Genomic DNA, 91,945 nt, shown 5'->3' on the forward strand with positions numbered 1-91,945 from the left:
GGTCGCTGGCCAGCATCTGGGACCCATATACATCTTACCAAGGAGTCTTTTTGTTTCTCAAACCTCGTATTTCTTCATTATAGGAATGCTGCCCGTTAGCTTAATAAAATGAGCAGGCCGCCGCAGCACCTGCTCATCTATTTGTTATTCAACTATCGTTACCCGTTAGCTTAATGACTTGTATGAAATTCTTTAGGGTCGATTTTCAACATATCAGCACCAAACTTTTGCGTCAGCTCAGCAATGTGTTCATCGGTTAGTTTGCCTCTGATGTCGATTACTTCTTCTCTGGGATTGTATCCGACACTATATGCTGATTGTGTTTCATATTTACTAAGTATTTTAGCATGAAGGTATTCATCAACTTCCTTCGCCATATCACGAAGTACTTTTGGATTATGTTTGGCTTTCTTAAATACAACTTTATCGCCAAGTTTTTTTTCTAGCTCCTTGCGAATAGCCATCATTTCTGTCGTGTCCTCTTTATCAACCAAAAAAACAACCTTCAGGATTTAATTGTCACGGGGACACAACTGAAGTTATTTTCGTTCCCGAAACAATTGGAAAAAGCACGGAGATGTCCGTGCTTTTCAATTTTCAGTTTTTCTTTCTATTTTGCAATTTAGTATAGAACGGACCCGGATTCGGAAAGATTTCTTTGCCAAAAGTGCCGTTTACCACAAGCGCAGCCGACAGATATATTCCAAGCAATCCGCAGATGAGCAGCGCGTATGCGGCGATATGAGCAAGAACATTGCTGAATCCTGCGCTGACTATGCCGAAGTCGTGAATAGCGATACTGATTATCGCGAAGTTCAATACAACTATAAGCTCGAAAAGTATTGCCGGTGACTTGAAAAATGCGGGCGTCCAGAGCAGAACCACAAGCGCAAGAGCAGTCCATGCCCAACCGTCTATTCTCGCGTCCAGTCCGGGCTCGTAATACTTTAATAACATTTCCAGTCCGCTCACAAGCATAAAGAATACGGAAAAGTAAAGGTATGTGTTGCCGCCCGACAGATTGTTTGTCTTGAGGTCAAGCAAAGCGACTACAAACTGAATTACGAACCCGCCAAGCAAAAAGCAGGCAAGCAGCGGCATAGCACTTGCATCTACACTCCCCGTCAGCAAAGCAAAGAAGCAAAAGCAGGCTACAGCAAGCGCAACAAGCCCCGCAGGCGTCGGATTCGACCAATGCTGCGAATGGTCATTTTGTGTTTTGTTCTCATCCATTTTTATTTCCTCCTAAAAATGATTCTAATTATTATCGTAATAAGGTCATAGTAGCAAGAGATACGAGTCGCTGGAGTACGGGCGACAGGAATGTATCTCAAGCGTATATGACTTAACCCGCACGGACTGCAACAAAGTAGGTCGCAGTTAATATACCTTATTAAAAAAATACCCTGCGGCGTTGGTTCCGTAGGGTATTTTTTATTATTTTAAAAAACTAACCTAATTTACCTTAAGCGAAAACCCACTCTTATATATAAGAATGATTACTTTACCGCCGAATATTTCTTGCGAGTAAAATGTAGAATCCCTACTTTCGGGGCGGCACCCGCTTGAGGCGCCGCCCCTTGGCAGGTTAAAATCAGATCCGGTTTTCCCAGGCGGCTAGCTGATGATTCTTCAGCATGTCCTCGATCACCTGAGGGACGACGTTTCGGAATTTGCCTTCGTCGGCGGGGACGATTTCGATCATGCGATCGATCATCTCCTGCGCATCCATCTTGCCTTCAGGCGTGGCGAAGAAATCGTCGAAGCCCTTGCGCAGATCGGCGCGCTTTGAGAAGTTGACCTCGTCGTCGAGCCAGCGGAAAGGATTGTCCGCCATCGTCTCGTTATAACCCGTGTAATAGGCGCCCGGATTGATGGTCTGGACCTTGATCCCATACTGGGCCAACTCCTGTTGCATGGCCTCGGCGAATGCCTCCAGCGCATGTTTGGTCGAAACATAGGTACCCCAGTTGGCGGGGGTGAACAGGCCGCCCATGGACGAAGTGAAGACGACCTTGCCCTTCTTGCCCTCGCGTACCCATTTCTGGACAACGCCTTGAGTGAGGATCAGTGGCAGGAAGACGTTGACCTCGTAATTCTTGCGGACGAGATCGACCGGGATTTCCCAGACCGGGCCGGCTTCGCCCATGCCCGCATTGTTCCAGAGCACGTCGAAGTCCCAGGACTGCGCCTGCTTGATATCATAAGGGTCGGTCAGGTCGAGGCGCTCGACGCGCAGGTTGGTGAGGCCGAGGGCTTCGGCTTCCTCACGCAGCGGGGTCACCTGCGAGGATACGTGGACGGTGGCGATGATGTTGTGGCCATTCTTGGCCATGCCGATGGCCGCTCCCTTGCCGAAGCCAGAGCCAGCGCCGGTGATGAGGATGGTTTTGGTAGTCATAATACATTCATTCCTTTCACATTTGGGTTGATGGTTGTGCTTGGGTTGTTGCTCAGTTGCCGAGCGCCGCTGCCGCGGCTTGGGCGATGTCGAGGTCCTGTGCTACTGCGCCGCCGGATATGCCAACTGCGCCGATCAGGATGCCGCTGGCGTCCCGCAGAGGAAGGCCGCCTGCGAAGACCACCAGACCGCCATTGGTCTGCTCCAAGCCGGGCGAGGTACCGCCGGGTTTGGAGAATTCACCGATCGCCTCGGTGGGCATGCCGAACAGCGCGGCTGTCCGGGCCTTGCCGAGAGCGATGTCGATGGAGCCCAGAAGGGCACCGTCCATCCGGCCAAAGGCCTTCAGGTTCACGCCGGCGTCCAGGACTGCAATATTGACCGGAACGCCGATTTCCGTGGCCCGCGCCTCGCCGGCGGCGATGATCTTGCGGGCTTGTTCTGCTGTAATCATCTCGTATTCTCCTGTCTTTTAGGAATGGATCGGGGCCGTTTAAGTGCTTTCGTCCCCGCTTCCAAAACCTCTTTCTTTGTGCGGAAACCCGCTTTTGTAATGTACTTTCTTTTGCCGTCAACTTTCGCGCCCTCAATGCGGTCTTCCCAGTTCGGTTTTTTGTCCGGTTTATCTTTGTTCCTATTGTCCAAAGAAAATTAAGTGTAGGTGGTTGATTTAACGCGGTTTTTGAGTTTCAAAATCGTCAGCTTTTGAAAAATAAGTTTTAGACGCCCCTGCCGCAAACGTGGCACCATTCGGCAAACTCATCCAAAATAGCTTTAACCGATAAATTATGAAATCCAGCCTCTTCTATACTCCAGTAATAAATCAAACTTTTTGCTTTGCCATATTCCACCATCCTTTTCAATGTAGTTTGTAATTCTGTTAAGAATCTGAGCTTATTTCATCATGATTCCCACAGATCAGATCATCGCAGCGGATCCTTTTTGTTCCTTCCACCTTACGAGTTAACTATACCAACCTTGTTGATCTTTCACTTTGCTATCAAGTCCAAAGAATTTATTCTTTTAGCTCAATCGTGCAAGTTGTGCTTTTCAATATTTCTTTGTCTTAAGACTCTGTCTTATGCTTGGCTTTTCTATGTAATAGAAAAGGTCTGAAATAAAGATTCAAGTGATTCCAGCCTCTTGTGGATTTGGAAGCGTATTGGTACGACCAGCAGTCGCAGCGGCAGCGAATAATATGGCAGTATTAGTGGGAAGTAGGGATTTTTCATGTTGAAGGTTGAAAGAACGTAAGCGTCTCATCACGTACAACTAGCTCCATCTCCATCTAAGACCAAAAGTTTTGCGATACCTATCCCATAACGCGACAAGTAATCGGAAGCATAGATGACCATGGCAAATAAGGCTCGAGCGCCTCTGGATTTTGTGAATCCGGAAGCTGCGGGAGCTGCTCGAACAGGTACTTTAAATATTGAAATGGAAGAAGTCCGTTTTCCTTCGCCGTCTCGATGACGCTGTAGATCGCCGCACCTTGCTTTCGCGCCGCGAGGCGTATTCGCAAATAACCAGTTCTTTCTCCGATTACGAATGGCTTGATCGAGCGCTCACTGCGATTATTATCGATCTCACCTGCAGCGTCGTCTCATCTGCATGAAGCGCATCCTGCCTTAGCAGATAAGCTTTCATCACGGAGACCAATGGCATGAGCCATTTCTGTGCACCATAGATCATCCAATTCGTCATCGTCTGACGAGATAACGTGTATCCAAGACGCGCGAAATGCTGCTCTTGCCGGTATAACGGCAAGCTGTCGACGTATTTCTGGCTTATAACGTAAGCCATGCTCGACGGTGATGCCAAACTTCCCGGATAGACAGGTTTTGGCATCGCAGCTGTGACAATGGGGGTTTCAATATCTTCACGTTCACAATGACGGCAGGCATACACATTTCGCACGTGACGGATGACCTTCACTTGTGGCGGTACAACGGCAATATCATTGCGCGTCTCTGTACTCATCTCGTGAAGGAACCCACCGCAGCACGCACAAGCTTGCTCGCCTTCCTCCAGTGAATAGGTGATTGTTTCTACTGGAAGCTTGGAGAGATCCTCTGTTCGCTTGCCGGATGATTTGCGCCGCTCGTAGGTAATTTGTTCAGACCGCGGCTCTTCACCAGCAGGTGTTGCATTCACTTCGGCTTCGTTGAACTACGGGAGTTCTAATTGATCCGGATGCGTCTGTTCGCTGGAAGCACCGAAACGCTTCTTCTGCGCTAAGCGGAACTGCTCTTCGTACCATTTGAGCTTGGCCGATCGTTCGATGATTTGTTGTTGTAGGGATTCGATGGTTGGCGTATCTGCATGTTTTTCCATACTTTACTCATTAGATTGAAAAAAACCAATCCCTGTAAGTGCCTATGACGAAATGATTACAAAGATGACCAAAGCTTTCCTGAACGATGGGAGCAAGTCCGTCGATCGACTTGCGCAGATCGGTGGAACCACAAGCAAGAAACACACGCTGATTGCTTGGAAAGGTCAGCATGGTGAAGTAAGCGCGTGAATCACTTCGCGCAAAAGCATGGGGTCAAAGCCGGAATGAAGCTCGCTACTGGCTTCACCGATATGAAGGATTAGAGAAGGAGCAGGAGAAACGTTGCCAGGTGGATCTACAGTGTCAAGAGGTACAAACTGTACGGGAGAAGTCTTTGGATCTGGAGTAGCTGGGTTTATTTTGTACAGCCAATATTTCAATTGTTCGACAGAACAATGATTTGCGGAGCACCAAGCTTTCATCGTGAGGCCACTTGCCCGATAGTCAGCGATACGTGTGTGCCAATCTTGTCTGCGTTGTTCTTTGGCATTCATGAGTTACCCTCCGTATTCAGGTTTATCTCATGGTCTCATAGCTAGGTTAGTAGTTGAAGGTGTGGAGAGTTTGACGCTTACCAAATAACCCACATCTTGACGACAAGATGTGGGCTAAGATAAAGAAAAACAAACCGCAAAAGCCGGCGATCTGCACTTGTCCGGTCAAGCATGCAGTTACCTGCTGAAGTAATCCTCGAGCCCATCCGCAATTGCTCTGGCCGCCAACTTCTGGTAGTCGGAGCCGCGAACGATGGATTCATCCTTCGCGTTGGACAAGAATCCGAGCTCGACAAGTGCAGATACTGTGTCATTTTCCCGCAAAACGTAAAGATCGCCGAAAGATATCCCGTTATTCTTCAAGCCGATGCCGCCCGCAAGTCTATTTTCTATCGCTCGGGCCAATGGTCGATCTTTCGTTTCCGAATAATAGAAGGTAAGTATGCCGGACGTTTTATTCTCCGAAGAATTATAATGGATGCTGACGAAAGCGTCCGCACCGGAGGATTCGCTTATCTTGACCCTATCGGAAAGCTTGGGCAATTCCTCGTCCTTCGTTCTTGTCATGAGGACGCGGGCTCCGCGACTGCGAAGCTCATCCTCAAGGTAGAAGGAGGTGCTTAAATTAAGTTTTTTCTCGATCGTTTCATATTTCGTTCCGATCGTTCCGGGATCGTCTCCGCCGTGACCGGGGTCAATGACGATTACTTTCCCTTTAAGTCCCTTTGATTGTCCCGAAGAAACCGCCGCCGTTTCAATTGCGCTCTTCTCGATATAACGGTCCGAGACCCAGCCGGATTGCCCATCCCGAGATTCGATCTGAGCCCAACCTTCCCGGGAGTCCATTATCGTAACCGCCTCGCCTTTTGTTAGGCCCCCCAGAACCTTATAGTTCAACCCGGCGCCGGCCCTGATCCGCAGCGAATCCGCCAGCACAGTCGCATGGGTGGTTGCAGAACTCTTTTGCCCGCTGACGTCTTGATCCGCCGTAACGTCACTGCCGTCGACCTTCTTCAAATAATAACCTGCCGCCCAGCCGGAGATCCGGTCCGACTTGATGCGCAGCCAGCCGTACTCTTCATTCGAAACGGTGACCAACTCGCCTTTCTTCAAAGAACCCACGATCGACGATTCAAGCGATGACTCGCTGCGGACATTCAACGAGTCGGCATATACCTTGGCTGTATAACTTCCGCTTGCTTCTGCATGGTTTGGTATATATCCGGAAATACTAATCAACCCAAAGATCAAAATTGTCAGGTATACAATTTGCTTCATACTAGTCTCCTTTAGTAGTCTTAGGATATGTAGGTCTATTATTATACCTGAAATTACTAGATTCGTGCATCATATAAATCAGGACGGCTAGGAATAAAAAAACAGCCATGCTCTTTTGAGCAAGGCCGTTATTGTCCGCATTAAACAGGTCGTTATGGTCGCTATTCAATCCTCCATTATTGGTATCTGCGAATGGACGATTAATCCGATTATCCGCATTATCCCGGTTATGTAAGACTTCCCGCTTCTCATCCGGCCTCATGACCAACCGCTGAGCTGATTCAAGATCCTATTCTGTTTCTTCTTTGGTTGCTTTGTATGGTTGTCTAGCCGCTTGATTGATGTTGCGATCGATTTCGGATTCGCCTTGAATTTCGACGGCTGCCTCGATTTGATTGTTCAACTGCTCTTCGGCTTGTCCTATTCCATGCGCTCCTTGATGGTTTCTGCTTGTCGTCATTACTTTATTCCTCCCGCTTTTTTTTACGGCTATCAGCCATAACCTTACAATAAACAAAATCGCAGCGGATTATGCGTCAATGGATAGATGTCTTGCCTTCCGTGTTCGTAGTCTATCTCAGGGGATTCATAACCAAAAAAATAAAAACCGCAAGGTAAACGGTTCTTATTTTTTATTTGATTAGCGAATCCTTTTCCCTGCGAATCGTGTCCTGAATCCTTTCTTTATGATTCCAACTCCATTGGAAGCCAAAGATACGTTAACTTTATCACCGCTGCGAAGATTGAGAGAACCTGAGGCGATAACAATTACAGTTTCAGAACTAACCGATATTTCGCCAATTATGGAAGAAACGATTCCGTTAACCGTGATTTGCAGAAAGATATCAAAAGTTTCTGCCGTTGTTTTTGTAAAGACGACGCTCGTGAAAAATCTGTAAGTTCCGCTTTGTTTTGGAATAAATGTCGATGTTACAGGATTGAATTCATTCCCGAGATCAAATTTTTCGATTCCAAATAAAACAATTGGTGAAACAATGGTGCCAACGGGTTGGTTTCTATTGGCGATTGCCCGAAAAGCGGATTTGAAAACTTTTTTGCAAGGTTTACGCACACCTTTCGCCGTTCCGCTCTTTTGAACTCCTATGCGTTTAACTACCATTTCAACATAACCTCCTTTCGTTTGTTCTATCACTAATATCTAGCAACACTGCAATATATGAAATTGGTAGTTTAATAGAAACGGCATGAGCGGGTAAACGATCAATATTGGCGATTACTATAAACAAAAAAAAGGGTCTACCGCACTAATGCGGCAAACCTCTCCGATCGTTGAACATAACCGGAATTAACGCAAATTAGCGTGAGCCTGTTGCTGTTTGGGAGGAGCCGGCGGCTTACGGATGGCCCATTCGGCCACGGCGAGGTTGATCACCCAGGCCGCGCCATTCAGTAGGTCTCCGCCGAGCGCACTCGGCGGGCCGGCGATCAATGTCCCGGCAGCAACGGTCAACACCTGCGTACCCGCGCCGAGCCCGATCGCGTAGCCGCGCATCATCCATGCGCGGTGCCGAATCACGTCCCCTCGCCGGATCGCGGCAAAGCCAAGGTAAATAGACGCTACCATGGCAGATCCAAACAGGAGCCGCCATGCATAAAGCAGCTCACCGGTGCCTTCCTTGCTTGGATAGAGCAGGGTCATCCACAGCCCTGAAAGCCCAACCAGCAGTCCGCATAGAACCAGGAGCCGCCCGGACGCGCGGTGCCAACCGAGCCTGCGCCACCGGAAACCGGGTGCGAACTGGAACGCGCCCAATATGGCAAATACAGCGGCGCACAGAATATGCAGCACCACCGGCAGGGGCGAGGCAGAGAACCGTGCGTCGGCCGGCAATATTTCCGCTCCGCCGGCCAGTTCGGTCAGGCGGAAGGCGCCGAAGAGAAGTGGAATGGCGCTCAGCAAGAGCAGTGCGGCGGACACGAGCCACCCTGCCAAATCATACTTTGCCTGCGCATTGGTTTTCCGGGAAGCACGTTTCCGTGACTGGTTGAGCCGAGACTCATCGTGTTCTCGGCCATCATCGTTTACATTCACTTTCATTCTCAGCTCCTTGGAAGGATGGAGGCTTGCTCGCGCCGTTCCGACCAGAGGGCATAGCCCAGCCAGGCCAAAGCTATCCCGACCGGTACCGCAACTTTCGGCTGGTGCTCGAGCGGAAGCAGCGCAGCCAAGAGGGACAACACGGACCCTGCAGCAAGCAGACCTGATGCCCGGCGCGGCAGGATGCCGGCACGGAATGTCGCGATGCCAAACAGCAGGCCGCCGAACATATACAGGAAACCTGTTAGCGTCCATAGATTCGCGAGGACTCCGAAGTTCGACTCGCCGGCGGAACTGGTGAAGATCCCTATGAAGCCCTCCGCAAGCGCCGGCGCCTCGGTCGCCATCAGCGGCAAGATAAAGACTTCGGCGAAGGTAAATGGCGCCGTGAGCGCCCAACTGAGACTATACAGGAGAAAGCCGACAAGACCAATCCACCCAGCCTCCTTCGCTTGCCTGACGTAGAGCCCCGTAATGCCGAGCAGGAATAAGAAGCACATGGCGGTGGCAAAGACGTGGACGATTGCCCATTGGGTAGTGGTGACTGACGAAAGAATGTTAGGTTGATGGAACATTCCGACAACAACAGCGTAAATTATCCCTGCCACCATAGCTGATAGACCTGCCCAACGGATGAGGCTCGAGGTTGTTGCATTCATTTTGCTCTCCTGGTTGTTTCCTTCAATAACTGCGGTCTTACGATTGGAATTCATGTGTTTCTCTCCTTTTTCGAACGATTGTGATTTGCGTCGGTGTTGAAATCCAGTTCACACGCCTGTTTGGGATGAACCTGAATGACCGAGATTAACGGCAGGCCGAGATCACGCGCTCCCCTCAGCAAGCCATGTAATGCGGCCTGATCGACCACCGGGCCAGAGAGGATGGTTGTTCCGTCGCCTTCGCGGGTGAAGCTTAGTCCTTCAAACCGATCGATCCACCGGCATCAAGATGTCCCTCGATGCGAATTTCGTACAGCCGAGGCTCGCGATGGTCCTCCGTTGATACCTTTGATTGACCCATTCTGCGTCTCCTTCATTTTCCTTCTGTGGATGTATCACTTATCTCCACATCGCCGTTCCTTTCTTGATTTGAAGATACACATTCATGTGGTGAGTCGGCATCATTACATGTGGTGATTGATGTGGTGATTTGTCAATCGGGAGGCATTGGCGGGAATGAGAAAAAACCCCGGCACATGGTTTATCAAAACTGCCAGGGCCGGGGTTAATCGTTGGTGGTGGTTGTTTGGAGGCTCGCTAGAACAAATCGAGCTCCTCAGCTCGGCGGACTGCTGACCGACGGTTGTTCACTTCAAGCTTGTCGTATATGTTCTTGGTGTGGGTACGCAAGGTGTTCAATGAAATCATGAGTTCGCGGGCAATGTCCGGGCCGCTCAAGTCGGTTTCGAGCAGCCGAAGCACGCCAAGTTCTCGTTCGCTTAGCGGCTCGCTCATAACCTGTTTGGCAAGCGTGCTGACCTCAGCCTTGCCAAAGGCTGACAGGAGGCGACGGACATAGTTCATAGCGATCCCCTGCTTCACGGCCGCTTCCAGCAGGGCCGCCATGGGTCGGCCTTCATCCACAAAGATGCGGACATAGCCCTCAGGCTCGGCAAGGGTCAGGGCCCGATCCAGCGATACAAGCGCAGCGGAGATATCGCCATGCATATGGTGAGCAAGTGCCTGTACGATAAGAATTTCGATCACGCTTCCCGTCCTCTCGCCTTCTTCCGCTGCTTGAAGGAGGCGCTTCAGGAGTTCTATTGCCTCAAGGATGGAATGATCTGCACGCTCCTTGTTATAACGGGCAAGGAGTACCCTGGCCAGGGTGATGTGTTCGAATTCGCGCTGGTAGCAAAGTTCGTCCCGGGCGGATAGGCCATGCTCCCGCGTCCAGTCGAAGGCTTCATCCAACCTACCCTGCGCGACCCGCACACGTGTCTTCAACGCGGCTACAGGACGAACATTTGGGAAAAAGTCGCTTACGTACAGGTTCTCTGCCTCGTTGAGCAGGTCAAGCGCACCGTCCAGATCTCCTTGGGCCTCCCGTACTCGAGCCATTGCGACATGCCAACGATACCGGTTTTGCGGGAACCCCGTGTGCTCGCCCTGCTCCTTGCTTCTCAGCAGGTACTGCGTGGCCGCGTGAAGATCGTCATGCTCACGGTAGAGCTGACTCATTCCCACGTACATATCTGCCGTTCCCCGCATGGCGGGGTCGCCCTGCTCCGTCGCAAGCTGCAATCCCCGCTCATAGGTACGCATCGCCTGTCGGAGTCGACCTTGCGTTATCCGTATATCAGCAGGAGCGATTGCGCCCCCGATTGCGTCAGAGATGCCCCCAGCCGACTGCACAATAGCCATGCCATCGGTAAACGACCGGTGCGCTGCCTCGAGATCCCCGCTCGTCCAGGATGCGAGTCCTAGGAGCGCAGCTGCCGATCCTCGCAGGAGATGGTCGTCCTCAGGTACGAGGTCGAGCACCCGCCGGGCGTATTTCATGGTTGCGGATACATCGCCCAGCGCTTGGGCAAATGCGGCACGGTACAAGGAGATCGATCCCGGGAGACGGCGAAACTCCTCTTCGTCCACGACGACCATCTCAGCAAATGGGGTTTCCGGTCGCTCACGCATGTCTTCTGTGGAAGCCAGCCACCGTTCGGCATCTTGCAGTCGGTCCAGTGCGGCTTCAAACTCGCCGCAAGCCAGTAACGCCCAAGCATACCCAGCACTGAGCACAGGCCTACAGCGGACAATCTCGTCGGGGAGCGCCTTCAGCCAGCTGCACACCGCAGCCTCCTGTCTACTGCTGCGCATGGCTGGCAATGCCAGCTCAATGAGGCCCGCCGCTCGCGCGAAATCCTCTGCGGCCAGCCCATGGCGGATCGCATCTACCGGCGATCCATGCTGCTCGTACCATATGCTCGCGCGCCAATGCAGCGTTGCTACTTGATCGGGCTGATCCTCCCTCAAATGTGCAGAGAGAACCTCGGCAAAGAGGTGATGATAGCGATACCATCGACGCCTGTCGTCCAATGGAACGACAAAGTAGTTGCCTCGCTCCAGGGCATCCAACCGCGCGTTACCATCCTCTTGGCCGGTGACGGCATCGCACAGCGGGCCATGCAACCGATCGAGTATGGAGGTCTGAAGCAAAAAATTCCGGACATGGTCGGGCTGTCGCTGCAGGACCTCTTCGACCAAGTAATCCACAATGTACCGATTGTCTCCTGCGAATGCTCGAATGAACGCAGGAATGTCCTCGCACCCCTGCATCGAGAGAGCCGCTAGCTGGAGCCCGGCAATCCAGCCTTCGGTTCGGGTCTCCAGCGCAGTAATTTCGTTGGCCGAGAGAACCAGGCCCATCACCTGATTCAGGAACGTTTCCGCTTCGCCGGGAGTAAATCGCAGGTCGGTGGCACGCAACTCGGTCAATTGGTCCCGTGCGCGCAGTCTTGCCAAGGGGAATTGCGGATTCTCCCGGGTGGCAACGATCAGATGCATTTGGGGTGGGAGATTCTCGAGCAGGAAAATGAGGACATCATCTATCCGCTTGGCATCAATTACATGATAGTCGTCAAGCACGAGGACGAATTTGTACGGTACGGTTGAGATTTCGTTCGCTAAGATCGTCAGAATCGATTCGGTTGACGGCGGCTGCGAGGATTTAAGCGCACCAAGCACGCCTTCTCCAATTCCCTCTGCAATCTTCTGCACAGCAGTGACTAGGTAGGTTAGGAAGCGTATAGGGTCGTTATCCCCCTCGTCCAGCGACAGCCATGCGACAGGCCGCTCGCAAACGGCGGCCCATTCGCTGACCAGCGTTGTCTTTCCAAAGCCAGCAGAGGCAGAAATGAGAGTCAGTTTACGGTCCAGACCCTTATTCATCCGCTCGGTCAGGTCAGGTCGTAGGATTGCTTTGGTCCTTGGCAAGGGGATATAAAGTTTAGTGGCTAGAATAGGCATATTCATAGATTATTAATACCACTTTCCATGATTAGAATCAGTTTTGGATAACGTCCCGAAATATTCTACTACTATCTCGCGGAATTCCAGAGCAGCCCGCGAAATGTAACGACTCCTATGCCATAATAAAGCGATCTCTCGTGCCAGTTCGCGATTCTCTACTTGTAGATATTTGATACGTTCCCGCGAATTCCTTGCCGTGCTCGGTATGAAGGCTATGCCGATCTCGGCTTCCACAAGCGTGCTTAGCCTTGCTGGCTCATCCCCCTCATACACGTATTTGGGTGCAAATCCAACCGATTCGCATACAGCGTCCACTAAATCGCGCGTACCGAAGCCTCTCTTTACACCGACAAACCATTCATCCCTTAGTTCTGACAAGGATACGCTATTTCGATCTGCCAGCCGATGTCCTTCTGGAACAGCTACAAGGATTGGGTCGATGTACACGATTTGACATTCGATGTCATCCCCTTCTATAGGAGGTGAAGACAAGCAGAAATCGACCTCTCCTCTATGAAGAAGCGTTACCATTTCCTTCGTAGCCAGCATTTGCACGTGAAATTGGATATGAGGCCGCTTCTTCCGGAACTCTCGAAGCATATTGGGTAACATGCTTGCGGTTGTCACCGCCAACTCGAGCGTGCCCCGTTCCGGACTGGATAAATCGCTGAGCTCCTGCTTCCCCTGTTCCAATTCAAACAGAGCCCTTTCCGCACGGCGAAGGAAACTGCTGCCGAACTCGTTCAATCGCAGCCTCCTCCCGATACGGTCGAATAGCGGGACGCCTAGATCCTCCTCCAGGCGTTGAATCGTTTTGCTTAGCGACGATTGCGTAACGTGCAGACTTCGTGCAGCTTCGGTCACGTGTTCCGATCGAGCTACCGCGAGAAAATATTGCAGTTGAAGAAGTTCCATTATGCGCCCTCCGCTTATTCCCTCAAATCAATGAAATCATAACATAAAATGCGTTGGAATAAATGAACAATTTCATATAGGATGACATCAATACACTTTAAGGGGGCCAAAAATGAATGTTCGCAGCAGGTGGTTGTTATTTTCCGTTGGACTGGGCGTGTTATTGAACCCATTAAATTCTTCGATGATTGCAGTTGCAATCGCAAGGCTGCAAAATGTGTACCGTCTTGACTTTACGGTTGTTTCCTGGGTTATTTTTTCTTTCTACATCGCGAGTGCTATCGCTCAACCCGTCATGGGAAAGGCCAGTGATTTATTCGGACGCAGGAAGATCTTTCTTACCGGACTAGTTGTAGCCTTCGTGGCCTCCTTATTAGCTCCGCTGTCGCCAAGCTTTGGGTGGCTCATCGTGTTCCGCATTGTGCAATCCGTCGGAACAAGCATGATGGTTGCGGTTGGAATGGCCATTGTACGAATTCATATTACGGAGAAACAAGCGACTGCACTGTCAGTCATGTCCATATTCCTGTCAGGTGCAGCAGCTATTGGACCTTTCATTGGCGGGGTCTTGATTCACTGGTGGGATTGGCCTGCAATCTTTCTCGTCAATATTCCGTTCGTGGCGGCGAGCTTTCTATTGGCTTGGCGGACGATTCCAAAGGATGGACCGCCAACATACGCTCTGCGCAACATGTCCTTTCGAAAGTGGTTGGATGTGATTGATGCGTCCGGGATCCTGCTCTTCGCAGTCGGATTGGTTGCCCTGCTTGTTGGATTGCTGTCAGCAAAATCATCCGGCCATGTTTCATTCTGGCATGTCATTGTCGGGCTGATCGGCCTGATTGTGTTGGGGGCTTTCGTTCGGCACGAGTTAAAAGCGACGTCACCCTTTATTCCATTGCGCACGTTCGCCAAATATCCTGCTATGACATGGGTTAATGTCGAATTCATGCTCGTTAACGTGCTTTTTTACTCGCTATTTTTCGGGCTTCCGTCTTATTTGCAAATGGTACGTCATGTCAGCGAGTTCCATACGGGGATTCTCATGCTAAGCTTAGGCTTGAGCTCGCTCGTTGTATCTCCAATCGCAGGACGATGGATCGATAAATCCGGACCCAGACCGGCATTGCTCGCGTCCGGAATACTAATGGTATTGGGATCGGTGTGGATTGCAACATTGAACCAATCTTCACCGGTTATCAGCGTGTGTTTGGCTTTAGCTGCATTCGGCATTAGCAACGGGTTGAACAATGTCGGTATGCAAGCGGCTTTGTTCAAGAGTTCTCCAAAAGAAATAATCGGAGTAGCATCCGGATTATTTAATACATCAAGATACCTGGGAACGATTCTCTCTTCCTTATTGATAGGCATCGTAATGGGAGGTCATTTCAGTGCCGGAGGATTGCGGGTGCTTGGGATTATCCTCACGGCAATAGCGTTATCCTTGGTACTTATAAGCCGGCGACGCCGGGAGTCCGGACAGCCGGATGAGTCGTAACGTCGGAAAAGCTGACCGTTTAGACCGGCGCTTCGCCAAACGATCAAAAGCCGCAGCCCGAGCAGAAAGCTCGCTGTGGCTATTTTTTTCATCGATAGCTCGCTCCACGCTTATCCATTCATCATTTCTTGCTCAATATATTTCATTACACGACTCGAGCAATGTCGAATGTATTTGCTGTCATCAAATAATTTGCTTAGCATAATCCCGCCTTCAATCACGGCGATGATGTAGCTGCACACCTCTTCAGGATCGATATCACTCCTGAATTCTTTATTCCGAATCCCTTCCATAATGATTTTGGTTAACCGTTCGAATAAGATTTTCATAGCATGCTGAGCTCTTTCCTTAAGCCCGGGGTGTCCATCGTCGCTTTCAATCGCCGTGTTTAATATCGGACAACCGCCTTCCAATACATTGCTTTCTATGATCTCGACATATACTTTACATATAGCCAGCAGTTTCTGTTTCGAGTTAGCTGCAGATTCTTGTTCTTTGGAAAGAAGCAATACAATTTGCGAAAAAGAATAATCAAAAGCCGCGAGGGCAATCTCGTCCTTGTTTGCAAAGTGATTGTAAATTCCGCCCTTGCCTATGCCGCAGCGATCCATAATATCGGAAAGGGAAGCCCCTGTATATCCTCTTGTATTAAATAAACCGGCCGACTCGCGAACAATATGCTCTTTAGTCATTTGACCCTTCCGCATAATCAAAACCTCCACCTCAAAAAATACCGTTTGGTCTTAAAAAAATTATACTACTTGCAGAATGGTAATGTCTATGTTATTTTGAAACAGACCGGTCGGTATTTTATTATTGAGGAGCTGTTACTCATGACTATTTCCATTCAACATATTCGAAATGCCACATCCGTCTTAACGTTTAACGGCAAAAACATACTCGTCGATCCCATGCTAAGCGATGTAGGCGAACTTCCACCTGTTCCGTTCACTCGTTCGCTTCGCAGAAATCCGATTACCCCCTTGCCTGTTCCTCTGCATTTGTTCGAAAACATGGATGCGGTACTTTTGACGCATCGGCATTTTGATCATTTGGATAAGAAAGCCATCTCCGTTCTGAACAAGAGAATACCTGTCTTCTGCCAACCGGAGGATCAAGCTTTCTTACAAACTGCCGGTTTCTTCAACATACAAGCGGTTCATGATTCGTTTGAATGGTGCGGCATTCAGATGAAACGGATTAAAGGGCAGCATGCTCGAGGAATAGTCGCCAAGATGCTTGGCCCCGTATCCGGATTTATATTAAGCACACCGGTGGACGGATCCATTTACATAGTCGGCGACTGCATTTACACGCCTGCCATCGGGGATGTATTCCGAGAAACGAAACCGGATATCGCGATCTTGAATACGCCGCGGGCACAGATGTTGTTAGGGACCATTATCACTATGACCGCCGAAGATATCGTTCATCTAGCGCAATTGTCGCCAGCTACGAAAATCGTCGCCGTTCATATGGATGCCATCAGCCACTGTACATTCAAGCGCCCGCAACTCCGGGCATTTCTGAAGGAGCATAATCTGGAGCATGTTGCGGTTGTTCCTGATGATGGCGAAATTATTTCTTTCTAGCCCTAGCAAGTTGAGCTGTAAAAAGGGGCGACCTTTCCTGTACGTATTCATAAAAAAATACAGAGCTGCGGATTTACGCCTCCGATGCTCTGTATTTAGCATTTACTGACTTTTCTCTTTCGGCTGCATGGAAGCGTTCCTCATCATGGGATAAGCGGTCAATAGAGCTATCAGGCTCGCCATTCCAGCAAGAGTGAAACCTGTCATTGCAGTCATATGCAATGTCGACAACCATTCTAAAGGTACTTCTAACATATCCGCATAGAAAGGAACATTGCTGCGATGATTAACCATTGGGATAAATTCAGACTCCGATTTGTGCGCAATAACGAAAATGTTAATAAATAGTCGGTACCATTCCCCCGTCCATACGGATTGGAGAACCTTTAAATGCGGATGCATAAGGACTACATACAAATGTTGCTAGTCTACCTATTTCAATAGGCTTGATAAATCGCTGTATTTCGGATTGCGGCAGGTTCGTAGTCATAAATTGTTTCTCTTTTTCTGAAAAAGTCAAATCTTCGTTTGGGTACATACCCTCGATGATTTGATGCACATTTTCTGATAGCGTTGGTCCAGGCATGATCGTATTGACCGTAACTTCTGTTCCTATCGTTAATTTAGACAAGCTTTTCGACAATGACAATAGCATTGATTTTGTCATACAATATTGAGGCATTTGTCCCGAAGGCATAATTGCTTCTTCGCTCGCAATAAAGATTATGCGGCCATATTCGTTTTTCAACATTTTAGGTAAATAAAATTTAGTTAGCCCATTTGCGGCAAGAACATTCGTACGGAAGTATCTTTCCCAAACTTCATCGTGGACGTCCTCATATTTCATAATTTCATAAATACCCATATTGTTTACTAAAATATCGATATCGGGGTATCTTTCGAATAAAGCTTCTCGTTGCCCGATATCCGCAATGTCGGCTGCAGCATTCTGAGGAGAGGTAGTCGGGAATTTTGACTTCAGTTCATTTACGGCTCGTTCTACCTCTTCCTCATTTCGTCCATTAATAAGAACATTTACGCCTTCTCTGGCAAGTTCAACGGCAATTGCTTTACCTATCCCTTTCGTTGATCCTGTAACGAGAGCGGTTTTGTTTTTTAATCCCATATCCATAATAGATTTCTCCTTTTAATTGCTTGTGCTGTGGATAGGGATTATATTACCTTGTCAGGATTGTTCAGTAACTAGCCTATTGCGCCAAAGATCTTGTTTAACGCGCCAAATGATAAGACTCAGTAAATACCAGCTCTCAGTAAATATTCGGCCCGCCAATTCGAAGGCGTATCGCCTTCCCAAAGGCGGAAGGCGCGGTAGAACGAGTTCTGGTCTTCATATCCAATCAAGAAAGCCACTTCTTTAATATCGAGCGAGGGATCTGCCAAGTACTCTCGTGCCTGCTCATGTTTAGCTTGCGTCAACAGATGCTTGAAGCTCGTGTTTTCTTCGGTAAGACGGCGCTGCAAGGTGCGATCGCTCATAGAAAGCTCCTTCGCGACAGCCCGAATGTCGAAGCGCCCTCCTGTGAGGCTGCGTTTCATGATCCATTTGACCATCTCGGCTATAGAGCGGCTCCGGTTCTGTTCATTCAAGGATCGGTCCAGAACGGGAGTCAGGATCTCCAGCAACTCTTCGTTGTACGAGACAAAGGAGCGGTCCAGATCGCATCGATACAGCGTCAACCGGTTACGCTTTGCACCAATCCGGACACGGCAGCCGAAGTAAGCTTCAAGGACGCTTACATCGCCCATTGTGTGCGAGAATTCTACGAGCTGCGCCGTCAAAGGTTGACCTGTGCCCCGGCGCCCAAGCTCCAGAAGAAATGCCAGTGTGATACCTACCAGCATCGGCGGACCGGGTTGCTCGGTATCTAGCCATTCCAGATCGATTGTACAGTGCTCGCCCTCTTCGTTGATACGCAAGCTTTCGGGTGGGCACAGTCGTTTGTAACGAGCCATTCGGTTTAGAGCGTCTCGGTAGTCCCGAGCGTGGTAAGTCGCTAAGACGCTCGGTGGGTACTTCGTTGTTTCAAAGACCGTCGCAAGCTTGATGATTCCTTTCGCAGTGTCACCAATGAGATCGGAATAAGCCTGCCAGATCGCGAAATATTGGGCGGTTGTGACTACGGGTTCAGTAATAATGGCGAGCGGCAGCCGTGCTCTGCGAGCTACGTCGTGGGCGGCAATCCCTAATCGACGTAATCCTGTCCAAAAACCTGGCGGTATTTTAATACGGTCAGAGGTATGAGACTTCATACAAATGGACCTCCTTCAGCAGAGATTATATACATTAGACCATTAATCGATCTTATCTAATTCCCTGAACAAGCGCAAATAACCCGCCCTGGCTCATGCCAGCAGCGGGTTATACTTTTAACTGCTTCCGTTCGCAAACAGCTGTCTAGGCAGGATAATCCGTTATAATCCCATCCACGCCCAGCTCTTTCATCCGCTCCATATCCTGATCTTTCCGGATCGTCCAAGCCATCACTTTCCTGTTCCGGTCATGAATTTCCCGGACAAGGTCTTCGTCGAGAAGATCGTGACTAACGTTAATAGATGACGCATAAGATGCGAGCTTATCGAGCGTCTCATCCGTCAAGGGATGCTGATCCGCGTTAATAAGCACGGCGACGGGAATGTCGGGCAGCAGGGTGTGCATGCGGCGCATCGATTCGAAATCGAAGGATTGAATTTGAATGCTATCGTGAGCTCCAATACCCGCAATATCTTGAATCAGCTCGTAACGACGCACCGTCTTGGCCAGCTTTCCTTCAATCCCCGGATAAAGCTGCGGATCCTTGATCTCGATTAGTATACCGATCTTTCCCCCAAAAGCGTACATCACTTCTTCAAGCGTTACAATGGTTTCATTTGCATATTTAGCATCAAAGAAGCTCCCCGCATCCATCCCTTGAAGCTCCCGCAAAGTAAAATCATGCACGTATCCCGTTTTGTCCGTCGTCCGGTCCACTGTTTTGTCATGAATAATAACAAGCTCTCCGTCCTTGCTCATCCGAATGTCGAGCTCGATGAAGTCAGCGCCGAGGCGCTCGGCCAGCTCGAAGGCAGCCATCGTATTCTCGGGGGCGTAGCCGGATGCCCCGCGATGCGCGATAATCATGGGTCCCTCCGCCTTATAAGGACTAAAGGCAGACACGGTTAACACCGCGCAGCTTAGGACCAACATGAATAATACGGATCGAAACCATACTAGAGATGCTTTTCGTCTGGCCATCGCTTCTCCTCCTCCTGACTGGACCTGCTGACTTAGAATCGTACGCTGCCCTGCCTCGCAATCCGGAGCAAGCGATCCGGATAATTGGTCGTAATGCGAATATCGGGATATTGTTCTACGATACTGGCAAGCGTATCCGAATCGTCCACTGTCCAAACTCCCAAATCGATCTCAAGCTCTTTCATTTCATTTACCAGTTCATGCGTAACGAAATAATAATGCATGGATACGCTCGTTGCGCCCGTGTAATGAAGCTGATCGATCAGGAGCGTAGGATTGCCTAAGAAAATCAACCCCGCCTTGATGGAAGGATCGATCTCGTTCGCACGCTTCATGGAATGATGGTCGAAGGAAGAGAGTACGACCTGGTCTTTCACTTCATGGCGATGAATGAGATTTATTACTTTCTCCTCGATTCCTTCATATACATTGCCCATTGTCTTGAGCTCCACATGCAGCATGCAGCGTCCCTTCGCGAGCTGCAGAACCTCCTCAAGCGTCGGAATACGCTCCTCCGAAAATTCCGGAGCGAACCAACTCCCCGCATCCAGCTCGCGTAAATCCTCTAGCGTACAGTCTTTTACCCGCCCCGTACCGCTCGTCGTGCGATCCAGAGTATGATCGTGGATGACGACAGGGACACCATCCTTGGATAGATGTACGTCGAGCTCGATGATTGCGATATCCGGTTCCGTTAAAGCAAGCTTGAAGGCTGCCATTGTATTCTCGGGCGCAGCTCCCGACCATCCGCGGTGAGCAACGATTGAAATCATAGTGTCTCAGTCCTTCCGTTCTTTTATTTAACGCCGTTATAGACGAATGCTTTAATGATTTGACGCTGGGAGAGGAAAAAGACGACTAGAATCGGAGCCACCAAAATCAGGTTGCCGGCCATCAGCACATTCCATGTCGCGACGCCTTCCACTTCGCGAATCTTTGCGATGCCGAGGGGCAGCGTTCTCGCCGTCTCGTTCGTCGTCATAACCAAAGGCCAGAAGTAATCGTTCCAATGGGCAATGAAGCTGAACAAGGCAAAGGTAACGAGCACCGGCTTCACCATAGGCACCATGATCTTGACGATGATTTTCCACTCGGCGGCCTGATCGAGCCTTGCCGCTTCGAGCAATTCATCCGATATTTGCATGAACGCCTGCCGCAGCAGGAATATGCCGAATGCACTGGACGCGAATGGCAGAATGAGTCCGAGATGCGTATTCAGCAGCTTGAACGCGCTCAGTTCCAAATACACGGGCAAAAATATTAATTGAGCAGGAATCATCAACGTCACCATGACGATGCCGAACAGAAAGTTCGAGCCTTTGAATTTGTACCTTGCAAAAGCATAGGACGCCGGAATAATCGTCAGCATCTGCAGGATGAGTATGCCGACCGCAATCACGACGCTGTTCACGAAATAGTTCAGGAACGGCCCCGTGTTCCAGGCATCGGCGTAATTTTGCCAAACGGGATTTCTGGGAATCCACTCCGGCGGAAAAATCATCGTCTCCGGCAGCGTTTTGAGCGACGTGGAGAGCATCCAGATAAACGGCATGGCGAAGATCAGCACCAGCGCCAGCAAGCCGACCACATTAATGACTCGGAGCGCAGCCCGTAACGCTTTTCTCAAAATCGCCTGTTTACTGCGAGTGGAGGTCCGCTTATCCTCGGCTGCAGCTCCGATAGGAGTGCCGCCTATCGTATTGTTTACGGCTTTCAAGAGCTTCACCACTTTCTAACGGTAATGAACGCGATTCGACAGCAGTTTGAAGTAAATCATCGTTAATATCCCTACGATAACCAGCAGAATGACACCGGCCGCGGAGGCATAGCCGATCTTAAAGAAACGGAATCCGTACTCATAGATGTAATACACCAGCGTGTTGGTCGAATTGATCGGACCTCCCTGCGTCATGATCGCAATGGTCTCGAACACTTGGAACGATCCGATCATGTTGATGATCACAAGGAAAAAGATCGTCGGCGACAGCATCGGAAGGATCAACTTCGTAAAGGTCGTCCAAGGCTTGGATCGGTCGAGCGAAGCCGCTTCGTAAATATCGCTCGGGATGCTTTGCAGACCTGCAATAAACACAAGGGCGTTGTAGCCGAGCCCTTTCCATACGGCGACCATGACCAGCGAAATCAGCGATGTGCTCGGATGGGACAGCCACTCCAGCTTGCCGAAGCCGGCGAGCCCGATCACCCAGTTCAGCAGCCCGTATTCGGGATCCATCAGCCAGCTCCACAGCAGCGAGATGGACACGAGCGAAATAATATGCGGACTGAAGATGGCTCCCTGCACGAAGCCGTGGAAGAAGCTCTTCCTGTTCAGCCACAGCGCAAGCAGCAGCGCGATTCCGGTCGTTAACGTTACCGTCAATAAGGTATAGATCGTCGTATTGGAGAGCACCTGCCGGAAATCCGGCTCCGTCAGAAGATCCTTAAAGTTCTGAATGCCGACGAACGTCTTGGTCGGACTGACAAAATTCCAGTCGAACATGCTTAAGTAGATCATGTAAAAGATCGGATATATAAAAAATAATGAAAAAATGATAATGGCCGGAGCCACCATCCCGTAGGGACGCAGCTTTTCCCAAACAGTCATGTCAAATCCCTCCGGCGGCAACCAGCCGTTTCGGGCTTGCCACGATGCCGCGCAGCCTTTCCCCGCCCAGTCCGAAATAATAAAGCTGGTCGTACGGAATCGTAACCTTCACGCGATCTGCAGCCACTAAGGGCGCAAGGAACGTTTTGACGAAAAACACGCCAGTCCGCGCCTGAATCTGATAAATATTTTCCGCTCCCAGGCTTTCGCGGGTTAGGATGTCGCCCTCTATGGCGTAACCTTCGATATCCGCGCTTGCGTTAACGAGAGCTTGCTCCGGACGGAACCCTACGTGACCGATGCCGGCGGCCGACTGAATATCCAGACCTTGCACATCCCCCATCTTCATCATGTTCATAGCCGGGGTTCCGATAAATTCAGCGGTAAATAAATTAGCCGGATCGTGATAAAGCTTCATCGGAGAGTCGGCTTGTTGAATGACCCCTTTGTTCATCACGACGATCTCATCCCCCATTGACATGGCTTCCACCTGATCATGAGTCACATAGACAAAGGTCGTTCCCAGCCGTTTGTGAAGCTGAATCAGCTCCGTTCTCATTTGGTTGCGCAGCTTGGCGTCCAGATTGGACAAGGGCTCATCGAGAATGAACACCTTCGGCTTCTTCACCATCGCGCGTGCGAGGGCCACCCGTTGACGCTGTCCTCCGGACAGGTTCTGCGGCTTCTTATCCAGATGCGGCGTTAACCCGACGATCTCCGAAATATCCTTCACCAGCTTGTCGCGCTCTTGTCTTGCAACGCCTCTATTTTTAAGGCCGAATTCGATATTGCCGCGAACGGTCATCGTTGGGTACAGGGCATAGTTCTGAAAAACCATCGCCACGTCCCGCAGCCCGGGCGGCGTATCGTTCACGCATTTATCGTCGATCCATATCTCGCCGCCGGATTGCTTCTCAAGTCCGGCTACCATGCGCAAGGTCGTTGATTTGCCGCAGCCAGACGGCCCGACGAGAACCGTAAACGAACCGTCCTTGATCGTTAAATTCAAATCCTCGATAACGGTGTCATCTTTGAATTTCTTGCTTATATTTTTGAGCTCGATTTTCGCCATCCGATAGGGTCCTCCTTGTAATGGATTCCTGCATCTCACGCATGAGCTGCTTCAACTCATCCAGAGTCGTTAACCGTAAATCCCACTTTTCGGGATCGCTGCTCGAATAAGGGGAAATAAAGCAGGTTCGGCCGCCCATTCGCTTGACCGGGTGCAGATCATTCCACGTGTTATCGCCGATCGACAAAATTTCATGAGCCTGATATCCCTGCTCAAGCAAGGTCGAGAAATAACTGCGCAAGCCAAGAGGCTTCTCCGCGCCGCAATACACCTCATCGAACAAATGGTGAATCTGCATGTAATTCAAAAACTCGATTCCGGATTCCAAATACGTATTCGTCATGAGAATTTTTTTCTCAACCGCATCCAAATCTTCAATCGCTTGAAACAAATCGCTGCGGAACTCGAAATGATAGGGTGCAACAACCATTTCCCTGCGGACCCTTTTAAAAGCCGATTGCAATTTCCCTGCGGGAAGCTTGTATTTGTGACTGACGACCGCTGCAATTCCCCACGGATCGCCGATATGAATCAGATGAGCAGCTTCCGACGAAAATGATCGATACGTGCGTGTACGTTCATCGAGCGCGAGCCCTTCCCATGTAAATCCTTGATTGAAGCTGTCCTCATGCCGCAGCAGCGCCACATCATCCCGTGTATGGTAGAAATGTCCGAATTGGAAAGGATGCTCCCCCGTCAGAATGTCTCTTCCCAAACGAATGGCAGCCTCAGTCTCCCTCTCGTGCTCCGTCCCTTTCAGCAGATAACGAATAAATCGCTCCAGGTACGTATCTTCCTGGTACAGCGTACCGTCCATATCGAAAATAATAACTTTGACCGCGGATAACCAATCCTCGTTGAACATAGGGTGTTACCTCTCTGCTCTTATGATTTGAGGGAGAGGGCTTCCGGACCGGAAGCCTTCTCCCGACTGAACATCTTGCCGGCACTAATCCTTTTTTACTTGCTTAGCAGCTTATTGGCTTTCTCCGCCGCTGCATCGAGCGCGTCCTGCGGTGCCGTTTTCGGATCGAGAATGGCCTTTTCGATTGCTTCCTTAACGATCTTGGCCACTTCCGGATAAGCGTTCTCCATCGGACGCGGTCTCGCATGTTCCAACTGGTCCACGGCAACCTTGAACTGCGGATGCTCCGCAAAATGCGTCTTCAGCTCTTCGCTTTCCACGGCAGACAGACGGGTCGGCAGGTAACCGACATGCTTATGCTGGTAGATCGTATTTTCCTTGGACGTCATCCATTTCATAAACTCCCATGCCGCTTCTTTCTCTTCATCGGTGCTCTTTGACGTCATGACAAGCTGGCATCCGCCGGTCGGAACGCCGTAGCTTACATTAGCGGGCATGAATGCCGTTTCCAATTCAAAGCCGTTGCCCTTCGCGATTTCCAGACTGCCGGTAACGCCAGCGGTGGAGGCGAACTTGAAAGCCGACATTTGATTCGCGAAGTCTTTCTCCGCGGTAGCGCCCGCTTCGTCGCCTACTGGAATTTTGATGAGACCTTCACTAGATAATTTCTTCCAGAATTGTACCGGAGCAACGCCTTCCGGCGTATTGAATGCAGCCGATTTGCCGTCTTCGCTCAACATTTGGCCGCCGCTTTGGGCAACCAACGCTTCATAGAACCAAATATCGGCAGGCACCGTCATGCCGATTTTCCCCTTCTCCTTCAACACGCGGGAATACTGCTCCAGTTCATCCCAAGTCTTCGGACCTTCCGGATCGAGGCCGGCGTCTTTCAGCATCGTGACGTTTTTATATAAAATCGGTGTGCTGCGCATGAAAGGAAGGCCGAACAGCTTATCGTCCACATAGGCATTCCCCATTAAGCCGGGATTGAAATCTTCAAGTTGAAGCTGGTCTTTATCTCTTTCCGCGTAAGTCGTCAGCTCTTCCAGCATGCCGGAACGGGCAAATACGCCGGTAGAGGCAATTTCAAGGTCGGTTACCGCAGGTGCGTCTCCCGCCGCGAATGCCGCCTGCACTTTGGCATGAAGATCGTCGTAGCCGCCTTGGTGCTCTGCGATCACTTCGATTTTGTCCTGCGATTCGTTGAATTCCTTGACCATGTGCAGCTTCGCTTCCTCGATCTTGTCGCCGAACGCGTACCAATACTTAATGACGATTTTCTCGGACGCTGCGGAATCCGTGCTCTCCGCTTTAGCTCCGCTGTTCTCGTTGCCCGTGCTGCCGTTCGTGCCGGTCGTTCCGTTCGATCCGCATGCCGCCAATACTACCACCATGAAAATCGCAAGCGAGAGTGCAGTAAGCTTCTTAACCATTGTCTAATCCTCCACCTTTTCTTTGTTTGAAATAGGCCGATGCATAAAAAAGAAACCTTAATCCTGCTGCGGACATGACGTCCGCAGCGGATAAGGTTTCTCCAATGCTCCAACCTATTGCTATTTACTTTTCATAATGAATGATACGGGACAACTATTAACGCTGTGTTATCGGGTTGCAAAGATTATATGAATTCACTAGGGGGCGGTAGACTTATATGATTTGCCGGACTTTCTTGCCTGGAAGAGGCGTCGCATCCGTCCACAGCTCGGGTTTGGACGATGAAATGGCCGTGGCTCCGTTTTTCAAACATTCCTCCGCGTGGCTTCGCTCATATAATAACCCCCCTGTAATAATAGGGATCGAAGTGAAGGCTTTCACCTTGCCGATCATGTCGGGAATGCGGGCAGGCATCACTTCGATGATGTCGGGCTCGATCTGGCAAAGGCTCTTGGCGATATTGTCCAATCCTTCGGTATCGACGAGGAAGAAGCGTTGTATGGTCATTAAGTCCATTTTCTTCGCGGTTTTCACCACATTCGTTTTCGTCGAAATAATGCCGGTCGGTTTGATGGCCTTCGCCAAATATTCGAGACCGTAGTTGTCCGTGCTGAGGCCGCCAATCTTATCGAGATGCAGGAAGACCGGAAGTTGATGCTCCTTGAACACGTCGACATAGCCTTTCACGACACCGATGTGACCCGTTAACAGAAAGACGCCGCTTAATTGGCCGCGTAGCGATAGAGCGACTTCGATATGTCTCGGATCCTTGATCGAAGCGATCCTCCTGTGCATGGCGAGCCCTTTGAAAAAGGCGTCATGATTCATCGGGTTCTTCATATGTGCCGCCTCCTCACGTTATTTCGGCTGTACAGCGGTTAACAAAGATACAACGAGCTCGCGGTCCGCGTCTGTCCCCCGGGCGTTAGGGTTAGGGGTAAAATGCACCATATGCTGATGCAGCATAGGGGCGTTCTCCAGAACGTCAGCGTCTGTAATATCTACCGCAGAGATTCTGATCTCCTCTTCCGTGAGTTCCACGATCCGAAAGCCGTGTTGATCCAGACAGGCGGATAACTGCACGAATGTCCAATTGTTTTGCGCAACGATCGAATCCACATGCGTGTGGCCGTTGAAATAGACGCCGATCCCTTTTTTCCGGTTCAAAATGCGCCACATGTCAATGCTCGGATGGATCGAACCCTTCTCTCTCTCCGATCTTGCCGTTGTGTTATAGACGGGATGATGGCCGAAGACGAGCAGCGGCTTCGTTCCGGAAGCCTCCACCATTTCTTCCAGCCAATGCAGCTGCTCGACGTCTAGCCAGCCGCCCCAGTCTTCGAAGTCCATCTCTTTGGCCGTGTCGAGGAACACCAGCATCGCAGCCTCGGCGTCAATCGCGTGATACCGCTGCTGGCCCGTAATCTCCAGCACTTCCCTTCTCGTCTGCCAATAGAGATCATGGTTGCCCAGTACATGGATGAAATTTCTATCCTCACGCCGCAGCAGCTCGTAAACCTCCTCCAGCTCCAAAGTTGAACCGAAATTCGTAAGGTCTCCAAGCGATATATGCAACTCGGCATCCATTTCCAGAAAACGTCCCAGCAAGGTGTGATAGAAAGCGGTCCCCGCCTCCTGCAATCCCGGAATCGACTTATCGATTTCGTGATAATGCAAATCTCCCATCAGAACTAATTTCATCATTTCTCTCCTTTTGGCTTAACCAAATTTGTTTTTCCCTCCCTAATGGTATAGGCCAAGTATTGCGTGACCGTTAAATGGGGAAGTAGTTTTTGTAAAGATGCGTGCCGTCTAACCCATTTTGATCCGGACGGTAGTTTAAAATAGGCTATCCGGAACGTAATAAACTTTCTGCGTATTTTGTTTATTTACCGGGTCTGTAACTATCGTAAAATAAACGTTGCCGTTTTTTGTCTGTACTCCCTCGATTTCATGGGTTCCGACATTTGTAATATTCACAAGGGTTTTGAATGTTCCCGTGTTTGACATCATGGCAATCTGCGGTGTATCCCCTTCCGCGCCGCCTGACGTATATATTTCCGTATTATCGAGCATATCGGCACCTTGGAAAGAGCCGTTCGGTCTGACAATAGCGCTGCCCGACTGCGTAAAGCTGGCAACGCAGGCGCCTACCGCCGCCGCACTGTCCATTTGTACCTGTTCATTGCCGTCAAGAAGCTGGTTTAATTTTACCGTGTCGTAAATGGACCAAGTGACGGTTCCTTCTGCAGTTTGTATGCGGAAGACAGTATGGGTACTGTTGCCGCCGGCATCAACGCGGTATGTCTCGCCTAATCTTGTACCGGTCTTATTGGCGTAATTCATATAGGTGAACCGATGAAGATCCGTGTAATCATATGTTGCGCCCGGCGAGTATTGAAGTCTTGCTACCTGGAGCGACCAGTAATAGGATGTGGAAGAGTCCGCTTTAGAACTGAAATAGAAGTAATTAATACCATTGTAAGTATACATGTCCAGCGTTTGGCAGTGACCGGTATTGGTGATGGTCATTTCATCAACGTAAGTAGCGTCGCTTCCGTTTATGAGCAACCTTGAAAGATAGCATGTCCCCCCGGACCGCTGAGTTACATAAAGATAAGTTGAAGCGATATAAGCTTTCTGGACAGCCACGTTGTGTTTAAGTCCTTTGAGATTGTAGGCGAGCGTTGCCGAGGCGTTTACGGTTTTCCCGGGGGTTGCCGCAAATGCGGGCAAAACAGACATTCCCCAAATAAGAATGGCGAGAACAACAGTTGTGAGTATTTTTAATTGCCTTTTCATCAGGCTCGGCTTTTGAACTTGTATCATACGGATACCTCCATTAAAATGATAATTTAATTGGACTTCAGTTCATACTCTTTCGCAACAATTCTCCTTTCCTGCTTAGTGCAAGCGCCAAGTACGTAAAAAAAACCCGAACATCGTAACTCCATCTGCTAGAAGGAAGAGATACATGTTTGGGTTTTCGGCTCTACTCCACCCGGACAACCAAAATCTTCGGATAACGCTTGCGTGTTCATTATCGTGTCGGGGGCAAGCATAGTCAAGTTAAGAAATTATGTGGGGAAAATTAATTCGATGCATCCTTTACGGCTTCGCTTCGTACTAAATCGACAAAATCGTCAACGACTTTGTTGTTATTTTTGGAACCTCCTAGTTTCAGCAGGGAGCGTCCAAGGAAATTGATGCCTTCGTTCTGACCCGAATAAATAAAGGTCGTCAGATTTTCTCCTTCTTTTTTCAACGTATATCCGGCTTGAATATTGAACGCCTTCGCTAAAACAAATGCCATTTTTTTATGCTTCAGACGGTCGGTATCTTCATACTCGATTTCCGTTACGGTATACGTTTCTCTTCTTTTGCCTTCTTGATAAGTCTGAAGATAGGTGGAGCCAACAACTCCTTCTTTTAAGTCGATCGGCTTATGTTCGATGACATTGGGCATGATTCGCTGAATTTGGTCCAAGTCGAACAGTCTCCACACGGTTTCGATATTTGCCGGAATTTGTATTTCTTTGCTCCATGTAATCATTTTTCTGCCCCGTTTCCTTCATCGATGAATGAATCAATGTCCTTAATAATGGCTTCAATCTCCTCAACCTGATGACTTAACTTCCTCTTCTTCTCCTGTAATATAAGTTCCAAGTCATCCAATGAACGTTTCTCGACATAATCCTTCATTTCCTGAATCGAAAATCCGAATCTGCGCAAATGAAAAAGCAGACGTGCCATTAAATACGAATGATTGTCGTAGTACTTGTAATGATTATCGGGATCTACGTATACAGGCTCCAGAAGTTTAATCTCCGCGTAATATCTTAACGTCTCTTTGGTCAGCTCGGTCATAGTGGCAAACTCGCCTATGCGATACATCTCGGCTCCCCTTTCAGACGTTATTATAAACGATGTGGCGCACCACGCAGTCAAGCTTAATGCCGCAAGGTTAACTTATTATGCCAAATTGCGGGGATGATATAACTTATAATACTAAGTACGTCTCGTTTATACACGAAAAAGCCGTTAGAAACGCATACCAAAGGTATGTTTCTTGTTTCCAACGGCCCATTCGAAACCTAAGCGATGTATGTCCAACTAATCTCTCTTCACCGAAGCCTCATGATGGAGCACATCCGCCGGATTGCCATCAAGCGAACGGAGACTCGTCATGCTCTCGAAGACGCGATCGAATCCATCATTTCCATAGCCCTTGAATACCATCCGATCGGCAACGGACTGGATAGGAAGCAGCCAATCAGCTGGCACGCCCAATTCCTGACTGCTCTTGACGATGTTGTCCAGCCCGAGCTTGTTGACCGTCATGTTGGATATATCGGTGGCATAATCGCCTTCATCCAGTCTGCGGGCAGAATCCATACTTGTCAGCATAGGAACAATCAAGTGCTGCAGCCAATTGCTTGTATACGGCAGGAACTCCTTGGCTGAAATATTGGCCGTTCGCAGCAGCGCATGGGCGTGAAAATAGCTGTACCAGGCACCGTACATCATCGTAAGCATCGCCAGGTCATGCAGCAATGCCACACCGGGATCTTCGCTCAGATAGATCGTATTTCCGCCTAGCAGTTGCAGCACCGGCAGGTGCGTTTCGAAAAGCTCCTTACGGCCACCATAGAGAATAAGCGCCTCGGGCCTGCCGATCATCGGGGGAATCGCCATGATCGCCCCATCCAAATAATCGATGCCCCTATCTTCAGCCCATGCGCTCATGCGACGCGCTTCATCAGGCGTTCCGGTGGTCAAGTTGACGATGATTCGGCCAGCAAGATCTGTCTCTAAAGGCATAAACGTGCTTCGTACAACCTCATAAGTCGACAAGCAGACCACGATCACACTGCTAGCCGTAACTGCCTCGGCTGCCGTCTCTGCCCGAACCGCCCCGTTGCCGACAAGCCTGTCTCCCTTGCCTGCCGAACGATTCCAGACCGTCACGGGATGGCCGGCCGCAAGAAAGGCTGCCGCCAGCGCCTGTCCCATATTCCCTAACCCAACAACAGTCACGGAGCGCAAACTTTCTCCATTTTCATTAACCATATTTTTGGTCGACAATTTATCGTTCATTTCCTCTCCTCCTTGAAATCGGTTTACGTTACTCTTTCTTTCTGCGGTACGCCCGGCATATAATGTAATTAATATTTGACCGGGGAGGTCCGAAAAAATGAAAATCAGCGAATTGTCTCGTCTCACGAATGTCAGCCCGCGCGCCATTAGGCATTACGAGGAAAAAGGTCTGTTGCAGTCCAACAGACTCGACAACGACTACCGTGATTTCAGTGAATCCGCCATCGATCGGATCCATTCGATCCAACTTTACTTAAAGCTGGGATTAACGGCTGATGAAATACGAAGCCTGTTCCAGTGCGAAGTCGCATCGCCGGACGATTACGAATATTGCACGGAAATGCTGGAAATCTACGAAGGAAAGCTGCACAAGGTGAAGCGGCAGATCGAATCCATGTTGCAATTGAAGAAACTGCTGGAGCGCCAGGTCGCGCTGACGGCGGCCGGGAAAAAAGAAGATATGCGAATATCCGTCTAGACGCATCAGCTTCTCAGAATGGACTGGACCTACTGGACCTGAATGTCGATGATCCGTTCATTTATACCACTGAAAGGCCTTGGCTCAGACCGCCGTCTATGGATAGTTTGACACCTGTCGTAAAGGTGGCCTCAAAGGCAAGGAACAGCACAGCCTTGGCCACCTCCTCCGGAGAACCATGACGTTTCATTGGCGTAATCCGGTCGCCAAGCTCCTCGAAGGCGGCCCGTTCGGTTTCCGTGAAACCAGCTACCCCCATCGTACGCGTTTTGATAAATCCAGGACTGACCACATTGACGCGAACGTCTCGCGGCAACAATTCAGCGGCAAAACCTGAAGCAAGCGACCTTAATGCGGCTTTGGATGCGCCGTAAACACTCATTCCCGGAGTGCCGCCTTCATCCGCAACGGATGATGTGAATACGATCGAACCGCCTTTTCGAATCAACGGCGACAGACGCTGTACCGTGAAGAAAGCCCCCTTCGTATTAATGGCGAACGTCTTGTCATACGAGCTTTCGGTCACTGCTTCGAAAGGTTCCAGCAGCGCGATTCCTGCATTGATGTGGATAAAGTCTATCTCCCCGAATCGTTCCGCAGCGTAAGCGCCTAATGCTTCAATATCCTCCATGCGCGATACATCGGACTGAATGACATGCGCCCGTTCTCCTAATTCGCGTCTTGCTTCTTCAACGTTCTTCGGACTGCGTCCTGTCAGGATGACCTCGGCTCCTCCCGCAAGCAAAGCTTTGGCGACTGCCATTCCCATACCATGCGTGCCGCCCGTAATAACGGCCTTCTTTCCTGCATATTCTCTCATCTTTTTATTCCTCCTGCTCCGTATTTAGTTTGTTTCGTCTTTCTGAGATCAGTATAAAGTTTCACGCTTATGTGAAGGTCAATAGCTAATTTTTCAACTAGTCGAAAATTAACGAAAAAGAAAAGCCGTTTGTTTGGACAGCTTGCAATACAAAAAAAACGATCATACTCTATCGCAAAAGCAAAGCTCATGCTAAGAGTGATCGTTTTTGGGGTCTTCCTCATGTTAATAGGTTATCCAAACTGATTTATAGCTTGCACTGGTTTGCCAGTCAGACTGTTTTCAAACATGTCTATAATAAACAAGAAATGTTCTGCTTCACGAAATACATGATCGGCTAACAACGGATGAATAATGCTCTTAATTCGGCATGCTTCAATTAGTTCACGAGCGGTTCTCTTAAAGTCACGAAGCGACTTTACGGAAACCCGGTTCTGATCAAGAAATTGGTCAAGGAGCGGAGCGGTTTGCGACTGAGGGCGCATAGATTCCAAGTCCTTCGCTTGAAATAATAATTGATCGAATTCTTGACTGAAGTTATTTGCCTGTTCTACCAGCTTTCGTTCTGAAGGATCGAGCAGGTGACTAATGAATTTGGCATGGTCAGCCATAATTCTCAAGAAAAACACATTCTCGTCGATTATGGCATCAGGCAACGGTTCTAACCTGCCCAAATTCAATTCCGTTAACCGGTTTCTGAAATAATTCGCCTCCCTGCTCACATGATCCACCAATAAGGGAAAGTTGTTAGCGCCAGGAAGCTGACACCTCAAGATTAATCCAAGTACTTTTCTCTTGAAGACCCATATATAAGATACGGCCGTATGGACCTCCTCATTAAACCTTCTTATCACGTTAGGATCAGTTCCAACCGTAAATGCATTCGCCCTGTGTTCAATGGATTCAAATAAGGAATAAAAATGATTAGCTTCATTAATTAGCTGCGTATCTTCACATCGGAAACCCAGTTTTAAGAATAATGAATGCTCTTTCATTATCCGCGACCAAAACCTTATTTCATCTAATGAACGTGCTACAAAGGCGTCTGACATTAGAAAATCCTCCCTTACTATCGCTTCTAGTTCTTACCGTATGAGCGAGTGCTCGGTCATATTCTTATGTGCAGGAAAATAGACAAGCCCCAAATATCTCCATAAAAATGCAAAAAGACTGCCATTCGCATGGCAGCCCTTGCGGGTTTATTTCGTTTCTTTTTTATGATTTTGCCGAGCAGATTCGCTTTTGCCGGCATTCTCATGTGACTTCGTTGGCTTGTTAAGCTGTTTCTTGGAGGCTTGTTGTTGTTCTTTCTCTTTCTTCTGCTTTTGTTTGTCTTCTTGCAATGGCTTCACAGATTTGTTGTCTTCAACCGCTGACTTGGTGCTGACTGATCCTGCAGTTGCAGAGGAAGCATCTTGTTCTGTACTTTGCGAGCTTACCGCCGTCGTTGTTGTGGATGCTGCCGCCTGGCCAGTAAGATCAGTCTTCGATGTTGTTTCTTCTTCTTCGCTTTTCCCGCTAAGCTTCGTAAGCTTCTTCTCCAGATGAGCAAAAGACTTCGTAATATTCTTCAGCAAGGAACTCTGTGCTTTCGGATTGCTCACTTTATCCAGTGCGGCGGCCAGAGCCACGATATTATGCTGCAGCGAGTTTTTCACTTTATCCGCTTGGGCAGGCTCCACGCCTTCCTCTTCTTCATTGGTATCATCTGATCGTTGATCATCCCCATCCGCAGTCGTATCGACAACCGTCGAATCCACCGCTGGTTCTTCAACGATCGGATCCGTCGATTCTGCATTCGCATCTGTTGCGACCGGATCAATAACGGAAGCGGCTGTATCGATCGCTTTCTGTTGTTGCGAAAGAGACCGCTGGAGCGTTTCTCCAGCTATTTCCGCGTGACCTTCCTCGAGCAGCACAGCCGATTCTGCTAAGCGTTCTTGGGCAAATTGCGCGAGCAGAATAGCTTCTTCCATATTGTCTGAAGCAAATGCGAGCTGAATACGTTCATAAATCGTTTTTACGAAATAGAAGAAATCACCCGGCAGAAGCGATGGAGCTTCTTGTGCGTTTTCCGGCGAGCTTGTCGTCGCGGCATCGTCAGCAGTAATTGTCGATTGAGATCCAGCCTCATCCGCCCATGCCGAGCCCGTCCCGACTGAAAATGCGAGCATGCTTATAATCGTGCTTTTGGCTATAAAACTCTTGATATCTTTTGTTAAATGCATATGATTCATCCATCCTGTCTAGTTGATTTGCGCGCTGCAGCAGCATTGATTAACTAATTCGAAAGGAAGAATGCTTTTCAGGGGGTTCGAATAATGGTATGAACTGCAAGTAAAAGCAAAGCAGCTAACCGTCTGCGGTTATTTTATTTGGTATTATTCGCATGTGCAGGTCCACAGCACGAAGAATTCGTAACATTTGCATCTACAGGTGCACAGCACGAGGAATTCGTAACTTGCAAAGCTGTCTTTGGTCGTGAAACGCTGCAAACGCCTGTTTCGGGAAGATGGAGTTTCACTTCCCGAGCCGAGTCCCAGTCGCCTGCTAAAGCAGCTGCAACGCTTCTGACTTGCTCGTAACCCGTAGCGAGCAAAAATGTAGGTGCGCGTCCATAGCTCTTCGCCCCGACGATATAAAAATGATGCTCCGGCTGGCTAAGTTCAGCTTCGCCATGCGGCCGAACCGTGCCGCAGCTGTGAATGTTTGGATCAATGAGATCTGCCAATTTGGGAACGCATTCGATAGATGAATCAGCCTCATATCGAAGCTCTCTTATGAAAGAAAAGTTCGGCCTTGCGCCCGTTGCTGCTATGATCTCATCCACTCCTTCGATCGTTGCGCCTGTCCCTAATACATTCAACTTCTCTCCATTTCGCTCAAGACCATGGATATAAAAGGGGGTATGGACTTTTATTAACCCTTCTTTCACAAGCGCGGCAGCACGTAAACCAAGCTCCCCCCTAGCAGGCAGACCGTCAAGCTCGCCGCCTCCAAAAACGTCTGCAACGGATTGTTTTCTTAGAACCCAATGGATCGTCGTATCAGGATTTTGAAGCTTCCATTCATTAAGCAATAAAATGGCATTGATGGCTGAATGACCGCTGCCGACGACAGCTACTGTTTTGCCGTTGTAACGCTTTGCATGAGCATCCATAATGTCCGGAATGCCATAATGAATATGCGAGCTGTAGTCGTTCTCCTTCTCCGCGTAATCACCGCTGGCTCCAATTGGATTTGGCGTATTCCATGTACCGGTAGCATCGATTACGGCCGAAGCCTCCATACGATGGATAACGTTTTTGCTTTCGTAAACGACTTCAAAGGGCGCCTTTTCCCTACCGGCTGTTTTCATTTTATCGTAACCTTGTCGATGTATGGCTGCAACGCGCGCCTCGGTCCTAATGTTCGTTTTTAACTTGTCCAGTTCCGATAGCGGATGCAAATATCGGTCATATAGTTGTTTGCCGGTTGGCAATTCATCTTTAGGAGGCGCCACCCATCCAGTCTCAATAAGAAGCTCTGCTGCCGCATTATCAATATTGAATTCCCATGGCGAAAACATTCGGATATGACCCCACTCGAGTACGGAGGCTCCCACTGTTTTTCCTTGCTCCAACAACACAAATGAAATATCCCTCTTAGTTAATTGAGCGGCAGCAGCCAACGCCACCGGTCCTCCTCCGATAATAGCTACGGGTAATTGATTTTTCATTTTAACTCCTCCTCTAATTCGTTTATAGTCTAAGTGACGGTGCATGTATTCAAATAGATGCATTTATGTTTTTTATAATATTTGCGTCCTTTCGCCCATAGTTAACGTCAGTACTGGAAAGAACAATGCAAAGAGGTGCATAACAATGGAAATCCCTCAATTATGGCAGCTTTTTCATCAACCGTTGAAGAAATTTGTGATCAGTCGTACCGGGGATCCTATTGCCGCTGACGACATTGTGCAGGATACGTTTATAAAAATTCATTTAAACATTAAAAACCTAAGGAATGACGAGAAGATAAAAGCATGGGTCTATCAAATAACGCGGAACGCCATTATCGATTATTACAGGCGCGAACGATCTTTCGAAGAACTTCCGTTCGACCTTCCGGTCGCCGAAGAAGAAATCGAAATCAGTACCCAGCTGGCTTCCTGCATAAAACCGATGATCGAGCAATTACCGTTCAAATATCGAGAGGCGCTTACGATAACCGAGCTGGAAGGCTATACGCAAGTCCAGTTAAGCATGAAATTAGGCATTTCTCTTTCGGGTGCAAAATCCAGGGTTCAAAGAGGCAGGTTAAAGCTCAAGGAATTGTTGCTTGCATGTTGTCATGTCAAAACCGATCTATTGGGACATTTGCAGGATTATGAAATCAATGACCGCCTCCATGCAGAATCATGTACTCCCTCTTGCAACTGCAACTTATAAATTGCGTCTTATTTCAGCTTTTCTCCGTCTTCATGGACGTAAGAATTGTAAAGAACGCTTGCTGCGGGTAAACCTAATGATAGGGGTCTAGCCAAAACCCCTTCTTTTAAGTTGCTTAACAACGTATTTCGCATCCGAACCTACGCCACGTATGGTTGCCGAAGCAAAGGATCGTTGACCGGATAAGCCAAGATAATATAATCCAGGCACCGTGCTGCTCAAACCTCCCTTTTGAATGGGATACCCTCTTTCATCCAATGCGCCTTCTACTCCATGAAGATATGGCATAATAGGTCTAAAACCTGTAGCAAAAATGATGCTGTCTATTTGTTCTTTCGTTCCATCTGACCAAATAACACCTTCAGAATAAAACCTTTTGAACATGTTTTTCTGTTGAAGTTGACCACTCTTCAGCATTTTTTTAAATCCGCCTACATCAATGGCTCCGCCCGGGCTACCTGCATTCACGCCGAATCTCCAAAAAGGAAAGGAATCGTACCCTATGATCGTCATCCAGAAATGAACGTCTTTCCCAAGTAATCGTTGAGGAACTAATTGAACCGGTTTAAGTACGGCAAGAGTAGTAACAGCAGCCACCTCACTGATCTCAGCTCCGATCTGAACGGCCGAATTACCTCTGCCAACAACGATGACTCGTTGGTTGCGGTAGGAATCCGGATTCCGGTACTCGGAAGAATGAATCATGTTCCCCTTAAATAACTTGCTTCCTTCCAGCCCAGGAACGAATGGCCGATTAAACGAACCTGTAGCGCATATGAGGTTTTTAGCCCTGTACACCTCACCGCCCGAAGTATAAATATTGAAAAGATCATCTCCTTCCACACCCTCCACCCGAACGTTAAAGCGGATCGGAAAGCGATGGTGCTCGGCATAGCTTTTTAAATAAGTGATGACTTCATCCCTTGTTGGATATGCATCAGACTTCATCGGAAATGGCATGCCAGGCAAAGAGGAGTATCCCGCAGGAGAGAATAGTCGCAGGTTGTCGTAATATTGCGACCAAGAACCACTCGGTTCTGAATTTGCTTCCAGAATGATAAACTTTAGTCCGTTTTTCTTTAAGTGATACCCAGCAGCAAGACCTGATTGCCCGGCCCCAACAACAATTACATCATAAAGTTCGCTCATAATATCACCTTTCGTTAATTAAAATATTTGCATTTTGCAAGTATCTAATTAAAAAATATGGAGTAAGTTCATTACCCCATCGCCGTACAGCACATTTTCGATTTTTGCATGCTTGCGTTTAGTAACTGAAGAGATCGAATGACCGTTTCCTTTTCAAACTCATTCATAAATGAAAAAACTTCGTCTAAGTAATCGTTCATCATTTTTTCAATTGAGCCTGCAACAAACTTCCCTTCTGTTGTCAATGATAACAGATATACTCTACCATCTTCAGGCGAAGCTGTTTTCTTCACCAGCTTACTCTTTATTAGGGATTGAATTTGTCGGCTAAAGGTCGTAATATCCACGCCAAGCGTCTCGGCGACCTTTTGCATGGAAGGCATGCTCTGACGGCCAATTTCGTAAAGGATATGACTGTGAATGAGAGATATATCCTGACCGCTGATTTGACAACAGTTCTTGTTTAACAAACCAAACTGTCTAGCAAGGACTTGCAGCAGGTCGCGCGTGTTATTCATTTTCTTCCCTCCCCTGTATTATTTATAAATCATATATTTGCAATTTACAAGTGTTTATTTTTATATGCGTTAACACTTATATAACACTTTACTTATATAATCAGCTATGTATAATAAACATTGATCCATTAAAAGGAGTGATTGCGTGAATCAACCTATAGACACGATCGCCGAGACGCTGAAGCTAGTGTCTGACAAGACCCGTCTTACTATTCTAGCTCTGCTTAAAGAACGAGAAATGTGCGTATGCGATATCGTTACCATTCTTGAAACAACGCAACCTAATGTAAGCCAGCATTTGAGAAAATTAAAAGTTGGCGATTTGGTTAATGAGACAAGACGCGCTCAATGGATTTATTATTCTTTAAATACGGATGACAAACCTTATCTTCATGGCATATTAGAAGTACTGCCATCCATGAAGCATGAACTGCAAAAATTGAGTCCCGATTGCTGCAGTTAAAGTTCGTGCATACGAGTTAAGTTTGATTCGCAACCATTTTAGGAGGAATTATGTTAGTTACCGCGTCCATTATTTTTCTGATTACCTTGATATTCGTCATTTGGCAGCCTAAAGGTTTGAATATTGGTTACTCGGCTGTTGGCGGCGCGATATTGGCCTTACTCTTTGGCGTCGTTGATTTTAATGACGTGTGGGATGTTACCGGTATTGTCTGGAACGCAACATTAGCATTTGTCGCTGTCATTCTGATCTCACTCATCCTAGACGAGATTGGTTTCTTCGAATGGTCTGCACTTCATATGGCACGCTATGCAAAGGGTAACGGATATCTGATGTTCACCTTTGTCGTATTGCTAGGGGCTGCTGTCGCTGCGTTGTTCGCGAATGACGGTGCCGCACTTATTCTCACCCCAATTGTTCTAGCCATGGTCAGAGCTTTGAAATTCGATGATCGTATGATCCTGCCGTTTATTATGGCAAGCGGATTTATATCGGATACGGCTTCGTTGCCGCTCGTAGTTAGCAACTTGGTCAATATTGTATCATCCGATTTCTTTGGCATTGGATTTGCCGAGTATGCAAGCCGGATGATTATCCCGAATTTCTTCTCGGTTGGAGCTAGTCTGCTGGTTTTATTCCTGTTATTCAGGAGAAGCATTCCGAAAAGCTATGATCTTAACCAATTGAAACAACCACGCGATGCAATAAAAGATACCCGGATGTTTAAATTATCTTGGATTGTTTTGGCAGTTCTCTTAATTGCTTACCTGGCAAGCGAATTCGTCCACATACCTGTATCCATCGTTGCAGGCATTGCCGCTATCGTCTTTATATTAGCAGCTCGCAGAAGTCCCGCTATCCATACCGGGGCTGTCATCAAGGGAGCGCCTTGGTCGGTTGTCGTCTTTTCCATCGGCATGTATGTCGTCGTTTATGGACTTCGGAATGTGGGTATCACGGATGAGCTTGGCAAAGTGTTTCAATGGACGGCCGAGCAAGGATTATTTATGGCAACGGTCGGTACGGGATTCATCGCAGCTATCCTATCATCCATTATGAACAACATGCCTACGGTCATGATTGATGCCTTGGCTATCCAGGGAACGGACACGAATGGCGTATTACGCGAGGCTTTGATTTATGCAAATGTGATTGGTTCCGACTTGGGTCCTAAAATTACGCCGATTGGATCACTTGCCACCTTGCTATGGCTGCATGTTCTGTCCAAAAAAGGCGTTAAAATTACATGGGGCTATTACTTTAAAATCGGAATCGTACTAACGGTTCCCGTTCTGTTTATCACGTTAGCAGGCCTGTACCTATGGCTTAGCATCATCCACTAATTGAATTTATAAGGAGATACGAAAAATGGAAAAGAAACTGGTTTATTTCTTGTGTACGGGTAACTCTTGCCGGAGTCAAATGGCAGATGGATTTCTTAATGCCCTAGGCAGTGAACAATACGAAGTGAAAAGCGCGGGACTCGAAGCACACGGTCTGAACCCTAGAGCGGTTCAAGTTATGGAAGAAGCCGGTGTTGATATTAGCCAAAACTCTTCAAATGTTATCGATCCGGAGATTTTAAATCGTGCTACCTATGTCATTACTCTTTGCGGCCATGCTGATGAACACTGCCCTGTCATTTCCAATCCGAATGTTGTGAAATGGCATTGGGGCTTCGAAGATCCGGCTAAAGCAACAGGCACAGAGGATGAAATCATGGATCAATTCAGAAACGTTCGCGAAGCAATTAAATCGCGGATCGAGAAGTTTGTGAAAGAAGGACAGTAAAATCGGTAAAAAAATAGTTTAATTTGTACGTATTCATAATAAAAGGAACGTTTACGGGCTGTTCGCCTGTAAACGTTCCTTTTTGATTATTCAATTTGTTGATTAGCTCTACAATAAAGCTCATGAGATCACCTGTCCCCATTAGGGCAACATAAATAAAAATAGACTGGCTTTCAATGTTATATGACTCTATCAAAACCTGAACCTCTACCATAATCTACTAGTATCTTGAATTGTTGGAGGGGATAAGTTTATGTCTGTGAGCCCGCTTTGCCGAAAATTTGCTACTATCCTAAGAGCACAACCCATGGTTATTAATGGAGTTTGTACAGCTTCAGCTGTACGGAATAACATTCGACCGCTTATTTTAGGGAAAAGATCTAGATCTTTTCTTACCATTCCCCAAGCGTTTTCTTTCGAAAGTATCGGAAGGAATGGAAAAGCGCTCTGTTTGGGGGAAACTGTTATTTTAACCGCCGAAATCAATCCTTTTATTTCTCGGCTACGTAGACACGGTATAAAAGTTACAGCACTTCACAATCACTGGTTATTCACGAATCCCAATCTTTGGTATATTCATTTTGAAAAGAAAGACCGACCATTGAATTTTGCTCGAGATGTACGGGATGCTTTGAATGTCTTGACTACAAAAGTCGTAGGGCCGAAGTAAATTATAAAGCGTAGTGGAAGCAATCCCAAGGTTTTGGGGTTGCTTTTTTTTGACCCCAAGTTCCTAAATATTCAAACGTGTCCATTCCAAACAAAAATAACAATTTTTCCTTGCACTTGCGGTTCCCCAAAATTAAATGCACTTCGTGACATTCGCCTACGCGCACCAAATGTCATATATGAAAATCAATTGGTTCAGCTTTATTGGCAGTTACATGGAACTATAGATTGATTTCCATAGGATCGGACAAAAACTGTCCGGTCTTTTTGATTTGCATTTCAATATTCAGCCTATGTTCAACGTTCAATTTCCCACTTAAGCAATCTTTCCCTATGTTAATTGCTGTGCCTTCACAATCCCGACCTTCATTGCTCGCGTTTTTCACTTGCCAATGTACTCATACCGGCATTAAGAACCTGTATGATTTTGTCGACGTCGTAGACGCAGCCCTTCCAGGTGCCACCGCTTGCCGCTTGCAGCGCGGCCCAGAGCCTAGTGTCATCAGGAAGTTCCGAATCCTCGGCCAAACCGGGATGAGGGCTGCGATTGGCCAATTCGGAAGCGCCTTCCTCGGGCGAAGCAGGCAATAGACCGCTCCCTACCATGTGGATTTGGCCTTCGAGCTTGACAAGATCAATTCGCACACGAATCCAATCACCGTTGCGAAGCTTTCCGACGGGTCCGCCAGCAAGAGCTTCAGGACCGATATGACCGATACAGGCGCCTGTCGACACGCCTGAAAACCGCGCATCGGTAAGCAGCGCTACATGCTTGCCGAAGGATAGATGCTTAAGAGCCGAGGTTAATTGGTAGGTTTCCTCCATTCCGGTTCCCATCGGGCCGCGCCCGATTAGAACCAGAACATCGCCTGATTCGATGTCTCCATTCTTAATCGCGCGAATCGCCTCGCGCTCAGTCGTGAACACTTTTGCTTTTCCGACATGTCTGTAAATGCCCGCTTCGTCGATCAACGAGGGATCAATCGCAGTCGATTTGATGACTGACCCTTCCGGAGCAATGTTCCCCGACGGGAATGTCACGGTCGAGGTCATGCCTGCGGCTTTGGCTTTCTCCGGACTGTAAATAACCGTATCCGGGTCAACACCGTCAACCTCCATTAAATAACGTCTCATCCGGCTGCGCCGCTCTGATGCCGCCCACCAATCCAGCATGCCGCCAATCGTCTGCCCGGTTACCGTAAGCGCTTTCTCATCCAATAAGCCGAGCTTTCTCAAATGCAGCATGACCTCAGGTACGCCTCCCGCGAGAAAAACCCGTATAGTCGGATGATAGAGCGGCCCGTTTGGCAGAACGCTTACGAGTCTTGGCACGCTGCGGTTCGTTTCTGCCCAGTCCTGGGCCGTGGGAACGGATAAGCCTGCCGCATGGGCAATGGCCGGGATATGCAGCAGCAAATTCGTTGAACCCCCGAAAGCAGCGTGAACGACCATTGCATTCCGAATTGCGGCATCGGTCATGATGCTGGCCGAGGTCATGCCGGATTCCGCCATATACAAAGCCGCTCTTGCCGATTGGCGGGCCATCTCCGACCAGATCGGCTGGCCCGATGGAGCGAGTGCCGCATGCGGAACAGTTAGACCAAGCGCCTCCGCTACAACCTGCGCGGTACCTGCCGTACCAAGAAACTGGCATCCGCCGCCGGGCGTCGCGCATGCCCGGCAGCCTAAGTCGGCCGCTGCCTCCAGCGTAAGCTCACCGTTCGTATAACGTGCCCCAATCGACTGGATCTTTCCTGCGTCTTCTCCGTCGATCGGCGGAAGCGTTACGCCTCCGGGTACGATTACAACAGGAAGCTTTCTCATTGCAGCTAACGCAATCATCATGGCAGGCAGCCCTTTGTCGCATGTTCCGACACCGAGAACGGCGGACCTTGTGGGCAGCGAACGAATAAGCCGCCGGAGAACGATCGCCGCATCATTGCGATAAGGCAGCGAATCGAACATTCCGGACGTGCCTTGCGATCGGCCGTCGCAAGGGTCGCTTACATAACCGGCAAACGGTATGCCTCCCGCTCGAGTAATTTCATCTGCCGCTTCCTTCATCAGAAGGCCGATTTCCCAGTGGCCGGTATGGTAGCCGAGCGCCGCCGCCGAGCCGTCTTCGTTGCGGATTCCGCCCTGCGTTCCCAAGATCAATACCTCTCGGCCAAGCAGTCGGGAGGGGCTCCACCCCATTCCCACATTTTGCGACCAGCCGAACAAATCGCCGCTAGGCGCATTCTGAAGTTTATCATGGGTAAGCGGAAGCGTTCCTGCAGGCCCAGCTGCTTGCGTTTGTATGATGAAATCCGAAGCCGTGCCGTGTCCCATGATCTTTTCGAAGCTCGGGTTCATGTCCATTTCATTTCCTCCTATCAAAGCTAGCTAGGTTACGGTTTAATAAATACCGTTTTGACAGAAGTGAAAAATTCAATAGCTGCCTGACCCTGCTCTCTTGAATGAGAGCTGGATTGCTTCATGCCGCCGAACGGAGCCTGCAGCTCGACACCCGCGGTTTCCGCGTTGACCCTTATTAGTCCTGCTTCCATATTCTGAACAAACGATAACGCGTTCCCGATATTTTTAGTGTATATGGAGGCGCTAAGTCCGTACGCCGTATCGTTCGCCAACGAGATTGCGTCTTCGAAGTCTTTTGCTTCTATTAAGGCAAGCACGGGTCCGAAGATTTCCTCCTGAGCGATGGACATCCGGCTCTCGACGCGATCGAACACAGCGGGAGTGATATAAAAACCGTCAGACAGAGCATTATCCTCAGGCCGCGTACCGCCATATAGAAGAACCGCTCCTTCTTCCTTTCCTTTTCGAATATACGCAAGCACGGTTTCCAGCTGTTTTTCGTTCGCGCACGGCCCGAGCCATACGGAGGCATCCATGCCGTTACCAACCTTAAGCGTCGCTACCTTTTCGAGCAGCTTCGTTTTGAAGGACTCGTAAATGGACTTTTCGACAATCACCCTGCTAGTCGCCGTACACTTCTGGCCCGTCGAGCGCAGCCCCCCGCTTATTGCGGCGTCGACGGCTAAATCCAGATCAGCGTCGCCAGCGATGATGATCGGATTTTTCCCGCCCATCTCCAATTGATATTTCGCCCCGCGAGCCAAAGCAGCCTGACCGACTTGCTTTCCGACCGCATTAGAGCCTGTGAAAGTGACGCCATGGATACCCGGATGATTAGCCATCCCATTCCCGACCACAGCTCCGCTGCCCACGATCATATTAACAACACCCTGAGGCAAACCGGCATCATGAAAGCACTGCATGACTGCCGCCGCAGTTACCGCCGTTTCGACAGCCGGTTTCCAAACTACCGTATTGCCGTATATTAATGCCGGTGCGATCTTCCAGATCGGGATCGCCACGGGAAAATTCCAAGGCGAGATGACGCCGACCACGCCCAAAGGCACGCGTGTCGTAAATAGAAACGCCTCCGCATCGCTGGATGGTATGACATCGCCGATTTTGCGCATGCCTTCTCCGGCGTAATAGCGTAAAATCGCTGCTCCGCGCGCTGTCTCTCCTTTAGCCTCGGCAAACGTTTTTCCCATTTCCCTGCACATCGTTTCGCCAATCTCTTCCAATCGGCTTTCCAGCAGCTCCGCGGTCCTGACCAGCAGCTGCCCGCGCTCTGCGCCTGTCTTGTTCCGCCAAGGCAGTCTAGCGGTTTCCGCGGCATAAACCGCTTCATTAAGCTCTATGTCGGTAGAATTCGCAACGTACCCGACTACCTCCCGTTTGTTAGCGGGATTAATGCTTTCCAGACGTTCCCGATTAACCGGCGGCTTCCATTGCCCACCGATATAATTGTCGATTTCAACGGCATTCTTCATAAGAGTCATCTCCTTTTTCTAGGCCGGCACGGCTATATTCGTTAATGTGCCAATCCCTGTAATATCAATCTCGATTCGATCACCCGGCTCCAGCGTGAACTGACCCGGAGGCACGATACAGGTTCCCGTAAGGAGCACAGTACCGTCAAACAGAATATTATCCTTGGCAAGATAGGCTACCAGTTCTCCTAATCCCCTTTTGAGCTGGCTCGTACTCGCCGTTTCATCAACAACCTTCTTTCCGCCTCGATATATGCGGCAGGATATTTGAAGATCATACGGATCCTCTACAGTGTCGGCTAGCCGAATAGCAGGACCGATGGAGCAGGATTGACGCCAAATTTTGGCCTGCGGCAAATATAATGGATTCTCGCCTTCGATGTCGCGGCAGCTCATATCGTTTCCGATCGTATAACCAAGAATACTCCCGTTCCTGTCCAGCACCAATCCGAGCTCCGGTTCCGGAACCTGCCAGCTGGAATCGCTTCGCAGGCACACTTCGCCGCCGGGTCCGGCCGTTCGCGCGGCAGTCGATTTCATGAACAGCTCTGGCCGATCGGCTTCATAAACTTTATCGTAATAGGTTGGTCCCTGTCTGTCTCCGTCTGCGGCTTCATCATTTCGCGCTTCCTTACTCCGCATATAAGTTACGCCTGCCGCCCATATCTCCGGGGCTTCCAGCGGAACAATCAGATCAAGCTGGTGAATCTCTTTGTTCAGCGCTTGGGATGATTCGATTATCCGCTTCACCTTTTCCGTAACGCTAATGCCGTCCTGTGCCGCCCTTTGTACCAGTGAGATAAAATCGGGTTCCTCTAATGAAAAAATTTCTTCAGCGTCTGTAAGCGCAGCCAATTTGAAGGAAGCGCCTTCCCGGTAACGAATAATGCGCATCAAATCACCTCATAGTTTTATAATATAAAACACAATTCTATAATATAGACATAAAAAGAGCGTATGGAGGTTTTTCCATAACGTTTGATTGGAATCGGAAGCTCTTTTTATGATCGATATCCCAATGTAGCTGAAATCCGTTTTGTTTCGTTCAACAACAGTTTAACAAATTGCTGCAGCTGCGTCTCGTCGACCTGCGAAACCAAGGTAGAAATACTCATGGCTGCCGCACAATGGCCCGAATGGTCGAAAATGGGGGCCGCAGCGCAGCGAACGCCGGGTTCATTTTCTTCACGGTCATAGGCCACCCCGTCCTGTCTTACCCCTTTCAGTTCCTCCAGGAAGGTATCCTTACGATCAATGGTTTGCGGGGTATGTACATGGAATACGTAATTGTCGAGGATCCGAGCCAATTCTCCCGGAGGGCGATAAGCAGCGAGCACTTTTCCGACCGCGCTGCTGTGCAGCGGAACTCGGCGGCCGATCCGCGAGTAGCGAATGGCTGCTTTTGCTCCTTCTACCTTATCGATATATACGCCCTCATGACCATCCATTATAACTAAGTGAACAGATTGACCGGTCAAGTCCGACAGCTGCTGAAGATGGGGTCTGGCCGTGCCTCGAATATCCAGACCTTGCAGCAGCAGCTGCCCCTTCTCGACAAGCGTCAACCCGAGCCTATATTTTCCCGTATGTCCCTCTTGATCGATATAGCCGTGCATTTGCAGCGTTTTGAGCAAAGAATGAACGGTGCTTTTGTGCAAATTCATTTGTTGGCTGATATCGGTAATTTTTAATTCTTTATTTTTGTCGTCAAACAAATTAAGAATGCGCAGAGCGCGGTCTAATGATTGAATGATCGGCATGGGCGTAATAACATCCTCTATTTTATAATATAGAACGATATGCGTAATTTTACCAAACGGTTTCCTATTCGTCCAGCCGATATTCATGCCGCTCCGCTTAGTTACATAATGCTTGTTTTACATTATAAAGCACTGTTTATCAATGATGAATTAGTGAAAATATAACATTGGAATATGACCAAGTCAAGGTTGGTTTCACGAATAAAAAATCCGCTTACAATAATTCCCGACAATTAAGGATTTTTATTGCCAATAGCTAGATTTTGTAGCTGTTATAAAAAAAGCCCGCAGAAAACGCGGACTTTACAGACTCTTCTATTGCGACCGGCTCCGACGGTTTCTTCCGATGGTCAGCAGGGAAACGACGATGCTCATCGCGAAATAGATAAGCGCGCCGAAACTTTCCATCGTATGGAAAATTTCCTAGACGAATCCGCCGTCATAGATGTCGCGGGTATGATAAATCAGATTGTCGAGCAGCCAACCGGCAATACAGACTGCCGCGGCAATGAACAGACCGTAAAACCAGCGCTTGTTCAAAGTAGCCTCCCTTTTCCTGATTAGACGAAATGCTGCGACTGCTCCCACTGTGGCTCCGATAAACATAAGGTAGTGGGATTCGGGAATGCCGTGATGCACCGGAAATCCGTGTTTGTTATGCCATGCGGTATCGGCGATGAAGCCGGCGACCATGATCAAAATGCCCAACCCTATCATTTTCATCGATATATCCCCTTCCGTTATTTTCAAATCCGGTAAAAATCCCACACGTACAGATAAGCGACAAAGATCGCGGTGACCGAAGCGAATCCATATTGCCAACGTGTCACTTTTTGTTTTCGAACGAAACGCAGCGTCAATTGCAAGAGTAGAGTCGCAAGCAGTATTACCGGCAAATAAAGAAACGGATAAGACCACCAAGGTATATCATTGATTAACACCTCCGCTATCGAAACGATAAATATAAAGTATAAAATAAACAAAACGGATACGATCGTCGCGATGGGATTAAAACCGTACCGCTTGCGTCGAACCACCCCGTACAGCCAAACTGCTGCCGATACGGCCGCTTGAATGGGATAAATCAGCGCAAGACCGAGCAGGACGGCGATATGCAGGAGCGGATGATAAAAAGCCGACTTTTGGCGTTCATACATCATGGTGGGAATGGAGCTCAGCGCCAGGACATTTGTGTCGGCATCCACATATATCCGCTCGCCTCCTCGTTCACTTCGGAAAAGATAAGGATCCGTTTCGACGAACCGGTCGTCCCCGAACAAAATAACTCCGTCACTGACTGCCTCAAGCTGAACCGTCGATAAATTTTGCGCAAAATTAAGCGGGCCCTTAAGATGCGCCCGGTTGGGAATGTAATAGCCTTCAATTTTTTGCAATTCATGCATGGGTGTGGGATTAGCTGCCGGCTGCAACTCCTGTACGGCGGGATAATAACGTTCCAGGTAAGCCGTAATGAATTGCTCCCTCAACTCGCTCCCCCCTTCGGAATTGGTTGCAATGAATATGCCCGTATTTTCCGACGGAATCAAATACAGGTAGGACTGGTACCCGTCAATGCCGCCGTCATGCTCGATCAGCCGCAGACCGTTTTGATAGCGTTCATAGAAACCGTAAGCCATGCCGGGCATATTCTTGATTGACGTGAAATGCGTTCGATGCATAAGTCCGGCGGTTTCCTCGGAAAAAATCCTGCTGTTACCGTAACGCCCTTGCTGAAGATGGGCGATCATATAACGGGAAATGTCTTCGGCTGTCGAATTCAGCGCGCCGGCGGGAAGGTGATGAATATACGAAAACGGCAACGGTTTATACTTGCCCTTGGCATAAGAATAACTTGCGGCAAGGTTAGGATCGGATTCTGTAAACCGGAAGCTTGAACGGTTCATTGCTAGCGGCTTGAAAATCTGTTCCTCCACAACGTTTTCGTAAGGTTGACGGGCTATTTGTTCTACAAGATAACCGGCAAGCGACATCCCTTGGTTGCTGTATGCGATCTGTTCTCCTGGCGCCCGGACGGAACTTGGCAAAAAGCCGTTTATCGCTTCCGCCAAAGGTTGCTGTTTCTCCCGGTCCCGCCCCACCGCGACTATCGACTCGTAGAAGCCTGCGGTATGGGTCATCAGATGATGCGCCGTAATGGGCTTGCCGCCAAGGTATGAAAGCTTGAGCCCCGGAATGTAATGTTTGATATCCTCATGAAGCTCCAGAACGCCGGACTCATGAAGCTGCATAACGGCCGTAGCGGTAACGGTCTTGGCGATCGATCCCAGCCGGAAAACGGTTGCGTGCGGGTCCGCGGAGACCTTCTTCTCGAGATTTGCGTATCCATACCCGCCAAGCAATGAAATTTCGCCGTTCTGCACAACGGAAACGACGGCACCCGGCACATGATGCTCCTCCATTTTTCGTTCCATGAAGTCTTCAACGAATGCCTGCAACTCCTGCTTTTCCGGCACGGATGCCAACGCGGAAGCGGGAAATAACGTCGCGAATAGTGCCGCACAAACGATCCTTTTAAACCAGCGCTGTCGATATGACAACATAACCCCTCCCCCCATCATGATCTCTATATCTCTCGGCTAGTATAGCAAGCTATCCTTTCCGGCAACTGTCGATAATCTTACATTTACCTTACCGTGCAGGAAATGACTTCATGCGACGAGAATTTACAAGGATATCAACGGAATAGAAAGGGTAACAAGCATGAGTATGGACATGACGATTCTTATTGCCGACGATGAACGGGAGATTGTCGGGCTGTTAAAGCTGTTTCTTGAGAAAGAAGGGTACCGCATCGCCGAAGCATACGACGGCGATCAAGCTTGGGAGCATATTCGCAGCAATCGTGTCGACCTGGCAATCATCGATATCGCGATGCCCCGGATGAACGGATTCGAATTGCTGAAACGGTTGCGAACGGAATATCAGCTTCCCGTCATCGTCATTTCAGCCAGAAACGGCGACAGCGATAAGATACTGGGATTGGGACTCGGAGCGGATGATTTCATTGCCAAGCCGTTCAATCCGCTTGAGGTCGTTGCGCGCGTGCAGGCACAGCTTCGCCGCGCATTCGAATTTAACGGATTCATAAATAGGGACCAGACGGAGGATTCGATCGCAATCGGCCCATTGGTGCTGAATCATTCCACTTGTTTGTTGTATAGGAGGAATGAGCCAATTTCGCTTACTTCGCTTGAATACAAGCTTCTGAGGACCCTTATGTCTTCTCCCGGAAGAATTTTTACGAAGCGGCAGCTGTTTGAACTCGTTTGGTCGGAGCCGTACATGGAAGATGACAATACGATCATGGTGCAAATATCGCGTTTGCGGGATAAAATCGAGGATCAGCCTAGGCAGCCGAATTATATCAAGACGGTAAGAGGGCTGGGTTATAAATTCACGGCGAAGGAAGATTGGCTTGAAACCTAAACGCAGACTGTTTAACTCACTGATGAGATCTTATATTTTGTTCGGCTTCACGATCATCGTCATCAACGCGACATTGGGGTTTTTCATGAAAGACTGGCTGACGCTCGGTAAAGCTCCCGAATTGACGGCCGGCGCTTTGGTCAGGACGGATTATGAGAACATTCCATACGACAAAGTCGAGGCAGCCGGCGGCAGGGTTGAAATTCTGGATGAGAACGGGCGTATCGTTTATGCCAATGGGAATGCGGGGACAATGGCGGGGTCAACGACAGCCTATACGCCCGAAGAGCTTCTTTTTTTGCTGGAGGACCGACAAGGAGACAAACTCCGCCGCACGCTCGCTTCCTTCCGGGACGATACCGGCAAGAGGTACACTCTGCTTGTCACCTTGCCGAAAGAAGGCAATTACGCGCAAATCTACATCAACTTCACGTTGCTGATGCTGTTCTTTTTGAGTGTATACTTGTTCAGCCGCTGGACGGCGAAGCATATTACCGGTCCGCTCGAGAAGATTGTACAAGCGATCCAGCGTATGCGGGACGGCCATTTTAACGAAAGGTTGTCATTCGAATCGGATTACGAGCTTACGCTGATTCAAGATCATTTTAACGAGATGGGGGCAAGTCTGTTACGAACGGAGCGGGAAAAGAAAGAAATCGAGTCGGGCAAAAAGCAGATGCTGCTTGATCTGTCTCATGATCTGAAGACGCCGATCACGACCATTCAGGGATATGTGCAAGCGCTGCAGCTAGGGATGGCGGACAGTCCGCAGAAGCATGAAGAATATTTGGGAATCATCTACAATAAATCTCGAATCGTGACCTCTTTAATTGAAGACATGTTCCAGCTTGCAACGCTTGAAAGCCCCGAATATCCTTTCAGGTCGGAGGTCGGAGATTTGGCTGAGCTGATTCGGCGGATTGCCATCGCGTACTACGACGTCTTCAAGCATAAAGGATTCATCATGGACGTACGAATTCCGGACAAGACGGTCAACGTCCAGATGAACGAGAAGCTGGTCCACCGAGCCGTCTCGAATTTGCTTTCCAACGCGCTTCAGCATAATAACGCCGGTACGGAAGTATCGCTTTCGCTGGATGAAATAGAAAGCGGTGTACGATTGGAGATATGCGACAACGGACCGGGTATTCCCGAAGCGCTTAAGGATACGCTGTTTCAACCGTTTAAGAAAGGCGATTCGGCGAGAACAAGCAGCGGCGGAACCGGTCTCGGGCTTGCTATCGCCCACAAAGCGGTACAACTGCACGGCGGAACGCTGAGGCTTCGCGAGGTGCCGGACAAAACGGTATTTGAAATCACGTTGCCGATATGACAAAAAAGATGCACCGAAAGGCGCATCTTTTTGTTTTCGAACCCGATAAAAACAACCCCGTCCTACTTAACTATTAGAGTCTCGATTATAATCGTATCCTATTGATTTCAGAAAAGCGCGCGCGAGCACCGCATGCCCCGCCATGTTCGGGTGCACGCGATCCCAAGCGAGAGTCCCCGGATAAATATGGGTCAACACCTGGTTAAATGCCGACTGGGTATCGACGTAAAGGGCATCATACTTAGCCGCTACCTTTTTTACGACCGCACCGTACCGATCCATCGTGCTGCGCATCGGGTCTGCCTCATTCGGCTCGATATAAAAAGGGGTCATCAACACTAGTCCTTTCAGTTGCGATCGCGTACGCGCAACCAGCTGTTCCAGCGTTTCTTCATATTCGTCGATATAGACATGCTGCTCGGTTTGCGCCGGCAGGTCGTATTGCCTCCAGACATCATTGATTCCGATCATGATCGACAGCCAGTCCGGCTTCAGATCGAGCACATCGCTTTGCCAGCGCCCCTTCAAATCGCGAACGGTATTGCCGCTCGTCCCCATGTTTACAACGCGGATTCCATACTCCGGATAAGCCGCCGTCAACAAGGCATCGACAAGGGAAACGTAACCTTTGCCGATAGCCCCGAAGAGCCCTTCCCCATATGGTCTAGCCCGTTCGCAATCCGTAATGGAGTCGCCAATCATGACCAGCTTCGATTTTGGTTCCAATAACATCGTTATAATGACCTCCTTCAAATGTGTTAACGCTATGCCTTACTTATATAGCTCCATGCTCCTTGATTAAAAATGCGTTGCGATCCGCTCCAATACGCGATCCCCGTAAATGTCCTTCATCCTGAGCTCTGGCATATGGACATAACCGACATAACAATCGCAGCACGACATGCGACAGACACGCTGCTTCGAGATCTTTTCCAACCCGTCGCGATACAAGTTGCCGATGACTTGCCGATCTTTGTAGCAGCGCTTTACGCGCCCTTCTCCCTGTACGTAAAAGACGTCATAGCCCGCTCCGCACATTTTCCCTTTGCTGTCATAGTCATTTGCATTCAAGTCGAAATAAGGATCGATGTCCCTCAATAAAGCAAGATCCGGCTCCGTATAATACGCGGCTTGATCTTTATACGCATTCACCCACATATAGATAGACGCAGGCAATTCCCTTCGCAGGGATTGCAATGCCTCGAAAGCGCTTCTTAAGCCCACCGAGCCGACGCTGAGCGGTATTCCCTGACGGTGGAGCGCCTCACACTGCTTCAGGAAGCCGGCTTCCTTTGTTTGTCCTGGATGGTATGTAGCCCAAAAGGCAGCTTTGAGTGGATTTAGTTGCTCGGTCCAATCCAGCTTGGCAGACAAATTCGTCTGGATAGCGACCTTGTCTACGTGCTCCATATGGGAGAGTCTGGTCATGGCTTCCCGGTACCAGCGATGAACGAGCCCTTCGCCATACGGGTTGAAAAAAATAGACAACCGATGACCATGCCCGCCCTGTTCTTCCACCCAATCTACGAAGGTCTCCACCTGCTGCCGATCCTTGGCCAGCGTCTCCGCACTGTCCTTGTTTTTGCTGAAGGGGCAATAAGGGCAATCGTAATTGCACGACGACAAGCTGCCGCGAAAATACAAGCTTGCCTTCATCGGAGCACGTAGCTTTCCATCAAATGTCTGACCTCGGAGGAAATGAACCAATCGCCAATGGCGTCCGAATACGCCATCCCTTCATCGGTAAGCCGCAGCAGGCCCGATTCCAGCGTGGCTAGTCCGGTCCGAAGCAGCATCTGAAGCTCCGGATGGTCGTCCAAGACGCTGCTTCCGAAACGCTCCGAGAAGTCGTAAAGAGCAAGACCCTCCGCATGCAACAGCGCTTTGAGAATAAACCTCCGCTTTTGCTCCGCTTGATCCAGTACAAATCCATAATCGGCAAAAGAATAGTCGGCAGCAGCAACGTAATCCGCTATAATACTCTCCGTCGCTTTGCGGCTAACCCCATAGCGGGAGGAGTAATGCACGCCCCGGGTATAAGAACGGGCACCGCAGCCTAACCCGACCATTCCTTCTTCCTGGCAACCATACGGAAGAAGCTCTTTGTCGGTACCGGCCTCCTGCTTGGCGAATCTGCGCATGGAATATTGCTTGTAGCCGTTAGCCAGGAGACTGCCGCGGGCAGCCTCATACATGGTCAATCGCAGATCCTTCCCTTGTTTCCGAATCTGCTCCGGCTTCACGATCGTGTGCTCCCTCGTATATAAAGGGTACAGAAAAATTTCTTCCGGCTCATAAGCCAAGACGCGATTCAGCGAATACAGCCAGGAATCCACCGTCTGGCCAGGCAGGCCGTAGATCAAATCCAAATTCATAATCGGAAATTGTGCCAGCTTCAACTGCTCAAGCGCATTCTCTACCTCATCCGGCTTCTGAGGGCGGTAAATCGCGCCCACTTCGGACTCCACAAGGCTTTGAATACCCATGCTTATGCGATCCACTTGACGATACTTCAAAACCGCCAATCGTTCTTCCGTCACCGTCTCCGGCGAGGTTTCCACGGATATAGAGGCTTTCTGCGGATTCATTCCCATTCGCCCTTCGGCAATTTCAAACAGCCGATCCAACAACCGCGGCTCCAATAGTGTCGGCGTGCCTCCCCCGACCGCGAATCTAGCCATCGGTTTATGCCGTACAAACGGCGCCAACTGTACGGCCTGTCTCTCCAACGCGTCTACGTACTCTTCGTGTATGCTAACGCGCTTGTCGGGCAAGGTGAACAAGTTGCAAAAGCCGCAGCGTGCGCCGCAAAACGGGATATGCATGTATAAAAAAAACGTCTCTGCCTGCTCTTTGCTCCACAGCTTGGATAACGGCAGCTTCGTGTCAAGCTCTCGATAGGATGTTTTGTGCGGATAAGAGTAAAGGTAGGAACGATAAGGATCCGATTTCAATCCCGCTACCCATGATTTCAGAAAGGCCTCGTCCGCGATTAATTCCTCATTATAAGGAGATGCCGGTTGACTCATCCGTCATTCACTTCCTCTCCGGGTAACCTTCCAATAGGATCTATAGCATAAATTCGCGATATGGCACATTCCATACGACATCGTGGGCCAGCCGGTGACCTTCAAAGCCGTCTTCGCCATAAGCCGTTCCGTGATCGGAAAACGCCATGCAAAATACAGGGCGCTCGCGCTCGCGAAACGCTTGGAACAATCGTCCAAGCTCACCATCGACATACCGCAGCGCGGCACGCTGCGTTTCAACGGAATCTTTCTTCGCTTCAGGTACGAAATAACGATTCGGTCCGTGGATCGCCGACACGTTCAGAAATAAAAATAGTTTCTCGTCCATATCTGACTTTTGCAGCAGCTTAATCGCATGGTTAACCTGATGCTCGGTCGAACGAGGGTTCGTTACGCCGAAGGTCATTCTCCAATAGCTTTCTTCGAAATACCCTGGAAGCACTTTGGCTAACGGCACTTTCTTCGAGAAAAATATGACGCCGCCGATACATTTCGTCCGGTAACCTTCGGCTTGCAGCCCCGAAACGATGTCCGGCGTGTCGAACAACCAGGTGTGGGGATGAGTCTTCAGCCCCGTGTTCTTGGAATGAAACAAACGGATATGCTCCGACTTATTCGTCGTCGCTGGCGTCGGAAGAAACCCTCCGAAAAAAGCATGGTGAGCGGCATAGGTAAAGCTTCCCGGCGTATGACGCTTCTCCCAATGGCCCGTACCGCAAAGATTCGGACAGTTGCGTTCTTCCAGCACAGCCGCATCGTAACGCAGCGTATCCAGCGTTATCATCAAAATATCATGGCTGCCCACGATATCGTTCATATTTATCAACTCGTCCTCTCCTCTTCCCGCGAAGGCCGAGCTTACGGACCGGCTAGCTGCTTCATTTCCCATTCATAAGGGTCGTATCCCTCGTGACGAATATGGTAGAGCAAATCTCCGTAAGGATTGACGTCCAGCACGAACGGACGTCGGCTTCCTGCGCTTAAGGCAATATCGATTCCTGCAATCGTCGACTCGGGAAATGCCTCCAATGCGCGCTCCGCACAGCTCCGAATCTCCTTTTCCTCCGATGCCGTAAGGCCGACTTCGTTTAGACTTTTTCGTTCGCTGCGCAAATGCAGATTCGTAATTGGCGTTCGGCTTACTCTTGCTGCGCTGTGGCATGATTGTCCGGCGACGACCAACTGCCTTATATCGAACGACTGACCGTCATAAGATGCTTTCGGTATCCATTGCTCGATATGGGCGCCATGCCGGAGCAGCCAGTTGACGATTTGCCGAATCATTCGGGAATCGGTATAACGAACCAGCTTCTTCACGTTATAGTAAATCGGCGGCTTGGCAATAAAATTGTCGACGCCGATCGTCGTCACTGCAACCTCGGCGCCTGTTGTCGGATTGGTCTGATATGCAATGACACCGCACGCTCCCGAACCGAACGCGAGCTTCGCGAATATGCGATTCATGCGCCTTTGTTTCATAATGGATTGCAGCGTCTCGTAATCGGGTATTGCATCCGGAGGCGACAGCAGCTTCGGAACCGGCACGCCAGCGGAGGTCAATACCTTGTGGGTTTGCCGCTTGTCGAACATGGCGGCAATGTCCATCGGAGCGTTCATCCAACCTGGACGCTGCCATAGTTGTTTCGCTTCTCCGTCCAGCTCCGCCAGCAGCCGGCAATAACCTCTGAACCATTGGGAGGGGTGATACAGCTTTCCCTTATGTTCCTGGAGAGCAAGAGCCATCCTTCGCGAGAGCGGCTGCACAACGGCGGCTTCGGGAAAGTCTGCCGATCGATGCAGGCTCCCGAACTTGTCCGGCTCAACGTCTGGCGCACCGAGCGCAATGAGTTCCCGCTCCACATCGAAGTGCTCTCCGGGGGCGTCAAGACGCAGCAGCAGCGGCTCCTCGGTCTTTAATCCCAATCGGTGTACACTCTCCGTGAGACTGGTTTTTCTCTGCAACAAATCAAGATAGCGAACTTCATAGGCGGGCGGCAGCCCCAGCTTCGCGCGGGCCGACTGAATGCCTGCCGTCCTGCGATTGCCAGGGTTGCCGATAACAATCATCTGCACCGCATTATTCCGTCAAGGACGGATAACGGTAATCCTCGTCGTCATCGTACTTTTGCTGATCGCTAATGTCGACATTTAATCCGGACTGCTTCCATTTGGCAATCATCTCGTCGGACATATAGTGATAATGAAGATCGAGGAATTTCAGCCCCCGCGCTTTGCTGCTGTTCAGAAGCGCTTCCGCCCCTTTATCCGTTAACGTTCCCATGGATAGATCCAGCGTCTCCAATTGGTCTAGAATCGGTGCTTCGGCAAGAGCAATGGCGATCTCATCCTGGATCTCGCTGTCCTTTAACCCCAGGTAGGTCAATTGAGGAAATTTCTCTTGCTCGATTAACGGCAACACATCTTCAAGGCCGCCGTCAAAGCCGTACTCTTCAACCCCCAAATACAGCTCAAGCTTCTTCAATTTGGGAAATCTTCCGCTGCTTATACTCGCCAGAACTTGCTTGCCCAAACCTCCGCAAATAATGATCAGTTCCTCCAGCTTCTCATGGATTGCAGGTTCGAGCGCAAGCTCCGTGCTCCCTTTAATCGTAAGGGAAGTCAGTTCCGGATAAGCGATTAGGAGCGGTGCCACATTCGATTGGTTGATCCACGACACTTCGCATTCTTCGTAGCTCATATCGCCGATAAAAAGCTTTCGCAATTGCGGGAACTTGCCGTTCAAACGGACCAGTGCCTCGACGATTTCACTGGAATCGTTCTCGTACGCGCCGCCCCAATCTCCGATAATGAGGCTTTCCAGCTTTGCGCTTTCCTCGCCGCCCGCCAACTGCTCGATTAGATCAACGATTTTTTCCCCGTTCTCGTATTGTTCGTAATCAAGGCTAAGCTTCTTTTCTATCATCATATGTACCTCCTAGCATGAATTCCTAATATTATACAAATCTATTATAAAGCATATTAGAAAACTTTCAAATTACGGCTCGCGTGCGAGCATCGGCTATTGCGTTTTTTGCTTTTTGACCGAGTTATCGACGGAATTGTAACCTTCCATATATGCAAAGGTATCGTTATCGGGCTCCCGGTCCATCTCGGCCCTCGATTTCCCGTCCTCGTACTCTAAATAACCTGCCATGTAGGACGCATTCCCAGTTTGATAGACCAATTGATTGCTGGCGTCGTTCAATCCGTCAAAATATTCATTGAATCCCGTAATATACGCCGCGGTATTGTCATTTTGACCGTTATCGGACTGGGCATCTTCAAAGCCGTTATTGTAATCGTCGTAGGCAGCTTCATAGGCGGAAGTTGAAATTTGCTTGGCTAGACTGCCTTGCGCATCTTCCAGGCCGCTCTCGTAATCGATAAAGCCTAACTTGTAGGCATGGTGCCCCATAGGTGGTCCATTCACGCCGTTCCGGGCATCGGTCCAGCCGCTCTCGTAATCGTTGAAGCCGGCTTCATACGCATGGCCGTCCCGAAGCGGAGCATCCTCCCAGTTATCCGCAACGTCAAATCGTCCTTCGTCATACTCCTCGAAAGCCCGATTATAAGCGTAATCTGCCCGCTGCGCGGGTACACCGGAGCGGACATCGGTCAAGCCGGTCATATAGTCGTCGTGACCAGCCTTGTAAGCTGCCGTATTTTGCAGGTAATTTTGACTGCCGTCGGCGTCCTGCCATCCGGCCTCGTATTCGTCGTGCGCAGCCTTCCGCGCCTTATTTTGATTTTCCGGATTGAGTCCCTGCCGCGCCTTGTCCAAACCATCGTTATATTCATCATGAGCCGCCTCGTAGGCATGATAGTTAAATGGAGCGACATTGCCTGCCTGCGCGCAAGCGAGACCGTCCAAATAATCTTGATGCCCTTTTTTGAAGCCTTCCTTATCTATATTGCAATCGTTTCTGCTCTCCGCGCGGATGAAACCGTCCAAATAGTCCTGATGTCCTTCCTGGTAATCGTCGCTGACCAACAGGTTATTGTTGTTGACGCGGGCAGCCTGCCAGCCGGATTCGTACAGTTTTTTCTTCATCTCTGTAATGTGATCGTCTACAATCGGATAATGCTCCAGCATTTTGTTGATCACGAGCTTGGCGTAACAGGAATACTTGTTTTGGCTCAACCATTCTATCTCCGCCGCATTCAATTTATCGTACTCGTCGATCACATGCGTCAATTGGTCGAACATATCGGCAATTTCGTCTTTCTTTTTGGAAAGCTCGTTCGTAATATGATTCCATGCGGCAACATTGCCGAAGTTGGAGTTCTGAATTTGAGAGATACCTTTCGCATCTCCTTTGGAATCCAAAACGATAGCCTTAAGGACGAAACCGAGATTCATTGGCTTGATGCTTTTCAGTTTCGGCTCTACCAGTTGGGAGAGCATGGAAATAATCGTTTGTTCCTTGGGAATGATCCGCGTGACTTCCTTATAAAATTCCATAATCCCGTCAGCCACTTCCTCAATGACAGGATCGAAGCCCTTTTCTCCCTTGTTCTTGGTCACCGACAGCTCGACCCAATTGTTGGTGATGAATTTTTTGTGGCTCGCGTCGGCATCATCGGTTCCTACCGCTGTAGCGACTCCCAAATCTTGCGGCCCTTGGACGGTACCATGCTTCGACTTGATGACGCAGTTCACGTAGTGGGTCAGCTTCGACCTACCCCCGTTCACGGAAAGCACGTAGGCTTCGCAATGCAGATCCGCGTCGACATAGTTGCGATCATCGTCGGTATATGCCGTGTTCAAGCTTTCGTTAATATTTTTCACTTCCACATGATAATAGACGAAATAACCGGATTGGTTGACCCACTTTTTCACGTGGCTTTCCACGAATTGTTCATGGTCTTTGTTGGCCCTCTCCGTAATCGGAAACAAATTTTGCTCGAGGCCCGGACCGCCGAGACTGTCATTGAGCAAATGTCCGCGGATGTACCTGTTTTCGAGACCCGGATGTTTTTTGCGATTGGTAGGCAAATACCGCATCAGCGCGCGCTGATCCGTCGGGCCGAAGCCCTGCGGATGGTTGGGACCAAGCAAGCCCGCGGTCATTACCTTTGCCCATGCATGGCCGGTGGAGCTTTTTCCCGTTTTGAACTTGACGTCTTGTTTATCCGGCATACCGTGGGAATCGCCTTTGTTCAGCGCATAATTGTTATTGCCGGTAAACAGGCAGGCGCCTTTAGGATTGATTTCCATTGCAACCTGCGCGGTTGGCGTTCCTAAATCTTTAAATCCGATCTGCTTCAGGCCAAAACGAAGCTGCAGCAGCGGGAAATACGCGCCGATCTCATCTAAAGTGCCGCATTCCGCCATGACTTTATCGACCGTTGACTGAGCAAGGCGAATGTCGCGTTCCATCTCTTCCCGCGAGCGCTTGGAATCGGAAGGCTGCATCGCCAAAATGTCCTCGATAGACAGCGAATGCACTTCCTCCTCCTTGAGCTCGTCTTGCCCCTCATTCGTTTGCATCTCCGATTCCGCCTTGCTCGGCATGGTTGACAGACTTTCGGGCTGCTTCCCTTTCGCCTCTGGCACCTTGTTTTTAGGAATCGAGCCCTGGAGCATGCGCTGCACAGCCATATTTCCGATACTTTTCTGGAGCTGCATCATTTCTTTGGCGCTAAGCGGAACCCCGCTTACCGTTTCCTTCTGCTCCGTTGCGTTCAATGGAGGTGCAGCATGGGGGGGGTCGGTCTTAACTTCCGCTTTTGGCTGAAATTTCGCGAACATATTTGGACTGCTCCCTTATGATTCCTATAATTTCCTCAATACAAGAATTATAAAATAATTCATGAACCTTGTCTCGTCGAAATCGCTAACTATCTTATTCTAGCTCCTTCAAAACGGGTTCCTACGCCACTTCGAACAGAATTTTCGTTAATAAAAAAAGCCGCAAATATGCGGCTTCTTAATCATATATGTTCTCACGCAGCCCGTTGCTTCATGAATTTTCACAATTCCTCCGAATTAGGATCCGAACTCGTCCCAACCGCTCAAACATGCAATACCTCTTGCTTCAGCGGTGACAGCGCATGCGACACGTCTATATAAATAAATGCGTCGTATCGCTGCGCGATAACGGAAGGTACGTAGTTGCCGCGTTCATGCCGTGGATTGTACACCACTCCAATCGCCCGATGTCCAACCGGTTCAACAAATAGGGACTCCTTCCGGTCGAAAAGCATGATTTTATCGAAGGCACCGGCCCGGTGCATAAGATCCTCCCAACTGTCCGGCTGGGCTTCCGGCACCTGCATTGTCTTGGCTTCCCCGCCCCATCGATCGGACGCGGTTACGGTTCCCCGATGCGTACCGAAACCGACCGCATATACCCGATCTTCACCGTACTTCTCCCGGACTAACTGACCAACATTTATCATTCCATCCGCTTTCATATCCGTAGCCCGCGCATCGCCGATATGCGTATTATGTTCCCACACGATGGCCTTCGCAGCCTGCCCGTGTGAGGCTTTGATCCTTTCCAACGCTTCGACCATATGGCGGTCCCGTACGTTCCAGGAATCCGGTCCACCTCGCACCATCGATCGATAGTAACGTTCGGCATTCACCGCTACCAGCGCATTAAGCTCCTCGCTGAGCGACGCTTCATCGTCGCTACCGCTTCGCTTTCTTGCGGCTTGAAGATCAGCCAGCAGCTTCACAACCTCTTCTTCGCAGCTCTCGGATAAAAATGCAGCTGAAACCCCATAATTTTGCGGATCGCGGTCGTACGGATCGAAGCAGGCAAAAGCTTTATGCGCCGTATCGAGCTCCGGTGAGCCCGTTTTTTCCAAATGCCTTAAAATTTCATCCATGGATTCCCACAAGCTATACACGTCGATGCCGTAGAAACCTACCTTACTCTTTACCGATTGAGGTTTATTATAATCATAAAGCCATTGCGAAAACTGCAAAATTTCTTCGTTTGCCCACATCCAGGTCGGCCAGCGGTTAAAATCGCGCAGCGCTTCCCGGGCGTTCGGCGCAGTGCCGGCATATTGTTTCAGGTAACGATTCAAGGTATAACAGGATGGCCAGTCTCCCTCCACTGCGATGAAGGAGAATCCTTTCTCCGTAATTAACTTCTTAGACAGCTCGGCTCTCCACGTATAAAACTCAGACGTGCCGTGCGATGCTTCTCCCAGCAAAACAAAATCCGCATCGCCGATCGCTTGGACTACTGCGTCAAGATCGTCCGCACCGTCCAACCGGATCATCGATTCTCTGATTTTCCCTACTGCCTTCTCGCTATTCACTCTTACTCATACCCCTCACTGTTAATGTCGCAATACGATTTGCCTATCGGTATATCGTTTCCTGAAAGAGCGTCATTATGTAGGCAAAATAGCATCAACCATCAATCGAATTAGGTGTTTCCCGAGAGTCGTAAAACGAAAACCCCGCGTAAGTTAGCGGGGTCTTATTTAAACATATTGCTACCTTATATCGTTCACTATCACTAACGCTTTGCGTAAATTTTCCACGCTACCACCGTCATTATATTTCTCCCAAGCTACTACCCTTGTTTCACCAGGTTTTCTGCCGTGCGGAAAGCCAAGGCAAGAATCGTCAGTACCGGATTGACGCCTCCATTGGTCACATGCACAGAGCCGTCGCTCACCCAGAGGTTGTCGTATCCATGTACGCGACCTAAAGGATCAGTGACCGATGTCGCTGGATCATTTCCCATACGCAGTGTGCCCGCCTGATGCTGCCCGGCACTAAGCCCGCCACCTGGACGAGTTCGCCATACCTCGCGTGCGCCGGCAGCCCAGAGCCACTTCTCCGCTTGCTCTGCCAGCATGGCTGAAGCTCGAAGAGATTCGGGATGGATACTTCCGGAGAGGCTGGCTACGGGTATGCCAAAGCGATCTTTGACCGACTTCGATAGCCGCACTCTGGACTCTGCGGTCGGGATCTCTTGAATCGGTCCCTGAATTTGGCTGGTGCGCAAGTAGCTGTCGCGCATCGTTTCTTTCCCTGCGCTCCCCCATCGCGACGCATCCGGGGCAAGCGCTCGATGCCAGTGAATGAGCGGCAACCGAGTAAACTCGTTGGCAAGCAATCCTCCCCCGATAATTCCGCCTTCGTTACTATGGTCGAAGCGGAAGGTGGCAATACTCACTCCCGGACCAAGACCATCTTGAACCGGTTCATCAAAAAGGCCGTATGCGCCAGAATAAACATGGCCTTGAAGGTTTCTTCCTGCTTGTCCATTCCGATTGCCGACTCCATGCGGCTCCGAATCACTTGCCGAATTAAGAAGAAGGCGTGCGCTTTCGATGGCTCCGGCGGCTACGACTACGTGCCCGGCCCGCACTTGCCGTCGCTGGATGGAACCCTCCATTTGCCGTACTAGACGAACCCCGGCGGCATGTCTTCCTCCCTCGGTATCGATGCGCTCCACCGTAGTATCGCAGATTAGATCGCAGTTACCGGTAGCAATAGCCCTCACTAACATTGTATTGTGTCCGCCATTCTTACTGTTGGTCGGACAGGCAAATCCGACACATTGGCCGCACCGTCCGCAAGCAGGCCGACCGTCCCGATCGACGGAGTTGATAAGGAGAGGCACCGGACCCGCTTCCCATCCTAATTTCTCAGCCGCCCGCGCCAGGCGTTCTGCTTCCAGCGTCGGCGGCAGCGCTGGCATTGGGTAAGAACGATGCCGATTCCCGCGTCCTGGATGGGCATTCCCGTCACCGGAGACGCCGACTTCCCACTCGGCCCGCATATAATAAGGCTCAAGATCCTCATAGCGAATCGGCCAATCGCTTAATGAACTCCCGTCTGGTATCCCGTAGCGACTCGCCATACGGAAGTCTTCCGGATGAAATCGCCAAGCTTGCGCCCCGTAGATCCGCGTCCCTCCGCCCAGCGTCATTGCGTTATTGTGATAGTCGCCTTCAAAAGGCGCGGTGATCCGCTCGCCTCCGCCCGCCAATAGAATCGTACGAGGGTTCCCTTGAAGTTCTGGTCCCGTGTTGTGGCCATACTTGCTAAAACGATGGTTACGCAAATGGTCGTTGCCTACCTGACCGTATCGAAGCCAGCTTCCGCGCTCCACGACGAGAACGTGTAGTCCGGATTCAGCCAATACAGCCGCGGCTACCGAGCCGCCAGCCCCAGCTCCTACGATGATAACATCATACTGGTCTTGAAGTTGATCGAAGGTTTTTTGCGGTAAATCGATTTCCGGGACCTGCGCATGTCCTTCGGAAACGGGGCCTGGACTAAATCCGATCATGTCCCATGATCGGCCTTCACGATTCCCGCCTGCCTCAGGACTTCCATAGTAACCTTCGATGACCATACACAATAAAGTTTCAAAGAAGCGTTTAGACGAAACAGGCCAGTCCCGAAAGGATTCATGCTCGGCTTCGTGCAGCAGTCTGTCTTTCTCATGAGCGGACAATTCCGCAAATGGTTGGCCATGTAGAGCAAATGCTTCTGCATCCAAGGCAAGAAGCCCAGGTTCTATCACATCCGTCCAAGTAACGACATCCTGGGCGGCACAACGTTTCAGGTATATCAGGGCTCCTCCTTCGGACGCCGACGGCCATTCATCTTCCGGAATCAACCGGTCGGAAACCGCTTCCAAAATCAAAGAGACCTCGATCGGAAAATGGTTCTGATCGTCAAGATTCATTTCACTTCCTCCATCCTAAGACACTCAGCAACAATATATGGACTCATCCTTATAAACGCCTCCTCTTATAATGTCCAAGCGGTAGCATACCAGCATATTTTCGTGAGTACCCTGCAACTCATCGGCTTTAATTGCTTAAGTCCTGTTGTGGGTTTATGTGTAGTGTTATTTTAACATATCAATAACCCGGTGATCATCATTCATTATTTGTTCAGCGTGGGGCTGCTTCCATCGTTCTTGGATTCCGGCTCCGTCTGCGATTTGTCCTACTGATGCTAGTTGATTCATAAAAGAAATATAGTATTGGTCGACTTAATTGATTTAATCGTCAGAAAAGAGGCAGTGGTTAGCTGTGTACGAACTAAGGGGCCGTCCCTAAGCTATTGGCTTTGGGACAGCCCCTTTTTATATTTGAATATATTCTTCCATTTTTGAAATTGCGATTTAGGTTAACGGTACCTGAAACCATTTCATCAATGTAACTATGATGACGATCGAAACCAAATAAGCCTTGCCTGGACTTACATGATGAAATCGCATCATCGTAAACATCATTAGATTAAACAGTATCGAGTGATACAATTGCCATCCATGATCGTATGTGATCCTTCCGAAGAAGGCTAAGACGGCCTCAACCCCTACATATATGCAGACCCACATTATTATATACCGGAACGGTTTCCTCGGCTTTGCCGGATAGCGCGATAAAAAGATGAAAATACTCAAAGGCATACTAATAAACGCATGGATAAGCACGACTAACTTTACGTCAGGGAGTACATCCGGGTGAAAGATCCATAGGGGATGGGATCTTGTTAAATATTCGTACAGCAACCCCCCTGTAACGATGTACAGCATCGTGGAGTGATATTGTTTCCACTTGCTCCAATCTCCCCATCGCCAAGCAGCGAAGATCGTGAACAATGCAATGGCGATATGCATGGTAAAGCAACCTTTCTGTATCTGATTCCTACGCGGTCATTATTAAGTTTTTCTAATCTCGACATAATTATTCACGGATTACATTGCTTTACAAGGGACTATGCATAAAAAAGACTGGAGTTTATTTTGCTTCTTCACCATGATTGGGCTTGGTTATAGGATTGTATCAACAAGCGGCATTCCGTATACAACGGAAACGACAAGGAAATAATGGATGTTATTATGAAGATGAACAACGGTGTTACAAATCGTGGGCAAAATGAAAATGCAATGCCCAAAGTCACGCTTCTTCACAGAAGCCTCAAACAAAATTTGGAGCAACTCAAAAGAGAGCTTGGCGAGAGCTCCGATATTATGATGCAGGAAATCGAGCTCGGCAAGAACGGGCAGCTTCTGTCCGTCATTTTATATACAGACGGATTGGCGGACAAAAACGTGATTAACGGCTCGATTATGGGAACGCTGTTGTCGGATAGGTTCAATGAATCGATCGAAGCGGTTACGGGACGGACGGAGCCGCTCCCCCTGCCCAAGCCGTTTTTTCAGTCGATGGGCGATAACATGGTGATCGAGGATTTCGAAACGCTTTACAACTCGTTATTAACGGGTGAAACGATCCTATTGTTTAATGGATACGTGAACGGACTATCGATAAGCACGCAAAGCTGGAAGGAACGCAGCATTACTCTGCCTACTTCGCAAAGCGCGGTAAGAGGTCCTCAGGAAGGGTTCACCGAAACGCTCCGGACGAATACGGCGATGATTCGGAGGAAAATCAACGATCCGAACCTCTGGCTCGAAACGATGCAGATTGGAAGAGTTACCAAAACGGAAGTAGCCTTCATGTATATGAAGGGAATCGTGAAAGACGAAATTGTCGAGGAGGTACGGGCACGTCTTGAACGAATAGACATCGACGGCATTCTGGAGAGCGGTTATATCGAGGAGCTTATACAGGATGAAGCTTATTCCCCCTTTCCCACCATCAATAATACAGAGCGCCCCGACACGGCAGCTGCCCAGCTGCTCGAAGGACGCGTCGTTATTCTGGTGGACGGAACTCCTTTTGTGCTTGTCGTCCCCATGCTGTTTATTTCTTTTTTTCAGACGGCGGAAGACTATTATCATCGTGCGGATATTAGCACGCTTCTTCGGATTATACGTTTCGTCAGTTTTTTTATCGCGATGATAGGTCCGGCCGTTTATATAGCCGTCACCACCTTCCATCAGGAATTGATTCCGACTCAATTGCTGATCAGCTTGGCTGCGCAGCGCGAAGGCGTACCTTTCCCGGCTTTCATCGAAGGCTTGATGATGGAAGTAACCTTTGAAATTTTGCGCGAAGCGGGAATCCGCATGCCGAAAACGGTTGGACAAGCTTTATCGATTGTAGGTACGCTTGTTATTGGACAAGCCGCCGTGGAAGCGGGCATTGTATCGGCTTCCATGGTTATTGTTGTCTCCATTACCGCTATTGCAAGCTTTGTGATTCCTGCCTACGGAATGTCAATCTCCATTAGAATGATAAGGTTCGTCTTTATGGGGCTTGCGGCATCATTTGGTATCTACGGCATTGTCGTCGCTCTGATTGCGCTTGTCATCCATCTTTGCACGATCCGATCTTTCGGTATTCCTTATTTGAGCCCGTTTGCTCCTTTCGTGACGGGTGATCATAAAGACACGATTTTTCGGCTGCCCCACTGGGCAATGAGTACCCGCCCGAAGTTTATCAGCCAAAATCATGTTCGCAAACATGGCTCCAAACCGTCTAAACCGAAGTCTTAGGTTTGGACCAGAAAGGAATTTCGCCCCATGATCAACAAACTTTGTTTGATAATCTGTTGTCTTCTGCTGCTGCTCCTATTGCCTGGTTGCTGGAACCGAAGAGAGCTCAATGAGCTCGGAATCGCGGTAGGAATCGGGATCGACAAGGTGGGCAACAATTACCGCGTTACCGCCCAAGTCGTTAATCCTGGTGAGGTTGCGATGAAGATGGGCAGCAACCGATCTCCCGTAATCATCTATGAGGCAACGGGCCGAACGGTGTTTGAAGCGTTGAAGAAAATGACCACGAACAGCCCTAGAGCGATCTATTTATCGCATCTTCGAATTCTTGTTTTCGGTGAAGCTATGGCCAAAGAAGGCATTCAGAATCCGTTGGATCATTTCTCCAGGGACCACGAAGTCAGAACGGATTTCTTCATTGTCGTTGCCAAAGGCAACACTGCTAAAAACGTGCTCCGGGTGTTGACGCCGCTCGAGAAAATTCCAGCCAATAGTTTGTTTCTTTCACTCGACAGATCGCAGAAGCTGTGGGCGCCAACGGCTACGGTAACGTTAGATCAGCTCATTTCCGATTTAATCAGCGAAGGCAGCAATCCCGTCCTTACCGCAATTAAAATATTCGGCGATGGTCAATCCCACGATCCGGAAAATGCAAACGACATCGATCCACGCGCCCGTCTTTACTATTCCGGACTCGCCGTGTTCAAAGCGGATAAATTAATAGGCTGGCTAAACGAGAAAGAAAGCAAAGGCTACAATTACTTGAAGGATAACGTTAAAAATACGGTCGGCGTTCAATCGTGCCCGGGAGGCGGCAACCTATCGGTCGAAGTCTTCAATACGAAAACGTCGACGAAAGGATCGGTCGTTAACGGCAAGCCTTCAATTGATATACGGATTGAAGCGGAAGAAACAATCGGAGAGGTTATGTGCCAAATCGACCTGTCCAAGACGTCGACGATAACGATGTTGGAGGATCAATTGGAGCAGAACTTAAAAGGAATTTTGCGGCAAGTGATCGATAAAGCCCAACAAGAATGGAAAGTGGATATATTCGGGTTGGGTGAGGTTATTCATAGGTCTAATCCGCAAGCATGGAAATCTTTGAAACAAAATTGGAATGAGCAATTCACCGGTATGAACATAACCGTAAATGCTGAAGTGAAAATAAGGCGCGTAGGAACGGTCATTAACTCTTTTCAGAAAAAACCCGAAGAGTAGGCGAGAACGTATGTGGTTAATAGTCGGAGTTGTTCTTTTAAGCATTCTATTGATTCGGCTTGAAGTGCCTGCCCTGCTCAAAAAAAAGAAAATCAAAGAGCTGTGGTTATTTTCCTTGATGCTGCTGGGAGGAATAATGCTCACCATTGCCAAAGTCGCCCATTTGCCCATTCCCAATCCGCTTGATTTTATTACATGGGTCTATCGGCCGGCGAGCGATATGATCAATTATTTTCTAAAATGACATGGGGGGTGAATTGCGATGAATAAAAACATTCGAATATCGGTGCGCCAATTCACGGTGCTTATCCTGTTATATACAATCGGAACTACGATATTGGTGATCCCATCCAGTCTTGCCGTCGATGCAAAGCAAAATGCTTGGATTGCCGCTGCTGCCGGATGTTTGATTAGTACGGCCATTGTCGGATTGTATATTTGGCTCGGAGGTAAGCTCGGAGATCGAACGTTGATCGAATACGTCGAATACGTATTCGGGAAATGGATGAGTGTTCCGCTCACCCTTCTCTTTCTCTTTTTTTCGTTTATTGGCTCGGCAACCGTTCTGTTTTATATTGGTAATTTTATGACGACGCAGGTGATGCCCGAAACGCCCATCGAGTCTATCGTTATTCTATTTACCTGCATTATCGTCATGGGATTGCTAGCCGGTCTTGAGGTGCTCGCCCGCGCTGCCGAAATATTAATGCCTTGGTTTCTCCTGTTATTTATCGTTTCGACCTTTTTCCTTATTCCAGAAATTGAAATCGAAAAAATTCAACCTGTTACGGAAATCGGTTTGAAACCGATCTTTAAGGCTTCGTTATCCTATCTCGGCACTGCCTCGCTTCCGCTCTTTGTATTTTTGATGGTATTTCCTGCTTTCATTCATGACCGAGCGAAAGCCAAAAAAGGCTTCCTAATTGGCAATCTGCTCGGAGGTTTGTTTATTATTGTCATCACTTTCCTAAGCATCTCCATACTGGGTGCGGATTTTACGGAAAGAAACCTATATCCAAGCTATGCGTTGGCCAAAAAAATAAATGTCGGCGATTTCATACAACGAGTGGAAATACTTATGGCAGGCATGTGGTTTATTACGATATTTTTTAAAATTTCGTTTTATTCCTACAGCTTCGTTACCGGGCTTGCCCAGCTTTGCGGCATTAAAGAGTACCGCCCGCTCGTCGTCCCCTATGGAATCCTATTGATCGTTTATTCGCTCACCGTCTATCCAGACGTCGTTTATATGATGGATTTTGACTCAACGGTTTATATACCTTACATTTTATCGATCGCCCTTCTATTGCCGGCATTCATTCTAGCGGCAGGAGCCATAAAGGAGAATATGAGCAAGTAACCGTATTGATTTATGGTCGGATTCGTTTAAATTCCATAACGTCATTTACGATTTGTTCAATCTGAATCCTCGCATCATCCGTATTGGCCGCTTTCACGACAAAAGAGATTTGTTCATCATGTTCGTTGGAGGAAAACGAATATTTGGGATCATAATAATAGGTAAGAAGCAATTCCACGGCTGAATGATACTTTTCACTCATCAGACTTGATTGGATTTCTGCCGCAACGGGCGTATGGATTCTGGATTTTATAATTTGGAACGATCTTATGCACTCGTCTATATTTTCCCAGGGCTTATAATCGTCAATGATTTGTTTTACGCGAGCCTCGAGGGGGAGCTCCAATCGAATATGTTGCCCTCTTGCTCTCAAATCCGTCATAAGATCCGGGACTGTTATATTGCCAATTCGACGGCTCTCCGCTTCAAACAATACATGAGAAGATTGTGCATTCGCTTGTAATTCGTCAAGAAGCAACGAATCGAACATTTTTTGGTTATGTGACTTCAAACCGATCGAACCAAAGATAGATCCTCGATGGCCGGCTAGAGCTTCAAGATCCAAGACGGGATGTCCATTTTGCTTCATGTCGCGCAAGATGATCGTTTTACCGCTGCCCGTGTTTCCATGTAAAACGAACGACTGCGGTTCAAATTGGATTTCCCTCAATTGATCCACTACATATTGGCGATAAGCGCGGTACCCTCCCGAAATCCGATAAACCCGGATTCCCATAAGAGACAAAACTGTCGCAGTCGTTTTACTCCTCATGCCTCCACGCCAACAGAAGACAGTCTTATTCTCTGCTATATTGGCAAAGGTTTTGATGAAAGACGGCAATTTGGCCGAAAATATTTCCAAGCCTCTCTCTTTTGCCGCTTGTACGTTGACTTGCTTGTAAATGGTTCCAACTTCCGCTCGTTCCTGGTCGTCGAATAGCGGAATGTTTAGACTGCCGGGTATAGTGGCTTCATTATATTCGGATGGAGATCTTACATCGATCAGTACGAGTTCTCTCCGATTTCGAAGTTCATAACATTCCTCGATCGTGATGTCTTGAAACATAGTTTAATGACTCCTTATTGGTTTATCTTAACGTACCGCGATTCGACCGGCATGTTCGGTTGTTGCTTCACCGATTATCCGCGCTTCAACGCCGGCTTGCTTGAGCTCATCCAACATCCGTTCTGCCTGCTCTGCCGCAACGGCAATTAATAAACCGCCCGAGGTCACTGCATCGCAAAGAATCCAACGGTCGATTTGATTCATCGTTTCGGGGAACACAACGTCATTTTCAATATGCATAAAGTTATTTTTCGTACCGCCTGGAACAAAACCTTTTTCGGCAAGTTCTCTCACCCGAGGGAGCTTTGGAACATCTTCGTTAACGATTGTTATTCCAACCTCGCTTCCTTTAGCCATTTCCAACGCATGTCCGATTAAACCGAAGCCCGTTACGTCTGTACATGCATGTGTATCATATTTATTCATGATTTCGGCTGATGTCTTATTTAAAGTAGCCATTACGCGAGTAACTCGTTCTATTTCTTCCATGCTTAATTGTTCCTTCTTGATAGAGGTTGTCATGATGCCAACGCCAATCGGTTTTGTAAGGATAAGCTTGTCTCCAGGTTTGGCGCCCGCATTGGTTTTAATATGATCCGGATGAATCAATCCGGTGACGGCCAGACCGAATTTAGGCTCCTTATCGTCAATGGAATGCCCGCCAACGAGCGTAGCCCCGGCTTCCATCACTTTATCCGCAGCACCCCGCAGGATGTCCGTTAATATGCTTTTATCCAAGGTCGATATCGGAAAGGCAACAATGTTTAACACCGTTAACGGCTTTCCTCCCATTGCGTATATATCGCTAATCGCGTTAGCTGCGGCAATTTGTCCGAATGAATACGGATCATCCACGATTGGCGTGAAGAAATCCACGGTTTGAACTAATGCCAGATCGTCGCTTATTCGAAATACGCCGGCATCGTCGCTTGTTTCGATGCCCACAAGCAAATCCGGATTGTGCTGGGCGGCCGGAAGACCGGCTATAACCTGTTTTAAATCCGCTGGACCTATTTTGCAGCCGCATCCTCCCTTGCTGGATAGGGATGTTAGCTTTATTGTATCATTTGGATTCATCGTTTTCCTTCCTCTCATGCTTACCGTTGTAATCGTTATTAAAATCGTACATGAAGTTTCAAGCGAACGCAAATTCATTATTGCCTGATTCGTCCTTATAATGTGGTATAATCCACTTTAGACTCAGTTCATAAATCATAGTTGCTGGAGGATATAATGACACCCTATCAAAGTTCGAAATACTTACCACAAGAGAATACACGCAAAGCGTGGTTGCTAATCGGTATCTTCATTGTCATTACGGCACTTGGATTGGCTTATGTAAAGTGGTGGCCCTATTACGGCAAAGCTTTATTAGCAGCGGATCAGCACTCGATAGGAACGTCTATTCTGACGGGAATAGGTGCCGATCAAGCGATATCCATATGGCAATCCGCTTCTCAGTATACCATTACTTATTTCAAAGCGGTTTGGAAAGCGGCATTACTCGGCATGATCGTCGCTACATTGATTCAAGCCTTGCTGCCTGCCAACTGGCTCCAAAAGCTGCTTGGACGCTCTTCGATGAAGAGCACTTTAATTGGCGGAGTTTCTTCGCTGCCTACCATGATGTGCTCATGCTGTGCCGCACCAATTGCCGCGGGCATGCATAAACAACAGGTATCCATCGGGGCAAGTCTTGCTTTCTGGCTAGGAAATCCCCTATTAAACCCGGCAACGCTTGTGTTTATGTCGTTTGTGCTTTCTTGGAAGTTTACCGTTTTACGCGTCGTTTTTGGACTCCTGGTTACTTTTGGCATCAGCTATGTTGCAAATCGATTTGCAAACCCGAACAAAGTAAACGAATTGGTTGCATCTCAATTGTCGACAACTTCAAACGAACAGCATGCTTTATGGACGCGATGGATAAGCAGTTTTGGAAAGATGTTCCTTCAAGTCGTTCCGGCTTACGTTATCTCCGTATTCATATTAGGAGCCTTACAAAACGTTATGTTTCCTGTATGGGCGAATGAAGGCTTCCTTGTCATTGTTCTTTTTGCAATCGTTGGGACGCTATTCGTTATTCCGACAGCTGCCGAAATACCGATCATTCAATCTTTTCTTTCCCTTGGAGTTCATGCAGGTCCTGCAGCCGCTTTGCTCATCACGCTGCCGGCAGTTAGCCTGCCCTCTCTCCTTCTTGTTTCTAGAGCCTTTCCGCCGAAAGTACTGACATTTGTTACTCTCTCCGTATTAACGCTTGGTATAGTTTGCGGCGTGATTGGTCAATTGTGGTTATGAATCCGAGGCAGCTTCACGACCTTAAACCTTTATATTATTTGGTTTCCGATAAACCAGCATGATTAGAAAGAGAAAAAGCGGTATCGCGATCTGAAAGATTAGAAACAAGGGAGGCATCTTCTCTAAACCTACCCACATATGATGGGTGTAATTGGGTGATATAAGGGATGCTGCGTATATAGCAATCCCCAACGGTATCACCCACTTTTTCAAACCAATACCTGTTATTTTCTGCAAGCCAGTCACTGCGCCGACAAAAAAAGCTGCCATTTTAATTCCTAAACCCATAAATAGGATTAAAACGAAAAGCACGTCCATTCGTTCAAAAACGTCGATGATTTCAATCAACTGAATAACTTGCAAGAGCGGAACCGTGCTTTTTTCCACAAGATGAGGTCCGAGGACAAGAAAGTTCATTTGATTGATTATAGTTAGAAAAATCGCAACGAATAAGTAAGAAGTAAGTACGGGTCGGCGCAGCCTTCTTCTTACCTTGACAAGGGGGAAAAACACGAGAAAAAGGACAAGCTGCCCGAACGGAAAGGCTACAATTTCCGGGAATGCCGCGTTCCATATCGGTTTCCAACCCTGTTCAAGTAATGGTCGCATTTGTTCATATTCAATCAAACCCGTCCCCACTGTCATCGTGCCTAAAAAAAGATAGCTGAGGATCATGATTGGAAACAGAGCAAGACTAGTCAAAAACAGCACACGGGCGCCATATCGTACCGTATTGCCGACGACGAGTACGGATAACAACAAGATGATAAGCAGCGGTGTCCTATTTAACAAAACCAACACAGTCAATTCTCCCAAATCCCGCAACACGCGAGATGCCTCATAAGCAAAATAAACGATAAAGGATAAGCCGATAATCGTACCTGCCCATTTCCCGAAATAATAGCGGCATAGTTCGAAGAGATCCCGCTCAGGGTCCCTATAATAGATCGCCAGATACAGCAGCGTAAGCGCCAATCCGATAGATGCAGCTATAATCATAGCCAGCCAAGCATCCTGTTTAGCCTCCGACCCGAGCATGAATAAGGTTGTGCTTCCGATCTCGAATAGGATTAAGGTGCTGACCAGTTCCGGCAACTCGATTGTCGGCTTACTCATTTTTTTCCCCCGCTCTTCCCTTCCGATTCGACGAAAGCCTTACTGAAAAAACCCGGATGTTGGATTGTTGCTTTCACGTGAACGTCGAGCTTTATCTCGCCTAGCTCTTTTTCTGCCCAAGTTTCTTTTATTTCATTCCAATCCCGGGGGTATTTCCGATGGACATGCCCGGCAAACCCGGGCAGATCTACTTGCATCCGCTGTACCGCCTTCCACCCTAGATGGATGTAATTCTGAATTTGTTTCTCTATTTCTTTTTCCATTTCCCCACTAGCCTTTAGGTCGGCAGGATCAGCCGGGCAGGTCGATTCTGTCAGAACCCCGCCTACCTTTACCTTCAGCTGCATCTTATAGTCGTTCCCTTCCTTTATCGGTGTTACTCGCGTTTTCGCTGTTCTAATTTTGAAGGAGGCAAAATTTCGGGTAGATTCGGACCCTGGGCAACTGAAGGAAATGCTGCTCATTTTAATCTTGTCAGACATCCACGAAACACCAAAGCTCTCCTGCCAGGTCATCCATCCAATTAAGCGATCTTCTTTGAACACCCCCAGTCGGGAAAGCTTAAGTTTTTCCTTGGAAGAGGTTTTCTTGAAAACATCAAGCGATTCCAGGGCCTTCCCCCCATCTCCGGCTACACTGATTTCAGGTACGCCGGCTGATTTTGAATCCGAACTTATTTGTTTAGCCAGCTCGTACATTTTGATAGGCGGAATAAAACCGGACATGCTTCCTTCCTTATTCAGAATCTGGGCAAGAGCGACGCCCGGAAGTTTTTCCGGAGGGATAAGATCCTTCAGCACGTCGCTAGCCTTTCCCGAGGCAAGAAGCACGTATACCGATTCCCGGGCTTCAGCCGTCCGTAGATAGAGGTCGATAATTTGACTAATTCCTTCCTCTGCCGCTTCTCTTCCGATGATAAGCACGTTATTATGCGCAAAATATAAAAAACGGGAATTTTCTAGATTACTCTTATTGAGCGCTTGCTGGATCGTTTTTTCTTTCGTCGAGAACACATGTATCGCTGACCCCGAACCACCCGAACCTCCGGTCCCTCCGACTGTCATCGCTGAAGGAACGATAACTTGCAAGGTCATTAACCAATTTCCGTCCACACGGTCGTATCCCGTAGCGCTAGTAATGCTTATTTCATTTAATTCCGTTCGATTCCAGCATCCGGACAAGAGCATGCACAATATAACCATAATGAAGAATCGGTACCGGCCCATGGTCATTCTCCTCTATTGCTTTTTATATGCTGCTGTCCCCCTCTTCCGGCCCCTTGTTTGCCGCATGCTGCTGTTTGAACGAAGACTGCCTAACCTTATTCTGAACGCTAATGACGGCGGGGCGTGTCTTCATTGACCGCCATGGCACCCTAATCAGCGTGTCCTTAAGGTTCGACCATCTTAGAGGCGCGAGCGGTGTGAAATAGGGAACGCCAAAAGAGCTCAACGAGACGATATGAACAAGGATCGGAACCGCCCCGGCCAAAATTCCGAATAAACCAAACATGCCTGCAAGCAGCATTAACGCGAAACGGACAAGCCGTACTGCCGAAGCCATATTGAAATTAGGCATTACGAAGCTCGCGATAGCCGTAAAGGATACAACGATGACCATGGCCCCCGAGACGAGTCCTGCTTGAACGGCCGCTTGACCCAATACGAGAGCTCCAACGATAGAAATCGCCGGACCGATTACCCTCGGCATCCGAACGCCCGCTTCGCGTATAACCTCGAACGTTATTTCCATTAGCAAAGCCTCGAGCAAGGCAGGAAGCGGGGTACCTTCCCGTTGGGCAGCGAGGCTGATCAATAAGGTTGTTGGCAGCATTTCCTGCTGGAAGGTCGTTACGGCGATATAGATCGAAGGAAGAAACAGAGCAATGAAAAATGAAAATAAACGGATAATCCGGAGAAAAGAAGAAATGTCGTAGCGCTGGTAATAGTCTTCGCTAGATTGAAAAAACTTAAAAAAAGTAACCGGCAAAAGTAACACGAAAGGCGTCCCGTCAACGATGACAGCCACGTTGCCCTCCAATAAGTTGCCCGCTACAGCGTCAGGACGTTCCGTATTGATCATGGTTGGAAACGGAGTAAATGTTTTATCTTGAATGAACTCCTCGATATAGCCGCTTTCCAGCACGCTATCGGTATCAATCGCATCGAGACGGCTTAGTAACTCTTCAATCACTTCGGGGTTTGCTAGTCCTTGAATATAGATGACTGCTATTCTTGTTTGCGTGTAACGGCCGATCGTACGACTCTCGATTCGCAGCTCCGGCGTTCTCAGCTTTTGTCTCAACAAAGCGATATTAACCGAAAGTTCTTCCGTGAACCCCTCTTTCGGCCCGCGTACGACGGTCTGCGAGGAAGGCTCTTCGACGGACCGTCTTATCCCGCCCGATATCGAGACCGTTACAGCCCCGGGTAAGCCTTCAACGGCAACAACGGCTTCTCCATTCAAAATAGCGGTCAAGAGCGAACCTAACGTGTTCACTGCCTTTATACCGCCTATTGGAATAATGCCTTTTAAATGATTAACTGGATTATTTGAAAATGAGGAAAAACGGGTATTTCCGGCAATGAGCGCTTCCATCAATTCACTGAGCTGCTTCTGGTCAATCAACCCTTCGATATAACTTATCGCTATCTGGCTATTGCCGGATTCAGCATTTGCCAACTCCCGAATGATGAAATCGGAGCTGGTGCCTATTCTTGTACGAAGAATGGAAAGCGTTTCGGAGAGTGAGGCGTCCAGAACTGCCTCGTCGTTATTAACGGATTCTTGTTCCTTTTCATTTCGCTTTGTTTTTATGTTCTTAACGTTTTTTCTGAATCGGCGAAAGACGTTCACGCCGTACCCTCCTGACCTTTCCCTCCTTTTGCTTCATGAGGTTTTAGGTTATTTTCTCCACCACTTGAAATTTTATGCTTTAAGAGCCCTGATTCCAGCTGTAAAGGATGACATTTTCCCAAAATCAGTCGCAAAAAATGATGTTTTGCGTTTCCTATTGCTTTGTATGAAGTTAATAGTGTATTATTTGACCTTAGCGTAGGAAAACAAATAGAACTGTGGAGGGTATGTTTAAATGCAACAGAAAATTAAACTTCAAGAAGGTCAAAGACTAATTACGAACAAGGATTTTGAAGTAGCGATTGCTGCAAAAGCGATAATCAAACCCATGCAAAACGGTATGCAGATTAGACCCGCCTCTACAATAATCGGATATAACGAGGATTCGATTCGGATGTCCGACGGAAGCATTATCCATAGAGCAGCAAATTCGTTTTTCGTATAAAAAGTTTACCCATGCACACATAAAAAGCCCACCTGAATCTGAATAGGTGAGCTTTTTTTTATATGGGCTTACTAAATTTCAATCTCCTTTTGTCATATTAGTTAGGTATTGGATTACCTTTTCCCGCAATTCGCTGTCCAAATCCCCCACCCCAAGTATTTCGGAAAACCATAATCCATCGACTGCTAATCGAACGATAGTCCCGAGTACCGGATCAAGCCCATCATTTTCAATTTTCTTTTGCAAGTTGGAATACTCCGTTTGGGCTGTTCGTTGATGCTTCTACCATCGCGTTTATCAAAGCTTGCTTATTGGGAAAGTGATGGAGTAACCCTCCTTTGCTGATTCCCGCTTCTTTCGCGACGGCCTCTAGCGTAAGTTTCTCGGCTCCAAGAGTTTTCACGATCGTTGAAGCGGCAAATAAAATAAGATGACGCTTGGAATTGCTATTCATACGATTTTCACCTCAAATTAAGCATACCGTCCGGACAGTTTAAACGTCAAATATCATAAAGTCGTTTAGGTATTTAGGAATAAGATTGACTGGAATCGGCAAACTAAATATGGATACCGCCTCCAACTAATTCGCTAACGGGAGTTGATCTTATCCCAAACTTTGTTCCGTATCTTCTCCTCATTGTAATCAGTTTGCTATTACTCGCCTTCTCATGGCGCAAAACGAAAAGCGTTAAAATCATACCGTTCTATCTTTGCATTTCCGGGATCATCTATATTTTTGAATTAGTCGTCTTCATTATTTTAAAAAGTTACGACTATATGCCCGGCATTTTCAAGGACCGTTTTTATGACAGCGCCCTTGGAGCCGTCGTATCCAATGGATTTATAGCGCCGGCTGCATGCGTTTTTATCGCTGCGTTTGGCGTAGGCCTTTGGTGGATTCTACTTATCGTCGCCGGATTTATGGGGATTGAAGAAACATTTATTCTTTTGGGGATTTACGAGCATCATTGGTGGAAATCCATATATTCGGCCATAGGCTTTACCGTTCTTTTTTTAACGGGGAAGTGGTTATGGCACAAAATACACGGATTAAACCATCCTTATTTTTTTCGTTTGATCGTAATCTACCTTATCAATGTCTCTTTGCAGGGGTCCGTCTTCTTTTTTTATATCGTGTTATTTCATCAAATTGAGTTTCATTCCGGTTGGTTTGAAGATCCTTCCAGGGACACCATTGCCTTTGCTACATTAATCGTACACATCGACTCCATTTTGTATGCTTTAGTCGTTTCATTGCGGGCGCACTGGTTCTGGAAAGCAAGCTTAATTGCCGTTTTGGGATGTTGTTTTCTTTGGCTTATGCGACTGGGCATTCTATTCACTTCGGGAATATGGCCGGTGATCGTATTGATTTTACTCCAAATTGGTGTTCTGCTGCTGTTGATCGGCATCCATCGTATTTTAACTGAAAAATCAACCGCAGATGGTTATCTTTAATCTTCGGAGCATCCAAAAGTTCATAATGAAAGGAGTCTTATCGGTGAATATGAATCCATCCCGTCGTCCATTGGCTAAGTTAAGCCAGTTCGGCATCACATCCATACATAGACGCCAACCTTTAATGGTGGCTTGGTGGTCGGCTGCTTTTCCCGGTTTCGGCCACTTTTTGCTGAATCATTATCTGAGAGCGACGTTTCTTACCTTATCGGAGGTTATCTTTAATACGCTTTCCCATATCAACGAGGCGATTGTTTTAAGTTTTTGCGGACGTTTCGCTCAGGCTAAGGCGATTTTAGAACCCCGATGGATTCTCGGATATATCATTATTTATCTTATAGCGATGTGGGACAGCTATCGTTTAGCCATATATCAGAATAAGCTTTGCTATTTGGCCGAATTTGAAAAAGAACCACTTCCTAACCTGCACTTTTATACTTCCGAAATTCAATACCTCCAGCCCAAAAACCCGCTGGTGGCCTCGATGTTTTCGCTGTTTTTTCCGGGTTTTGGGCAACTTTATAATCATCGGATCGGTCTTGCCTTTTATGCGATTTCTTGGTGGTGGCTTTATATATCGCTGTCGCATGTTCATGAGTCGCTTATTTATATTCTGACCGGGCGGATAATGGATTCCATCCCCGTTTTGCGGCCGCATTGGTTGATGTTTATGCCCTCCGTGATAGGCGGATCTATCTATCATGCTTACATCAATGCGAAAGAGCATAATCAACTTTACAGTCGGGAGCAGCGCCAATATTTGATTCAACGGTATAGCTCCTCGTCTGTTCGAATTTTCGGTAAATCGGGTGGAGACGCATGATTATAATCGGTACTTTCCGGCACTCGATCGAGCTCGAGCAAGCACTAGTCATGCTAGAAAAAATAGGAGTTTCTCCAAATCGCCTTCTCGTCGTCTGTATGGATAGTGATTCCAACGATTTTTCTTCAAATAAAAAAAATATAGACGAGGGCTCGTATTCCAAAAGTATAGAAGTCGGCATGGCATGCGCTACGGCATTGTCAGTCGTTGGAACAAGCGTTGGATTCATTTTAACTTGGGGACCGATTATATGGGGGTTGCTTGCTTCCATTATCGGTTTCTGCTTAGGATTCGGAATAACCGCTATTATTCAAAGGCCAATTACGCGGCGTTTAAAGAAAAAACCGGAAGTTACGGTCATTGTGCAATGTCATGCCGATCAATCCGATCAAATACGGGAAGCGATGCGGACGAATCATGCATTATCGATCGGCTTTGCCCATGCCTCGGCGGAATAGCGGAAATACAGCGAAAGCAAGACACAATTCGAGAGGTTGCTATGAATAAAATAACCGTCTATCAGTTATTCGCGATTACTTTCATTTTCCAATTAGGCACAACTATTATATTCGGTTTCGGAGGCTCGGCCGGCCGCGATGCGTGGATTGGCGAACTTATTTCCTGTTGTCTGGGTATACTCATTGTAATGATCTATATCGCTTTAATGCGGATGAATCCGGGACTAACCCTTGTCCAATGGTTTCCGTCACAATTCGGGCGTTGGATCGGGAAGCCTCTTGCGTTTCTCTACCCTCTTATGTTTTTATATTCTGTTGGTCGGATTATTGCGGATATTAGAGATATGGTTTCAACAACCGTATTGCCTAACACCCCGCTTCTCGTCATCTCAGGACTATTTGCCATCATCATTGCTTACTGTGTATATGGCGGGACTGTAATCGTTGCCCGACTGGGAGAAATGATCCTCCCCATCGTATTGCTCATGTTTTTTATCGAGATCATTCTTCTGGGCGGCTCCGGCGTCTTGCATATCAATAATTTACTGCCGGTTTTGGAAAAAGGGTGGGAGCCTGTCTGGAAGGTTGTATATCCATCAGGCATCACTCAATCGTTCGGGGAAACGCTCGTTCTTGCCATGTTCTGGCCGGAGACCAAACGCCCCGAGAAAGTGATGAAGGTTACACTTCTCGCCACTATTTTATCGGGAAGCATGGTAACCCTCTTTGATGTATTGGCAATTTTAGTATTTGGAGATATGTTTTCGAGTTTTCTGTATCCTCTTTACACCTTGCTGAGTTTGATCAGTATCGGACATTTCATTGAAAACCTGCAGATGTTCGGCGTACTCTATTTATTGATGACGGCACTTTTAAAAAGCGTCGTTTACATGCTCGCAGCCGTAAAAGGGATTCAGCAACTAACGAATATGAAGGGTTCCCGCGTTTTGGTCATCCCGGCATGCGCCATCTCGCTATTCCTTGGAATGACCATGTCCCAAAACATTGCCGAGCATATTTATCGTCACCACTTTGAATTGTTGGTGCCTTATGTGTGGGTACCCTTGCTCTTCGTCTTACCCGCGATCCTTCTCCTCGTGACTTGGTTGCGGCAGTTGAAGAAATAAATCTTCATTTCTCAATCTCGGTTGGGTTCAAATGCAAGGATGGACCCGTTACTCCCATTTGCCGAACCGTCAATTCCGCGTTCACGGAAATCTCGGCTTCCCGAAACTCCGTTACCCAGTTTTTCCTTATAGATTTCCAAAAGGGCAAATTTTTTCTTCGAAGGGCATCGCTAAATCCGAACACATCCGTTCCGTATTTTTTTTGCACTTTGGTAATCGTTCGAAGTGCGTTATCTTCAATCTGTTTTTTCAGTGCGTTTTGCAGAATAGTAATATTTTTCGTTTGCGTAAGATCCAGATTAGTGTTGTTTTCGCGAATCGCTCCTTGTCCCTTTAACGTAATAACGAATTTTAATTTGTCCCCTTGGATAACCGGTTGAATCTTATTGCCTAGCTTGTTGACATCTATACTGACGTTGCCATTCTCTTGCGGAATCGCTGCCGATATCGTCAGCTTATTTAAGTTCCCGGCAACCCATCGCATGGACCGACCTTCCTCTACATTCAAAAATCCAACCAATTTCAAATCTTTATTGAGAATTCCAGGTCCTGCGATTCGGAATCCTTCCGCATTGGATGGATCCTTCTGTTTTTCTTTATCTTGGGAGGAAGAGTTCATACCGATCGCAACCGAGGGTACGATCGGACATGCTCCTTCGCTGGTCGCGGCGAGCAAAAAATTTAAGAGCCCCATCTCCATGAGTGTTCCGACCTGGTTGAATTCCCCTAGAACCCCTAGGCCGGGAATCGTTTCTAATGGATACGGTATTTTTAAGAATTCCTTTGCGGTGCTCCCCCTGACGATAAATATATCGGTTCGCAGCTTGAGGTTCGGATCTCGGGTGTAGGTATCGAATACCTCCTTAATTCCTTGTCTTGCCATGGATTCCCCAATCACGATGACTCGCCGATGACCGCGAAACACTTTCCTGGAAAGCTTAGTCTGCATCCGCTGTACCGCATCGAGCGTATTCATCCCATCACTCGATACGACGAAATAAGGCTTCTCCTTGTTTGCTCCGCCTGCGCTACTGCCCTGACTGCCGCTTATATTCGACGGGATGATTGCCTGAGCGCTGATCATGACCTTCTTGTTCGGGGCTTTGTCGATTCCCCAAGCGAGTTCAATGGCAAGATTGTTGACTTCCGAACTGTCCCAACAGCCCGATATGAAAAATAAGGAAAAAATCAAACAGAAACTAACGCACCGTTTCCTAGTCATTCGGCTTCTCTCCTCGTTTAGGACTTGGTTGTTGGCCTTCCGGGATCCGCTTCTTATTTCTGCCGGAGAAGAAAGCAGGGCGGTTATTCATACTCCATCTGGGAGCGCGTATGAATACATCCTTCAGGTCTGGAGGGATTTGCGGAGCTACCGGACTCATATACGGAACTCCAAACGACTGTAAACCAAGAAGATGTATGATCATGATAAGCAATCCGCTCGCTATCCCGTATAATCCTAACATTCCGGCTAATACCAACATCGGAAAACGAAGCAGCCGGTATGCAGCCCCGAAATTATATCGCGGAATGGCAAACGATGCGATCCCGGTCGTCGCTACGACAATGACGACAGGGGCAGATACGATGCCCGCTTGCACGGCGGCTTGCCCAATGACCAACGCTCCCACGATGCTGACGGCCGAACCAACAGCTTTAGGCATACGAATTCCCGCCTCCCGGAGGCCCTCGAACATAAACTCCATCAACAATGTCTCGACAAACGTCGGAAACGGGACCCCTTCCCTGGAATTAGCGATACTGATGAGCAGGTTCGTGGGAATGAGCTGTTGATGATACGTTGAAAGCGCGACGTAAATGGACGGAAGCAACAGTGCGATATTTAATAAAGAGTAACGAACGAACCGAACAAAGGTCGTATAGATGGAGCGTTCGTAATAATCCTCTACCGCCTGCAAGCCCGTCCAAAATGTCATTGGAAGGATCAACGCGAATGGGGTGTTATCGACGATAATCGCGACTTTTCCTTCAAGCAGACTGGCGCATACGATATCGGGGCGTTCGGTATTTTGAATTTGGGGGAAAGGAGACCAAGGGGTATCTTCAATAAACTCTTCGATAAAACCCGATTCCAGCACCCCGTCAATTTGAATTTGTTCGATTCTTTTTCGGACTTCCGCCAAGATCGCATTCGATACAATCCCGTCAATGTATACGAGTCCGATATCGGTCTGAGAAACCCGGCCAACCGTAATCGATTCGATTTTTAGCTTTGGACTGTGGATTCTTCTGCGTATTAAGCTTGTATTGATTCGCAACGTTTCCGTAAATCCGTCCCTGGGCCCTCGGACGGAAACTTCGGCTTCCGGCTCTGCAACATTTCGTTTTTCGAATCCTTTGAGGTCTGCGATCAAAGCTTTGTTTTCTCCGTCGACCAATAGGACGACGTTCGCCTTCAGAATCCCATCGGATACATCGTCAAATGTAGAGACCGTTTGAACTTGCGAGATGGCAACCAGTTGCTCTTGGATGATCTGTCCTGAGACAGGATCACCATTAAATTCACGGGAAGTTCCATCAAATAGGAGCCGCGCTAACACAACTTTATCCAACGTTTTTGTATCGATTAAACCATCGGTGTAAACCAAGAGTACTTTGGGGTTGCTGCTGATTGGACGAAATACGATATCGGAGCAAGCTTGAAAAGTTTCTCTAAGCATCTTCTCGTTAACGGCGAGATCTGTGCTTAATTCAACATTTTGATCATCAGGTAGCGAGAGGTTTGGCGATTCCAGCTCGTTCGAGCTAGTGTTACGATTCGAAAGTTTACGACTCTTGATCCGCAGCAAACGTATCTCCCTCCTTCAATTAATTAAGCGATGCTTCCAGTTGAGTAGTATATCCAAAAGCTCCAAGATTAATGAAAAGGAGACTACTGCATGCACCTGGTACAGTTTTTATTTCCAGTTGAAACAAGAACGCATGTTTGGTATATAATAAGAATATATGTTCCTATAGGTGGTGTTCGCATGAAGGAGTATCTCGGTAAAACAGTTGAGCTAATCTATATTGACCGTCACCGGGAAGTTACATTTCGCATGGTACGGGTGTTGTCTATTCGAGACGGAATGATGAAGGCATTTTGCTTTACGGCAAACGCCCCTCGTGTGTTCAAGGCTGAGAATATCGTGGATTTAGAGTTGGTGAAGCATGTTATCTGATAATGCCCGCAAGGTGTTACTTGTCATTTGGAACGATAAGAGAAACGCTCCCTTTCGAATGGATCCCAGATACCTCACTTTTATCCGATTGCGCTCGCAGAGAACAGAGGCGGGAATAAAAGTGGCTGTCAACGAGCTTGTAAAGATGGGATATTTATTGTGGGACAAAAAGGAGAATTCATTCCGGGTGTTGTACAGCCGAGAGGACGAGAAACCCATATAGACGCAAACAACCCCAGGTTGGATGAGCATCCTGGGTTCGGGGTTCATAAACTCCTGTAATTAATCCGTCAACGGTTTATCCGATTTGCTTCTCGATCCGGGCGGCTTTAAGAAGATTCAGCTCCGCCTGACTCTGCCGGACGATTTCGACCACAACCAGGTTGCCGCAGCAAGCACTGCAAATTTCAAGACAATCCATGCGGGTGCCAGAAAGGCCGGGGGCTGGTGATGTTCAACCTTTCGCAATGATGAGCTCCAACTTACAGGAAAATATAAACGGGTTGAAAGCTTGCTGAAAGAAAGCAGCCCGCATAGCAAAAAAAAAAGGCAGCCATTCGCCGAGGCTGCCTTTTCTTCAAGAATATGAAGCTGCAGTCTATTGCTTCTACCGTTTCTTCGAGGAGACTTTAGCGTGTTTTCTTCGTTTCGCGCTTGAAACCATCACATTTTTCTCCGTATGCGTATAGATGTGCTTATAGACAGGACAGCAATGATGTTGCTTAACGGTTTCGATATTTTGAACGACATTCACAAGCTGCGGATGGTAGTAGTTCTCGTATTGCGTAATTGGAGGATCATAGATCGTCTGCGTCGGACAATCGGGACAAAACTCAGCGTCAGTAACGCCGGCTACATTACCCATGCCATAATAATTATTACGGTTCACAGTCATTATCCCCTTCCTGGAATTGGATTACACTTTATTGTATTCGCAAAGAGTCAATGAGACTGTATGTTTGACATGGAAGGCGATCGCCTCCAATCATTTTGAACCGTGCAGCTCATGTCATTTAAAATCGGTCATTTGTCTCCCTAGTAAATGCCCAATCAATCATTAACAAAAGCACATATCTTAAAGTGTACTCAAAAAACAGGAGGTGCTGTAATGTCCGGATTTGGCGGTCATAACAATATCGGAGTGATCTTGGTACTTTTTATTCTATTGGTAATTATCGCATGCAGCTGTGGCATCTTTAACGGTGTAGGCGGCTACGGCGGCAGCTGCGGCAAAGTAGGCGGAGTAGGAACAGGCGGTTACGGTAAAGGCTACTAAGCAGCAAATCGATCGAAAACTCGTAGCTTCACAATGAATGAATAGGACCCATTTTATGGGTCTTATTTTTGTTTTCACAATTAAAAAAGTAAGTCCCCGCTATCTATTCCTGACTGACTTGAACACTCTTCCAAAATGGGTAACGCTGCCGAAGCCAACCTTCTTGGCAATCAGGTTGACTTTCATGGGCGATTGCTCCGTAAGCTTCTTGTTGTCGCATAAGGTTATTTCCTCGACATCATTGTAAAATGCTTGGCCAGGAAAAGCAGCGTATACGGCATATCGTTTTTGATCCAAGCTACGATCGTACCGATCAAGGCGGAGGAGCCATACCATATCGCTATATCTTTTGGAACACCCGACCTTGTATGCAAGGAATCGCTCCCCGTTTTGTCGACCCGCAACGCAATCATCTCCGACAACATCTTTAGCAAACGTTCCGTGAAGATCGGCGTTCGTCTCGAACCGAGAATGATTTTATAAAATTTGGCGTTTTCGGCAATAGGCTCGAGCAAGCTTACCAACATCAATGAATCGATCTCTTCTATGGAATCGTCATTTTCCGGCAATCGATTGAGTACGGTCCGAATGTCTTCTTCCATTTCATCCGCCAACTTCTCCAACCGACGGGGATCCTCAACCGCCGTTGAAAAAGGCCATCCTCAAAGAAGCCTAATAATGTATACCAATAAAATAAGACTACTTCCTTATTTGAAGGAATGTAGTCTTATTTTCATCCTTGAATTTCCAAGTCTTCTTAAGGCTCATAGTCCGGTGGATACTCGCGAGGCAATTCGTCATGTAATTCCTTATTTTCATAACCGAAAGGATTCGCTACGCGTTGATCTTCACGCCAAGGCGTACTTTTACCGATATCTTCCGTTAGAAGGGTTGATCCGTAAGGACCTTCAGGAAATTCTTCCGCAGTCAATTCATTTCTCTGTGATTCAACGGTTGCAAGTTCGGAATGGCTTTCATTTTTTTCACGTTTGTTTTTCATGATACTCCCCCTCTCTTCTGATTTAGTTATTATCTGCATCCGCCTCGTAATTATCCGAAATTAGAACTTCTATGTCGGCGTCCCGTTCCTACCTCTTGCTCTCCTCATCCAACCGAGCATTAACAATATTGCAGGGAGGATAAGCGAGAATACAAATACGTAATACGGCCATACCTCGAAGGCTGTGATAACGGATGGGACGTTAGGCAGAACCTCCTTTGCCATTACAAACCCGATTAATGCGAGCGGAATGACTAATTTGTTTGCATTTTTAATATTAATCGCATCCGCCAACCCTCTTGTCACGACATGGAGCAGCAGGGCCAGACGGAAAAAAATCGTGATATACCACAGAATTGCAACTACAATCTCGAAGCGCTGATAAATGTCGGCATAGCTGATGGTACGAATGACGAAGTAACTCGGGTACACCAGATTAGCCGTTACGCCCTCGCTAAGCGCTGCAACTACCGTCACAGTAATGATTAGAAAAATCATACCGCTCGTTAACGTGCTTTTCATTAAGCTTAGCTTCCACTTGCTTGCATCTTGAAAATCGGGAACTAAAAACAAATACAACACACATTCGAGATACGGGTATGCAAGCAATAAAATGGAACCATGAAAAATCGGCTTGAACCCGCCTTCGAGCATTGGCAGCAAATAGTCGAATCTCAATACCGGGAGGAGCGAAAGAAAGCCAATTGCTACCAATAATATCACGATGAAGAACAACAGTTCTGCCGATCTTCCTATAACGGTAACTCCCGCTCTAACCCCTATGACGACTGCAATAAGGATTAGCGCATGCACGGCTTCAGGCGGAGTCTCTGGGAAGATCGACGTCGTAACGAAGTTGCTTAAGTCCTTCAGAACGAGCCAGAAAGTTAGAAATGGAAACGCAATAAGAAACAAGACCATTACTGTCTTTCCAATCACGTTACCCATCATGCCAGTCAAATAATTATGGAAGGATCGATCCCCCATTTGTTTGGCAATGGTAATGAATAATGGGCTTAGCACGATGAAGAGGATCATTGTCAATAAGACGCTGAGCCAAGCATTTTGCTTCGAGTACGCGGCCAGTGAACTTGGCAGTATTAGCAAGGCGCTCCCTAATTGATACAGCGTGAACCACATGGTCGCTTGCCTTTGGGTGATTCCCGTTTTGTTCATATCTGCCCCCCCCTATTATTTGAGCATAACGGTCATCCAATCACTAATTGGGCGAAAAACATACTCTATGACAGTCATAAGGCTAGGTAAAGGTACTTGAAACAACTGTAAAACACCCAATATGACCCCAATTCCAAGCAAGCTTGAACTGAAGACGATTTCCTTGTTTACTGTGGATTGACGGTTCATTCCTCGAAAATCTGCAAAGAATACGACAATCGCCAATATCAGGATGAAAGCGGTCAACAATTGACTCACTCCTTCTTCTGCTGTGGATTGTTGCCAAACGGACTAATAATTTTGCCAATCAGTCTCAGATGATAGTCCATTTGGACCTCAATGGACATCTGGGCGAATTGCTCATTCCAGTTCGTACGCCATTGTCGCCACTGCTTCGGGTATTTCTGATGAAAATTTGCTCCGAATCCATAAATATCGACGCCATATTGGGATTGCACATGCTGGATGCTATTCTCGATAATGGATTTCAGTTGTTCGCTGGCCAACTCTTGCAGTTCGATTATTGATTTATCGTTGATCTCCGTCTCGCATTGCACCTCGCCAACATTGCCCGACACATGGACAATCAGCTTCATATGCGGGCTCCCATTTCGAATGGAAGGTTCTCTGCTTACTTTAGACTTCACCAATTCAATCGCGAATCGCTTCTTCGATCCTGGACATTGGACGCTCCCTACTGTACTCGACACATGATTGTTTACATAACTGAATGATTTGCTATCCGGTTCATTCAACCAGCCTACCAATCGGTCCTTGCGGAACACGCCGATCCCTTTGAATTTAAAGTACAGATAAGGGCGGGGCTGCTTAACGTTGTCAGCAGATAGTCCTTTGTTCAAGTCTCCGATCAGCGTAAGACCGGTCAATATAGGCTCGACGCCATCATTGGTCAGCATTACCATCATTTCATTAATATTGACCGCAGCTGTTGGGGCCCATAGTTTCTGTGAAACGTTAAGCGATCTGTATAAATCTAGCGCCGAGAGCACTTCAAGCGGAGTAACGATGGACAGCACATCCTTTGTCTGATAACCTCTCGTCACCGCTATATTGAAGTCCGGGCGAACCTCGTGATCGCGAAAAAGAAAATCCAATGGTTCCTTGATCCCATCTCGGGCCATTTCCTCATTGAATAATAGCAGCAGTAGATGGGCGAGATATATTTTGCGCGATGATTTGGAAGTCACTTTGCGCAGCGCTTCGAAGATCGTTGAAGCTTTCTCTGAATAGATGCGAGTCGGAAAACGGTCTACATTGCGGTTATTGGACATTTGGGAAGGATCGACCGTTTGGATGGTAACCTCGTATTGCTCGTCCACGCGGTCAATGCCAATAGCGATCGCAACGGCCATATCATTAAGCTCTCTTCGATTCCAACAGCCGGATAGCGTAAGTGTCATCAGCAGCGCCGCAGTGAATAACGCGATAAATCTCATACAGGCATTTAGCATCGTCGATGTCATTTCATTACTGTTCTCCTTTGTTGCTATGATTCCGAATCGGAAAGCGCAGAATGGCATCGCTTTGCTTACTCTTGTTATACGGAGCGTACGGACTCATGTAAGGAACGCCGAAGGAATGAAGACTGCACAAATGCAGAATGAGGATAATGCCGCCAACCGTTAAGCCGAGGAAGCCGAACGAAGCAGCTAGTATCATAAACCCGAATCGGCAGATTCGAATCGGGATCGACATTCCGTAAGAAGGGATGACGAAGCTGGAGATAGCCGTAATGGCAACAACGATGACCATAACAGCCGATACAATGCTCGCTTCCACGGCTGCTTGCCCGATAACAATCGTTCCGACGATCGATACAGCTTGTCCTACTGTACGCGGCATGCGGATCCCCGCTTCACGCAAAATTTCGAAAGTGATCTCCATCAAGAGCGCTTCGAAGAAAGCCGGAAACGGAACGCCTTCCCTCTGAGCAGCCAAGCTAAGAAGCAGCTGGGTAGGCAGCATGTCCTGGTGATAGGTTGTAAGAGCAATATAGATAGCGGGACCCATCATGCATATGATTAATGCGGTATAACGCAATAAACGAATAAGATTGCTATAGAAATAAGACTGATAATAGTCCTCCGCCGATTGGATGAAGTCAACAAATAGTGATGGAACGAGCAATACGAACGGTGTGCCGTCGATGAAGATTGCAATTTTCGCTTCCAACATGCCCGCAGCTATCGTGTCGGGACGATCCGTATTGTACACCACTGGGAAGATCGTCTGTTGCTTCTTCTCCAGCAGCAGCTCCTCGATATATTCGCCCTCGAGTATGTTCTTATAATCCGCATGCTCTAGACGACGAATGAGATCGTCCACCAGTTTCGGATCAGCCACTCCATCTACGTACATAATGGCCACATCCGTCTTCGTAAGTTTGCCGATCTGAATCGTCTTAAGACGCACTCGGATATCCTTCACTCTGCGCCTAACAAGTGTCGTATTCGTCCTGAGTGTCTCGTTGAACGAGTTCTGCGGTCCTCTCACGACAGATTGTGTACTTGACTCGCTAATGGCGCGATCCTCCCATCCGGGCAAATGAACGACAACCGCTTCGCAATGACCCTCTAACAGCAGAAGCAAACTTCCCGACAGCAAGTGATCCAGTGCGGTTGCTATGTTCAGTTCTAAGCCTACCTCGCCCATATTTAGAATATGCTGTTGAATCGTTTCCGGATTGATTGGCCCGCCGAGCTGCTGCGCGCGATCCAGCAACGATGAAATGACCCCCTCCTGTACGGCTGTTATATCCACCATTCCTTCCAAATAGAAGAGAGCGATTGGGATATAGCCATTTAGCTTTAAATCGCGAGAGATAAAATCGGTGCTGTTGCCCATTAAATCAAGCAGCAGACGTTTATTGTCGTCCAACCGATCGGAGAACAGCTGCTGATCGATCTGACTTTTCATGAGGTCCACCGCCTTAACGTTTTTCCAATGTTTATCATTTCCTGATTCCGGTAGGTTATGCCACGAGCATCATACATACATTGCGGGCGTTACGTGCAACATACTCCATGTTGACGAGACAAACGCGTAACTAATCTACACCTAAGATGGGGGATACCTATGGCGGAAAAAAACATTCTCGCTTATTTCAAAAGTCCTGAGCAAGCCAAGCAAGCGCTTGAGCAAATAAAATCGTTAAAGCTTGTAGACAGCTCGATCGACAGGTTCGACGGTTACCCGGGCGACGGTTCTGATCATATTGATAATCCGATCACAAGCGATTTCCCCGGACTCGGATACTTAACGCTCGGCGGCGATTTCTCCGACCGGGACGCCGGCATCCTCGCAGCGACAAGCGTCAGTGCCAGCGGTATGAGCTCGGGAGGTCAAGATAACGAAGTAACGGGTCGCGACATTCTGCTGACCGTTGTCATCGAGGAAGAAGACTTTGAGCAAGCGATGGCGATCGTACAGAAGGCAGGCGCGCTCGTTTAAAGACCCAAAAAGGGATATTCCAGATATGGAATGTCCCTTTTTGTTACCTTCAGGCAAAATTAGAAAGCCCACCTTTGCGGGTGGGCTTAGTCTTGCTATTATGCTTCATTTGCTTCAATATAAGTTTTCGCCGCCACAATTATTCCTTATAAGGTTCATTTTCCACTTTAACTTCGCCTTTTGCGAGCTGATGAATTCCATCGCTGGTGCCTGCCATATATACGTCTGATAGTTGTTCCTTGGTCAATGCATTCCCCTGGAGATTTTGTTTTTCTTCTGATTTATTTTGCTTCTCATCCATTCCATTTCACCTCTTTTTCTAGAAGTAGTATGACCTACATTTGAAGCGATATGTAACCAATGCCATGCCTGTACCCAAAGAAATTCGCGTCGTAGATTGATTTATTTGAAACAGATAAGGGTTATGGTGTTCTTAAGCTTATGCAAAAAAACAAATAACCTACTGCATGAACATGCGGTAGGTCTCTCGTGTTTGGCGCGGTGTTACGTTTGCGCCCTGAAAACTGGATACGAAAGATTGTCTTGCCGAACTTTAGCTGTTGCTTACAGGTTGTATGGACCGTATAAGCGTTTTAGGATAAGCCCTCGACCG

The 91,945-nt window shown here is 48.2% G+C and carries 89 protein-coding genes and 3 pseudogenes; 23 read left to right on the plus strand and 69 right to left on the minus strand.

Annotated elements, in window-relative coordinates; genetic code table 11:
* Positions 1 to 170 precede the first annotated feature (170 nt).
* The 15 genes and pseudogenes from J2T14_RS28935 to J2T14_RS28995 form a co-directional block, all read right to left on the minus strand.
* The gene (locus J2T14_RS28935; RefSeq protein ID WP_307210751.1) at positions 171 to 494 is read right to left on the minus strand and encodes a hypothetical protein; all 324 of its coding nucleotides are present in this window, start codon (positions 492 to 494) and stop codon (positions 171 to 173) included.
* Positions 495 to 597: 103 nt separating this feature from the next.
* A complete protein-coding gene (locus tag J2T14_RS28940; RefSeq protein ID WP_307210749.1) occupies positions 598 to 1,233 on the minus strand; it encodes an acetate uptake transporter family protein in 636 nt (211 codons plus the stop codon).
* A gap of 361 nt (positions 1,234 to 1,594) precedes the next feature.
* On the minus strand, positions 1,595 to 2,401 hold the full coding sequence (locus J2T14_RS28945) for an SDR family oxidoreductase (protein WP_307476562.1): 807 nt from the start codon (positions 2,399 to 2,401) through the stop codon (positions 1,595 to 1,597).
* A gap of 52 nt (positions 2,402 to 2,453) precedes the next feature.
* Entirely contained in the window at positions 2,454 to 2,855 is a 402-nt protein-coding gene (locus tag J2T14_RS28950; protein ID WP_307208239.1) for a GlcG/HbpS family heme-binding protein, read from the minus strand.
* Positions 2,852 to 3,046 (minus strand): Arm DNA-binding domain-containing protein, encoded by a 195-nt coding sequence (locus tag J2T14_RS31040; protein WP_373458227.1) that lies wholly within the window; start codon positions 3,044 to 3,046, stop codon positions 2,852 to 2,854. Before J2T14_RS31040 ends, J2T14_RS28950 begins: the two co-directional genes overlap by 4 nt.
* A gap of 667 nt (positions 3,047 to 3,713) precedes the next feature.
* Positions 3,714 to 4,735, minus strand: a pseudogene (locus J2T14_RS28955) (IS66 family transposase).
* A 10-nt stretch (positions 4,736 to 4,745) separates the two neighbouring features.
* Positions 4,746 to 4,907, minus strand: a complete 162-nt coding sequence (gene tnpB / locus J2T14_RS31045; RefSeq protein WP_373458228.1) for an IS66 family insertion sequence element accessory protein TnpB — start codon at positions 4,905 to 4,907, stop codon at positions 4,746 to 4,748.
* Entirely contained in the window at positions 4,901 to 5,230 is a 330-nt protein-coding gene (tnpA, locus tag J2T14_RS28960; protein WP_307476564.1) for an IS66 family insertion sequence element accessory protein TnpA, read from the minus strand. Before tnpA ends, tnpB begins: the two co-directional genes overlap by 7 nt.
* A 177-nt stretch (positions 5,231 to 5,407) precedes the next feature.
* Positions 5,408 to 6,508, minus strand: coding sequence for an N-acetylmuramoyl-L-alanine amidase (locus J2T14_RS28965; protein WP_307476566.1), 1,101 nt, complete (start codon positions 6,506 to 6,508; stop codon positions 5,408 to 5,410).
* Between the two features lie 289 nt (positions 6,509 to 6,797).
* Entirely contained in the window at positions 6,798 to 6,968 is a 171-nt protein-coding gene (locus J2T14_RS28970; protein ID WP_307208235.1) for a hypothetical protein, read from the minus strand.
* A gap of 180 nt (positions 6,969 to 7,148) precedes the next feature.
* Positions 7,149 to 7,628, minus strand: a complete 480-nt coding sequence (locus J2T14_RS28975; RefSeq protein ID WP_307476568.1) for a C1q-like domain-containing protein — start codon at positions 7,626 to 7,628, stop codon at positions 7,149 to 7,151.
* Between the two features lie 186 nt (positions 7,629 to 7,814).
* A complete protein-coding gene (locus J2T14_RS28980; RefSeq protein WP_307476571.1) occupies positions 7,815 to 8,567 on the minus strand; it encodes a DUF2306 domain-containing protein in 753 nt (250 codons plus the stop codon).
* Between the two features lie 2 nt (positions 8,568 to 8,569).
* Positions 8,570 to 9,280, minus strand: a complete 711-nt coding sequence (locus J2T14_RS28985) for a hypothetical protein (RefSeq protein WP_307476572.1) — start codon at positions 9,278 to 9,280, stop codon at positions 8,570 to 8,572.
* Between the two features lie 543 nt (positions 9,281 to 9,823).
* Positions 9,824 to 12,538 (minus strand): LuxR C-terminal-related transcriptional regulator, encoded by a 2,715-nt coding sequence (locus tag J2T14_RS28990; protein WP_307476574.1) that lies wholly within the window; start codon positions 12,536 to 12,538, stop codon positions 9,824 to 9,826.
* 6 nt (positions 12,539 to 12,544) lie between these two features.
* Positions 12,545 to 13,450, minus strand: coding sequence for a LysR family transcriptional regulator (locus tag J2T14_RS28995; RefSeq protein ID WP_307476576.1), 906 nt, complete (start codon positions 13,448 to 13,450; stop codon positions 12,545 to 12,547).
* 112 nt (positions 13,451 to 13,562) lie between these two features.
* Between J2T14_RS28995 and J2T14_RS29000 the strand changes: the two genes are divergently transcribed.
* Positions 13,563 to 14,948: an MFS transporter gene (locus J2T14_RS29000; protein WP_307476577.1), complete on the plus strand. Its 1,386-nt coding sequence runs from the start codon at positions 13,563 to 13,565 to the stop codon at positions 14,946 to 14,948.
* Between the two features lie 110 nt (positions 14,949 to 15,058).
* Here the strand turns inward: J2T14_RS29000 and J2T14_RS29005 are convergent, their stop codons facing one another.
* Entirely contained in the window at positions 15,059 to 15,655 is a 597-nt protein-coding gene (locus J2T14_RS29005) for a TetR/AcrR family transcriptional regulator (RefSeq protein WP_307476578.1), read from the minus strand.
* Between the two features lie 126 nt (positions 15,656 to 15,781).
* Between J2T14_RS29005 and J2T14_RS29010 the strand changes: the two genes are divergently transcribed.
* Positions 15,782 to 16,540, plus strand: a complete 759-nt coding sequence (locus tag J2T14_RS29010; protein WP_307476579.1) for an MBL fold metallo-hydrolase — start codon at positions 15,782 to 15,784, stop codon at positions 16,538 to 16,540.
* 337 nt (positions 16,541 to 16,877) lie between these two features.
* Here the strand turns inward: J2T14_RS29010 and J2T14_RS29015 are convergent, their stop codons facing one another.
* From J2T14_RS29015 to J2T14_RS29085, 15 genes are all read right to left on the minus strand, one after another.
* The gene (locus tag J2T14_RS29015; RefSeq protein ID WP_307476580.1) at positions 16,878 to 17,672 is read right to left on the minus strand and encodes an SDR family NAD(P)-dependent oxidoreductase; all 795 of its coding nucleotides are present in this window, start codon (positions 17,670 to 17,672) and stop codon (positions 16,878 to 16,880) included.
* Positions 17,673 to 17,791: 119 nt separating this feature from the next.
* Positions 17,792 to 18,811: a helix-turn-helix transcriptional regulator gene (locus J2T14_RS29020; RefSeq protein ID WP_307476582.1), complete on the minus strand. Its 1,020-nt coding sequence runs from the start codon at positions 18,809 to 18,811 to the stop codon at positions 17,792 to 17,794.
* Positions 18,812 to 18,956: 145 nt separating this feature from the next.
* Positions 18,957 to 19,793: a glycerophosphodiester phosphodiesterase gene (locus J2T14_RS29025; RefSeq protein ID WP_307476584.1), complete on the minus strand. Its 837-nt coding sequence runs from the start codon at positions 19,791 to 19,793 to the stop codon at positions 18,957 to 18,959.
* Between the two features lie 32 nt (positions 19,794 to 19,825).
* Entirely contained in the window at positions 19,826 to 20,566 is a 741-nt protein-coding gene (locus J2T14_RS29030; protein WP_307476586.1) for a glycerophosphodiester phosphodiesterase, read from the minus strand.
* 23 nt (positions 20,567 to 20,589) lie between these two features.
* Positions 20,590 to 21,420, minus strand: a complete 831-nt coding sequence (locus J2T14_RS29035) for a carbohydrate ABC transporter permease (protein WP_307208247.1) — start codon at positions 21,418 to 21,420, stop codon at positions 20,590 to 20,592.
* Positions 21,421 to 21,525: 105 nt separating this feature from the next.
* Positions 21,526 to 22,398 carry a carbohydrate ABC transporter permease gene (locus J2T14_RS29040; RefSeq protein ID WP_307208219.1) on the minus strand — a complete coding sequence of 291 codons (873 nt, stop codon included), beginning with the start codon at positions 22,396 to 22,398 and terminating at the stop codon, positions 21,526 to 21,528.
* A gap of 1 nt (position 22,399) precedes the next feature.
* Positions 22,400 to 23,470, minus strand: a complete 1,071-nt coding sequence (locus J2T14_RS29045) for an ABC transporter ATP-binding protein (protein ID WP_307208218.1) — start codon at positions 23,468 to 23,470, stop codon at positions 22,400 to 22,402.
* On the minus strand, positions 23,424 to 24,335 hold the full coding sequence (locus J2T14_RS29050) for an HAD family hydrolase (protein WP_307476588.1): 912 nt from the start codon (positions 24,333 to 24,335) through the stop codon (positions 23,424 to 23,426). The genes J2T14_RS29045 and J2T14_RS29050 overlap by 47 nt, the downstream gene beginning before the upstream one ends.
* Before the next feature lie 95 nt (positions 24,336 to 24,430).
* A complete protein-coding gene (locus J2T14_RS29055) occupies positions 24,431 to 25,768 on the minus strand; it encodes an ABC transporter substrate-binding protein (RefSeq protein WP_307476591.1) in 1,338 nt (445 codons plus the stop codon).
* Between the two features lie 214 nt (positions 25,769 to 25,982).
* Positions 25,983 to 26,609, minus strand: a complete 627-nt coding sequence (locus J2T14_RS29060; RefSeq protein WP_307476593.1) for a glycerol-3-phosphate responsive antiterminator — start codon at positions 26,607 to 26,609, stop codon at positions 25,983 to 25,985.
* 18 nt (positions 26,610 to 26,627) lie between these two features.
* Positions 26,628 to 27,473 (minus strand): metallophosphoesterase family protein, encoded by an 846-nt coding sequence (locus tag J2T14_RS29065; RefSeq protein WP_307476595.1) that lies wholly within the window; start codon positions 27,471 to 27,473, stop codon positions 26,628 to 26,630.
* Positions 27,474 to 27,608: 135 nt separating this feature from the next.
* Entirely contained in the window at positions 27,609 to 28,598 is a 990-nt protein-coding gene (locus J2T14_RS29070) for a helveticin J family class III bacteriocin (RefSeq protein WP_307476597.1), read from the minus strand.
* Between the two features lie 262 nt (positions 28,599 to 28,860).
* Positions 28,861 to 29,322: an SRPBCC family protein gene (locus J2T14_RS29075; protein WP_307208211.1), complete on the minus strand. Its 462-nt coding sequence runs from the start codon at positions 29,320 to 29,322 to the stop codon at positions 28,861 to 28,863.
* Positions 29,319 to 29,663, minus strand: a complete 345-nt coding sequence (locus J2T14_RS29080) for a MerR family transcriptional regulator (protein ID WP_307476599.1) — start codon at positions 29,661 to 29,663, stop codon at positions 29,319 to 29,321. Before J2T14_RS29080 ends, J2T14_RS29075 begins: the two co-directional genes overlap by 4 nt.
* Positions 29,664 to 29,882: 219 nt before the next feature.
* Positions 29,883 to 30,866: an NAD(P)-dependent oxidoreductase gene (locus tag J2T14_RS29085; RefSeq protein WP_307476601.1), complete on the minus strand. Its 984-nt coding sequence runs from the start codon at positions 30,864 to 30,866 to the stop codon at positions 29,883 to 29,885.
* A gap of 97 nt (positions 30,867 to 30,963) precedes the next feature.
* Between J2T14_RS29085 and J2T14_RS29090 the strand changes: the two genes are divergently transcribed.
* On the plus strand, positions 30,964 to 31,344 hold the full coding sequence (locus tag J2T14_RS29090; protein ID WP_307476604.1) for a MerR family transcriptional regulator: 381 nt from the start codon (positions 30,964 to 30,966) through the stop codon (positions 31,342 to 31,344).
* A gap of 61 nt (positions 31,345 to 31,405) precedes the next feature.
* Here J2T14_RS29090 and J2T14_RS29095 read toward each other — a convergent pair whose 3' ends face one another.
* The 4 genes from J2T14_RS29095 to J2T14_RS29110 form a co-directional block, all read right to left on the minus strand.
* Positions 31,406 to 32,164 carry an SDR family oxidoreductase gene (locus tag J2T14_RS29095; protein ID WP_307476605.1) on the minus strand — a complete coding sequence of 253 codons (759 nt, stop codon included), beginning with the start codon at positions 32,162 to 32,164 and terminating at the stop codon, positions 31,406 to 31,408.
* A 233-nt stretch (positions 32,165 to 32,397) separates the two neighbouring features.
* A complete protein-coding gene (locus J2T14_RS29100) occupies positions 32,398 to 33,216 on the minus strand; it encodes a DUF2935 domain-containing protein (protein WP_307208205.1) in 819 nt (272 codons plus the stop codon).
* Between the two features lie 147 nt (positions 33,217 to 33,363).
* Entirely contained in the window at positions 33,364 to 34,392 is a 1,029-nt protein-coding gene (locus J2T14_RS29105) for a DUF5667 domain-containing protein (RefSeq protein ID WP_307476607.1), read from the minus strand.
* A 143-nt stretch (positions 34,393 to 34,535) separates the two neighbouring features.
* Positions 34,536 to 35,882 carry an NAD(P)-binding domain-containing protein gene (locus J2T14_RS29110; RefSeq protein WP_307476609.1) on the minus strand — a complete coding sequence of 449 codons (1,347 nt, stop codon included), beginning with the start codon at positions 35,880 to 35,882 and terminating at the stop codon, positions 34,536 to 34,538.
* A 145-nt stretch (positions 35,883 to 36,027) separates the two neighbouring features.
* Between J2T14_RS29110 and sigZ the strand changes: the two genes are divergently transcribed.
* A complete protein-coding gene (sigZ, locus tag J2T14_RS29115) occupies positions 36,028 to 36,594 on the plus strand; it encodes an RNA polymerase sigma factor SigZ (RefSeq protein ID WP_307476611.1) in 567 nt (188 codons plus the stop codon).
* A gap of 87 nt (positions 36,595 to 36,681) precedes the next feature.
* On the opposite strand, the gene J2T14_RS29120 is transcribed toward sigZ, so the two are convergent.
* Together J2T14_RS29120 and J2T14_RS29125 are read right to left on the minus strand one after the other, a co-directional pair.
* Positions 36,682 to 37,743 carry a flavin-containing monooxygenase gene (locus J2T14_RS29120; RefSeq protein ID WP_307476613.1) on the minus strand — a complete coding sequence of 354 codons (1,062 nt, stop codon included), beginning with the start codon at positions 37,741 to 37,743 and terminating at the stop codon, positions 36,682 to 36,684.
* A gap of 71 nt (positions 37,744 to 37,814) precedes the next feature.
* On the minus strand, positions 37,815 to 38,261 hold the full coding sequence (locus J2T14_RS29125) for a MarR family winged helix-turn-helix transcriptional regulator (RefSeq protein ID WP_307476615.1): 447 nt from the start codon (positions 38,259 to 38,261) through the stop codon (positions 37,815 to 37,817).
* Between the two features lie 145 nt (positions 38,262 to 38,406).
* Between J2T14_RS29125 and J2T14_RS29130 the strand changes: the two genes are divergently transcribed.
* The 4 genes from J2T14_RS29130 to J2T14_RS29145 all read left to right on the plus strand — a co-directional run bounded on the left by J2T14_RS29130 (position 38,407) and on the right by J2T14_RS29145 (position 41,185).
* A complete protein-coding gene (locus J2T14_RS29130) occupies positions 38,407 to 38,724 on the plus strand; it encodes an ArsR/SmtB family transcription factor (RefSeq protein WP_307208196.1) in 318 nt (105 codons plus the stop codon).
* A 50-nt stretch (positions 38,725 to 38,774) separates the two neighbouring features.
* The gene (locus J2T14_RS29135; RefSeq protein ID WP_307476617.1) at positions 38,775 to 40,067 is read left to right on the plus strand and encodes an arsenic transporter; all 1,293 of its coding nucleotides are present in this window, start codon (positions 38,775 to 38,777) and stop codon (positions 40,065 to 40,067) included.
* Between the two features lie 25 nt (positions 40,068 to 40,092).
* Complete coding sequence (arsC, locus tag J2T14_RS29140) at positions 40,093 to 40,515, plus strand: arsenate reductase (thioredoxin) (protein WP_307476619.1); 423 nt, start codon at positions 40,093 to 40,095, stop codon at positions 40,513 to 40,515.
* A 253-nt stretch (positions 40,516 to 40,768) separates the two neighbouring features.
* Positions 40,769 to 41,185, plus strand: coding sequence for a DUF1259 domain-containing protein (locus J2T14_RS29145; RefSeq protein ID WP_307476621.1), 417 nt, complete (start codon positions 40,769 to 40,771; stop codon positions 41,183 to 41,185).
* Positions 41,186 to 41,550: 365 nt separating this feature from the next.
* Here J2T14_RS29145 and J2T14_RS29150 read toward each other — a convergent pair whose 3' ends face one another.
* The 6 genes from J2T14_RS29150 to J2T14_RS29175 all read right to left on the minus strand — a co-directional run bounded on the left by J2T14_RS29150 (position 41,551) and on the right by J2T14_RS29175 (position 49,353).
* Entirely contained in the window at positions 41,551 to 43,539 is a 1,989-nt protein-coding gene (locus J2T14_RS29150) for a YjhG/YagF family D-xylonate dehydratase (RefSeq protein WP_307476687.1), read from the minus strand.
* Positions 43,540 to 43,574: 35 nt separating this feature from the next.
* On the minus strand, positions 43,575 to 45,041 hold the full coding sequence (gene gucD, locus J2T14_RS29155; RefSeq protein WP_373458230.1) for an alpha-ketoglutaric semialdehyde dehydrogenase GucD: 1,467 nt from the start codon (positions 45,039 to 45,041) through the stop codon (positions 43,575 to 43,577).
* A 9-nt stretch (positions 45,042 to 45,050) separates the two neighbouring features.
* Positions 45,051 to 45,926: a fumarylacetoacetate hydrolase family protein gene (locus J2T14_RS29160; RefSeq protein WP_307476625.1), complete on the minus strand. Its 876-nt coding sequence runs from the start codon at positions 45,924 to 45,926 to the stop codon at positions 45,051 to 45,053.
* A gap of 107 nt (positions 45,927 to 46,033) precedes the next feature.
* A complete protein-coding gene (locus J2T14_RS29165; protein WP_307476690.1) occupies positions 46,034 to 46,792 on the minus strand; it encodes an IclR family transcriptional regulator in 759 nt (252 codons plus the stop codon).
* A gap of 423 nt (positions 46,793 to 47,215) precedes the next feature.
* Positions 47,216 to 47,515 (minus strand): hypothetical protein, encoded by a 300-nt coding sequence (locus J2T14_RS29170; protein WP_307476627.1) that lies wholly within the window; start codon positions 47,513 to 47,515, stop codon positions 47,216 to 47,218.
* A 23-nt stretch (positions 47,516 to 47,538) separates the two neighbouring features.
* Entirely contained in the window at positions 47,539 to 49,353 is a 1,815-nt protein-coding gene (locus J2T14_RS29175) for a serine hydrolase domain-containing protein (protein WP_307476629.1), read from the minus strand.
* 166 nt (positions 49,354 to 49,519) lie between these two features.
* On the opposite strand from J2T14_RS29175, the gene J2T14_RS29180 reads away from it, so the two are divergent.
* Together J2T14_RS29180 and J2T14_RS29185 are read left to right on the plus strand one after the other, a co-directional pair.
* On the plus strand, positions 49,520 to 50,239 hold the full coding sequence (locus J2T14_RS29180) for a response regulator transcription factor (RefSeq protein ID WP_307476691.1): 720 nt from the start codon (positions 49,520 to 49,522) through the stop codon (positions 50,237 to 50,239).
* On the plus strand, positions 50,229 to 51,572 hold the full coding sequence (locus J2T14_RS29185; protein ID WP_307476631.1) for a sensor histidine kinase: 1,344 nt from the start codon (positions 50,229 to 50,231) through the stop codon (positions 51,570 to 51,572). The genes J2T14_RS29180 and J2T14_RS29185 overlap by 11 nt, the downstream gene beginning before the upstream one ends.
* Before the next feature lie 66 nt (positions 51,573 to 51,638).
* Here the strand turns inward: J2T14_RS29185 and J2T14_RS29190 are convergent, their stop codons facing one another.
* The 10 genes from J2T14_RS29190 to J2T14_RS29235 all read right to left on the minus strand — a co-directional run bounded on the left by J2T14_RS29190 (position 51,639) and on the right by J2T14_RS29235 (position 65,214).
* Positions 51,639 to 52,304 (minus strand): SGNH/GDSL hydrolase family protein, encoded by a 666-nt coding sequence (locus J2T14_RS29190; protein ID WP_307476633.1) that lies wholly within the window; start codon positions 52,302 to 52,304, stop codon positions 51,639 to 51,641.
* 66 nt (positions 52,305 to 52,370) lie between these two features.
* Positions 52,371 to 53,228 (minus strand): STM4011 family radical SAM protein, encoded by an 858-nt coding sequence (locus J2T14_RS29195; protein ID WP_307476635.1) that lies wholly within the window; start codon positions 53,226 to 53,228, stop codon positions 52,371 to 52,373.
* Complete coding sequence (locus J2T14_RS29200; protein ID WP_307476637.1) at positions 53,225 to 54,601, minus strand: STM4012 family radical SAM protein; 1,377 nt, start codon at positions 54,599 to 54,601, stop codon at positions 53,225 to 53,227. The genes J2T14_RS29195 and J2T14_RS29200 overlap by 4 nt, the downstream gene beginning before the upstream one ends.
* Positions 54,602 to 54,641: 40 nt before the next feature.
* A complete protein-coding gene (locus J2T14_RS29205) occupies positions 54,642 to 55,427 on the minus strand; it encodes an STM4013/SEN3800 family hydrolase (RefSeq protein WP_307476639.1) in 786 nt (261 codons plus the stop codon).
* A gap of 32 nt (positions 55,428 to 55,459) precedes the next feature.
* Positions 55,460 to 56,668, minus strand: a complete 1,209-nt coding sequence (locus J2T14_RS29210; RefSeq protein WP_307476693.1) for an STM4014 family protein — start codon at positions 56,666 to 56,668, stop codon at positions 55,460 to 55,462.
* Positions 56,669 to 56,678: 10 nt separating this feature from the next.
* Entirely contained in the window at positions 56,679 to 57,524 is an 846-nt protein-coding gene (locus tag J2T14_RS29215) for an STM4015 family protein (protein ID WP_307476695.1), read from the minus strand.
* Between the two features lie 96 nt (positions 57,525 to 57,620).
* The gene (locus J2T14_RS29220; protein WP_307476642.1) at positions 57,621 to 60,353 is read right to left on the minus strand and encodes a hypothetical protein; all 2,733 of its coding nucleotides are present in this window, start codon (positions 60,351 to 60,353) and stop codon (positions 57,621 to 57,623) included.
* Between the two features lie 263 nt (positions 60,354 to 60,616).
* A complete protein-coding gene (locus tag J2T14_RS29225) occupies positions 60,617 to 61,840 on the minus strand; it encodes an erythromycin esterase family protein (protein ID WP_373458233.1) in 1,224 nt (407 codons plus the stop codon).
* Positions 61,841 to 62,139: 299 nt separating this feature from the next.
* Positions 62,140 to 64,272 (minus strand): GMC family oxidoreductase, encoded by a 2,133-nt coding sequence (locus tag J2T14_RS29230; RefSeq protein ID WP_307476646.1) that lies wholly within the window; start codon positions 64,270 to 64,272, stop codon positions 62,140 to 62,142.
* Positions 64,273 to 64,716: 444 nt separating this feature from the next.
* Positions 64,717 to 65,214: a CBO0543 family protein gene (locus J2T14_RS29235; protein ID WP_307476648.1), complete on the minus strand. Its 498-nt coding sequence runs from the start codon at positions 65,212 to 65,214 to the stop codon at positions 64,717 to 64,719.
* 210 nt (positions 65,215 to 65,424) lie between these two features.
* On the opposite strand from J2T14_RS29235, the gene J2T14_RS29240 reads away from it, so the two are divergent.
* From J2T14_RS29240 to J2T14_RS29255, 4 genes are read left to right on the plus strand one after another with little or no spacing between them, the layout of a single operon-like run.
* Complete coding sequence (locus J2T14_RS29240) at positions 65,425 to 66,999, plus strand: spore germination protein (RefSeq protein WP_373458231.1); 1,575 nt, start codon at positions 65,425 to 65,427, stop codon at positions 66,997 to 66,999.
* Positions 67,000 to 67,026: 27 nt separating this feature from the next.
* Complete coding sequence (locus J2T14_RS29245; RefSeq protein WP_307476653.1) at positions 67,027 to 68,220, plus strand: Ger(x)C family spore germination protein; 1,194 nt, start codon at positions 67,027 to 67,029, stop codon at positions 68,218 to 68,220.
* A gap of 10 nt (positions 68,221 to 68,230) precedes the next feature.
* Positions 68,231 to 68,464: a hypothetical protein gene (locus J2T14_RS29250; protein ID WP_307476655.1), complete on the plus strand. Its 234-nt coding sequence runs from the start codon at positions 68,231 to 68,233 to the stop codon at positions 68,462 to 68,464.
* Between the two features lie 18 nt (positions 68,465 to 68,482).
* Positions 68,483 to 69,580 carry a GerAB/ArcD/ProY family transporter gene (locus J2T14_RS29255; protein ID WP_307476658.1) on the plus strand — a complete coding sequence of 366 codons (1,098 nt, stop codon included), beginning with the start codon at positions 68,483 to 68,485 and terminating at the stop codon, positions 69,578 to 69,580.
* Positions 69,581 to 69,590: 10 nt separating this feature from the next.
* On the opposite strand, the gene mnmH is transcribed toward J2T14_RS29255, so the two are convergent.
* Both mnmH and selD read right to left on the minus strand, forming a co-directional pair.
* Complete coding sequence (gene mnmH / locus J2T14_RS29260) at positions 69,591 to 70,646, minus strand: tRNA 2-selenouridine(34) synthase MnmH (RefSeq protein WP_307476660.1); 1,056 nt, start codon at positions 70,644 to 70,646, stop codon at positions 69,591 to 69,593.
* A 27-nt stretch (positions 70,647 to 70,673) separates the two neighbouring features.
* A complete protein-coding gene (gene selD / locus J2T14_RS29265) occupies positions 70,674 to 71,723 on the minus strand; it encodes a selenide, water dikinase SelD (RefSeq protein ID WP_307476662.1) in 1,050 nt (349 codons plus the stop codon).
* A 156-nt stretch (positions 71,724 to 71,879) separates the two neighbouring features.
* Between selD and J2T14_RS29270 the strand changes: the two genes are divergently transcribed.
* A complete protein-coding gene (locus tag J2T14_RS29270; protein ID WP_307476664.1) occupies positions 71,880 to 72,944 on the plus strand; it encodes a permease in 1,065 nt (354 codons plus the stop codon).
* 21 nt (positions 72,945 to 72,965) lie between these two features.
* Here the strand turns inward: J2T14_RS29270 and J2T14_RS29275 are convergent, their stop codons facing one another.
* The 3 genes from J2T14_RS29275 to J2T14_RS29285 are packed head-to-tail and all read right to left on the minus strand — an operon-like array spanning position 72,966 to position 76,916.
* A complete protein-coding gene (locus tag J2T14_RS29275; RefSeq protein ID WP_307476666.1) occupies positions 72,966 to 74,060 on the minus strand; it encodes a GerAB/ArcD/ProY family transporter in 1,095 nt (364 codons plus the stop codon).
* The gene (locus J2T14_RS29280; protein ID WP_307476668.1) at positions 74,057 to 75,292 is read right to left on the minus strand and encodes a Ger(x)C family spore germination protein; all 1,236 of its coding nucleotides are present in this window, start codon (positions 75,290 to 75,292) and stop codon (positions 74,057 to 74,059) included. Before J2T14_RS29280 ends, J2T14_RS29275 begins: the two co-directional genes overlap by 4 nt.
* 16 nt (positions 75,293 to 75,308) lie before the next feature.
* The gene (locus J2T14_RS29285; protein ID WP_373458232.1) at positions 75,309 to 76,916 is read right to left on the minus strand and encodes a spore germination protein; all 1,608 of its coding nucleotides are present in this window, start codon (positions 76,914 to 76,916) and stop codon (positions 75,309 to 75,311) included.
* A 235-nt stretch (positions 76,917 to 77,151) separates the two neighbouring features.
* Between J2T14_RS29285 and J2T14_RS29290 the strand changes: the two genes are divergently transcribed.
* Entirely contained in the window at positions 77,152 to 77,361 is a 210-nt protein-coding gene (locus J2T14_RS29290; RefSeq protein ID WP_307208165.1) for a hypothetical protein, read from the plus strand.
* Positions 77,362 to 77,439: 78 nt separating this feature from the next.
* On the opposite strand, the pseudogene J2T14_RS29295 reads toward J2T14_RS29290, so the two are convergent.
* Positions 77,440 to 77,815, minus strand: a pseudogene (locus J2T14_RS29295) (TetR/AcrR family transcriptional regulator).
* Positions 77,816 to 78,138: 323 nt separating this feature from the next.
* On the opposite strand from J2T14_RS29295, the gene J2T14_RS29300 reads away from it, so the two are divergent.
* Genes J2T14_RS29300 through J2T14_RS29315 form a run of 4 tightly spaced genes read left to right on the plus strand, consistent with a single transcriptional unit; the run spans position 78,139 to position 81,227 of the window.
* Positions 78,139 to 78,819 (plus strand): hypothetical protein, encoded by a 681-nt coding sequence (locus J2T14_RS29300; RefSeq protein ID WP_307476670.1) that lies wholly within the window; start codon positions 78,139 to 78,141, stop codon positions 78,817 to 78,819.
* 49 nt (positions 78,820 to 78,868) lie between these two features.
* The gene (locus tag J2T14_RS29305) at positions 78,869 to 79,642 is read left to right on the plus strand and encodes a hypothetical protein (RefSeq protein ID WP_307476699.1); all 774 of its coding nucleotides are present in this window, start codon (positions 78,869 to 78,871) and stop codon (positions 79,640 to 79,642) included.
* A complete protein-coding gene (locus tag J2T14_RS29310; RefSeq protein ID WP_307476672.1) occupies positions 79,639 to 80,100 on the plus strand; it encodes a hypothetical protein in 462 nt (153 codons plus the stop codon). Before J2T14_RS29305 ends, J2T14_RS29310 begins: the two co-directional genes overlap by 4 nt.
* A gap of 41 nt (positions 80,101 to 80,141) precedes the next feature.
* The gene (locus tag J2T14_RS29315) at positions 80,142 to 81,227 is read left to right on the plus strand and encodes a GerAB/ArcD/ProY family transporter (protein ID WP_307476674.1); all 1,086 of its coding nucleotides are present in this window, start codon (positions 80,142 to 80,144) and stop codon (positions 81,225 to 81,227) included.
* A 4-nt stretch (positions 81,228 to 81,231) separates the two neighbouring features.
* On the opposite strand, the gene J2T14_RS29320 is transcribed toward J2T14_RS29315, so the two are convergent.
* Together J2T14_RS29320 and J2T14_RS29325 are read right to left on the minus strand one after the other, a co-directional pair.
* Positions 81,232 to 82,449: a Ger(x)C family spore germination protein gene (locus J2T14_RS29320; RefSeq protein WP_307476676.1), complete on the minus strand. Its 1,218-nt coding sequence runs from the start codon at positions 82,447 to 82,449 to the stop codon at positions 81,232 to 81,234.
* Positions 82,442 to 84,034: a spore germination protein gene (locus J2T14_RS29325; protein ID WP_307476701.1), complete on the minus strand. Its 1,593-nt coding sequence runs from the start codon at positions 84,032 to 84,034 to the stop codon at positions 82,442 to 82,444. Before J2T14_RS29325 ends, J2T14_RS29320 begins: the two co-directional genes overlap by 8 nt.
* Before the next feature lie 93 nt (positions 84,035 to 84,127).
* Here J2T14_RS29325 and J2T14_RS29330 point away from each other — a divergent pair, with 93 nt between their 5' ends.
* Positions 84,128 to 84,409: a hypothetical protein gene (locus tag J2T14_RS29330; protein ID WP_307208157.1), complete on the plus strand. Its 282-nt coding sequence runs from the start codon at positions 84,128 to 84,130 to the stop codon at positions 84,407 to 84,409.
* Positions 84,410 to 85,016: 607 nt separating this feature from the next.
* Here the strand turns inward: J2T14_RS29330 and J2T14_RS29335 are convergent.
* Positions 85,017 to 85,298, minus strand: a complete 282-nt coding sequence (locus tag J2T14_RS29335) for a hypothetical protein (RefSeq protein ID WP_307476677.1) — start codon at positions 85,296 to 85,298, stop codon at positions 85,017 to 85,019.
* Positions 85,299 to 85,517: 219 nt separating this feature from the next.
* On the opposite strand from J2T14_RS29335, the gene J2T14_RS29340 reads away from it, so the two are divergent.
* A complete protein-coding gene (locus tag J2T14_RS29340; protein ID WP_307208154.1) occupies positions 85,518 to 85,685 on the plus strand; it encodes a hypothetical protein in 168 nt (55 codons plus the stop codon).
* 99 nt (positions 85,686 to 85,784) lie between these two features.
* Here the strand turns inward: J2T14_RS29340 and J2T14_RS31050 are convergent.
* The 6 genes and pseudogenes from J2T14_RS31050 to J2T14_RS29365 all read right to left on the minus strand — a co-directional run.
* Positions 85,785 to 85,898, minus strand: a pseudogene (locus tag J2T14_RS31050) (AraC family transcriptional regulator); the annotation flags it as partial.
* A gap of 11 nt (positions 85,899 to 85,909) precedes the next feature.
* Positions 85,910 to 86,308, minus strand: coding sequence for a TetR-like C-terminal domain-containing protein (locus J2T14_RS29345; protein WP_307476679.1), 399 nt, complete (start codon positions 86,306 to 86,308; stop codon positions 85,910 to 85,912).
* Positions 86,309 to 86,442: 134 nt separating this feature from the next.
* The gene (locus J2T14_RS29350; protein ID WP_307476681.1) at positions 86,443 to 86,685 is read right to left on the minus strand and encodes a hypothetical protein; all 243 of its coding nucleotides are present in this window, start codon (positions 86,683 to 86,685) and stop codon (positions 86,443 to 86,445) included.
* 69 nt (positions 86,686 to 86,754) lie between these two features.
* The gene (locus tag J2T14_RS29355; protein ID WP_307208152.1) at positions 86,755 to 87,861 is read right to left on the minus strand and encodes a GerAB/ArcD/ProY family transporter; all 1,107 of its coding nucleotides are present in this window, start codon (positions 87,859 to 87,861) and stop codon (positions 86,755 to 86,757) included.
* A gap of 254 nt (positions 87,862 to 88,115) precedes the next feature.
* Complete coding sequence (locus J2T14_RS29360; protein WP_307476683.1) at positions 88,116 to 89,345, minus strand: Ger(x)C family spore germination protein; 1,230 nt, start codon at positions 89,343 to 89,345, stop codon at positions 88,116 to 88,118.
* A gap of 4 nt (positions 89,346 to 89,349) precedes the next feature.
* Positions 89,350 to 90,798 carry a spore germination protein gene (locus J2T14_RS29365; protein WP_307476685.1) on the minus strand — a complete coding sequence of 483 codons (1,449 nt, stop codon included), beginning with the start codon at positions 90,796 to 90,798 and terminating at the stop codon, positions 89,350 to 89,352.
* A 159-nt stretch (positions 90,799 to 90,957) separates the two neighbouring features.
* Here J2T14_RS29365 and J2T14_RS29370 point away from each other — a divergent pair, with 159 nt between their 5' ends.
* Positions 90,958 to 91,332 (plus strand): hypothetical protein, encoded by a 375-nt coding sequence (locus J2T14_RS29370; protein ID WP_307208148.1) that lies wholly within the window; start codon positions 90,958 to 90,960, stop codon positions 91,330 to 91,332.
* Positions 91,333 to 91,471: 139 nt separating this feature from the next.
* Here J2T14_RS29370 and J2T14_RS29375 read toward each other — a convergent pair whose 3' ends face one another.
* Positions 91,472 to 91,633: a DUF4025 domain-containing protein gene (locus J2T14_RS29375; RefSeq protein ID WP_307208147.1), complete on the minus strand. Its 162-nt coding sequence runs from the start codon at positions 91,631 to 91,633 to the stop codon at positions 91,472 to 91,474.
* Positions 91,634 to 91,945 lie beyond the last annotated feature (312 nt).

It is taken from the genome of Paenibacillus harenae (assembly GCF_030812415.1).
Lineage (GTDB): Bacteria > Bacillota > Bacilli > Paenibacillales > Paenibacillaceae > Pristimantibacillus > Pristimantibacillus harenae_A.

Coding starts and splice junctions, on each gene's coding strand:
- J2T14_RS28940 (WP_307210749.1), bottom strand. CDS start 1,233: ATGGATGAGAACAAAACACAAAATGACCATTCGCAGCATTGGTCGAAT.
- J2T14_RS28945 (WP_307476562.1), bottom strand. CDS start 2,401: ATGACTACCAAAACCATCCTCATCACCGGCGCTGGCTCTGGCTTCGGC.
- J2T14_RS28950 (WP_307208239.1), bottom strand. CDS start 2,855: ATGATTACAGCAGAACAAGCCCGCAAGATCATCGCCGCCGGCGAGGCG.
- tnpB (WP_373458228.1), bottom strand. CDS start 4,907: ATGCTGACCTTTCCAAGCAATCAGCGTGTGTTTCTTGCTTGTGGTTCC.
- tnpA (WP_307476564.1), bottom strand. CDS start 5,230: ATGAATGCCAAAGAACAACGCAGACAAGATTGGCACACACGTATCGCT.
- J2T14_RS28965 (WP_307476566.1), bottom strand. CDS start 6,508: ATGAAGCAAATTGTATACCTGACAATTTTGATCTTTGGGTTGATTAGT.
- J2T14_RS28970 (WP_307208235.1), bottom strand. CDS start 6,968: ATGACGACAAGCAGAAACCATCAAGGAGCGCATGGAATAGGACAAGCC.
- J2T14_RS28975 (WP_307476568.1), bottom strand. CDS start 7,628: ATGGTAGTTAAACGCATAGGAGTTCAAAAGAGCGGAACGGCGAAAGGT.
- J2T14_RS28980 (WP_307476571.1), bottom strand. CDS start 8,567: ATGAAAGTGAATGTAAACGATGATGGCCGAGAACACGATGAGTCTCGG.
- J2T14_RS28985 (WP_307476572.1), bottom strand. CDS start 9,280: ATGAATTCCAATCGTAAGACCGCAGTTATTGAAGGAAACAACCAGGAG.
- J2T14_RS28990 (WP_307476574.1), bottom strand. CDS start 12,538: ATGAATATGCCTATTCTAGCCACTAAACTTTATATCCCCTTGCCAAGG.
- J2T14_RS28995 (WP_307476576.1), bottom strand. CDS start 13,450: ATGGAACTTCTTCAACTGCAATATTTTCTCGCGGTAGCTCGATCGGAA.
- J2T14_RS29000 (WP_307476577.1), top strand. CDS start 13,563: ATGAATGTTCGCAGCAGGTGGTTGTTATTTTCCGTTGGACTGGGCGTG.
- J2T14_RS29005 (WP_307476578.1), bottom strand. CDS start 15,655: ATGCGGAAGGGTCAAATGACTAAAGAGCATATTGTTCGCGAGTCGGCC.
- J2T14_RS29010 (WP_307476579.1), top strand. CDS start 15,782: ATGACTATTTCCATTCAACATATTCGAAATGCCACATCCGTCTTAACG.
- J2T14_RS29015 (WP_307476580.1), bottom strand. CDS start 17,672: ATGGATATGGGATTAAAAAACAAAACCGCTCTCGTTACAGGATCAACG.
- J2T14_RS29020 (WP_307476582.1), bottom strand. CDS start 18,811: ATGAAGTCTCATACCTCTGACCGTATTAAAATACCGCCAGGTTTTTGG.
- J2T14_RS29025 (WP_307476584.1), bottom strand. CDS start 19,793: ATGGCCAGACGAAAAGCATCTCTAGTATGGTTTCGATCCGTATTATTC.
- J2T14_RS29030 (WP_307476586.1), bottom strand. CDS start 20,566: ATGATTTCAATCGTTGCTCACCGCGGATGGTCGGGAGCTGCGCCCGAG.
- J2T14_RS29040 (WP_307208219.1), bottom strand. CDS start 22,398: ATGACTGTTTGGGAAAAGCTGCGTCCCTACGGGATGGTGGCTCCGGCC.
- J2T14_RS29045 (WP_307208218.1), bottom strand. CDS start 23,470: ATGGCGAAAATCGAGCTCAAAAATATAAGCAAGAAATTCAAAGATGAC.
- J2T14_RS29050 (WP_307476588.1), bottom strand. CDS start 24,335: ATGTTCAACGAGGATTGGTTATCCGCGGTCAAAGTTATTATTTTCGAT.
- J2T14_RS29055 (WP_307476591.1), bottom strand. CDS start 25,768: ATGGTTAAGAAGCTTACTGCACTCTCGCTTGCGATTTTCATGGTGGTA.
- J2T14_RS29060 (WP_307476593.1), bottom strand. CDS start 26,609: ATGAAGAACCCGATGAATCATGACGCCTTTTTCAAAGGGCTCGCCATG.
- J2T14_RS29065 (WP_307476595.1), bottom strand. CDS start 27,473: ATGATGAAATTAGTTCTGATGGGAGATTTGCATTATCACGAAATCGAT.
- J2T14_RS29070 (WP_307476597.1), bottom strand. CDS start 28,598: ATGATACAAGTTCAAAAGCCGAGCCTGATGAAAAGGCAATTAAAAATA.
- J2T14_RS29075 (WP_307208211.1), bottom strand. CDS start 29,322: ATGATTACATGGAGCAAAGAAATACAAATTCCGGCAAATATCGAAACC.
- J2T14_RS29080 (WP_307476599.1), bottom strand. CDS start 29,663: ATGTATCGCATAGGCGAGTTTGCCACTATGACCGAGCTGACCAAAGAG.
- J2T14_RS29085 (WP_307476601.1), bottom strand. CDS start 30,866: ATGAACGATAAATTGTCGACCAAAAATATGGTTAATGAAAATGGAGAA.
- J2T14_RS29090 (WP_307476604.1), top strand. CDS start 30,964: ATGAAAATCAGCGAATTGTCTCGTCTCACGAATGTCAGCCCGCGCGCC.
- J2T14_RS29095 (WP_307476605.1), bottom strand. CDS start 32,164: ATGAGAGAATATGCAGGAAAGAAGGCCGTTATTACGGGCGGCACGCAT.
- J2T14_RS29100 (WP_307208205.1), bottom strand. CDS start 33,216: ATGTCAGACGCCTTTGTAGCACGTTCATTAGATGAAATAAGGTTTTGG.
- J2T14_RS29105 (WP_307476607.1), bottom strand. CDS start 34,392: ATGCATTTAACAAAAGATATCAAGAGTTTTATAGCCAAAAGCACGATT.
- J2T14_RS29110 (WP_307476609.1), bottom strand. CDS start 35,882: ATGAAAAATCAATTACCCGTAGCTATTATCGGAGGAGGACCGGTGGCG.
- sigZ (WP_307476611.1), top strand. CDS start 36,028: ATGGAAATCCCTCAATTATGGCAGCTTTTTCATCAACCGTTGAAGAAA.
- J2T14_RS29120 (WP_307476613.1), bottom strand. CDS start 37,743: ATGAGCGAACTTTATGATGTAATTGTTGTTGGGGCCGGGCAATCAGGT.
- J2T14_RS29125 (WP_307476615.1), bottom strand. CDS start 38,261: ATGAATAACACGCGCGACCTGCTGCAAGTCCTTGCTAGACAGTTTGGT.
- J2T14_RS29135 (WP_307476617.1), top strand. CDS start 38,775: ATGTTAGTTACCGCGTCCATTATTTTTCTGATTACCTTGATATTCGTC.
- arsC (WP_307476619.1), top strand. CDS start 40,093: ATGGAAAAGAAACTGGTTTATTTCTTGTGTACGGGTAACTCTTGCCGG.
- J2T14_RS29145 (WP_307476621.1), top strand. CDS start 40,769: ATGTCTGTGAGCCCGCTTTGCCGAAAATTTGCTACTATCCTAAGAGCA.
- J2T14_RS29150 (WP_307476687.1), bottom strand. CDS start 43,539: ATGAACCCGAGCTTCGAAAAGATCATGGGACACGGCACGGCTTCGGAT.
- gucD (WP_373458230.1), bottom strand. CDS start 45,041: ATGACTCTTATGAAGAATGCCGTTGAAATCGACAATTATATCGGTGGG.
- J2T14_RS29160 (WP_307476625.1), bottom strand. CDS start 45,926: ATGCGCATTATTCGTTACCGGGAAGGCGCTTCCTTCAAATTGGCTGCG.
- J2T14_RS29165 (WP_307476690.1), bottom strand. CDS start 46,792: ATGCCGATCATTCAATCATTAGACCGCGCTCTGCGCATTCTTAATTTG.
- J2T14_RS29170 (WP_307476627.1), bottom strand. CDS start 47,515: ATGAAAATGATAGGGTTGGGCATTTTGATCATGGTCGCCGGCTTCATC.
- J2T14_RS29175 (WP_307476629.1), bottom strand. CDS start 49,353: ATGTTGTCATATCGACAGCGCTGGTTTAAAAGGATCGTTTGTGCGGCA.
- J2T14_RS29180 (WP_307476691.1), top strand. CDS start 49,520: ATGGACATGACGATTCTTATTGCCGACGATGAACGGGAGATTGTCGGG.
- J2T14_RS29190 (WP_307476633.1), bottom strand. CDS start 52,304: ATGTTATTGGAACCAAAATCGAAGCTGGTCATGATTGGCGACTCCATT.
- J2T14_RS29195 (WP_307476635.1), bottom strand. CDS start 53,228: ATGAAGGCAAGCTTGTATTTTCGCGGCAGCTTGTCGTCGTGCAATTAC.
- J2T14_RS29200 (WP_307476637.1), bottom strand. CDS start 54,601: ATGAGTCAACCGGCATCTCCTTATAATGAGGAATTAATCGCGGACGAG.
- J2T14_RS29210 (WP_307476693.1), bottom strand. CDS start 56,668: ATGATTGTTATCGGCAACCCTGGCAATCGCAGGACGGCAGGCATTCAG.
- J2T14_RS29215 (WP_307476695.1), bottom strand. CDS start 57,524: ATGATAGAAAAGAAGCTTAGCCTTGATTACGAACAATACGAGAACGGG.
- J2T14_RS29220 (WP_307476642.1), bottom strand. CDS start 60,353: ATGTTCGCGAAATTTCAGCCAAAAGCGGAAGTTAAGACCGACCCCCCC.
- J2T14_RS29225 (WP_373458233.1), bottom strand. CDS start 61,840: ATGATCCGGTTGGACGGTGCGGACGATCTTGACGCAGTAGTCCAAGCG.
- J2T14_RS29230 (WP_307476646.1), bottom strand. CDS start 64,272: ATGAATCTTGACGATCAGAACCATTTTCCGATCGAGGTCTCTTTGATT.
- J2T14_RS29235 (WP_307476648.1), bottom strand. CDS start 65,214: ATGCATATCGCCATTGCATTGTTCACGATCTTCGCTGCTTGGCGATGG.
- J2T14_RS29240 (WP_373458231.1), top strand. CDS start 65,425: ATGGATGTTATTATGAAGATGAACAACGGTGTTACAAATCGTGGGCAA.
- J2T14_RS29245 (WP_307476653.1), top strand. CDS start 67,027: ATGATCAACAAACTTTGTTTGATAATCTGTTGTCTTCTGCTGCTGCTC.
- J2T14_RS29250 (WP_307476655.1), top strand. CDS start 68,231: ATGTGGTTAATAGTCGGAGTTGTTCTTTTAAGCATTCTATTGATTCGG.
- J2T14_RS29255 (WP_307476658.1), top strand. CDS start 68,483: ATGAATAAAAACATTCGAATATCGGTGCGCCAATTCACGGTGCTTATC.
- mnmH (WP_307476660.1), bottom strand. CDS start 70,646: ATGTTTCAAGACATCACGATCGAGGAATGTTATGAACTTCGAAATCGG.
- selD (WP_307476662.1), bottom strand. CDS start 71,723: ATGAATCCAAATGATACAATAAAGCTAACATCCCTATCCAGCAAGGGA.
- J2T14_RS29270 (WP_307476664.1), top strand. CDS start 71,880: ATGACACCCTATCAAAGTTCGAAATACTTACCACAAGAGAATACACGC.
- J2T14_RS29275 (WP_307476666.1), bottom strand. CDS start 74,060: ATGAGTAAGCCGACAATCGAGTTGCCGGAACTGGTCAGCACCTTAATC.
- J2T14_RS29280 (WP_307476668.1), bottom strand. CDS start 75,292: ATGACCATGGGCCGGTACCGATTCTTCATTATGGTTATATTGTGCATG.
- J2T14_RS29290 (WP_307208165.1), top strand. CDS start 77,152: ATGCAACAGAAAATTAAACTTCAAGAAGGTCAAAGACTAATTACGAAC.
- J2T14_RS29300 (WP_307476670.1), top strand. CDS start 78,139: ATGCCCGGCATTTTCAAGGACCGTTTTTATGACAGCGCCCTTGGAGCC.
- J2T14_RS29305 (WP_307476699.1), top strand. CDS start 78,869: ATGAATCCATCCCGTCGTCCATTGGCTAAGTTAAGCCAGTTCGGCATC.
- J2T14_RS29310 (WP_307476672.1), top strand. CDS start 79,639: ATGATTATAATCGGTACTTTCCGGCACTCGATCGAGCTCGAGCAAGCA.
- J2T14_RS29315 (WP_307476674.1), top strand. CDS start 80,142: ATGAATAAAATAACCGTCTATCAGTTATTCGCGATTACTTTCATTTTC.
- J2T14_RS29320 (WP_307476676.1), bottom strand. CDS start 82,449: ATGACTAGGAAACGGTGCGTTAGTTTCTGTTTGATTTTTTCCTTATTT.
- J2T14_RS29330 (WP_307208157.1), top strand. CDS start 84,128: ATGCACCTGGTACAGTTTTTATTTCCAGTTGAAACAAGAACGCATGTT.
- J2T14_RS29340 (WP_307208154.1), top strand. CDS start 85,518: ATGTCCGGATTTGGCGGTCATAACAATATCGGAGTGATCTTGGTACTT.
- J2T14_RS29350 (WP_307476681.1), bottom strand. CDS start 86,685: ATGAAAAACAAACGTGAAAAAAATGAAAGCCATTCCGAACTTGCAACC.
- J2T14_RS29355 (WP_307208152.1), bottom strand. CDS start 87,861: ATGAACAAAACGGGAATCACCCAAAGGCAAGCGACCATGTGGTTCACG.
- J2T14_RS29360 (WP_307476683.1), bottom strand. CDS start 89,345: ATGACATCGACGATGCTAAATGCCTGTATGAGATTTATCGCGTTATTC.
- J2T14_RS29365 (WP_307476685.1), bottom strand. CDS start 90,798: ATGAAAAGTCAGATCGATCAGCAGCTGTTCTCCGATCGGTTGGACGAC.
- J2T14_RS29370 (WP_307208148.1), top strand. CDS start 90,958: ATGGCGGAAAAAAACATTCTCGCTTATTTCAAAAGTCCTGAGCAAGCC.
- J2T14_RS29375 (WP_307208147.1), bottom strand. CDS start 91,633: ATGGATGAGAAGCAAAATAAATCAGAAGAAAAACAAAATCTCCAGGGG.